Source organism: Legionella steigerwaltii (assembly GCF_001468065.1).
Classification (GTDB): Bacteria; Pseudomonadota; Gammaproteobacteria; order Legionellales; family Legionellaceae; genus Legionella; species Legionella steigerwaltii.
Genome location: NZ_LNYZ01000003.1, coordinates 1 through 112920, shown reverse-complemented (window position 1 = coordinate 112920; position 112920 = coordinate 1). Strand labels below are relative to the sequence as shown.

Genomic DNA, 112920 nt, shown 5'->3' with positions numbered 1-112920 from the left:
TAAAATTATGAATTTTTTTAAGAAAAATGAGACTAAATATGCTGCATGGGAATAATCAACTTTTAGACGCCAGGGTAATAATCAATCCTTTATCTTGCTTCAATATTCTTTTTATCAGTGCCTCTCTATTTTCTTCTTTCGTATAAAAAACATAATGTAACGCTGTATGTCCACGTACATCAGTTAGACTTGTATCAGCACCCTTTCTTAATAAATAGTTAACTAATCGTGTATCCCCTCTTTGAGTAGCTAACATTAGTGGCGTTCCTTTATCTTTGGTTATGGGGGTATTAATGTCTATTCCATTATCCTTAGCCTGCAAAAATTGCTTAACTAAACTTATGCTTCCCAGACAAACAGCAATATAAAAAGCTTCTTTACTTGCAAGAAGTTGTTTATTTTTAGCAATAATTTTTGTAAAAGCCTCTTTATCCTTTCGAATCAATACCTCATCTAAAAGTTCTTTACTGATCTCAGCTCCGGACTCTAATAGTTTCTCGAAGACATCTAATTTATGATTTTTATACGCTAAAAGTATCGGTGAAGAACCTCTGTTATCAGGTTCATTTATCTGGATTTCATTTGTCGATGTTAAGGCCATAACGAGTTCTGAATTTCCATATTCAGCCGCATAGTGGAACGCTGTTTTCCCCTGATTGTCTTTGATGTTCAATACGTTAAGGGCATTATCCTGAAGTAACAGAGCGGTTAATATCTTCCCCATAACTTGTATATTTCCAGATTCTGCAGCATAGTGAAGCGCCGTTTTGCCATCATAATCTTGAATTGATAAATCTGCTTTATTAGCAATTAACTCGTCGATCATCGCTGAGTTGCGCATTATCACTGCCAAATGGATAGGGGTTTTACCCACATAAATTGGAGGCGATCCTTGCTTTATACGTTCATTTATCTCAGATTGATGAGCTGCTACTAGCCCTTTAATATCACTCGGATCACTCAAATAAATTGCTCCTCTATGAAGGGGATACATCTCATTTAATGAAGCAAGACAATCCTGTGTATTCTCTTGTAAAATGGAAATATCTAAAAATGAAAAATCAGTATCTCGAATCTCTTTGTAAGAGGGACTATCGAGCATCTCCATAAACTTTATATTGTCTTGCGGAGTTGCATTATATCCATATAAAAAAATACCTTTTTTATTTTGTTCAATTATTTCCACTGTATTAAATATTGCTTCCTTAATAACAATCACTAACTCATCTGCGCTATATAAATCAAAAACGTTAGGTTCATAAAAGGTTGCAGGAGGCAATCCTTGTTGCATTAAAAGAATATTTAATAAATTGTTTACAAAAGTTCTACCATTGGCATCCTTAAACGGATGCAAAACTTCATAGTAACGAATATGTTTGGCAATAACTTGAAGTTTTTCATCAAGTGTTTTAGCGTCTTTAATTTCCTTGTTATAAGATTGAGTGATTGCCTCCAGAAATACGTCAACATGTTCTCTTACTGCTAGATAAAAATGGTTTGTATTACTGTGGCCATATGCACTCATGTCGTCATATATTTTTTTAGCAAGTTTAGGTACTTTGTCCGGGGTCAAATCTTGAAAGTAGTCCGTAGTGAAGCTAGGACCGAATGGCCCAGGTTTACCAGGACCAAACTGTGCTTTCCCTTCGATGAGAAAAAACAGTTGGAGAAACTCTTCTATCCCTTTAATTGAGGCGCGCGCTGCGGGAATACCGAATGATACAGGCTCATCTGTTCTGAGTTCCCCTGGACCTTTATCTTCTAATTCCTCTACTTTCCTTCCACACTTCTTATGTATGTCTTTAATTAAATCGACACTTAATTCGAATTTCTCCCCCGCTTTATCAACTTGTAATGCAATGGAGCATAAACTCTCTAAAGCAGCATTAATTGAACCTCGTTCTCTTGATTCATAACCATGCCAGCCATTTTCTTTTGACCAAAATCGTCCATCAACAAATAATCTCCATATTTGTTCGGGGGGGTAGGATTTTAGAAAAAAAAGGCCAGGTAAATTTGGCATAAAATTACTCAAAAAGTGTAATCTTATTTATAATAATAGTTCAATATGGATTAAATATATTCAAAAAAACCTTAAGTTATGACATAATAGCTGGTTTTATATGCAGGATAATCCTGGATTAGACGAAACCATAATCCGAGGTTAAACTATATCCCGTATTACGCTGCGCCAAGACGGCTACGTATAAAAGCAAAAGCCCCTGAATGAAATATAAGGTTCCAGCAACACGCGATTAAGCAGATACTTTTAACAAGCCACAAAGATGGTTTTTTATTACGATCCGAGTCACCAATCTTGATTTATATAGAGTAAAACGATGAGAGATAAAATTATCACCAACAAAAAAGTTATTTTTTCATATTCAGTAGTCAAAGATCATTCTAAAAAGCTATCCAGTTTTTTATCCGAAAGATTTTATTCAGTAAATCAGAGTCATAACAGCGCGATTATTATCGGCTCAAGCCTAGCTCATCAAGATCACGATATAGAATGTGATAGGATACTTGATAGTTCAGGAACATGCCTTACTCGAGATAAAATAGGTGTTATTGATGGTGCACGAGTTGCAGTTACCGATGGCTTGGGGGGAGGAGCTGGTGATCAAAAAGAAGATATGGAGATACATAGAGTATCGTATGCGAGTTGTGAAGCATTTTTGGATAGTGATGAAAACATCGATACAGCATTAGTCTCAATTGGTCACTTGACCTCTTCGAAGGCAGTTAGAAGGAATAAAAAATACGACGCGGATGCCTCCATGGCAGCTTTTGCCTATAAATATGATCAAGGAAAAAAATATACTGGTGAGTTTGCAAATATTGGTGATGGATTAATTATTGTTTTAGATAAGCAACATAAAATCAAACATACCCTATGTGCATGTCATGTTTATCGGGGATTCGGTACATGGACCCCATCATCAGTACAAAAGTATGCATCAACTTCGAATAAAGGCAATGTACTTATCCGGAAAACACTTGAGTTAGATGAAGGTGATATTGTCATTTCAATGACAGATGGCATATGGGGAGAATTGGCATCCCATTTGATTTCTGAAACAAAAACTCGCCGGGATATAGATATTGATCCCAAATCATTCGAAGACCTGTTTGACAAATTAGGTGATATTTCATATCCCTCTACATTCGATATAGCCAAAACCATCACGAAACATGCTATGTCCCAAAGCTTACAGCGCAGGCAAACATTAGTAGAATTAATTCTTGAACTAGAACAACACCATTTTCAAGAAAAATCGATAAAAACCATCGATGGAGTATTAAGTTACTTAGAGAAAACAGGTCACCAAAAAACAGCAGACACTTTAAAAACCGTTCTGTTTAAGCAAGGCCTAAATGATGGGATAGTTTATTTTGAACATGTTGAAATTCCACTTTTTGCGGTGATGAACGATTTGAAAAGTCGTACTGTAGGGGATTGTTCAACAATCAACGTCACTCGAATTCCTTACCATCTAGATGAGTTAATACGATGTTTTATAACTTATCCTGAGAAACGAAAAGACTTATTGCCACAATTTGCTATGACGATTAAATCTGAAGCAGACTTAGAAGAGGCATTTAAGCGTCTTTCGCTTGAAGTAATACAATCTGAAGTTGATTCCAAGCTTTCTGATGTTCATTTTGAACCGGCATTTAAAAAAGAAACCCTTGATAAAACCCATGTCGTCTTAACACACTATGTTCGACTCTCTTGTCTCTTAAACGAGAAAATGGATTATTATAAATTACTCACTAATTTAAATGCATATCTAACTAAGGAAACATCCCTTGAAAAAGATGATATTAAATTATTACTCTCCATGTTAGACAACAAGATTAAACCCAAAAAAGGATTGTTTCATACATTGCTAGGAGAAAATCAAAGCAAACTCTATAAATCATTTTATAAACAAATCGAGTTAGAGTTTTTAGGCGATGAAGCAGATAATAAACATCAATTAAATTAGACCTATTAATCCTGTCCTAGAATTTTAAAGGACTTAAGCCAACAAATTATATAAGGCATTTCATAAGCAAATGGCGTTATTTCATTTAAATGAAAACATGCTTCGAAAAATAATTCATATTGATATGGATTGCTTTTATGCCGCCATTGAAATCAGGGACAACCCCTTATTAAACAATAAGCCTGTTGCAGTAGGAGGATCGGCAAACCAGCGTGGTGTACTATGCACCTGTAATTATGTTGCTCGTAAATATGGGGTACATTCCGCCATGCCGACCTCTGTTGCCCAACGCTTATGTCCTGATTTGATCGTATTACCTGTAAACATGCCTAAATATAAAGCAGTCTCAAAATCCATAAACATCATCTTCCAACAATTCACTGATTTAGTAGAACCATTATCTCTTGATGAAGCTTTTCTTGATGTCACGCGTTCCTCACATTGCCAAGGTAGTGCCACACTTATGGCGCAAGCAATTCGAGAAAAAATTTTTAACGAACATCAACTTACGGCTTCAGCTGGCGTCGCCCCTAACAAATTTTTAGCAAAAATAGCAAGTGCCTGGAATAAACCCAATGGGATATTTGTCATTACACCAGAACAAGTGGCGCATTTTATTAAAACGCTTCCAGTAAACAAATTATTTGGGGTGGGCAAAGTCACCTCGTCAAAATTAAATCAACTGAATATATTTACGTGTAATGACTTACATCAGTATCCTTTGGATTTTTTAATAAAACATTTTGGAAAATTTGGTCAACAATTATATTATCAAGCGCAAGGAATTGATAATCGTCCCGTCCAACCTCATCGCCTACGCAAATCATTAAGTGTGGAAAAAACCCTACAATATGATATTCATGATCCTCTTGAAGCCATTAAAATAATTGATGCGCTTTATAAATCATTACTTGTACGAATACAGGAAAGTGCAGCCGATTTGTTAATAAAAAATCAGTTTATTAAAATAAAAATGAGTGACTTCAAATTAGTTTCAGCTGAAATCAAAAGCACGCAAGTTAATTTAGAGTGTTACAAAGAATTATTTCACAAAATTATACATAATGAATCCAAAGCGATTCGACTTCTTGGCCTTGGAGTTCATTTTGCTAGTCCTTCAGCAGCTAAGAGTTATCATCAACCTTCCCTATTCGAAATTGAAGAATAAAGAAGAATTGTATTGTCCGAGTTGCTCTTCCCAAGTAGCTATATTTCTTCCACTGTTCATGACCATTCACACAATAGTACTACATTGTAGCCTGAGTGAAACGAAGCGTAACCCGGGAAATCGATGATAAGAAAACCCGGGTTACGGCTTACACCTTCACCCAGACTACAAAAAAATTATGTTTATTTCATGTGCGTAGCCTTCATACATCTTATGCAACATAAGTAAGGTTAAACATAACCCCATTAGTATAGAAGTGATTTTGACTCAAACCATCGCCCATCGTTTGACCCGGCGCGCGACCCAGTCTACTTTTACCCCAATCGGCAAATTCATACCCCACACCGACTTGCCAATTCTGAGTCAATGCTTTTTGTACTCCCGCACCCACAGTGTAAGTAAATGCTGTTTGAGTATGGGAGGCAAAGTCAGGATTTTCTATGGCTTCAAAAATTTTGGGCTCGTTGTTAAAACCATGAGCGTCGTTAAAACCAACACCAATACTGCCACTCACCCAAGGCATTACTAAAAATCCCATATCCGCCAATAACTTCGCTTTTAATGCGACATGAGTGTGCTGGATTTTATAACTGTAGGTAAAGTTATCGAATTCTGGATCAGCATCATCCCAAATGTCTCCTGAAAGACGAGCATTAGTGGTTGCAGCAACCGCCACGCCTAATTGTCCTAGGATTGTAGGAGTTAATGAGTGTTGCAAACCCAAAAATACCTCAAAATCGGCAATAGCGTTGTTGGTGTCATCCGCATCATAAGTTTTTTCAATACCGGGAGCCAAAAAAAAGGTCTGAGTATCGCTACCAGTTGGCCATACTGGACCAATACTTAATGCAGCAACGTAATTAAAGCGAGAAACAGGTTCACCCATAGTTCCCGCTACTACACCGCTACTTAAAATGCTCGCCACTAATCCAAATAAATAAGTCTTTTTTCTCATCTACGCTCCTTGCATGCTTAAAATAATTGATTGAATGTGAAGTATTCCATTTTTTATCTTTTTATGGGAAATAAACACGCATCAACTGTTACACCCCCTGGTATATTTGCCGGGTTGTACACTGCAAGGTTATTCCCTATATCTGCATTGTTATCAAAAAATGAATTCGAAGCAACACAAGAATGAGCGAGGTTCATAGGGAGTGGAGTGCCAACTGAACCGCCCACTAATATTGCGCCTCCTCGATTATCTTCTTCCATTGGTTGTTTCAAGGCAGTATTTCCAGTAAAAAGATTATCAAAAATTTGAGTATTTCCAGAAAACTCAACAGCAATCGCACCTCCTCCAGGCGCCATAGCGGTTACTGTAGAACTTCCACCACTAAAAAAATTAGCGATTAAGTTAAAGAAGAATAAAGGCGAAACCGCACCTGGAGGAACGCCCTCAATTGTATTATTTAGAAATTTGTTGTTTGAAATTTGTGCTTGTGTCTGTATCGAAGAACCAAATACTGCATTCCCATAATTAGATGCGAAAATTCCCCCACCTTCCAATTGTGCTTTATTCTCCAAAAATGTAGATCCTGTTATGGTCGTAGCAATCGAATCCAAGTAAATTGCGCCACCAACTCCTCCAGTATTGTTAGTAAATTCAGAGTGAGTAATCTTAGCTTGCGAACCTGGATTAGGAAGTATTCCAAATACATTAACACCACCTCCCCCAAATGCTGCCCCCAAATTATCCATAAACTTTGAGCTCCCAACATTTAAAAAATAGGGCGTACCATCATCAAAAGGTATATGAAAGAAGATGGCTCCACCCCCAAAACCTGTAGAAGGAGTTTGATTTTGCATAAAAGTTGAGTCTAATACCGTTAAATTAGTATTGATCACACCTACAGCGCCACCACTTGCATCTGGAACAGGGCCATTGATAGCGTTCTTCTTGAAATGGCTTAATGAAATAGCGACATCGCCCGCATCTTTGCTACGAATCGCTCCACCATTACGAAAGGCAATATTTTGTTCGAATTCGCTTGAGGTAATAACATACGCAGCGTCAAGCAGATTTTCCAAAGCTCCCCCACTTCCGCCAGGAAATAAGGCACTGTTATTAACAAATTTGGATTTTTTTATATTAATTGAAGTATCTGTATCTATTGCAGCTACAGCACCTCCACCTGAAGCCAATACAAGAAATTCTCCAGCAAGAATTTCCGTTACTGTCGCATTGGAACCATCACTGGTATTTTGATCAAAGATCACATGACTCAGCTCAACCGTTGAGCCATAGCGCGCCAAAAGGCCTCCACCCGCAGCATGTTCATAAGCTAAACTCATGAGTACATTATGAGCTCCCAAAACCCCATTATCTGGACCGTCTGCATAACCACCCCTGATAATTAGGCTGTCAAGCTTAACATTCATAACCCCAGCGCCAGGAGGAACATCACTTCCTGCCATAAGCACATGCCAAACTCTATCATTGCTCGGTACATATGGCGTTAAGCAGGTTGACGTCATGTCACCACATAAAATAGTAGGATGAAGTTGTGCGTTTCTTTGTTCACGCCTCGTTTCAACCCCGGAAAATCCTCCATATATTGCTGTATCGCTCGGTAGATTAAAGGTTCTTAGCTTAGGTGTATTAATACCATAAGCCCCACCAATAACTCCTTGTGGCGCATATACTTGAGAAGGTTTGTAGACCCCTTTTGCTATCCAAATTTCCACAGCACCAGGGTCAACGTCGGCAGCTGCTAGTGCTGATTCTAAATTATTAAACGCATTAGCCCAGTTGCTTCCATTACCGTTTGTCACTTTACTGCCATTAACATACACTATTGTCGCCATTCCTTTGGTGATGTTCAAACTCTCTGCGGCACTGGGTTGATAACACTGCAAACGATTGCCTTGATTGCAAACCACCGGGCCTCCCGATACATTGCTCGTTAAGTCACTGCCATTCACTTGTAACGTTAAAGTACATGATTGTTTAGACCTTAATGTAAAAGGATTGCTGCAATTTCCTGTTCCTGATGTTATCTGGTCGATGCCGACAATAGAACTCATGATTAAGGTATGTTTTTTTTTTGATTGGTTTGTTATGGTATATTTTATTAAAGCACTGCCCGTTGGGCTCACAGTTACGGTAGGTGGAAAATTTACATCTGAAGTAAACGTCCATAAAGGACGGGTAAAATCAATACTTGCGGTGGCACTATTGTTTAAAAAAATTAAGGATAAAAGGAAAAAGAGAGGATATCTTTTCAATTGATGCTCCTTGCACAAAAAAGTTATCAACTTATCAAAAAGAGTGGTTAAATTAGGGAACGTTAGTAGTTGTTATAAACACCCATGATCGCAAGCATTGCAATGATTGCAATGATTGCAATGATTGCAATGATTGCAATGCATCTAAGCATAAAATTTTATAAATATCAATAAAACTAATTTTGGCATGTTTTATAACTCATTTGAAAAAAGTTCCCAATAATCAACCCATCAAAGTAATTCAAAAGCTAAAGAAATCCAGATTATGATTTCTGGTTTAATCGGGGACAGACAAGCTTACTTTCAATTCTCAAATTATTTTAAAGTAAGATGGAAATCTTCAGCCATATCACGAGGAGAAAATCCTTCTCTATATTTAAAATGTTCGCAAATATGGGTAACAATAATATAAGTTGCGTGTTTGGTTTTTTTTAGGATCCATGTATGAGCTAAGTCCGCTATTAACTGTTGACTGTAGGCAGCAGGAGATTGCCAGACTCTAGCATACCAAGCCCCTTTAGTGCTCAAAGTAATTTGCTCGTCCTGGGTTTCGCTTTTAACGAGATCACATTCAAATTTTTGATCGAAATATATTAATTTGCCTATTTGATGATCAGCAAAACCAGCAATTCCTTTGAAAACGATATCACTACCCCTCAGAGTAATAATTAAATGTTCAGGATCAACAATCGGTAAAAAATCTGTTATTGGCGCTCGCGAAGCATTTAAATGATTAAATTGTTCAACAACTTTAAATGCCTCTTTTTCATCATGTGTCGTTTTATTCATAAGTTCATCAACTCTTTTGGTTTAATTACAAAACAGTCACATACTAAAATTTCATTCATCTTACTTTTTGAGGACAGGTTGAGCCGTCCTCAATTGTCTTACCATTAATAACACATTACATCTTATGTGCGATATCTAAAATCATATAAGCACCTGCTGTCGACAATGACTTGTGTACCAGCCGACAATTAAATCCTTTAAAAAAAGCACTGATGCCATGATTCTTATAGATTTGTGTTATGACCTCCCCAACGGACTGTTTTGCTTCAGTAGTGCATGCCTGTTGCTGGCTCTTAATCACATCAAGGGGTGTCGTTGCAAAAGCAACCGGAGCTGAAGCAGCAGTTGCCCAAAAAATAGTTGATAGGAACGTTTGTTTTTCACGCCTGGTTTTAATTGCATTGTAAGTCATGAATAAATAAAACCAACTGGGAAACGCTTTTCCCTGCGTAGCACCACTCCCGACAAAGAAACCTGGTAATCCTCTTTGCTGATAAATCTTTTTCATTGCCTGAATAGGTGTTATAGGTTGATCCTGATTCGCGATAGTTCTCATTTGTACTGTTTTAATATTCTCAATCGGACTAACCACTAATGTATCAAAAGTACTTGCAATGCTTGCTTTGAGAAAACCGCCAATCAGCAGAGGAAATTGTAATTTATCAACCTCCTTTGGCATATGAGTGATCAGGAGCGGTCTGTAGATTACTTTTCCTTGTTGACGAATCACACAAGACAAAAATCCTGTAGAAAAATGTTTTAGATCCGCTCCTAAAAATTGTTTTGTAACTGAATAAGCACTTTGAGACAGATTTGTTTGAATTGCAACTTTCAATCGCTCTGCTGGGTGCCCTATTAAAGTAGTAAATGCTGTGTATCCCATACTAAAAGCATAAGCATCCCAAATCGTCTTTTTTTCTTTTTTTTCTTGCCCCATAAATACACCTTCTACCAACAAAAAGGCGGCAATAATAACATACTGACTATTTTAAAGGCATCAAATTTATTGAGCTATTCGCACTTATACGATGTACCTATCATTTGAGCCGCTCAATTAATTGGCAATCTAAGTTCTAATAAACTTACTACATCAACCAGCATACAATCCATTTCATTCAATCAACTAATCGGCGTTGATTATAATCCCAACCACTATACCAATAGTTATCCTTTTAATTTTCACGATGTTTTTTATACAGGGACATTTAATAATCCTGCAGCAACTAATGTTTATGCAGAGTTACAACAATTGCAAAATGCAGGATTTACTACCGTTCGCTCCTATCAAACCGAACCCTATAGTTGGATAGATATTATTAACCAAGCAAACGCTTTGGGAATGAAAGTAGTTTATGAAGCGGTGATCCCACAGATTCCCAGTGATACTAATTATCCTGGATGTCCTTTAGGCGCTCAAAATTATATTCCTTGTGCACAAGCCACATTAAATGCTGTAATTCAAGCCGTCACTCCTACCGTGTTCAATAATACAGTCATTCTTGTTTTTGCTGGACATGAAAATTATTGTAATGCGGGTAATACCGTTCCCCCTTGTACAGGAACCTCAAATGTCACTTATTTAACGAGTGCTGTGTCGGCTTTGCAAGCAACACTTGCCGCTCAAGGACTGACAACTCCGGTAGGTTCCGCTGTCCTCAGTGGAAGTTTAGTTACACCGAGCCCTGCAATTTCTACGGACATGCAAACATTAATTAGCGCTTATTCGCCTACCGCTCCATTAGCATTCGACCCTTACCCCTTTCAATGGGGTGTATCCCCGGCAACGGCCGCAGTATGGACTCCTCCATTAAGTTCGACAACGCAACTAATTAATTCACTCGCATGGGACTACATCCAGGTTGTAGGTTCAACCACGCCTCCTGCTTTACCAACGGCTAATCCTCAACCATTCTACACAGCGGGTCGTGTTTTATTGAGCGCAGAAACAGGATGGGCTACCTCAGGAACTACTACAGGATATGCGTGTAACTCTCCTGGACCATGTGCTCCATCCGTTGCAAATGCTTCTGCTTACTTCCAAACGCTTTATCAACTGGGTACCAGTAATTTTGTACAAACATCTGGATACAATGTAGGTGTTCTTGCCTTTGAAGCCTATGATGAACCCGCAAAAGGTGGGCCTGCAGCAGAACAAAATTATGGTCTTTTTGACTCGGGTTGTACTCAAAAAGGAGCAGGACTGGTTCCCAACAATACAATGGTATCGGCTACTGGATGCCAGGGATTTACCAACGGCACCCTATTAACCATATTTGGCACTACACCTCCGAGCCAGCCTTCATTTATGGTGCAAATTACTTATCCATCCGGACAACATCCAACAATTAAAGCAACGATACCAGCTAATTCTGGCTTATCTCCCGCTATCAATTCCGTAACACCATGGCCGCAATTCTTGGTTTACCAAGGAGCTCAAATTACTGTCTCTTCAGCGGCAAGTGGACAATCGTGTACCACAACAGCCACTGCAGTTACTGCATCCCCATCTTCAATTACTTTTGGGCCAGTGACCTGTCAAAATCCTCCCCCCAGCAGCATGGGCTGTTTTGGGTTAGGTTGCCAATTATCGAATCCTTTTTAAGTTAGGGATTTTGAACAAAAATTTAAGATATTGGAGGTCGGGCCAAGGCCCGACCGTTAGTTACAACATTAATTTGATGTTTCTTAAAAAGCTGATGATTTAATTTTCTTCATGTGTCAATTCACCATATATTAATTCAAATAAAAGGACAAATATAAAACTATATGCTCATAAATTTGACAAAAAACGCATTATGCCGTAAAATATATGCACTTTAATTAATTACTAAGCTTAATGAGCGAGATAACATCATGAAATCGAAACATTTTAAACCACAACCTATTCCCAAAACGAGCGAAGAAGCCTTTGATATATTAAGCACCACTCAGGATCTGGATGATATATCTGGAATATTATTCCGTTTTAAACAATTAGTTAACGTTGAAAGAAGTGTCCTAACCTCCCATGCTCTTCAAAATTCAAGAGTCCCCAATAATCAAGAATTTATTGACGATTTGGATGCACGCTTTAATAGACTGCAAAAAGCTGTAGACGATGGAAAACCTTACCCAACTTTATATGGCGACGTTTGCAAAGTAAAAGATGGTATTAGCGTAATTTTAGCATATTATCAATCGCAGATTAAAAAAGAACAGCCCATTGCATCAGCCTACCTGCGAGAATCTCTACGTCGTGGCACTGGTGAACTTTCGACTTTAATATCTGAAATATCAAGGAATAAACACTCTACTGCCCTCGATGAAAAGGATTCAAATATCTTAGCCAAATACACCATTAACTCCTGTGCTAAAAGTATTATGAAAGACGATGTAGCAACGATTGCTTCAATTGTTCAAAAGCCATTTTTAGCAGATCATAGGGATGATCCAAAGTTTTCCTACCTTAAGTAATACTTAAATAAGAGGAGAAGTATCAAAATATCTTTTTGGTACTTCTACCTCAATTTCAATTGACTCTTCTTAAATCAAAGAACTATTTTGGGTTAATAGTGTTCTCAAAAATGAGTAAGGTACACATCAGGCATGCGTAAAAAAAGTTTCATACTTTTTCTTTATTTGACACTCTTTTTCCCCTCCAAGTTTGCCAGAGTTAATGCCTTTTCGGGCGCGCACACGTTCACCTAAACAAGTAGTCCGGCCTCCCATAACCTTTGTTGTTGTTTGCCATATATATTTACTTGTTGAATAAAAAAATCTCTTAGTTACAATAATCTTTTTTTTTCAGGTAACCATTATGGGATTCTATTTTAATACCTTCAGGCAACAACAGGGCGACAAAGCGTCTAACGAACAAAAATATGAAGAAGCACATAATCATTATTCAGAAGCATTAAAAACGCTGTATTTACATGCTGCTTCTAATAGTTTTCAACATACTGATTTTTATGATGCTTTAGTTTATGTACTTTCCGAAGTTTTACGTACCAAACTGATACTCATCCGCCTTGAAGCCCAAAATTCGAACTTCGATGCTGTTGCTAAGTATTGGCTTGATATTCCCGGTATGTTGCATGAAATGGAGTTAGTATATAAAGAACATGTTGAAGGCCCACCTCACCTCTTTAGCAATCAGGAAGAGGTAGTTATGCGCACTAATGCATTGCTTGCTACTGTTTGTGAGGAAGTAAGTGATGAGCTAGTGGATCAGCTCGAAGAAAATGAAGACGAAGAAACAATTCTTACTCAGTCACAAGAGACACTTTCAAAAGCGATTGAGTGGATGAATAGAGCCATTAATTTTCAGATCAAAACAAAAGCAAGCCCCGATCTCTCAAGCAGTTTAGGCTATTTAAATTTACTTGAACGTCAATATAAAAAAACAGGGGCTAGAGATAATCTTCAAATAATGTCCACATATATTAAACATCATAAACTCTTGGAAGAACCAATGGAATTCCCCTTGCAAAGGCTTGAGTTACTCAGTTACGTTGTAAGATTAGCTGTTGTTAATGGTCAGAATATCGATGGACTGACTCTAGAATGTCAGACCTTATATGCTACGCTCGATGATGAAGAAAAAGAAAATCCCATCCTGGATGATCTGCGTGATTTAATTAAACTAATGCCTCAAGAAGAGAAAAAAAATGGAACCGAGGAAGAGGAAGAAGAATTAAATGAATCAGGAAATAAGGATATGAGTATAGATGAAGGGAAATTAGAGATCGATTTAACCGTGGATGAATTTGAAGATCCGGCTCCAAATCCAGACGGTGTAGATATGCTAATAGATTCTACACCTGCCCATTATGTTCCTCTTTCTATGCCAACTGCCAAGCAGTTAATGAGTTCAGGGAACCAATCCGTTGCAGCTCAATCTTCTACCATAAGCTCTCCGCATCGATTTTTTGTTCTCCCCTCTCAACAACCAGTAGATGAATTACCGCACAGTCGAGCCTTACAAACAGCACTAAAAAAAATAACAACTGACTCCACCAATCCAAAATTTTTAGCAAATTTGCTCTGTTTGATATCCGACTTCTTCTCTAGATATCAAGCACGAAGAGTTCAAAAACAAAATGCAATTGTATTAGCTTTTGATCTATATCAACAGGTGATTAAAATGGATCCTAAGCACCATAGAGCCAATATGAAATTAAAAGACTTACCCTTGCAACACAGGCAACTGCTTGGATCATATGAGCACTATAGCCAAAAACCTCGAAGCCCTATACCCACAACCATTCAGATATCAGAAGTAAGAAATTGTTTTAACCAGGCAATAGAAGAATTAACTATCCAGTTAGAAAGTCTTTTAATGAGTGATAATAAAAAGATTCAGGAGACGCTTAACAACTTAATTCACTTTATCGGAGAACAGTTAGCCAATGGGGCGATTACCAATGTTCCAAGTCCTGAAATAAGAGCGCTTCTAATGCAAACTTACCAGGAAGAACTCAAAAATTCAGCAAGCATCGAGAATAGATCCGTTTTTAACTAGGGGCTATTTACAATTCGCTAGCTTGAGTCAAAATAGCCCTGGTTTTCGAGTACCGAAGCGCAGCATGCATGGAGGATGTGAGCATCGGAGCGCAGAAAAGCAGGATAGTTTGGCCAAGATAGTAGAAATGTAAACAGACCCTAGCCTCATGTTCAAAATTTTGGAGTTTGGATTATGAGTTATGGCTGTAGGCTATAACTCTATCTTTACCAGCCTGTTTTGCAGCATAAAGTGCATGGTCAGCGGCCTTTATTATTTCTTCAATGGAAGCACCATGTATTAGTGCTTCTGCGACGCCAATTGAAATGGTAATGTGATTCAATGAGTTGCCTTTAAAATATATTGATATATTTTTTATCTTTTCACGAAGGTCATCCATTTTACTCACAGCATTGTTTAAGGTCGTATTCAACAATACAACAACAAACTCCTCTCCACCGAAACGTACAGAAATGTCGCTTTCACGGAAGCTATCCTTTAATAATTTTCCTATCGCTTTGAGTAACTCATCTCCCGCTAAATGGCTGTAAGTATCATTAAATTTCTTGAAATTATCGATATCCAACATCGCGACGCATAATGTCTTTTTTTCTCGAGCAATTCGAATTAATTCCCGTGATAAAATATCATTTAAATAACGTCGATTATATAAATTAGTTAATGGGTCATGTAAAGACAACTCACTCAATGACACACGCAGGTTAATATTAGCAATGGCAAGCTTCACAATATTCCCAAAAGAATTAGCCATGTCTTGCTGGTGTTGTGTTAATTTCTTCCCTTTTGGTGCTAACAGGTGGATAACACCGATTAATTCATTTTGCACCATAAGTGGTAATGCCATATACCCTCCCTGAGGAGGTGTTTTATAATGGGAACAAGGCACTGATTTATTGGGATCGTCAACCACATTAGTGGTTGCCTCACGAATTGAAAAGCAGTCCATAGGAAGAAATACGTTGGGTAATAATTCTTCCCTACCCCATTGAACTACCGTTTCCATTTGTTTGATTGTTTTATTGTAGATTGATAAACCACCGCCTAGGTCAGGAAATAAATCTTGCGCAATTAAATTGATGCGTGGATAAGCTTCTTCAGCTGTAATGCAAATTTGTAATGAACGATTTAGTTTATTTAATAAACTTTCGTCATGCTCTAATAATTTTAATTCATTTAAAGTTTCCATTGTTTTTTCATTCAACTGTCGCATTTTTTCCTCATTTTGTATGCGATCACTTACATCCTTCATTTGCATAATAAAATTGATTGGTTCTCCTTGTTCATCACGTATTAGGCTCGAACTAACCATTCCCCAAATAATACTGCCGTCTTTTCGAACATAACGTTTTTCCATATGAGAAATACGCAATTTACCTTGAAGAAGTTTATTCATGGCATCTCGAGTCATAGCTACATCATCAGGGTACGTGATTTCCAGCATATCTTTACTATGCAACTCTTCGTCACTGTATCCTAAGATCTCTTGCAGGGTGCGATTCGCATGAATACATTTTCCTGCAGGTGAAACAATAGCCATGCCGATTGGCGCATTTTCAATAGTATTGCGAAAGCTCTCTTCGCTGCGTCTTAAATCAGATAAGAGATTTGAGCTGTATATTTCCAGGTAAATTGATTTCATTAGAAATTGACTTACTTGTGTCGTGCTATAGAGCAATGTAACCACAAAAAGCAATGTCGCGAGAAATAAGACAAGCGATAATGAGGGTGCAATGGATACAGATAAAAAAAGCAAGAGCAACCAAATTGGTATCATAAAAGCGATATAAGCGCTATGCATTGTTAATAATTTAGCCGCAGGTGCTCCAAGTAGACCAATGAGATAAACAAAAATTGCCATGCGATGCAGCGGATCATTTACATAGAAAAACAGAAAGCCCCCTAAAGCCCATAGAATACCTGATTGGAGGTTATTCACTATAAAATATTTTTTCCAAAACGCTGGGTGAAGTAAACCATCTAATTTTTCTCGACGATAATACTGAAATAAAAATAAACTTCTTAATACATGGTTGAAAAGGAACATCACCAAGACCCATATGACGATTGGGAGTTTGTTATTCACTTGTTGCCAAATAATAGCGGCAAAGAAGATGGTTGCAAAAAAATCGGCAATAATTAAAACATAAAATTTTTTATATGACTCGGCTATAAGCTTATGTTCTATTTGATCGCTCTTAATGCCCGGGAAGTCCATATTACCCTTAAAAGTATATTAATTATTAAAATAATAGTATCTATTCATAGAATATCCAAAATCTCCCTAGAGAGTTATTGGCAGGCATAACTTTAAAAAGATAAATATCTATTTATTTTACAAAATAAAATTTTTAAGCTACATAATATGAAAAGGAATTTTAAATAAGAATAATCATGAAAAAATGGACCGGTTTCCTCGTATTTTTGGTAGTACTTATTCTTGTGGCTTATTATGCCCTTGGTTTTACAATTAAAAGTACCTTAAATAAAAATATAAATTCAATACCTAAAAGTTCCGCATTTAATATTCGTCTTCAAAAATACCACAACGGCTGGTTTTCATCTCAAGCGATCTTATCAGTCAAAATGCATATTCCTGCTCAAACGACGACGGATAAAAGTGGCGTCACCAAAACAGAACCACCGGTTGATTTTGATATAGATATTCCTATTCTCATCAAACATGGGCCATTTATCTTTACAAACTATGGCATACGTTTTGGAATGGGAGTAATTACAACGCAACCTGAAACGCATTATGAAGCATTTATTAATTACCTAAATAAAACCATATTCAGGTATACACTCCCTTCTTTTGCCATAGAAGGCAAAATTGGACAAAATCAAGGAGATTTTCAACTAACGTGGGAAGGACTAGCTTCATTACTTAGTGTTTCTTCTAATCTTGATCTTATGGAGGGTAATTTACAACTCTTGGGGCTAAATGGAGCCGCTAATAATCCTGCAAATCCTCAAAGTAATGTAACCTTTAAAATTGGTAAAATTACCTATGATTTTAAAATGAAACGTTATCAAGAGTGGTTGTGGTTAGGACATTCTCGATTTGATATTCCTTCTATAGCAATCAATCTGGCTGGCAATCAGTTATTTGAACTCACAGAATTTGACTTTCTAGCACGTTCCGGTGTGGATCATGAAGCCTTGAACATTGATTTTAAACTGTCGCTACAAAAGCTGTTTGCTAATAACCAAAACTACGGACCAGGAGTTATACATTTGAGTTTTCGAAATCTTGATCCAGCCGCTGCCGCAAAAATCAATGAGCAAGAATCCAACATAATGCAAAATAATAGTGATCCCAATATGATCGGGCTTGCCTTCGCGAACGGATTGCCCCAACTCCTGTCTAAAGGAGCTGTAGTAGAGCTTTCTGAATTGACATTAAATATACCGGATGGAAAAATTGAAGGAAACTTTAAAATAGCACTACCCAAAAATGAGAATAGTGATTTATCTCAGGTCATGCAAAAACTACAAGGTGAAGGATCCTTTAAAGCACCGATTGTCACTGTAAAAACACTTTTGGTGGCATCATTTAAGAACGATTCTTCCAATGATAATACTCAATCAAATCCAGTAACGTCACCCACGCCAACTACGAGTGCAACACAAATCTTAACAAATCCTGATAATGATCCGGATAAAAAAGCAGATAAAATACTACAGGATTTAGTCAGTAAAGGTTTTTTAAAGATTGAAGGCAATGATTATGTCTTCACGTTTAAATTAGAAAACCAAAAAATTATGGTAAATGGACAGGTTTTTAACCCCGATATGCTGAAATAATTTGGTGATTCGTTTGTTTTATCGAATAATGAGTTTATTTTGATATTACAGAAAAGCCCATATGTCGTTTTGATATGGGCTTAGGCTCTTTTGGCCGTTAACTTTGGATAAGCTGTCGCCTCCTCCTCGCTAACTTGTCGATCCATAAAACCGCCAACAAGTTCTGTCAAAAATCCAATTTTCTCCGACACAGGAAGGTCCGCTGCCAAAACTCCTTTAGTAATACCCTCCCATATTTGAGTCAGAGGAGTTGCGTTTGATTCTACGGCTTGATCCTTTTTAGATAGAAGTTCTTTCTGAATAGCGCGGCTAATCCCTGTAGTTATTGAAGAAGCAAGTTCTTTTCCACTAATCTCTGAAGGAGTTAGTTTTCTTGGATGTATGCGCTTAAGAACCATTTCATTTTCACCCTCCGAAGGTATAAGCTCAAGAGTCATTTCTATTTTTTCATTCTTCGAAGGCATGCACTCAAGAGTCATTCCTACTTTTTCACTCTGAGAAGGCGCGGCTCCTTCACCTTTAGAACTCGTTAATGCGGGACATATCGCTGCGCGAGAACCAATCGTTTTATCTCTTTTGGGAGAGAAAAAAGAAACCGCACTACTATAACTCTCTGTTTTTGTAGGATTAGGAGTTTGCTGAACTTTTGTAACTTCGTCGATTTCTTCCGCTTTCCTTTTCTCTTCTTTTACATTTTTTTCCCGTGCAATAGCTAAATTTTCATGACTTCTTTTAAAATTCACTTCCAGCCAATTGGCGAGTAAAAAAGGATTATCAACGTGAATACTATGTTTATCATGAAAACACTTATCTTCTACATTCATACCTTTTTCAATGTGTGGAGCATGCTTTTCAACAACAAAGTATTCTTTGGTTGCAACAAATGGTGGGAGAATACTACCTGGGTAAATAATAAAATTATAACCTAGGGTGGACGCTAACAACATAATGGAAGGACTTTCTTCAGTCAGATAGCCTCGAGAGCGAGTACTCCACAACTGAGGATCGCCTCCTTCTCCAGTATGGCGGGTAGCAAACTCTTCTACTGACTTCTCAAGAGGCAACTTAAGGCCAGTTACTGAGCTGTAAAGAGGCAGTATTTCGGTTACTGTTTTTTTAAAATTCTTTTGATCCACCCATGTATGCCAACGAACAATCTCAAAATTCTTTCCTTGATCTGCAGCTAATTGATTGATAACTGCAATTTTTTCATCCATCGATTTAGTGCAGTAGTTGTCATTAAATTTCTCAGGAGTAAGACCCAAAGGAGCCAAGAAAGCACCTAAATTCTCTTCGAAATATTTCTCACCCAACTCTCGAGCTTTCTGTTTAAGCTCATCGCTTTCAGAATCAGATGTTCCGGAGAGATTATGCCAATAAATTTCATCAGCAATTAAAAATGTTGTTTTACCTTTAACACCAGAATACCCCGGCTCAGTTTGATGCGTAGCTACTGCTTGTTGCACAATAGCACATAAAAAGTCACCTCTGCAGTATTCATTTCCTGCAATACTTAAAAGAGCTAAATCTTTTGTAGTCTTTAATGAGGGAAAGCGGCTTTTACTATTATTTTTTTTATCTTTTGAGTCAAAACTTGCAGTAATAAACTTACCGTTTTGGGGACCTGTAACTTTTGTCATCTAATATTCCTTAACGCTTACTCTACCCTATCAGTACACTAGCAATTTTCTTTCATCAATCTAAGCTTATTTTAATCAGCATGATATGTACTTAAATTAATATTGGGTTTCTAATCAAACAACTTGAATTATTCGACTAAAAATATAGCCATACTATAATTCATTTTGAAAAAAAAATAACCACTTTTTTTGGTAAATAGTTTATAATAGTCACATTAACATTTTATTAAGAACAGATTAATTTGGATTGTTTTACTCAACTTGCTGCTAAAAAATCCATTAAAATCTGTCTATGAAACTTAGGTAAACAAAAAATTTTACTTAATAATGCCCCTATTTCCATTATTAAGTTCATTTAAAAATGGTGAAAAATGGATTCTGAAAAAATAAAAGAATTGCAAAGAATTATTAATCAAAAGAATGAGGAAATTGATAGATTAAATCGTTCTCTAGAAGATGAAAACTTAAAATTTAAAAATGAATTACAGGCAGTTCATGATTATTATGAAAACATTATTGCTTTAATGCCAGGACATGTTTATTGGTTGGATAAGAATAATGTATTTTTAGGTTGCAATGATGCACAAGCTTCAAGCGCACGTTTACGGTCAAGAAAAGATATCGTTGGAAAGACCAATTTCGATATGCCATGGAAAGATCAGGCAGAAGAATTAAATAAACTCAATACATTAGTCATGGAAACTGGTGTACCTCATACTGCGGAAGAATACGCAGTCATGGCAAATGGAATGGGCATTTACTATTCCCAAAAAGTTCCCTTACGTAACCAAAAAAATGAAACCATTGGCGTTTTAGGTATTTCACTGGATATCACTGAACGTAAAAAAATGGAAGTCGCCTTGCGTCGTGCTAAAGAAAACGCAGAAGTAGCAAACCAGGCTAAAACCGAGTTTATCGAAAATATGAGTCATGATATTCATACCCCATTAAGTGGCATAGTTGGAATGTCAAGGCTTCTAGAAGAGAAAGCAGAAGATCCTGAAAGAAAACAGTATGCACGTTGGATCCATGAAAGTGGTGAGAAATTACTGGACTTACTTAATGGCGTCATGGAAATCGTTACCGCAGATAATCTTCGAGAAAATGATGTCCATGAAGAATTATTCGAATTACGTAAGAACATCAAAGATATTACGCATCTCGTCCAACCAACACTGGAAATGAAAAAAATTCAACTGAATATCGAAATTGATGATACAGTGCCCAATACAGTAATCACTGATGGCACAAAATTGCATCGAGTTTTATTAAATCTTGTTGGAAATGCAATTAGATTCACTGACACTGGTACAGTCACAATCAAAGTAGAAACACTTTCCCATGAAAATAGCTATGCTCAGCTTCGATTTAGTGTGATCGATACAGGAATCGGCATACCTAATGAACTGCAAGGCAAGATTTTTGATCGCTTTTTTCGTGCAATCCCATCTTATAAAAGCCAGCATGGTGGTTATGGCGTGGGGCTTCATGTTGCACAAAAATACTTAAGTTTATTAGGTGGGGAAATACATTTAGAAAGTGAGGTTGGAGAAGGTTCTACTTTTCATTTCACTCTTACGATGAAAGTTGGGTACAATGCGCTCAATCCTTCATATGATGTTGCTAAAACCAAGTCACTGCAAACATCTCCTGCTAATTCACCGCTTATTCTGCTCGTAGAAGATAATATTATTTCTCTTCATATGATCGAAAATGTTGTAGAACAGGCTGGGTATCAATTTTACTCAGCAATTGATGGTGAACATGCTTTGGAATTATTAGAAACAAATGATTTTGACTTAATCATTACTGATGTAGGGATATCAAGTAGTTCAGATAAGAACCTTGTTCAATGCATCCGCGATCTGGAAAAACAAGCACAGAAAAAACCCATACCGATTATTGGCTTAACGACCAACACATCAGGTGAGTCTCAATCAGAACATTTACGTATAGGAATTACTAAAGTATTGACCAAGCCCATTCATTTAAAAGCATTACAAGAAGTAGTAAAGGGACTTGATTTATCCTCAAAAGAAAAATGATTTAAGCCAATGCAATGAAATGGGCCAGAAATTCCGCCCATTTCATTGCGCTACAAAATAATTTTATGGAGTTTCAAAATAATTCGTGTCAAAAGGATAACAAACCCAAGTCAATGTTGAACCATTGTAATTCACTTCAAGTGTTGACGTATCTAATGCAGTTAAAGTAGGTTGCTTCTCCATATAACAAACTCGACGTCCCCCTTCCACAGTCACATAGTAATAAGATGTAGTTGTTTTATAATCACTAGGTACGTAATAGACATCGCCTTGTTTTTCCAAAATAACGGGTTGTCCCGTAATCAAAATTTTTTCGGCATAGGAACTTACATTGAATATCATAAGCGAAAAAAAGACTAATAATAGTTTTTTCATAATCATTTCACTCCCTGAAAAATTCGCAAATTATGATTAAGTATAGAACAATAATATTATTCCAGTTAATTTATTCTTATCACATCATAATCACTGCACGAAATCGTGCTTTATTTGCCATCATATCATCAAAAGCTTTTTCCGCTTGTGCAAGCGGATACTGTTGAATCATTGGCCGAATTCCTGTTAGCGCACAAAACCGCAACGTTTCTTCAGTGTCGATTGCGCTTCCTGATGACCAACCTTTAATCGAGCGATTAGCAAGAATAAGCTGAGTTGATATCACTTCAATTGGATCATTAGAAGCCCCAACAACAACTAACTCTCCTTTATTGCCAAGCCCGTCAATTAAGGGGGAAATCGATTTCCCACTCGGTGCTGTTGCTAAAATCACCTGAGCACCCCCTAATTTTTTTAATTCAAGAGCAACATCTTTCTCATCAGAATTTATATAAATATGGGCTCCTAACTTCTTAGCGAGTGGCTCTTTATCTGCCCCCTTAGAAAGAACAACGGTTTTAAATCCCATTTTATTAGCAAATTGAATTGCTAAATGGCCTAATCCCCCTACTCCCTGTATTGCAACTAAGTCACCTGCACGAGCAACACTATTCCTTAAGGCATTAAAAGTGGTTATGCCTGCACACATTAAAGGCGCAGCTTCAGCAAAGGAGAGCTCATCAGGAATTGCAGCCAGTGCTTCAACGGGTGCGATCATATATTGTGCGTACCCACCATCATAATGTAATCCTGTTATTTGATGATTTTCACATAAAATAAAATCCCCATGACGGCATGGAAGACATTGGCCGCAGCGTGCTCCAGCCCATCCAACACCAACACGCTGACCCGATTTCCATTTGGTAACATTGGGCCCAACCTCATCAATGACACCTGCAATTTCATGACCTGGAATTCTTGGGAGTTGCAGATTAGGCCATAATTTTTCCTTCACAAATACATCAGAATGACAGACACCGCATGCTTCAACTTTAATACGTACTTGATTCGCTGAAGGCATCACTATATCTCGTTCAACAACCTCCCATTCGCATGATTTATTGACCTGTACGGCGTTCATCTTTTTCATGATTCATTTCCTTATGTAATCAATACCAAACAAAATCCATTGACTGATTAAAAAATCCCTATTCTGAATTGTAGACAATCTCTATGAAATTTCATGAATCATTATGATTATGAAAACAGATTATCGCTGATGTTGTTTTGGTGTTTTGTGTTGCAAGAAACGATTATAATTACTTGAAAAGCGCTTAAATTCATGCACAGCAACTTAGTTTTAAAAGGAATCTTATGAACACTCTGGATTGGTTAAAAAAATTGATTGAATTTGATACCACCTCGCGCAACTCCAATTTATCACTCATAGACACTCTAGCTAATGCATTGAATGATTACCAGATTAAGCCCATTTTAGTTCATGATGACAAAGCACTTAAAGCAAATTTACTCGCATCCCTCCCCGATCGCCATGGTCGATTTGGTGGAGGACTGATTTTATCTGGTCATACTGATGTAGTACCTGTTGATGGGCAAACATGGGATAGCGATCCATTTCGGGCAACGGTTAAAGATGAAAAGGTATATGGGCGCGGGGCTTGTGATATGAAAGGTTTTATTGCAGTAGTCATGAATCTCATCCCCCAATTTAAAGCACTTAAGCTTGAATTCCCAATACATTTTGCTTTTTCATATGATGAAGAAATTGGTTGTCTTGGGGCACCAGGCCTTATTGAGAAAATGACCCAGCTTAATTATAAACCCAAAGCATGTATTGTAGGCGAACCAACTTCGATGCAACCTGTAATCGGACATAAAGGAATACAATGCTATCGCTGTCAAATTCATGGTGTAGCAGCCCATTCATCACTGACTCCTCAGGGCTGTAATGCCATAGAGCATGCTGCATCATTGATTACGTATCTTCGCAATATCGCCCATCAATTTAAATCTCAAGGGCATCATGATGGGGCTTATGATGTACCTTATACAACGATATCCACCAACCTCATCCAGGGAGGAAATGCTTATAATACGATTCCTAGTTTGTGTGAGTTTGTTTTTGAAATTAGAAACTTGGTGGCGGATAATCCCGATGAACTGCACCAACAAATTGTTGACTATATAGAAACGCAGCTGCTTCCCACACTGCAGAAGGAGCAATTGAACACAAACATCATTTTGGAAACGCTTGCTAAAGCCCCTGGACTAGATACACCACCATCAGAACCAATTGTTCGTGCCGCCCAGTCAATTTGCCAAAACGAAAAGCAATTAAAAGTTGCTTATGCTACTGAAGCAGGATTGTTCCAACACGCGAACATACCTACTATCGTTTGTGGTCCAGGCAGCATTGAACATGCGCATCGTGCTAATGAGTTCGTTTCTCTGGAACAATTGCATCGTTGTGAACAATTCATTATCGAAATTCTACAATCACCATTTCTTAGTCTTCCTGAATGAAAAAAGTAATTGTTAGGAGGTTATCCGATTTAAAGTGAGTCCGTTGAACTGTTTCTTTCTATTTTTAAAAGGCTTGCTATTTATTATTAAATCGGACAAAAATAAATGAAAATGGAGCATAAAAAACCGAATAAGTAAAAATCTGTCCTGCATTTGATTAAAGTGTTTTCTCTTTAAATTAAGTCGTTAATTGCATCATTAATTTAAATTAATTAGGGTCAAATCGCGATTAGAGAAGAGCATGATCATTCTATATATTCCATACTCTGAAGAAAATGATCTAATGACTAAAGCACTTCATTGGAAAGAAGTACTCAGCAATCAAAACATACGCATCATTCAACATGGTAAAAAAATTGATTATAAATCAATGGAGCATGTCCCCCTCACAATCTATGTTCTTGCACATGGGATTGATAATTTATTGGAGAATTTTCATCTGGCAAGCGATTGTCCTATTACCGATCGAACTACCCTCCTTGGCATTGATAAAATCGCAGAGCGTTTCAACTCGGACTTCCTTTATCTGCATCATAGGATTAGCAACATCAAGCTTTATTTTTGTAATAATAAAGGGAATCAAAAATCCATAGCAGAAAAATTTCAGCAGAATTTAATCTTATTTGATGCATTCATTGATTATTATGCAGGGACTCTTTTTTGCCCTTCAACGGATAAAAAAAAGTATTCCATTTATAACGGTCAATGGTATGTCTCCTCCAATGTACGCCACACATTATATAAAAGAATGGGTGAGGACTCGAACGTAAAAATGAGTATCAAACAACTGAGCATGCTCAATTTCTTTGAAGATGCAAAACAAAAGCGCATTGATCTTATGTTTGAAAGACAAAAAAAAGCACGTCAAGAACAACTCATGAAAAAAAGAAAAGAACTTCTGGAATATCAGCAAATGCATGGTGGCAAGATGGAACTTGACGAATTATGCCAACCACCGAATCTTTAGATGATGAAGTATGGACTTGGTTATGGTAGGTAGTCATAGAGTTTTTTATGATTTATTTTTCCGCTATGAGTCAATGGTATCATGTCGATAAAATATACTTTAACCGGAATTTTATATTGTGCAATATATTGAGTTAGGAATTGACTCAGCTCAGGTTCGGTCACCCTCTTTCCACTGTTTAGCACCACAAAAGCTACAGGTACTTCTCCTTCATGTGGATCAGGAATACCAATTACCGCTGCTGCTTTAACTGCGGGATGCTGATAAATCGCAGCTTCAACTTCACCAGGCATTATATTTGAAGTATTTCGAATAATTATGTCCTTAATGCGCCCAGTAAAATAATAATTTCCCTGGCTGTCTTGTTTTCCACTATCACCCGTTTTAAACCATCCATCTATAAATGCCTTTTGAGTTTCATCTGGATTATGCCAATAATTCAGCATGAGTATATTTCCCTTTACCAAGATTTCTCCATCTTCTCCTTGTGGCACTTCTTTGCCGGATTGATCCACTAAACGTAATTTTACTCCTTTAATCGGTTTGCCAATACAACCACTTTTGGGGTTCTCATCTCGACAGACCGCCATCCAAATACCCTCGGTCATACCATAACCAACGTGGATAGGCTTCCCAGCACAAGCAATAAATCGTTTTTGAACTGCTTCAGGCAATACATCACCTCCCGTATAAACGCCACGTAGCGAGGCAAAAGTATCTGAACTGCAACGCCCAGAATCCAAAAGTTTCATCAAAGTATCAATGTGTGGCACCGCTAAGGTTGGCCTATGCTTCATTAAGCCGTCTACATAATCATTCAAGTTAAACCCATCATAGACCAAAACAGTACCGCCTCGTGACAGAGTAGAAAAAGTTTCCATAAAACCACTTATGTGGCATTGAGGTTCGCACACGATCATCTTATCTTGAGAAGTAATTGTATCTAGTGCATCGGAAGTTGAATCTAATATTGCTTCAATTGAGCTCAGAGTATGAACGACTCCCTTGGGTTTTCCGGTAGAGCCCGAAGTATAAAAAATAACTGCAGGATTGCGATAAGAGAATTCAGATACCTCAAACTCAGTAAACGTCTTTATGACCTCGTGAAATAAAGGATATCCATTTGATTTACTCTGTTCACCCATAACAAAAACTTGTTTAATACTGGTTCGCGTTAAATCGATTTTCTCCAGTAAAAATAATTTTTCTTCTTCAATAATTAAATAATAGGGCTCTGCATCATGAATTACTCGTTCCAACTCAGGAGGCGCATAACGACGATTTATTGGCATCGCAACACACCCTGTTTTAAAACAACCTAGATAAATAGCGATTATTTCAATACTATTTGGCAGCATAAATGCAATACGTTCGCCCTTAAGTCCAGCCTCAGTTAAAAAATGAGCAAAACCATTTGCAACATTTCCCAGCTCTTCGTAGGAAACACTTTTTTCTCTTAATATAAGAGCCGTTTTTTGCAAATTATTTTCTCTAATTGAGCAAATTATGTTTTTAGTCAACATAGACATACCAACTATTTTTTAAACAATTATTGTTATACTATAGGACAAATTTATTTGCTCTATGTGGAAATTTACGACAGAGTGAATCAAGAAAAACTTAATTAGGACTATTAAATAGTGGGACTTTATGAGCGTATTCATTGCGGAGCAAACAAAAGTGCAAATAGTTAATAAAATCCTACCTTAGTAAAAATACGTAAGTGTGTTAATAAAAGCTTAATAAAATTTTATTACAGTGTATCAACGTAAATTCAATTATAGGGTTCATTATGCCAACCATACGATTTAGAGAAACCCCATTAATCCGTGAAATTTTAACAATTTATAAAGAATTACGAACAAAGGTCATGGAAGACGTACATTCCAGCATCATTGAAGTTGCTGTAGCACAACAAGGTTGGGGATATACGTTTGGTCTAACGTATAAAGAAGGCATTATAGAGGGATTGGAATATCCTCAGCCTGGTGGGTTATCAAGTCTAGCCAGGCAAATACAAGAACAAAATCATTCAAAAGAAATTAAAAGAAACTGTGACTATTTTAACTTTGTATACAATACGTGTTATCAGTATATTGCGGATAATCAAAACCGTTATTTTGGTCGCGCCAATTTAAATGATATAGCACATGGTAAAGTGATTGCCATGATCTTATTAGCTCACCTATGCCGCCGAGCCTTGGAAAAACCCATAGAAGAGCAAAAAAAATACAAAGAAAGAATTCAGCGTTTCACTGTCGAATTGCTAAAACATAAAGACATACAAAGTACAAGCAGCCAAGATGATAAACTTCTTTCCTGTAAGTCCGCTCTGAATCGCATATTTTCTGCATCACAACAAGACAATTCCTCCGAGCAAGAAAATAAAATTGATGCTTATTATCAACAAATTGAAGAAACAACCCGAAAATTAAATGAATTGCTTGTTGGTATTGATAACCACATGCTGCCGTTATTTAGCGCGCAAAACCAAATTGATGTAACGCATTTGCAGGATTTGTTCAAAAGAGAAGGGCAAGCTACCCTTACTGCTACAGAACAAAGAGTGATGCATGATCCCTTTATCGTTGAACTATTTGGCCGACCTACAGCAGCTTTACAAAAAGATGACTATCTAACACTTTATAAAGGACTTGATTATCAATTACCTAAAGAAGGTAATTTTTTATGGGGACAGTTTGGAAAAGAACAACAAGAAAACTTGATCAAGTTATTAAAGTTGCGAGATAAATTGCAAGTTCTGCAAAATGAACTTAAGAAACTTCATCAATTTACCAGTAGCAACAAAATCAGTTACTTCAATGATTTTATTAAATTGTCTGAGCCTTACTTAAAGGACATTCATCATGTCAAAACCGAGTTAAATGTTTGTTTGGAAAAATTTGAAGCAGATTGTGGTAAAGTTTATCGAGAACGGAGTAAGTCTCCAAGTTCAACCCGAAGCTTATGGGAAACTTTTTACTTAAATAAGCAACCATTAGTTGAAGTACGAAATTATTTTATTAATGCATCCCGACAAATAAGTTCGGCATTTGCGAGCATTCCATTTGATTGTTTTGATGCACTAAAAGAATTCAGTCAGGAAGCCAATGAAGTCCTAAAACGAGGATATGCACTATTTGGCGACGAATTCGAGGCGATAGATAGTCATTTTCAATCGGATATATCACAAGCACAAGCAAAAGAGTTGAGTCGCCAAGCTGAGCTTATTTTAGTAAAACAAAAAAGCATCCTGGCGGAGTATGATGAACTACTTCTAAAAGCACGACAATCTTCTGATGAAACCACAAGAAAACTGATTGAAATTCTGGAACGTCGTCGAGCTATTATTGCGCAAATTATCCAAACCATTGAATTACAATCTACGGATATTGCTGAAGAAGAAGGTTTTGTTCTTATTGAGAGCAGCAGTTTTGAAACTAAAATGCTGGAAGAAGAACATCAAACGGCTGGTTTCTTACAAATTATCAGAAACTACTTATCTCGCCCACCAGTAAGTACACTTGAATATAATGCTTTAAGAGAGCAGTTAGAAAAGCAAGGTATTGAATTAAGTGAAGCCCGAAAAGCAAATGCAACCGTGCAGCAAGACAATCAAATGAAAGATGAATTACTTTCGCAACAGAATGAATTGATTTTGCGACAAGACAACGAAATTAAAGCACTTACTGCCGAAATACAAAAAAGAGACGTACAATTGGAGCTGGTCGCAGGAATTGCGAACATCTCTATACTCAATACACATAATTCGCAACTATTAATTAAACGCGTTACCAACAACCAAATCGCTCAAGTAAAAGAATTATTAACTGCGGTAAAAAATATGCAGGCCATTATGCAACAAGGAAGCAATTATGAAATAGCTTATGAGTCAAGAGCAAGCCTATACGATAGCTCATTATTTTTTAGTCATAATAATAATGGTAAAAAGCATGCACGTAAGATTATGAATGAATGGGGAGCTCAACTGTACTTAATTACGAATGACGCAATAACACAATTATTACAAAATGAAACTATAGATGCGGAGAAAATGAGTCAACTTACAAAATCCCTCTCCAATTCCTTAGTTGACTCAATGAATGATTTAATCATTAACGAAAATTACAGCAGTTATAAACAACATTCGTTTCGAAATTATCTACGTTATTTCCATCAACAGTTAATCGTTGATGGGCAATTAAAAGAGACGTTAACTGATAAACAAGTTCCAATAAAAGACGTTAATGCAATTTTTGCAACAGTTAATCAAGCGTTCAATAAAACAGAATTAGAAGAATTCGAGATAGCATTACAGAATCAAGGTGAATCATTTTGTATCTAGAGCAAGTTTCATTGATATGGGGCGCGAACCTATGACCAAGGGATTAAGAGTATAGTTTTTTATCAATTTCATTAAGGTAAACTACGCTCCAATCACTCTAGAAAAACAATACACCGTATCCCTCAATCCCTAAAGCAAAGAGAACAAAAAATTTGATCAGCTCTCCAACCCCATACAAACCATGAGCACAGGAGTGAGGCAGTTTTTTTCCTCTTGCCAATTCATCGACTCGTTGACTGAGTATTGGAAAAATCCAGTAAGTTTGTAGCATGAGAATGCCGAAGAGTATTGCGAGAAATAAGATCTCAATTCTGGTTGGATCACTTAAAAGAGTTAAAATGATTAAAAGAACAAACCATCCCATCTGTAGCCGATGAAAATAAAAGAACACTGTGCGTCCAACATTCAAACCCACTACTTTGTCCAAAGCAGGCGTTTTAAACTTCACCCAACTTTCAAAAAAAGAGATACCAAGTATCATACCTGCCCATAAAAATGCGCAGATAGACGTCAAATAGAGAGGCATTTTGAGCTCATTTAAAAACTAATAAATGTGATGCATCTTATGAGGCCTGAATATGTGCTGTCAAGAAACGGCTTTTCTAAAATAGATGAAAAAATGGACTAAAATAGTAGCTATTCCAAATAAAAGAGCGGGTAGATTGACATATTTTTATAAAGTTGTATTTTAAATACATCTTTATTATAATACTCTTGTATAACATACCGCAAAGGAGCAAATTATGTCAGCAACTCATAAACCTGCTAAAACCATCAGTGATAAAATTGCCTTTGGTCTTGTGAAATTTTTTCGGTTTTTTGCTGATACTTTTTTTCAAAAACGATATGGAAATCGCGCCATAGTACTCGAAACAGTAGCTGCAGTACCTGGCATGGTTGGCGCTGCGTTGCTGCATTTACGCTGCTTAAGAAAAATCAAAAATGATGAGGGCTGGATTAAAACATTGTTAGATGAAGCAGAAAATGAACGGATGCATTTGATTACTTTTATGTATATTGCTAAACCTAATTGGTTTGAACGATTTATTATTTTCATAGCCCAAGCTCTTTTCGTAGTTTTATATTTGTTGATGTATGTTCTTTCTTCTAAAACAGCCCATCGCTTTGTTGGTTATCTTGAAGAAGAGGCTGTTGTTAGCTATACCCATTATCTGCAAGAATTAGATGAAGGTCGCATTGAAAATTGTCCCGCTCCTGATATTGCTAAAAACTATTGGGGATTAGCTTCTGATGCACGCTTACGTGACGTGCTATTGGTTGTACGCATTGATGAAGAAGAGCATCGAGATGTAAACCACCAGTTAGCTGACAAATTGGCGAACGAGCGTACTCTTTTAACCAAACTGGAATCAGAGCTTACAGATAATAAGAGCAGCAACTGATAAGATAATTATCGATAACCAGAAATAAAAGGTGCATCATGATAACAGAATACTGTGAGTTAATGTGTTACAAAAAAATAGAGCTTGAAAGCCATGGAAAACTAAAATTTTTTCTTGAAAAACACAGCACTAAAGAAGGAACCTGGGGTCAACTTACCCTACGCGAAGGGGCAATTGATTTTGTATTCCTAAATGGTCAGGGACATGAGTTATCACGCACTCGAATTAACGAAGAACATCCCCAATTACTGATCTCCCCTGCTGCATGGCATAAAATTATCCCTGTCAGCGAACCTTTTAAGGCAAATCTTGAGTTTTATTGTATGCCCCAACGTTATTTCAGTAAAAAATACAGTTTAGGGGCAGCACACAGTGATTTAGTGTATGTCTATCAGACTTATTTACGTCATTTGCAAACCTCATCAATACTTGATGTAGGTTGTGGTTCAGGAAGAAATTTATTGTATTTAGCAAAAATGGGGCATAGGGTCACTGGAATTGATCACAACCCATCCGCTTTGGAGAGCATTGAAGATATCGTACAGAAAGAAGCCTTGTCTGGAGTCAATACGCTACTGCATGATTTAAACCAACCTCTAAATCTTGAACCAGAATGTTATGATTTAGTGCTCTCAACAGTCAGCTTACAATTTTTAAATACGCAACGCATTCCAGAATTGCTTACCGAGCTCCAAAAAGCAACCAAAAAGAAAGGGTATCATTTTTTAGTGTTCCCTATTCACTCAGAACTTTATTCACTGCCAGAGTTTTTCACTTTTCTGCCGCAAAAAGAGGAACTCTATCATATATATCAAGACAGTGGATGGTCGATACTCGAATATAAAGAATCAGTAGGCCATTTGCATAAACAAGATGAACTGGGAAGACCCCTATCAGGTCTATTTGGTCTTTTGCTCGCACAAAAAATTGCATAATACTTTATTTAATGTTCAAGAAAACAGACAACTCATTTGGGTTATGCAACACGTCAGCCAAAGTATATCGTTCCAAGATCCCCATAAATGCTGTTTGGGCTTCATGCAAGATGCCCTTTAATTTGCATACAGGAGCAATACAGCAATTGGCTTTTTCTTTATTAAAACAAGGTACCAAATCAAAATGAGGCTCCAGCCGGGCAATTAATTGACCTAAATTAATTGCTCCAGGTTGGGCTGCCATTAAAATACCACCATTCTTGCCGCGGATGGTTTTAATTAGTCCAAGCTTGGCTAAATTATGAATGATTTTAATCATGTGATTGTTCGAAATTCCGTAGGCCTCTGTAATGTCCTTAACCGTGCAGGAATCTTTTCTAAGAGCAATGTAAATCAAGGCGCGTAATGAGTAATCCGTAAATTGTGTCAGTTGCATCATTAAATCCAAATTGTTAGTTGACTCTGATTATTTCTTTTTATAAGATGCATTGCAAATACATCTTTAAGAAGTATACCATGTCTGAATCGTTATTTGAGCGTTTGAACAATTATCTAGGTTTTTAACATTTCTCTAAGTACATATTGCAAGATACCACCATTTTTGTAGTACGCTAATTCAGTTAAAGTATCAATTCGCGAAATAAGGTTTATTTCCGTTTGTGTTTCATCTTCTCTATGAATGACTGCTTTTATTAGCGCGTGTGGTTTTAATTGATGAGCAAGATTTAAAATATCAATTTGTTCAGAGCCCGTGATTTTTAGTGTTTTACGAGTGACTCCTTCGGGAAATTCCAGAGGAAGAATGCCCATACCTATTAAGTTTGAACGGTGAATTCGCTCAAAGCTTTCTGCAATAACGGCTACCACCCCCTGAAGTTTAGGTCCTTTAGCGGCCCAATCACGCGAAGATCCTGTTCCATATTCTCTTCCAGCAATAATAATTAAAGGGATGTGTTCTTCTTTATACTGCATTGCTGCGTCATATATGGGTACTATATCGCCACTGGGAATATGACGCGTAAAACCACCCTCTACACCAGGAATCATTTCATTGCGAATGCGGATATTCGCAAACGTCCCGCGAACCATAACCTCATGATTACCTCGACGTGAACCATAAGAATTAAAATCCTTAGCTGCAATTCCTTTAGATTGAAGGTATTTTCCTGCAGGGCTATCAGGCTTAATGGAGCCCGCTGGTGAGATATGATCGGTAGTCACGCTATCGCCAAACAGAGCAAGAACTCGAGCACCTTTAATATCTTGTATTTCCTCAGGCATCACATCCATTCCCTCAAAAAAAGATGGATGTTGAATATAGGTTGAATTGGATTTCCAAGTATAGGTATCGGATGCAATAGTTTTCATGGCACGCCATTCCTTCGTGCCGGTAAAGATATAGGCATACGCTTCATGAAACATTTGTTGCGTTATTTTTGCCACTTCATAAGCAATTTCACTATTTGATGGCCACAGATCCTTTAGATAAATAGGATTTTTCTCTGCATCTAACCCGAGAGGATCGTTCGTCATATCAAATAAAGTCGTTCCAGCAAGAGCAAAAGCGACAACAAGTGGTGGCGATGCGAGCCAATTGGCTTTCACCAACGGATGGATACGTCCTTCAAAATTACGATTACCAGACAATACCGCAGACACAACCAAATCATGGTCAATCACCGTTTTCTCAACAGGTCCAGGAAGTGGTCCTGAGTTGCCAATACAGGTTGTACAGCCATATCCTACTAAGGTAAACCCCAATTCATCCAGATATTTTTGTAAACCAGTTTGCTCTAAATATCGAGTCACAACTTGAGATCCCGGGGCAAATGAGGTTTTGACCCATGGTTTTCTCTTTAAACCTTTTTCAACAGCTTTTTTGGCTAACAAGCCAGCCGCAATAAGTACATTAGGGTTTGAAGTATTTGTGCAACTGGTAATTGCAGCGATGACCACATCTCCATGATGTAATTCATAATCAGCCTCTGTACCAAATGCTTTATGTTTTTCGTCTCTTCGATTGTTTTCATTAAGAAATTGATCCATTGCTTGAGGAAGACTTGCTAATTCAACGTAATCTTGCGGCCGTTTTGGCCCTGCCATGCAAGGGCGAATTGTTGCTAAATCCAAGGTGATAACATCTGTATAAACAGGTTCAACTTGATCTACCTCATGCCATAACCCTTGAGTTTTGGCATAGGCTTCAACCAAATCAATGGTTTGCTTGTCTCTTCCGCTTAAATGTAAATAATCAAGGGTTGTTTGATCAATTGGAAAAAAACCACAGGTTGCACCATATTCAGGTGACATATTACTGATGGTTGCTCGATCGGCAATGGATAGCTCAGCTAATCCCTCTCCAAAAAACTCAACAAACTTACCCACTACACCTGTTTTGCGTAAAAGTTGAGTTATCGAAAGCACGAGATCTGTTGCTGTCACCCCTTCTTGCAAGCGGCCCGTTAATTTGACCCCCATAACTTCTGGAATGAGCATTGAAATGGGTTGTCCTAGCATGGCTGCTTCCGCTTCAATACCTCCAACGCCCCATCCTAACACACCAAGGCCATTGATCATGGTCGTATGACTGTCTGTGCCTACCAATGTATCTGGAAAGGCATGCATTTTCCCGCTGATTTCTTGACTCCAGACCGTCTTCGCCAGATATTCCAAATTAACTTGGTGACATATCCCCGTATCAGGTGGCACAACGCGAAAATTTTGAAAAGCCTTTTGTCCCCAACGTAAAAACTCATAGCGTTCATAATTTCGTTCCATTTCTTTCTTGGCATTAATAGTAAATGCATCTGGAACAAGAAATTGATCGACCTGTATGGAATGATCAATGACCAAATCAACAGCAGTCAATGGATTGATTTGCCCCGTATCTCCTCCCATTTCTTTAATGGCATCACGCATTGCTGCAAGATCAACGATGGCAGGAACACCGGTAAAGTCTTGCATCAACACCCGTGCAGGTCGATAGGCAATTTCATGATCTGAAGCTTTCTCTTTTAACCAATCAACAAGTGCTTTGACATCATCTACGGTAACCGTATGTCCATCTAAATGACGAAGTAAATTTTCTAGAAGAATTTTTAAAGTATAGGGTAGCTTCGATAAGCCTTTAAGTCCTGCGTGTTCTGCTTCGGCTAAGCTGTAGTAATGATATTCCATGCCATTTATTACAAGAGATTGTTGTATTTTTTGGTGAAATTCTTTTTCTAGAATAATGGACGATGCAGTCGCAGTTTTTTTGAGTTCATGATCTTGCGAAATCCAAGAAGGCGGATCACTTGCGGGAAATGACGCTTCCGATGACTCATTGATGATTGCTTGTGTGCTTTTTGATTTTGAACCTTTGAACCAATCCATCCATTTTTTTATTGGCATTTTTACTCTCTCCTAATGCTACTGTGTACGATGTAGAAGCATATTGAGTAACGCAACCGCATTATTGTGCTCAGTTTCTTTAGAAGCAAACAGTAGGGTTACTTTTTGTTGTTTTGCTTTTTCTTTAATTGAATCGAGTAAATCGTGCTTATCTTCTAATTCTTTTGCATATCGTTTTTGAAATTCTGCCCATTTTTGAGCATCGTGGTTAAACCATTTTCTTAACGAATCACTCGGTGCAATCTCTTTGAGCCATAAATCAACATCAGCATCGTCTTTTTTAACACCACGTGGCCATAATTTGTCTACGAGTATTCTGAATCCATCTGTTTTTTTAGGTTCCTCATAAATTCTTTTGATTTCAATGTCTGACATTTTAGAGCACTCCTTTCTCATAGATGTTCTTAATACACTCTTTCTGTAGGTACAAAAGGATCAACTGTTAAAGGCTTCATATTTACTGGACGATAATTTATCTTTCCGTCGGAATAACATAATACAGAAAGCGATTAGCCGATAATAATCCTGCAGGGCCGATATATTTTTCTGGATTCCACCAGGAGGTGGACAGTTACTGGTACAGCAAGCGCATAAAATGCACTCATAAAGTCCGTCTAATTTGGCGCGCTCCTCCTGTGTTTGAAGTCGCTCTTTCAAAAGAGGTTCAGAGTCATTTTGTAATAGGGTTTAATCCGCTCGTATTGTTTGAAAAATAACGTAAAATCTTCATAGAAATATTAATTGATAATTATAGCCCATTATATTAGAAATATAATAAATAAACTTGAACGTTCATCCTCTGTTTTTAGCTGACAAAGTATTCTATATTTCAAAGAGTTGTTTTACATGGGAACTAAAAGTTGCATTTATATTATTGGGATATTGCATTTAGAAGATTCATAAGGAGATAAATCATGCATCTTGACCCGCTCATCTTGTCGCGCTTGCAATTTGCATGGGTTATTGGCCTTCATATTCTATTGCCCGCGTTCACCGTAGGACTTGCTTCTTATATCGCCTTGCTTGAAGGAGTTCATTTTGTGACCAAGCGCGAAATTTATTTTCGCATTTCAACTTTTTGGACGAAAATTTTTGCAATCTCTTTTGGAATGGGGATTGTTTCGGGCATTGTCATGCCCTTTCAGTTTGGCACGAATTGGAGTCGTTATGCGGATTCCACAGCGAATGTCCTCTCACCGCTTTTCGCTTATGAAGGCCTCACTGCATTTTTTCTTGAAGCAGCATTCCTGGGAGTGCTTTTATTCGGACGTAAATTAGTTCCGCGATGGGCTCATTTTGGGGCGGCATTGATGGTGGCATCCGGCACGCTCATTTCTTCATTTTGGATTCTATCAGCCAATAGTTGGATGCAAACGCCAGCGGGATATAAGTTTGTGGAGGGACGTTTCTTTCCAGTAGATTGGTGGAGTATTATTTTCAACCCCTCATTCCCTTATCGTATCTTGCATAATGTCACTGGTTTTTATATCACTACTGCCTTGGTCGTCATTTCTGTGGCTGCTTATTTTATTCGTAAAAATAAATTTATATCAGAAAGCAGGGTAATGTTTTCAATGACTTTCTGGCTTTTAACTCTGCTGGTGCCCTTGCAAATCATATTGGGCGATTTACACGGGCTAAACACTCTTAAATATCAACCTGCAAAGCTTGCTGCAATTGAAGCACATTGGGAGCCAGAAAAACGAGCTCCGCTTATTTTGTTTGCTCTTCCGGATGAAAAAAACGAAATGAACCGCGCGGTGATTGAAATCCCCTTGTTGGGGAGTCTCATTCTGACCCATGAGCTTAATGGAGAGGTTCCCGGGTTAAAGCAGTGGCCTGCGAACGAACGCCCTCCAGTCGCAATCCCATTCTTTTCATTTCGTATTATGGTTGGTTTGGGTCTTATAATGCTTGCCTTAATTGCAATCAGTTTATGGTTACGGATACGTCATTGCCTGTATGACTCCACGTGGTTTTTGCGTATCTGTCAGTTTGCAGCACCTCTTGGTTTTTTCGCGGTCCTTGCAGGGTGGGCAACCACAGAGGTGGGCCGCCAACCTTGGACAGTTTATGGGCTATTGCGCACGGCTGATTCGGTTTCTCCTTCCCTTACCGGTATCGATGTTCTTCTTTCCCTGCTTGGGTACATGGTCGTTTACCTGATTATATTTCCTGTCGGTGCCTTTTTAATGGCACGAATTGTTCGCAAGGGATTTGATGAACCAGAAGGCATTGAATTACCTATAGAAGGTGGTCAACATGCAAATCCTTTTACTTTCACGGAGCACCAATGATGATAATTGATTTTGTTCCTTTATGGACTATCCTTCTTGCTGCCGCAGTTTTTTTCTATGTATTGCTTGATGGTTTTGATTTGGGTGTGGGTATGCTTTATGGTTTGGCGCCAAACACTGCAACACGTAATTTAATCATGAACTCCATAGCGCCCATTTGGGATGGCAATGAGACGTGGCTTGTGTTTGGTGGCCTTGGATTGCTTGCAGCGTTCCCACTTGCTTTCGCCATCATCATTCCTGCGGTTTATTTTCCAATTTTAATCATGCTGTTAGCTCTGGCTTTTCGTGGTGTTGCCTTTGAGTTCCGTTTCAGAGATGCAGCTCATGTGACCTTTTGGGATCATGCTTTTTGTTTTGGTTCTATTATTGCAACGTTTGCTCAAGGCATCGTACTTGGTGCGTTTATTCAAGGATTTAAAGTCGATGGACGCCATTTTGCAGGTGGCTCATTTGATTGCTTCACTTGGTTCTCCTTGTTTACAGGTTTTGCTTTAGTCTTTGGTTATGGCTTGTTAGGTGCAGGATGGTTGATTTTTAAAACGGAAGGTACTTTGCAACAGACCGCACGTCGCCAAGGACGTTGGTGTTTCATAGGAGTGCTTGCGGCAATTGTTATCGTGACCCTTTGGACGCCACTTATGGACACTGATATCGCACATCGTTGGTTTTCCTGGCCTAATATGGCCTATCTTTCCCCTATTCCTGTAATCACCATTCTACTTGCTGTTTTTGAATGGCGTATGTTACATCATTCTGAGATTGGTGCTTTTGTTGGCGCCGTAGGATTGTTCTTTATGTCTTATATTGGCATCGGTATAAGTTTGTTTCCCATGATCGTTCCACATCAATATACCTTGTGGCAAGCTGCCTCATCTCCGGAAACACAAACATTCTTAATCGTTGGAACCATGTTTTTGTTACCTGTGATTCTTATGTATACCGCTTGGTCATATTGGGTATTTCGTGGAAAAGTTCGAGCAGATGTAGGTTATCACTAAAAAAACCTTTTATACTAAGAAAATCTATGATACTTGGTAAATCGGATAATTTTCTTGGGAGTGTAAAATGTACTCCCCATGATGCGATGCAATTTGTCACCATCCCTAAAGGATTGGAGAGAGTAATTACACATGCTGTTCCATAAATCGATTTCATTTATTACCAAGTGTCCCATATGGGAATTTAAATTTTTATAAATCAACGTAACTATCTGATTATATTGATAGGCCGTATAGGGTTCGAACCTATGACCAAGAGATTAAGAGTCTCCTGCTCTACCAGCTGAGCTAACGGCCCATTTTAAATGGCTTGTAATAAAATCCATGACATGTTGATTACAGATAAAATAGTAGCTGAAAAAGATGAATTTTGCTACCTTCAAAGACGCTCGCGAAAATAGACGTCAATCCCACCATCCTTAAATGCTCCCCCTTTCGTTAAAAGGGGGATAAAGAAGTCGACTTTTAATCTTTCGATATGCTGGGATTTTTTATTTCAATTTTATCTTCTAACTCGGATTACCGGCAGGATAGAACTTTGATACACCATATTTTTCTCGATACACCAGAAACAGAAAACCGATCACTCCCATTGCCAGTGTAACTGGAATAACCCCTACTCCATAAACAAAGGCCTCTGTTTCACGAATACCGCCATTTACATTGATTATAAAACCAATAACAGAATGAAAAGCATAGCCAAAAATCATAATGATCATGTTGGCAATTGCAGTAGTCAGACCAGCGAGGTTCTCTGGTACAAAAGTAGATGCTTTATAAATCGCCAAAATCTGATAAGCACAACACATTCCAACCAATATAAAGGATATCGTGATACTGGATACCGTTAACATACCCATAATAAGTGCAGTAAAGACTACACACATGGCGATTCCCGCTGCAATAATTGTTCCCAGGTAATATCCTGTTTTTTCCGCGATTAAACTTAAAATCGGGGATCCAAAACACATTCCTATAAAAATCATTGAAGGTAAGTAGTTTGCTGTAGATGAATTAAAACCATATACCTGCCTTAAAAATCCAGATCCCCATACATCAGAAAAACCCTCCAGAGGACCTAGCATCAATCCAGCAAAACAACAAAGCAAAATTACTTTTCTGTTGCTAAAAACCGTTTTGATATTGGTAAGGACCGATGCGTGATAAGTAGGTTTCTCATCGGGCACGATAAAGTAAGTCAGGCAAGCGAGTATGAGTCCAATCGCAATAAATACTTCGATTACTACTTTATAACCCAATGTTTGACACATATAACTAACAGGCTCCCCGCCATAGACAGCACCAATCAGTCCTATCATTACTGAAAAACTAAGCATCCTAGAAAAATGCTGTTCTTTGAACGTCATACGTATTATTTTAAATGTACCCAAAATTGCCGCTGAAGACCCAATACCAATGAGCGCTCTTCCGATGAGAGGATAGACCCAGTGATCTGCAAAAATAAGGGGTAATAACCCAATAACAGGAAGCAAAATGCATAAAGTCATCACTTTCCTTGGACCAAAACGATCCAACATTATCCCGATTGGCAAATGCATCAAAGAGTAACCAAGATAATAAACGCCAGAAAATTGCCCAAATACTGTCGCATCAATGTGAAATTGCGATGTAATATCATTCATCATAATATTGGGCATTACTCTTAGAACATATTGGTATGCATAAAATATTGACGCAACAATCCATACAAACCAGGCAACAACTCGTGATGTAGACATAAAAATCCTCGAAAAAACAAGCGGCTAATACACGCACAATGATTAGATCCTGCGCATCAACCTATTTTAATTCATTTTTCTTGAAATTTTATTGCAAATATAGGAATTTATCGATTTAATTTAAATTAAAATTTCATTTTATTATGATTTATTAGAATAAAATGCTAAAATGTAAAATATTTATGTAATTTTTAAAATTATGGATCGTACAGATAAAAAAATTCTTGATATTCTGCAATCAAATTGCCAAATTAACAATCAAGAACTCGCAGATATGGTCGCCTTATCCCCTTCCCCTTGTCTTCGTCGTGTTAAGTTGTTAGAGGATAATGGCTATATAAAGAAAAAGGTAGCTCTCCTTGAACCTGAAAAAATAGGCTTAAAATTATCTGTGATTGTTTTAGTTGGATTAAACAGTCACCAACCCGCTGTCATGAATCAGTTTGAAGAAGCAGTTCGTTTTCTTCCTGAAGTAGTTCAGTGTTATTTAATTACAGGTCAATCTGCAGATTATGTATTAAAAGTAATTGTACCAGACCTCAATGCATATCAATCTTTTTTATTGGATAAACTAACGCGTATTAATGGAGTCACCAGCGTACAATCCAGTTTTATATTGAGGACTATTTGCGAGACAACCACCTTGCCATTAGATCATCTGGATTAAGCTCGATTAGTTATTCTCACTACTCCTAAAACCAATACTCATATTATTGATTTTCAATTAAATCCTATTGAATTTAACAAGCAAAAAAAGTAAGGTATCGTGTCAATTTAATAAGGAGTAAATTATGACAGTGAAGTTTCTACAGCTGGCTTTAGCAGGTTTCTGCATTGCAGGTGCAGCATCCGCAGCCCCCTCAGCCCCTCTTCCCAAATACATCGATAAAGATGGGCCTGTTTGTTCCAGTATGCTGTGTGCTTTTAAAAGCCCCGGGGGGCTCTATGTAAGTGGCACGGGTTATTATGTACAACCCAGTGAAACAGGCATTGGATTAGTCACTGACAGCTGGTTATTCATTGTTCCAGGTGGTACCCAAGCTGAAAGCAAACCCTTTGATCCCGATTATCAATGGGCTGGAAGTGTTGCCCTTGGTTATGATATACCCATGTCTGCAAATAATATTGAGGTCAACTACCTATATTTAAAAAACAGAACTCATGCTGTAAATAGTTTTGCTAATGGTGCCATTGTATTTGGAAGTATTTTATTCCCTGATGCCACGATTCCCGAAGCGTTTCTGCCAGGGTTAGTCAGTGATGCTTATTTAACTTACAGAGTAGATCAAGCAGATGTTCGAGTAGGAAGAAAATACAGTGATACTTCAGGTGTGTTTAAAATCCGCCCATCTCTTGGGGTGCGTTATGCGCAAATAACACATAACCTTTCTTTTGCAGCTCCCGGACTTGTTACAAGTAAATTCAGTGGTGCTGGCCCTTTAATCAGCCTCGATGGCCATTATGACTTAGTCTATGGTTTTGGTTTACTCGGTTATTTTGATTATGCACTTATGGCAGGTGCCATGCAGTCATACTCACAGGTTTTCCTAGGCTCCAACCTCAGTTTCAGCTGGCCTAAACGCAACCGTGTTGTCAATAGCGTCACTGGTAAGATCGGCCTCGACTATACTCATGCACTGACTAATACAGCAACATGGACTGCTGCGGTTGGATATGAAATTAATGAGTATCTGAGCGCAATGGATACTCTGAGAGGATTCACTGGGTTAGGTGGTTTAGGACCTCAGCGCATTGCTGGCAATGAAACCAATAACTTTTCATTCCAAGGATTGTTTGTAAGTCTTACTTTACATGCATAAAGAACATGATGAATAGTGTCTTTAAAAAGTAACCTTCTAAAACGTAGCCTGGGTACAACAGAGTGTAATCCAGGCTCAAAGTAGTTATCCTCTCTCGAGTTCCGCTACGCTGTGCTAATTCTCCTCTTAATCACTTGAAAATAAAATTTTTCTTAGAATTGCTTTCTTCATATACCCAAGGTATACAATTTAAGGTAATACTTACATACATGTCATTGAATAAAAGGACATAATAGATGACAAAGACAGTTGATTTTTTACTTATTGGTGGAGGGCTTTCCTGTGCATTTGCTGCCGACACTTTGAGAAAAGAAGGTGCTTATGGCAACATCACCATTCTATCGGAAGAAAGTTTTCTCCCCTACTTCCGTCCCCAGCTCCCTAGAGGGTTTTTACTTGGAACACGAACCAAGGACGAGCTGATTTTATTCAATGAAGACTACTATAAAAAAAATGATATTGAAGTACTACTCAATACAAAAGCACTATCTGTTGATCCAGAAAACAAGATTGTGAAAACAGATCACGCTGGGGATTTTAATTTTAAGCAACTACTTATCGCCACTGGTTGCAGCGCCCAAAGGATTAACTTACCCGGAAGTAAGTTAGACAAAATCTACTATCTTAAAACAATTCTCGATGCACAACCAATCCTTCATGAAATAGAAAACGCCAAAAAAGTCGTCATTTTGGGAGGAAGTTTTATTGGCATTGAGATCGCATCGTTACTCATGAAAAAAAATATAGAAGTTACCATCATTACAGAGGAATTTCATTTGTTCAATGTCAGCTCTTCTGCTGAAGTTGCCGCTTTTATAACCCATAACGGCGTTGAAGTTCTTCTTAATGAAACAGTAAAAAAAATTAATGGTAAAACTCATGTCCACTCGGTCGAAACCAACACAGGAAAAATTTTATCATGCGACTTTGTTATCATTACCGATAAATATGATCCTGATATTGATTTTCTGCAAGGCAGTGGAATAGAAGTCGATGATGGGATTATTGTGGATCAATACCTCCAAACAAATAAAAAAGATATCTACGCATCCGGTGATGTCGCTAATTTTTTTGATCCTGTATTTAGAAGATGCCATCGAAATGGAGGAGTGGATAATGCAATCAAACAAGGAAAAATTGCCGCATTAAATATGATGGGAATGAGAAAAAGCTACCACAGTGCATCCTATTTCAACCTCCATGCATTTGATACTTATATTGTCATTATTGGTGATACAACCGAGGCTACAGAACGAATTGTAAGAGGATCCGTTAGGGAAAAAAACTGTACCTTATTTTATTTAAAGGATGGATTGTTGCAAGGAGCCTTTTTTTCTGGACGCCCCATAGAAGAAATTAAAGCAGCAGAATCACTCATTATCAATCGCGTTAATATAGAGGAACATAAAAAAAATCTTTTTGATATTAACTTCTCCCTGGAAGAAATTGCCGTCGAGACGGTTCTAACCCTACAAGGTGGTGGTGCTCTTGGTGCTTTTGAATGCGGAGTTGTCAAGGCAATGGAAGAACATGGAATTTATCCAGATATTGTTTCTGGAATTTCTATAGGTGCATTTAACTCTGCAATTATTGCAGGGAATCCAAAACACGCCACAGAGGCTTTAGAAAGTTTTTGGAATGATCTAGCCCTGGATACATTGAATGTTTCTGACGAACAAACACGACGTCTTTTCTCTTCTTGGCAAGCTATGATTTGGGGCTCCCCTAACTTTTTTCATCCAAGATGGACCATGCCAATTTTCAGTCCAGAGCAAATGCCAACACATTGGACTAGCTTTTATGACACTTCATATGTTAAGGATCTTTTGCGCAAATACATCGATTTTGATACGTTGAAAGACAGTCCCGTGCGTCTGCTTGTCATGGCAGTTAATGTTGAAACATCTGAATTTGAAACTTTTGATAGTTACACCGATAACATCACCCCTGAGCATATTCTTGCAAGTGGCAGTTTGCCTCCAGGCTTCCCATGGACAACAATTAATAATAAACATTACTGGGACGGAGGAATCATAACCAACACCCCAATTGATTCAACACTGGATATTTGTGGTCGAGCAAACAAAAAAATCTATATCGTTGAGCTCTATTCAAGAAATCGGTCTCTGCCTCAAAATATGATAGAAGTTCTTTCAAGAAAAGATGAGATCTTATTCTCGGAAAAGATAAGAAAAGACATACACAATGCAGATCTCATCAATAATTACAAAAAACTGATCGAACAAATTTTGCGTTTTTGTGATCCTAAAGTGGCTGAAGAAATCAGACAATTACCTGCTTACATTCAAGCAATGGGCGATGCCAGCGTACAATCCATCACTCGGATTATCCGTGAAGTAGGAGAAAATGAACCCTATGCATGGGATTCTGATTTCTCAAGAGAAACTTTAGAACAGCTTAAGAAAAATGGTTATAAAATGGCCAAGAAAATCTTAGAGAAAGAATCCTTAAAAAAGCCCGTAAAATAAATCGGGCTTTTCAGTTTTCAATTTATTAGATGTACTCATTCTTAATGACATCAACTTTAGAAATCATAGCCCTGTAGCCTGGGTGCAGCGAAGCGGAACCCGGGTTTTATTGGAGCAGGTTTCCCCGGGTTTCGGCTTCGCCTTCACCCGGGCTACAAGAGGTTAGAATGCTTAAGTTAACACCATTATATGCACTCTTAGCCTATAATTTAATTGAAATTCATGTTATATCAATTACTAAGTCTTCTGTTTCTCAGTATGAAAAGGACCATCATGCTCTGGGCGCTGATTTCTCTATTTTTCTTCTGGTTAGTTTATCGAGAGCTCACAGGGAACTTACCTATATCCAAAGGATATCTCATTGTGGTGCTAAGCTTGGCTTTGTTATTTGCTTGGCCTCCATATCACCACTGGTACTTTGAACGTTTTTTAACATCAATCGCAGGTCAACTTGCTGAAAATCACCCTGCAAAAGTACATTGCAATACTTTATTTGACACACTGTTTGATGAAGAAGTTCGAGTTTATGGTCATGCAGACCCTAAAACGGGATATATTGTTATTCAATATCCGAGATGTTCCCTATTAATGGATTACTTACGCCATCCAGCACTCGCAAACATGCAAGAGCTGATTAGTTTGGATATCCTGACCCATGAAAGCATGCATGCCCGCGGTGAATACAACGAAGCGAAAACTGAATGTGAGGCAGTACAAAGAAACTACCGTACAGCAAAATTGCTTGGAGTCCCAGATAATATCGCGAAACAAAATGCTCTTGACTACTACAATGACTATTACAAGAAACGTAATGACGGCTATTTCTCAAAAGAATGTGCTCCAGGTAAAGCCATGGACGAACATTTAAGTGATTCAACTTGGGATGAATAGACCTCTTTCAAAACCCTACTGTGGAAGAGGTCTAATAAAAGAGATGATGGTTGACTAACCCCAATCATTTCAAGGAATATATCTAATGATATAAAATTAATGCAATGACAATGGCAAAAACATTTCTACTCCATGCGATGATCGATTCATGTTTAAGAAAATAATGGTGTTAATATTATTGGTAGTAGGATTGTTAAGCTGCAATCGGCATGTTGAACAGCAAATCTCTTTACCATCTCAATTTCCTTCCAGTACAAAGGATTATAAACGTGTCGATGATTTGCCTTATGTTGCTTGGTGGCAGCAATTCCATGATGTTGAATTAAATCAATTGATTGAAGCTGGCTTGAATAATAATATGGACATTCATATTGCCATAGGAAACTTACAACAAGCACAAGGTGAGTTGCAGCAAGTAAAACTCAGTTGGATCCCGCTAGTACAAATATTTGCAGGTTATTCTACAAATCCCGCACTGGGAGCACCCGGTGGATTTATTGGAGTATGGCCCTATTATTTTTTGAATATTATGAAACTTTATACGCAACAGAAACAGGCTACGTATAATGTTCAATATCGTCTTGCCGCAATTGAGGGAATGCGCCTTACATTAATTGGTCAAGTAGCATCAGCTTACTTCACATTAATCGCTCAATTAGAACAATTAAGATTATTACAGCAATTAGATAATGACTTAAAATCATTAATTAAATTGAGCAAAGGAGAAATCAAAATCGGCTTAGAAAACGACATTACTCTGGCCCAATTGCAATCCGATGAACAACTCATTGCAGCTCAAATTAAACCTATTTTGTATAATATTGTCTTCAGTGAAAATGCACTTCGTTATTTGATCAATGCAAATCCAGGAAAAGTTAAGAATAAAAATAATTTCGCCAAAATAGATTTTTCTCGCTTTAAACCCGGCAGTTTACCTGCTACGGTATTAAATAATCGTCCTGACTTAAAAATGGCGCGCTATGCATTAAAAGCTTCCCATGAAGGAATCAAAGTGGCCTATAGTGATTTCTTCCCTGGGTTGCAACTCGATGATTTTCTTGGTGAAGTTCATTTACCGCACAGTAGTTTTGCTCAAGCAGTTGATGCGTACGCTCTTTGGACCATTACGCCAAGTTCTCTAGGTAAAATTGCAGCAAGTAAAGGTGCCTATAATGCAAGAATCTCTGACTTCATTAAAACAGCGAAGCGAATTTTAAAAGAAGTGGATAGTGATTATGCCGCCAATAAACGTATGAATGAAAAATTTATGGCGTACTTACATGCCGAAAAAGAGTACCGTCATAAATATAAATTACAACAAGGGCTACTAAAAACTGGATTAATTTCTTACAAAGAATTATTACAAAGCAAAATCTATTTAGATAACTTGGCACTTTCAACGAATCAAGCTAAATTGGAACTTGCTTTGTCATTGGTTATTTTGTATCAAGACTTGGCTGGGGGGTATGCTTACAGTAAATAGAATGTAGCCTGGGTGCAGCGCAGCGAACCCGGGTTCCGCTGCGCTGCACCCAGGCTACATTTAATATAATTTTTAATGAGAAACTTGCATTTTATGATAAAATTTACTCGAATTCGTGTACGCATTAAAAAAGGTTTTACTCGATTTAAACATCGGGTCACAATAGCCAATGTCATCATTTTTATTGGTCTCTTAACGACAATTATCTATCTTTTTTCTTTTTTATTCCCTTTCACTGATAATGCATTTGTCGTCAATAATGTACGCCCTGTTGCCGCTCTTGCTAACGGCTATATTACAGGTCTTTATGTAAACAATGGGGATGTTGTCAAAAAAGGCCAAAAGCTTTTCACTGTCTTTAAAAAACCCTACATCTATGCTCTGGAACAACTCAGTGCAGATTTAGCTGGTGCTGAGGCAAAACTGGCTGCTTTAGAGGCGACCTATGAACGCAATCGCAAACTCAGTGAAAACGAACAAAAAAATTACATTAAACTCAAATTGGATAATCAAAAATTTCATAAAGGTTATTTATTAAAATCGGTCTCGCTGATTACCTTACAAAATTCTCAGCAAGAAACAAAAGCAGCTCAATACAGATGGGAGGCCGCTTTAAAACAATTGGAAATTGATCAACATCAAATCAAAGCACAAGAAAATGAAATTAAATCCCTTCATGCACGTTTGAATAATGCTAAAGTCAATTTGGAACAAACAGACGTTTATGCACAAAGTAATGGGATTATTCAAAATTTGTTTTTTAGTATTGGTACACCAGTAAATATTAATCAACCTCTTTTTTCTTTAGTTGATACGGATAATATTTACATTCAAGCAAACTTTAATGAAACCGATTTAGGCCAAGTGCGTAAAGGTTCAAAAGTATTAATATTCCCTAGAATGTATCTAGGAAGAAAAATGTTCCATGGTGTTATTGATTCAGATTATTGGTCGGCCAATCGGCAATTAGTGGATAACCGCACCCAGTTACAAAATGTCATCAATGAAAATCAATGGATCTTATTACCCCAAAGACTCCCGGTGATTATCCGAATCACTGATCCTGATCCCAATTACCCACTACGTCTTGGAACAAGTGCTTATGTCTATATCAAAGTTTAAGCAATGGCTTGATGAGGTCGATCCGTATGCATTACAAAGAATTACTCTTTATAAGTGCCTTGTTGTTGCGACTGTAGAAGTATATGTTTATTGGTTATTTCAACCCGTAAGTTTTCTGACTTTTTTCGCACCTTTTCTTTTGTTATCCCTTTATGAAGCACCTGTGCTTTCCACTTTTAAAGAAAAAGAATGGTTAGTGTTTTTTATCGGCATTGCAGTGACGCTCATTAGCGTGTCTTATTATCTTGTTTATCCATTTTATGGTGTCTTTTTCTTTTTTTCAGTATTTGTTTTCGCTATAACCTATTTTTGCGTATTAAAATATTTCTACGCATTAAAAAGCTTAACTATGTTGCTTATCGCTACTGGAGCAGTTGTTCTAGGCACTGATCCACCTGCCAATCTTGAAGTTGCGTATGGTTTTATTTCATCCACTGCATTATCGATAACTTTTGCCATCATTTGCTTGAGATTTTTTCCCAATATGTACTTGATCGTCTGGAACAGAGCGCTGCAAAAGTTCATTGAATGCCTTGAGCAAGATATTGATTCCTCCATCAATCAAGATCAGAAGCGTCCTATAGAAGGAGAAATTCTCCATTTTGGAATGGTCCGAAATTATCGGCGACTGATTCCTAAGAAGTACATCATGCAAACTTATCGTGTTTCGGTCAACATACGAAATATTCTACATGCTTTGGACAATTTATATTATGAGAAAAAGAATGAAGTATTTTGGTATGGCGTCAAAGATAATCTCCATTGGCTGAGGCTCAACATGAAAACTTATACTCCCTGTGGAACGCCGGCCATGCCTGTAGAACCCGAAACTCAATTGCAGTTTTATATCGCCCATTGTTTACAACAAGCCTTTATCCGTTGGAATAAATTATGCTCACTGCGGAAAAACTAAAAAAGAAGCTGGATTATGCACGCTTTACCCAATTGACAATTATGTTTATGGTTGCCATGTGGATTTATTTATTTACGACTATTCCCCATAAGTGGTGGGTTTTGCTCACGGTAATTATGGTCAGCGCAGGAATTGAGCCTGGACTAATTATTAGAAGAGCAATTCATCGTATTGGTGGCACTTTTGCCGCTTTATTAGTTTTAATTCCCCTCATTTATCTCATGCAATTAAATTATCGATTTGTCTCCGTTGTATTTATCATCGCGATTATTGGATTCGCGGTATCCACACTCAATACCAAACGATATGATATCAGTGTTTTTTTTATTACCATTATCGTTTTTTTGCTCTTAGCACAAACAACAGATGCAAACTCCCCTGAAGGACCATTTGAAATGGTACTGAATCGTGGTATCTGTACTTTGATTGGTGTCTTTATTGTTTTGGTGGGGGATTATTTTTTATTTCAAGCCTATCGTTATTCACAAAAGCTTTATTTATTTCACCAGATGACAGTGTACAATTTTTTTAACGATACTATGCGGCAAATAGTCAAATGTCGTGCTGAAAAAGTTAATAGCTTTATCTTTGTTGAAAAATTGCGAGGTCAAGTCATTAAACATTGTGCGCCTATCGCCATTAGTTCTGAAAATTTGAAGCTTGAAGTTAAAATTAGTCCTGAAGCCAAAAAACGAGTTGATATTTTTCAAGAAACAGTCTGGGAAATCCGCAGACTTCTATTTGCGTTATGTGTTTCTGAGTTTGTTTTACATTCCACAACAGCAACTGAAAAGCATTTACAACAATTTAAAATGTTGATGAAGAAAGCAAGGGACAATTTTATTTATACTGAGGATATCTTGAAATAGGCTTGAGCTTAACAGTTTGAGGTAGCCTCCGTTTTTTATTTCCCCTCGCGCCTAAGGGGAGAGGGAATCAAAAGTGAGGCTCCCTCATATCCTGTTATAAAGCTTACAACCCCCTTGGTTGCGTTGTATTAGTTTCCTCGAGTACCTCTTTTTTCTTTTCGTCCATAATACTATTTAAAATTCTTAATTCAGAAATAGCGCCTGTTTTCGCTTTTCCTAAATTATCAATAACATCGTTTAAACGTTCAATTTGGTTATTTGCTTTTGAAATTTCAGTATTTATGGTAAGTAACTCCGAATCAAACAGTTCCATCGGAGAAGAGCCTACCGCTTGCATTCCAAGATATCGACTGGTTCTACTTGAATCAGCAAGTACGCTCCTTCGAGTACTTTGATATACTGCTTCGCGGATTTCTACTGCATCATAAGTTTGTTGATGATCATGTTTTCTTTGGTTAAGCTGGGCTAAACGAGCATTTGCATCTGCTAAATCGTTAGTGCAGCGATCGATTCTATCGTCCAACTGTTCAAAATGCGGCCCATAAGAACGGTTAATTTCGATTAATTGAGGTAAGCTCAATTGGTTAAAATATCGACGAAGTTCGGAAACAGGTACATATGGAAATTTCATGATTTTTCCCTAAATTGCAAAAAAATCAAATAATATACTTTTTTTACCCAAATAAAAAGCAATTCTGCCATTTTGATTATTTATGGATCTTTATCTTCATCACGAATTGATATGGCTTAAGACGAAACAAGATGTTGTTTTTTAAAAGAGAAGCAATGAGTTTATGGTATTTCGCCTAAAGAATTAGAGTTATTGGCGCTAAGAGTATGAATTAGATTAATTTTTATGAGCTCAGCTAAAGTTTTAGCCTCCATTTTCCGCATCACGTTTGCACGATGCACTTCTACGGTGGATATAGATATATCAAGCTCATGAGCAATTTGCTTGTTTAATTTTCCTTCAATAACTAAATCCATTACTTGACGCTCTCGTTTGGTTAAACGCTCGAGACGCTCAAAAAAATCAGATTGAGGATGTGGAACGGTATAATTGAACGTTTGTTTAAGACATTTTTGCGTAATTTCGAGTAAATGTTGGTGATTTACAGGTTTAAGAATAAAATCGCTTGCTCCAGCCTTCATAGCGCGTACAGCCATTGAAATATCGCCATAGCCGGTGATCATAATCACTGAAAGCTGAGTTCTTGACTTATTAAGATGTTGCTCCAGCAACTCCAGGCCACTCATAATCGGCATGCGCACATCAATAATCAAACAGCCTTTTTGCTTAAAATTATAGCTTTCAAGAAAATCTTTGGCATTTGCATAGGTGTATACTGGGATGTTTACTGATTCAAATAACCAACGAAGTGCTTGGCAAATTTCAGGATCGTCATCTACGATAAAAACAGCTGCGTCGGTGAAATCCATATCCATTTCCTTAGTGAGGGAGTACTAGGTTGAAAGCAAGTAATTCATACAGCTGGATATTGCTATCCCCAAACTGGACCCAACAACAATTGGTTCGTTTTCTTGATAACTCCGGTTCCTTCATCACAAAAATCACTCTTATTATAATTTTAGCAGCTTTTCCATCTATTGTGACGCACTGAGTATTTCGAGTTTATTAGGGTTTACCGCAGTTATGTAAACCTCATAAGTCATATTACGATAGTGTTTTGCATAATATCAAAACAATTTAATCTAGCATACAGAAAAAACAACATCCTATATTTAGCGGAGATTTATTCATGGAGAGAAAAATAGCTGTTGTTACAGGAGGCACTGGAGGAATAGGTACTGCAATCTGCAGACGTCTCGCGGCGAATTATAATGTGGTTGCATGTTACTTTAAAAATGGTAAGCATGATGAAGTTTTGCAATGGCAAACTCTACAAAAAAAAGCGGGTTTTAATATTGAAATTCTCTTTGCAAATCTGGTCAATTTTTCTGATTGTGAAGCAATCACTAATTCAATTATGGAGCGCTTTGGCCGTATTGATGTATTGGTAAATAACGCCGGAGCCACGTGCGATGTCAGTTTAAAGAAAATGGAACCGCATCATTGGCAACACGTAATTGATGCGAATTTAACAAGTACTTTTAATATCACGCGTAATGTACTTCCATTCATGATTGAAAAAAATTTCGGGCGTATTGTTAGTATTTCATCCATTAATGGTCGGAAAGGACAATTGGGTCAATGCAATTATGCTGCGACAAAATCTGCTTTATTTGGTTTTACCAAGAGTTTGGCTCTGGAAGTTGCAAATAAAGGGATCACTGTGAATACTATTTCTCCTGGTTATATCGAAACTTCCATGCTGGCTGCTATGAAAAAAGAAGTTGTCGATAAGATTGTCAAAAGCATTCCTGTAGGCCGACTTGGAAAACCAGAGGAGATTGCCAATGCAGTATCTTTTTTAGTGAGTGAAGATGCAGGATTTATCACGGGTTCTAACCTAGATATCAATGGTGGCCAGTACATGTAGCGTGGCGCTTATTCATCTTTTCTTCCCACTACAATCCTCAAAAAATTCGCCCATCTGGCGCTTGGGCTGCTTCGCACACTCTTTAGAAGTATTATTTCTGGCGATCGATTTTATTCCCTATCAGTTGACATTGCTAAGCTAAAATAGTGCCTTTTTCATTCTTTGTGTAATAAGATGAAAATAAGGAAACATTTTTTATTCAATATGAAATAAATAATCAACAACAATAGGGTCTTCGCAGGAGATAAATCATGCCAAAGCTTCATGATGATATTGAACTCGTGGAAATAAAAAAAGATAAGCTGCCTAATAAAATTGCTTCCTCATTATCAAAAGGAATCACTGAAAAAAGAATATTAAGTGATCAATTTGGTGCCTATTATCTAATTAAAAAGCCTGATGTTTTAACAAAGGAAGATGTATTTAAAGGATATCTTTCTCATGAGGAACTGCAAAAACCCTCCTTTGACACCATGGAGCATATTTTTTCAATAAAACTTGAAAGTGCCTATCTCGAAATTTTAATTCCTCGTCTGGCTAAAAAAATGTTTGAGGGAATTTTAGTTGTCCCAGAAAATTACCTACATGTCGATAAAGATAAATCAATTGCTGTCATCTCAAAATTCATCAATAGTTTCTCCGAATTTTTATCGCAAAAAGAAGTGGTCAAAACAGAACCGTTATTCGAGCGTAAGCAATTACCCAAACGTGATGATTTATCGCTTACTTCCGAAGAAGCACGATTTCTTGGTCAGTTGTATGCAGTTGCCCTAGTTTTTAATTTATGGGATTTGTTAAATTCCAAATTAATGAATTCAGGTTATTGTATGGATAAAAATAATGTAAAACGAGCTGCAATTGTTGATTTTGGTTGTGGTGGTACTCTAAGTTATAAAGGACGACATGCCGATACACTGGCCTTCGATGACCCCAATTTTTCTCCGACTAAAAAAGTAAGTTATTCATTTTTTGGACAAAATTATAGAGATCATTATCGTCATGGTTACGCACTCCCCTTTGATAAATTGGTTGCACCTCTTCTACCTCATACAATAATTGCTGATTTATTTGATATGTCTAAAGAAGATACCATTAGTCACTCCATGCTCGAAGGTTTTTGTGAAGCAATTACTACAGCTGAGAAAAATATGGCTCAAGATCCTCATTTACTCGAAGACACCTTATTACAATCATTCAACGCAATTACTTTAGACTCCGTCATACAAGCGGATCAATTGAAGTCCCATTTAAATGCTGAGTTTTATGGAAAACCAGAAAAAAATTCACATTCCTTAGTAACTATTCTTCAGCAACGTCTGAACAGCGTCAAAATGCTTCTTTTACAATTTAAAGTGGGAATAGCAGCAACTGAGATTCAACAGGAGGTCAGAGACTACTATTATCATTCTCAAAATTGGGTGAAATCTTAAAGGAATGCACATTGATTAGGAATCAACTCAAACTCAATTGGAATTTGCTATTTTAGAGTTTTGTGTATATTACTTTAATATTGTGATGCACCATCCCAGTGCATCGTTTCAAAAATAGGTGAGGCACGTATATGCTTTTTAACCCTCTTGATAATCGTTATCTTTACAATATCTATGATTTTAATATGCGTTTGCTCCAACCTTACTCAGATTATTTCGACAATCTGGCAAAACGTCTACGTAGAATTTCTGACAATATTGATTTGCCCGTTAAAGTTCCTTACATGTCAGATGAAGGGCAAGATGTGCTGAGGAACATGTTAGAGGCATCTTCAGGTCATTTTCGCAGGATGTCAGGTTATTCTTATATATTTCATATAATTACCAGCGTTTATGACAAACCCAAATTTGATATTAATGAAGTGAAAATCCAAGATGAATATTACGATGTTCAAGAAGAACTTATAAACAAAAAAAGTTTTTGCAACCTAATTCGTTTTAAAAAAGTAAACGCCGAACATTTAAATTTGCCCAAATTACTCGTCGTTGCACCAATGTCCGGACACTATGCAACCTTATTACGAGATACAGTTAAAAATTTACTCCCTTTGTATGATGTTTATATTACCGACTGGAAAAATGCCCGTGATGTACCCTTAATTGAAGGCTCATTTGATTTAGATGATTTCATTGATTACATCATTTCTTATTTAAATTTGCTTGCTCCTAACTTAAATGTGATGGCGGTTTGTCAGCCGACTGTGCCTGTTTTAGCTGCCGTTGCCCTCATGTCCACCAATAATTCACCCAATGTTCCTCGTACGGCGATATTACTTGGAGGGCCAATTGATACGAGTCAATCACCTACCTCGGTAAACGTATTAGCCTCTTCCAGGGGAGATGATTGGTTTCAACAAAATGTCATCTCGATTGTCCCCTCTCGTTTTCCAGGTGCCATGCGGCTTGTGTACCCTGGATTTATGCAACTTGCAGGTTTTATGAGTATGAATTTTCAACGTCATGCCGAGTCACTGCAAAAAGCGGTAGATCGATACGCAGACAACCAAAAAGAAGCTGCTTTTAAAATAATCAAGTTCTACCTTGAATATTTTTCGACCATGGATCTGACTGCAGAATTTTACATGCAAACAATAAATACAGTATTTCAGGAAAAACTGTTAACAACGGGTCGCTACAAATCACGCGGTCATAATGTGCGCTTACAAGATATAAAGCACACCTCTATTTTGGCAATTGAAGGGGAAAAGGATGACATTACTGGAGTAGGACAAACAAAATCCGTGCTCGGTTTATGCAAAAATTTGCCTGACACCATGAAAAAATATTTCCTTGCAGAAGGAGTAGGCCATTACGGATTGTTCAATGGCAAGAAATTCCGCAACATTATTATTCCAGAAATTTATTCCTTTACAGAAACAGACACTAATTCTTAAAATAAGCCGCTGAATTTCTTTTAAAATTAAACCTATTTGGCTACATCAACATTAAAAATAAGCTATATTAAAGTGAGACACATCAAAAGGAACTGATATGGCTACTACACATAATGTTGTTCATCATCCTGAAGCAGAACCCATAAAACCTCGTCGTGGATTGCTCTTTGGTTTTGGGGTGCTCCTGTTACTCTTAGGATTTATTGGTTTAGGTATGGAAATCGCATTAACCATAGTGAGCATGTATTTTTTTGCAGCGCTACTTATGCTTTCTGGACTATCACACATTGCTGATGCATTTAGATATAAAAAAAAGAGGGGTACCATTTGGGAACTATGCGTTGCCATATTGTACCTCATTGGAGCCGGGATTATCTTATATGATCCTTTGTTAGCCTCTACAATTATTACTGCCTTACTGGCTTGGACACTTATTGTTATTGGTGTTACTCGTATAACCATGTCTATTTCATTACGCGATACCGAAGGCTGGGGTTGGATCTTCTTTGCAGGAGTGATTTCCTTAATTCTTGGTATCCTAATTTTATTGCATTGGCCAATGAGTGGATTATGGATAATTGGAACGTTTATTGCAATTGATATGATAGTCAGTGGTTGGACCTATATTCTCATTGCAATTTCTCTTCGTGCCTCCAAAAGATAAGTTATTGTCAGCATAGCAGGTCGGGCCTCGGCCCGACAATTCCCTAATTAAATAAAGAATGAACAATTAGACCAAATTTTCCTAAAACTTTTAATAAGTGCAACTCTCGTTTTGAACTATCTCATTTAGTTCAGAGCTATTTTTGTAAAAAAAATCTAGAATTATAGAAAATAGGAGAGTGATATGGACAAAATGCTCGACAAAGAAGGTTTTATTCTTTCGATCCGTTCCCGGTTGATTATTGGTTTTATGACACTTTGTTTGCCTTTATTGATATTAGCCATTCTACTGCTACCAAAAATAGATAGTGTCATCCAATTAAGCCAAGTAATTGCTCGTGAAAGTTTACCGCAAGTTCTTGATGCGGAAATTTATGAAACTCAAGATATTATTGAGCATTGGGCCATGACCGGTGACCCCAAGGATAAAGAATATTTTGCACGCATATGGAATGAAATTAATGAAAACCGCAATCAATGGGATCAAAGAATGCACTCCATCGGGCTGAATAATACAGAAATACAACAGGAATGGGACAAGCTTCAAGAATTGTATGGGCCTCTTTATGAAGCTCAAGCAGCAATAATCAATGCACATAGAGATCCTAATAACCAAAATAATGTAGAGGATAGTAGAAATAAGACACGAGATCTTATAAACAAAATGATTAATCTTGTTGATGGCCAATACTCTTCTGAAGCAGGAAAAAGAATAGGAGGGCTTTTTAATGATGTTTCAGCCGAAATTTCCAAAAATTCAGTAAAAATAAATACCAGCTTAAACTCTTTAAGAGAATTAGGTTATTGGTTACTTGGTTTAACCATCGCTTTAACTATTATTGTGCCTTATGTGACCCAGAGATCGATATTACACGCTGTAGATTATGCCATTAATATTGCGAAAAGAATTGCAGATGGTGAGCGTAATGTACCCATTCGTCTTCGCTCAACAGGTAGACTTGGAACACTGTTTATAGCGCTTAAGGCCATGCAAGAAGCGATCGGAGCAAATGACGAGGCTCTTCGTAAAAAAGAAGAGGAGTCTCGAGCATTATATGAACAATTAGTCAACTCATCAAAAAAATTTAGCGAATACAGCAGCAAAGTTGCTGCTGGAGATCTTCGCGAACGTCTTGAACTCGATGAAGAGGACATATTACAAGATTTGGGCCAGGATTTAAACTCAATGACGGATGGCTTGGCATCAATCACTAACAATATTACCAAGGTCAGTAATAACATAGTCACTATGGTTAGCACGGTAATCACTTCTGCAGATGAACAAGCAGAAAGTATTACCTCGCAAGCATCGGCTATTAATGAAATCAGCGCTTCACTGGAAGAAATAGATAAGAGTTCAAAACAAACCATGGAAAAAGCACAAACTCTGCGGGAAGTTGCTAAAAATACTTATGAGCAAGGGAAATTAGGTACACAATCCGTAGAACAAAGTATCCATGGTATTAAAGCTTCAGAAGAAAAAATGAAGCTTATTGCACAAACCATACTTGATTTAAATAATCGCACCCAACAAATCGGTGACATCACCTCAGTGGTAAATACTTTGGCGCAACAATCAAAGATGTTGGCATTGAATGCAGCAATTGAAGCATCAAAAGCTGGAGAATCTGGAAAAGGTTTTGCGGCAGTCGCTAAAGAGGTAAGAAACCTTGCCGAACAATCAGAGCAATCCACAGTACAAGTGCAAAAAATTCTTGAGGACATTCGACGCGCTACTGAAAAAGCAGTTGTTGTTACCGAGGAAGGTACTAAGACTCTGGATTCAGGTGCAAAATTGATTGAGAAAGCCGGTGAAGTCATTCAAACTCTGAGTAAAATGATAAATGATGCTTCGATTGCAAGCCAACATATAGAGGTGGCCATTCGTCAAGAAGCCGTTGGAATTGAGCAAATTGTCGACAGTATGAATGAAATTAATCGCACGACCTCCACTTTTTCAAGTAGTATCAAGGAAATGATGACCTTTATTCATCATTTGGATGAGATTGCCAAGCAGCTCAAGGACGATGTGAATGTATATAAAGTTTAGGTTGGGTCAAAAATAACCCAACCAAGTTCACTGATTTTTACGTTGCTTCAATTCAATAAGAGCATGTCGTTGCTCTCTTACCTAACTATGATTATCTATGCCAGGTAGAAAAAGATCGCGAGGTACCACAATGACCGTTAATACAACCTTTATTAACACTCTTATGGTGACAATTGCCCCCACGGCAGACAGTATAACCGCGATGATATCCCCAAGCGGCAAAAGAATTAGAGATAAAGCCACTTAAAACGCAGATCATTATAATCTTTTTCATGTTTTTTGATAACATATACTGCTCCTTGTAATTATTTAATCAGTTATGTTCATTAAAAATACAGTTATGCATGGTTAGTATAGTTTAGTTTGATGGATTTTGTTGATCTGAGAGAGAATTTTACGACCCGTTCCTTTTGCAAACGATTTTAAAAAAATTTAGGCATGAATCACATGAATCAGAAAGAGCAACAACATAACGATTAGACTGTGACCTATTTGCCAAGCAATTCCACAAAATTTTTTCGTCTACGTACCGTGCATATAGTGCTACAAATCGTTATAAAAAAATATACCATTTACTTCATATTGAGCTAAAGTACATTTTAGGGATCTAATCGGTGTAAAGGATTGCATATGAATCATATTCTTATTGTTTACGCACAACAAATTGAAGAGTACAAAAAGCACTTTATCAGCATGCTTGAAGAGTTTTTAACGCAGCGAAACTACGAACTCACTGTCTGTACTTCATTAAAAGATGCCTATGATGTAAGCAGCTTAAATCCACGAATTGTCACTATTCTTTATGATTGGGATGATTTTGGTTTCGATGACTTACATCATTTTTCAAGTCATAATAAATTGTTACCTATTTTTGCAATGACAAATAAGCATGCCTCTATTGACATTAATCTGAGTGACTTTGATCTCACCCTGGATTTTTTGCAATATGATGCTAACTTAGCGCACGATGATTTTAAACGAATAGTACTTGCTATAGAAAAATACCAACAAGAAATTTTACCTCCGTTTACCAAAGCGCTAATGAAGTATGTGCATGAATTGAATTATGCATTTTGCACCCCAGGCCATTTAGGCGGAACAGCATTTCAAAAAAATCCCACCAGTGCTGCATTTTATGACTTTTTTGGTAAGAATATTTTTCGCGCAGATCTTTCAATTTCAATTGAAGAGCTTGGAAGCCTACTAGACCATTCAGGACCTCAACGAGAGGCAGAGCAGTTTATAGCCAATATCTTTAAAAGTGATCGTTCGTTGATTGTAACCAACGGTACCTCCACATCAAATAAAATAGTGGGAATGTATTCGGCAACTTCCGGTGATACAGTCGTGATTGATCGAAACTGCCATAAATCACTCGCCCATTTTTTGATGATGGTTGATGTGATTCCTATTTATCTGAAACCAACACGGAATACTTATGGAATTCTCGGTGGGATCCCTAAATCGGAATACTCAGAAGAAGCAATCCACGATAAAATTCTTGAGCATCCAGAGGCTACTGCTTGGCCTACTTATGCAGTCATTACGAACTCCACATACGATGGCATACTGTATAAAGTTGAAACTCTTCAAAATGAGCTTAAGGTAAAGCATTTGCATTTTGATAGTGCTTGGGTCCCCTATACCAATTTTCATCCCATTTACGCTGAAAAGTTTGGACTCAGCTTAACACCACAAAAGGATCAAGTGATCTTTGAAACGCAATCAACTCACAAATTATTGGCCGCTTTCAGTCAATCCTCCATGATCCACGTTAAAGGCTCTTTTAATGAAGACATTCTTAATGCCAATTACATGATGCATATGAGTACCTCCCCTTTTTACCCTCTTGTCGCCAGTTGCGAAGTCTCTGCAGCAATGATGGCCGGTAATCATGGATATGATTTAATCAATGAAGCGATTGAATTAGCGTTAGATTTCCGCATGGAAGTAAAACGCTTAAAAAAACAAAGTTCTGATTGGTATTTTGATGTGTGGCAACCCACACTAGAAAGAAAATCGTCTTGTTTCCCCTTAAAACCCAATGAAAAATGGCATGGTTTTCATCATGTTGACGAGGACCATTTGTTTTTGGATCCAGTGAAAGTAACCGTGCTTTTACCAGGAATCAAAAATGATACATTAGATGATTGGGGTATTCCCGCGGTAATTGTGGAAAAATTTCTTGCTTCACATGGAATCATTGTTGAAAAAACAGGGCCCTATTCCATGTTGTTTTTATTTAGTTTAGGAATTACTCGTGCAAAATCAATGGCCTTATTGGCTGCTTTAAATAAATTTAAACAGTTTTATGATGAAAATGTACCGGTTAAAACCATACTCCCGCAACTGTATCAAGAACATCCTGAGTTTTACGAAAAAATGTCCATTCAAACCCTGGCCAAAAGCATCCATGGTTTAATGCAAAAACATAATTTACCTCAAGTGATGTATCATGCGTTTGATACACTACCTAAAGTCGTTATGACACCTCATCAGGCATACCAAAAACTCATCAGACAAGAAACACAATTTATCCCTCTATCACAATTAAAAGATAAAATTTCTGCTGCAATGATCCTGCCCTACCCTCCAGGTATTCCCTTAATTATGCCAGGGGAACAAATTACGGATGAATGCAAATCAATTCTTGATTTCTTACTCATGCTGGATGATATAGGAGAAGAATTACCTGGTTTTGCAACTGAAATTCATGGTGTTGTCGTTGGAGAAGATGGTAAAAGTTATGTGCAGATAATCAAAAAAGCTTAAGAGGTCATTAACAACGTGAACGTGTGCGCCCGAAAAACTCGTAGCATTTTAGTGATGCATAGACAAGAAGACTACCTACGACAGCGCTTTTTGCTTTTTTGGGCACGTTCATGGGCACGCATACGTTCACGAAAATGGATTACCTGCATGGATAGTAAGGCGCTCATTTTGAGCGTTTATGATATAATTTATATTGTTCATTGCAAAATGAACAATAATTGATTACTGATGATCTATTCATTATGCAATATAAAATTACAGAACAATTTGCACGAGGCGAAGAAAAAGTAATTGCTGAGTTCAACGAATTTAGTGATACAAAATTATTTATTACAAAAAAAATAGCGAACTCAGACCAAGAAAAACAAAAAATTATTTACAGACTTTATGATGATTCTGATTTATTGCATGAATTAAATAAAGAAAATATCTCTGTAGCCTATGCAAAATATGCGGAGGGTAATGGAGATCTTAATCTCATTCAGCTTCCATTCCTCTTAATGAGCAAACAAGAGAACCTACAGGCAAAACGTGAAATTGCTCGCTTTGCTGAGCAAAATGATGCCAATTTATTTATGATGACTAAGTGCGAAACGGATACAACCACCCAAGATAACGATCTTTTTTTTCTATTTAAAAATCAAAGCCTTATTGATACTTTGAACCGAGTTATCAATTCACATCGGCAAAAAGAAGCAGTTCGCTTTACAGGAAATGAAAAAGGCGCAACATTTCATCCAACACCATTACCAAACCGTCCAACACCCCCTGGTGGACCCAGTGACTGTTGGATTGAAAATGATGAAGATAAATGAGAAAATCAATGAATTGAATTTAAATCAATCATTTTCAAACCCTTTGCGCAGGCATTGCGCAAATGGAATCATCATTAACGTCACAAACTTCACGAATAAAATTCTTTAGAATTTCTTTAATTTCAGAATAAATGTTTTCTTTAACTTGAGGGTCGATATTCTTAATATACAGCTCTGGGTGATGCAAAAGAGAATTTAAAGCAATAATTTCCGCTGAGGAGGAAGAGAAATCGAAGGGTCCCCCATCAAGAATAAGATTAATCGCAGGAACTACATCAGTAAGATTATTTTGTTTTTTTAGACGATTAAGTATCGCTTGGACGTGGACCTTAAACGTATTGATTTCTATAAAAGATTTATATTTTTTAGGTTCATGCATAATACATATTTCGCTGATTATAATTCTTGCAACAAATAACAAAAAGTTGCAATATTGTATAACAATATATAATTTTATTCTATTTTCATGCAAAGCAAACTTGCTTTTTTCGCTTCATCTGACCATTTTTCACTAGATGACTTTGATTCTGCCTTTCGAAAACTGGTATTGTCTGCCTATGCAAAACGCTTGAACAGTGTAGCTGATGCTCGACTCTATTTAGCACTATGCGGAATAGACTTGGAATCCACAGTCAAAATTCTTTTATCCATGGAAAAAACTGGAATGCTTAATACCTCTATAGCCGAAGCTATTTTCGCGCCAGTGGGATGTGGTGATATAGCAAATACATTTTGTAAAATGATGACTGGCGATATAATGATAACTGGAAAAAAAGAAGTTCAATCGCTGACCCCGCTCATTGAGGCGCTCGAAAAAGATTTACCCAAAATTATTCGCATTGATATTCCTGGACATTCCTATGTCATGTTGGCTTGTGAAAAAAAAACAGAAGGGATTTGGGGATACATTTATCAATCAAATGTAGCTTATGAGATGGAAGATAATTCTTTTTCTCTTGCGGCTTGGCTCATGGATGAAAAGTCATGTAAAACAAATCTTTCTGAACATTTGCAAAAAGTAGCTCGTCTGATTGATCCTGTCGTTTCTAATTCAGAGAAAGAAAGTATCTATCTTGAGCTATATTCTGCTAAACCCATAGTCGATGTAAAAGTCCCCGCGAACATAAAAGGAATTGTCTCTTACATTAATGAGAATATGAGTTTTCAGTATACAATCAAATCAATACGCGCTATAGACATGCTCCATGTTGCAAAACGAATACAGAACATAATAAGTCAGCATCCTGAAGAACAACAACAATCCTTAGAGAGCTATATTTCCAGAATGAGAGTAGAAATAGAGTCTGATGAAGAGTTTCATCCTGTAACAGAACCCTCTTAAGACTCATAAACGCTACGCTTGGCACTAACCTACATTATATTTATGGATAGGAGATAAAACGCTTAAGTTAATAACATTGTGTGAACGATTAACTTTCATTAATGACTAATTATGTTACAATATGGGCAACAATAGATTGGAATTAGCACGTGTCTTCCTCAGTATCTCCAAAGAATTATCAATGGATAGCCAGTCTCTATTTTTTTCAAAGCATACCCTATGTGGTCGTCGCTTTGATCGCAACCATCATGTTCCAGCAGTATGGGATGGCTAATACACATGCTGCGTTTTTAACCAGTTTATTTATGATCCCTTGGACAATTAAGCCTCTATTCACACCTTTTTTAGAAGATCGTGCTACGAAAAAAAAATTAACCCTTTATGCTCAAATCACTTTAAGCCTACTTTTTATGATCATAGCATTTTGTGTCGATACCCCCTATTTTCTCATAATGAGTTCATTGGGTTTTGCAAGTCTTGCCTTTATTTCCTCGCTTCATGATATTGTTTCCGATGGTATTTATTTACTTAATTTAAATAATGAAGAACAAAAAAGATACGTCGCGTTACGCAGTTTCTTTTATCAAATGGGAAGACTGATCATTAAAGGAGGTTTATTGGCCTTTATTGGTAGTCTCGCTTTGTATTATGAATTTAATTTATGGCGCATATTTTTTCTCAGTTTGTTTGTTATTAGCTTTTTACTTACCTGTTATCATAAAGCTAAAATCCCAGAAAACAACTCTCTAAATATTGAATCAATTAATCCGAACTATCAGCAAGTTTTAAAAGCACTATTTTCCAGTAACAAAATTTTCCCCATATTACTCTTCATTTTTTTATATAATTTTTCCGAAGCACAGATGCAAAAAATTATCCCTTTATTTATGTTGGATAAAGAAGGATTAGCGCTCAATTTATATCAAGTTGGACAGCTGTATGGGATTTTCGGTAGTGTGTTTTTGATGTTAGGTATTTTTTCCTCAGGTTGGCTTCTTACACGTTATCAACAAAAGCACTGCGTCAAAAATGTCACTGTATTCTTGCTTCTTGGCCATTCACTTTATCTTTTATTCCCTCTTTTTAATACAAACTATCCCCTACTTTATCTTGTTATTTTACTGAATCAGTTCACTGTAGGTTTAGCCAATGGAACTTATATGGGGTATCTCTTGGGAATAGCCAACAAAAGTGATTATCCCATGTCAATGTACACTGTTTGTACTTCCATCATGGCCTTAAGTTACGTATTTTTTGGTGCATTTAGTGGCTGGATCGAGCAGCAACTCGGTTATTCGGCTTTTTTTCTTTATATTTTTGCAGCAAATATAATACTTGTTATTACAACTTTTAGAGTGATGAATCAGTATGATTGACTTACTCGTAACCTTAGAGGATGAATTAGTGCAAGCATGCTCGCTTACTGATTGTGATCGAGCCTTAAGTTATTATTTAAATAAAAAAGGGATTACAACATTTTCATTTACTTATTATGCCTATCATCCAAATTCAGCCAATCAATTAAAATATGATATGTGTTCTGACAATTTCAAATCATGGCATCAACACTACCTTGCAGAACAATATCACAATATCGATAGTACGCTGAATTTTGTTTATAACAATCATTTGCCCATTTATTGGAATTTAAAACAGCAACTGGCACAAGCGGCCAGTGAATCAGAGCGCAAAATGCGCGAAGATTCTATTGCCTTTGGTGCAGAAGCGGGCTTGTCCATTCCTATTCATGGGCCACATAATAATTTTGCAATTTTGTTATTGGTACAAATGCAAAATCAGCAATGTAATTTACAGGATAACCGTGCACAATATGAATTCTTTGTTGGAGCACATCTCTACTATCACTACATTCAAACTCATCTTTTAGATCAGGTCAGTGAAAAAGAAGCATTTCATTTAACCCAGCGTGAAATTCAGTGTTTACTGCTGATTGCGGAACAACATTCTGTCAAAGAGATATCCCAACGGCTTGAAATCAGTGAGCGAACTGTTAATTTTCATATCCAGAAAATCAATAAAAAATTAGGTACAAAAAATAAATATCAGTCTTTGGCTAAAGCATTAGAATATCAATTATTAATCTTATGATTCCCCCCTGTCACAATTGACAGTGGTTCCTGACCAATGAACAGAATTAAAATTTAACTTCTTGTTCATTGGAGATCCATAATGACTTTTTTGAAGAAAATTATTCGATTAACCATGTTTACTACTTCTCTGATTCCTGTAGTAGCAAATGCAACGTTAACTTTATACACAACTAATTGGTCCATGTATGGTCAAGCCCCTTACGAATATGATGGCGCGTATAAAATTGGTCGACCTTATGGGCAATTGGCTTATGTTTATAATCCGGAAATGGTTGCTCAATTTAATAAAGCGGATGTCGTAGCCTGGAGTTTTTTACAAGTCTGGAATAGCAAAGATCCTAATCTAGCTCAATATCAAATCCCCTCCAGCTGGGATGGTTTAATGCATTTTGCAGATCTTTGGGGCGAGCTGCCTTTAGAAGGTTCCTGGATCTCACCTTTACCGCCGGAAACGAAAGATTTCCTTGATTTTTGTACAGCAAATCAAGGTGCATGTTCTTCCGTGCAAATGAATGGCAACACGGGTCAAAAAGAATTATTTAATTACACAGACCAAAAAGGCGTGGGACAACTCAACAGTTTTGGTGCTTTCATTAATTCCAATAAATATACCGCAAAGCGCATCATTGCAGTTGGTGGTGCAAATACGACAGATAATAAAGGAATCAGCACCGCTACGTTTGCCGCCATCTTCGCCAATCAAGATAAATTTTTAAATCAATTTAAATCCTGGATGAATCATTTTAAAAATTTAAAGGGAATTGATTATGATTTTGAACCACCTATTGATCTGCAAACAGGCGGCCAACTACCTCCTGATGCGAGCACTCTTGCTGACTACAAACATCTTTTTGATTTAGTCAAAGCCAGTCGACAAACTTTAGGCAAAGAGGCATATATCTCTGTAACCATCACAGTCAATAAGGACTATTTGGAACTAATCAATCAATCTGTTGATGGAGGTTGGTTTAAACAAATTGCAAACTATGTCGACAGTGTTAATTTAATGACCTATGACTTACATGGACCTTGGTCACAAAGTGGTGATCCCTATACAGCAGTTCATGCCTATTTAAAACAACCGGATACCAATCATAAAGATGAGTTTGCTATTAACTACGCAACCGATTCCATTACAGAACAAGTTCTTGCATACGGGATGCCCAAAGAAAAATTACAAGTGGGTTTAGCGGCCTATGGTCGGGGATTTTCTGGGGTAGAATCTGGTGAAAACCTTGATCTTCCAGGCTTTGAACAACGTTGGACCGGTGCAAGCCATTTTGCCTCTGAATATTCGATACAAGATGGTTTAGTGCCTTATAAATCCGTTGATAAATTGATAAATCAACTCAATTATAAGAACTATCGAGTCAATGCCTTTGATGAGAATAATACCCCTTTTATTACTGGTTCTTATCTCTACAGTCCAACAGCCAAACAATTTGTTGGCTATCAATCTCCAGAGGTAGTTAAAGAGGTATGCAAATTTATCAAGAACAAACAACTCAAAGGCGCCATTATGTGGAGTGCTGATACCGACTTACCTGTTTCTAATCCCAATAGTTTGGTTGCAGCGTATAAGAGCTTATGCAACTAATCTTTATAACCTGAGTGCCTTGTAGCCTGGGTGCAGCGCAGCGGAACCTGGGTTTTAAATCACCAATTCCCGGGCTCCGCTGCGCTGCACCCAGGCTACAACTAACACCGTACAAATCTTGAATCTCCATAACTCCTTGACTATTATTTAAAAAAAACTCAACTCAAAACAATGAACCTATTCTCTTTACCCATAGTATCGAAATGGAAAATGATTGTGCTTTTCCTGTCATTGATTGCTATTTTCTTATATCTCCTTATGAAAATAATGGATTTTCAATTCGCGGAAATTCCTTTATTAATCATCATAATCATTGGAGGTATTCCCTTATTTTTGCAAATTGTAAGCAAATTGTTTCAAGGGAATTTAGGTGCAGACTCTTTGGCCGCTATCGCATTAGTCACCGGTACCTTCCTCCATGAATACTTGGCTGTTGCCCTCATTATTCTCATGTTAGCAGGTGGACAAACATTGGAACAATATGCCATGCGTAAAGCGTCCTCTGTTTTAATGGCGCTTGCCGCCCGTATGCCAACTAAAGCACATCGAAAAACAAAAGATCAAATTGAAGACATCACATTAGATGATATTCATATTGATGATGACATTGTGATCTATCCCTATGAAATTTGTCCCGTCGATGGCAACGTTGTGGAGGGGCATGGCATGATGGATGAATCCTATCTGACTGGTGAACCTTATATGATATCCAAAGCGCCTGGAACTCCTGTAATTTCTGGTGCAATCAATGGTGAATCTCCGTTAACTATCCAGGCAGTCAGACTCCCTTCCGATTCACGTTATGCAGCGATTGTTGAGGTACTTAAAGAAGCAGAACAAAAAAAACCTTCTTTACGACGATTAGGAGACCAGATTGGGGCCATTTTTGCTCCATTAGCCTTAATCTTTGCTTGCGCTGCCTGGTATCTCAGTGGGGATTCGATGCGCTTTCTCGCAGTAATCGTCATCGCAACACCTTGTCCTTTACTTATTGCTATTCCCATTACCTTGATTAGTGCGATTTCTATGGCAGCAAAACAAAGTATTATTATTCGTGACCCAACAGTTCTTGAACGATTACCAACCTGTAGAACTGCAATTTTCGATAAAACAGGAACGTTAACCTATGGTAAACCCGCATTATCAGAAATCCATGTTGCCAAAAACACTCCCCTAAATTCAGATAACATTTTGCAATACACAGCTAGTTTAGAACGTTATTCAAAGCATCCTCTCGCTCCTGCAATTCTGAAGGCTGCTGAAGAGCGTCATTTAAAATTGCTTGATGCTTCTCAAGTTTCTGAAAAACCAGGGCGAGGACTAATAGGTATTATTGAACGTCATCAGATTCATGTTACCAGCCGCAATAAATTTCTGCTTCATAAGCCAGAATCTGCCAGCGAACTTCCACCTGAATCACAAGGCTTAGAATGTATTATTCTCTATGACGAACAATTTGTAGGTTCCTTAGTTTTTCATGATGCACCACGTAAAGAGGGGAAATCCTTTATTGGCCATTTATCCCCTTCCCACCAATTTAAAAAAATAATGCTTGTGTCTGGTGATCGCGAATCAGAAGTAAGATATTTAGCCTCCCAGTTAAATTTGAAAGAAATTCATGCGTCACAAAGCCCAGAACAAAAACTTGCCATTGTGCGGGAAGAAAGAAAAAAAGCGCCTACAGTATTTATGGGAGATGGGATTAACGATGCTCCAGCACTCACTGCAGCAACAGTTGGAATTGCCTTTGGTCAATTCAGCAATATCACTTCGGAAGCTGCCGGAGTCGTAATCATGGAAAACACTTTGAAAAAAGTAGATGAATTAATTCATCTGAGTTTGGATACTCGCAAGATTGCATTACAAAGTGCTGTAGGAGGAATGCTACTCAGTGTCATTGGGATGAGCTTTGCAGCAGTTGGTTATATCACTCCAGTAACTGGCGCCATTCTTCAGGAAGTAATTGATGCAATTGCCATTGTTAATGCGCTAAGGCTCGCATGGGGCGGCAAAATTAAAATTGATTTACCCCCTGTTGCTGTCAGCTGAATTGTATTAATAGTCGAGAAACAAATTTTAACCCCAACTGTGCATTTATTTGAAGGCGTTTAACTATAATGTATATAGGAGTATAAAAAATTGGAGGTATAGATAATGAACTCACGCAGCCAGAAAGACCCTTATGAAGCCAGAATTAAAATTGAGAACCAAATTATCTCTATAACAACTGGACAAAATATCGATGCTTTAAAGGTACATTTAAGTGAACAATGTGATCTAGAACATTCTGGGGCAGAAGGAGAAATCATTGAACTTGCCACAGGTATAATCATATATAGATGCCATAAACAAACTATAATCGATCAGTAAACCCTCCTAAAAACCTCTCGTAGGCACATATCATCGAAGTATCACTATTTCTCTTTCAACTTAATATGCAAATCATTTATAATTAGAAAATCAACATAAAAATTAAGGTTTGGGCATGCAAAATTCATACGGATTTGGCAAAAAAGTTAACTATTCATTTGAGCAAGCACTTAAGCACGTGACTAATGAACTACAAAAAGAAGGCTTCGGGATTCTTACCGAGATCGATGTATCCGCAACCATGAAGCGCAAACTGAATAAAGACATCCCGCCTTATCGTATACTTGGAGCATGTAATCCTCAGCTAGCTCATAGTGCCCTGGAAGCCGATTCGTCTATTGGTTTGTTACTTCCCTGCAATGTTGTTGTCCGACAGAATGATGACCAGCAAGTACATGTTGAATTTATGGATCCTGAAGCAATACTTCAATTGGTTAATAAACCAGAAATTAAACATTTAGCCCAGGAGGTAAAAGCGCGCCTCCAACGAGTTCTCCAGGAAATTTAGGGAAAGATTTGAAACTCTGTCAACCCAATTGCATGTCTTTATATTAGGGTATAGTGTGATAACTCGAGGAACTGTTCAAAAAAAATTACTGCTCTTGGGACTAAGCCAGTTCCTGGCGTCTTCTTTAGTAAGTGCTGAAATGGTGAAACCCATCAGTTATATTGAAGCAGTACGTCTTTCACTCAGCAGCAATCCTCGCATTGGTGCAAGCCAAGCTCAAATTGAATCAGCCAGAGCAGCAATTATTGAAACACGGGGAACCGGATTACCCAAGCTGGGCATAGAAATGAATGCTGCTCGCAGTGATAATCCCTTAAACGTTTTTAGTTATAAATTAAGTCAGGGTAATGTTTCATTTGCTGATTTTGGTCTGGGACAATTCACAGGCCCCGATTCAATTAATTTAAGACCGCAAGCACTGAATTCGCCAGGGTATTACAGCAATTACAACGCAGGATTTAAATTAACCGTACCCCTTTACGCGGGGGGTGAAACCATAGCACGATTGAGGAATACCAATGCCCTGCTTCGTGCTGCGCAACACGGGAATCAAGCAGCACGTATGCAACTGGCTTATGATATTCTCCAGGCTTATGAGGGCGTTCTTGCGACCAATAAACTTGTAGTTCTTGCGAAAGAAGAAGTCAATGCGGCTACCGTGTATCTCAAAACAACTAAAGCCCTTTTTAAGCAGTCTCTTGTTATAGAAAGTGACTTGTTACTTGCGGATACTTATTTGAGGACAGTAAAAACATCTTTAAGAGCAGCGCAAGCAGAATGGCAAAACCATCTTGATGAGTTCCGCAGTTTAGTTGGCCATCAAAAACATTTGTATGTTCCAAGTAATTCCGTTCAGTTTCCCACAACAAAAAGAACAATTGCCACTCTGACTCAAAAGGCACTCATCCATAATGCGCAATTGCGTGCGATCAAATCAACCATAGAGGCAGGCCGTGCCCATGTTGATGCGGTAAATTCAGCAAATAAACCGCAGGTAAACCTGCAATTACGGCAGGATTGGAATGGGAATGCTGTAGGTGCTGGACTTCCATCAAATCTCATTGCCCTGGGCGTCAATTGGGAATTATTCAGCTCTGGGGAACACTCAGGAGCCGTCCAAAAAGCAGTTGCGGAGGTGAAACAAGCTACTTTTCAATTAGAAGATACAGCAAATGCACTGCGTCTTGCACTCATCCAGGCACGACGTGCTGAAGAACTTGCAGAAATTCAATATCAAGCAAATCATGCGAATGCAATACAAGCAAAAGAAGTTGTGGGGCATCTTAGCAAAAGATATGGACGTGGATTGGTGCCACTCGGGCAATTATTGGAAAGCCAAATGAAACTGGCCGAAGCAAAAAATCGCTGCATCCAATCGCAATATAATCAAATTCTTGCGCGAGGACGGTTGTTAATGCTAACGAATGAGTTAATTCCATCTGAGAAATAAGATAGTGTAATTATTGAAAAATAAGTGTTGTTTTTACAACTCTTTCAACACAAAAAATGCATCGGAGCAAATGGATTTTGAATAAAAATACCCCACATAAACCTCTATTGAACAGTGCAGGCCAAATGGCTAGGGCCTTTATTCATTCAAAACTCACGCTGCTCATTATTCTGAGTTCCCTGCTGTTTGGTGCGCTTGCATTAGAATTCACACCGAGAACTTATAATCCTGAAATTGTAGTTCCTGTTGTCGCAATTTCCGTGAATCGTCCAGGAAGTGATGCTCAGGAAATGTTGCATCAAATCATAAGACCATTGGAAGGACTCATGGCATCTATTCCTGGAGTGGATCATACCTATGGCATGGCAATTAATGACAATTCATTAGTCACAGTACGATTTAAAGTAAACGAAAACGAAGAAAACAGCCTGGTTAAAGTATACAATCAAATCAACAGCAATATGGATAAAATGCCTTCGGGCACATTAATGCCTTTGATACAATCAATCAGTCTGTATGATGTCCCTCTGTTGACGATTACACTTAGCTCCTCTCAATACAGTTCAATCCAACTGCAGAACATGGCAACCAAAGTACTCGAACAATTACGCGGTGTGCCTCAAGTAGGAAAAAGCTGGGTTATGGGCGCCTCACCTTCCGCGCTGCGTGTATGGTTAGACCCTGATAAAATGGCTTCGCATTTCATTCCATTGCAAAAAATCAAACAAGCGCTCGAGGTGAACAATATCAGCCTGAATGCTGGGAAGTTGGAGCCCGACCTGCGTGAAATTCCTTTACGTGTCGAGGGAAATCTCATCTCACCTGAGGACCTGAATAAAATCATCATTGGCGTAGATAATGGTAAGCCTGTTTTATTAAAAGATGTTGCTCACGTTGAGTTAGCACCAACGGATGAAAACATCCGCTCCTATTTTGCCTTCGGCCCAAGCGCCTCAAATCAGTCCGCCGGAGTGCTCAAACCTGCAGTAACGCTTGCACTGGCACGCCAAAAAGGCAGCAATGGGGTGGTTGTCGCCAATGCAATACTTGAGCGGTTAAAACTCGTTCAAGAAAGCAACATGATACCCAGCGATGTAACAACCACTGTAACACGCAATTATGGTGACGATGCGAATGATGCCGTCAATACCTTGATTGAACATTTAGGGATTGCGATTGCCTCCGTAGTACTTCTTTTAATGCTGTTTTTAGGTTGGCGTGAGGCATCTATAGTGATTTTTTCCATACCACTGATTCTCTGTATTGTACTTGGGATAGGATGGATATCAGGACAAACGATTAACCGGATCACCTTATTCGCATTAATTCTGTCGTTGGGTTTATTGGTAGATGACAGTATCGTTGTGATTGAAAATATCCATCGTCATATGATGCAAAAAGCGCAACATAACCTCACTCGGTTGATCGTATATGCAGCAAATGAAATAGGAAAACCAACCATCATCGCTACTTTTACTGTCATTCTTGCGTTGATTCCCATGGCTTTTGTATCAGGCATGATGGGTCCTTTTATGGCTCCTATCCCTTTTAATGCTCCTCTAGCCATGCTTACTTCACTTATTATTGCCTATACCGTTGTTCCTTATTTGGCTTATCAATGGCTAAAAACGAAACACCGGTCTTATTTGCACTCAGAGAATCAGCTCGTCATTTCTCAAGAAAAAAACCACTTAAGCTTTATACATAAAATTTATATTTATCTTTTTACTGCGCTTTTAAGATCTCGATGGTTACGATATTCATTTTACGTTTTTATTGTTGTTCTTTTATTTCTGGTGATGTTGCAACCTTTATGGCAATTCATCCGACCATCAGGTACTAATGGCCCGTTGAGTCCCTTAGGTGTTGAGCTTAAAATGCTTCCTGATGATAATGTGAATACCTTTTTACTTGAGGTGAACTCTGGAGCCGGTTCCTCGTTAGAGCAAACCCTAAAGATTACAGATGATATTTCCAACGTTCTTGCCAAAAATCATTTTATAACCAATTATCAGCTCTTTTTGGGTCAAGCTGCCCCCGAAGATTTTGCAGCTATGGTTCGAGGGGATGCAATGAACAGTGGCACCCATTACGCGCAAATTCGCGTCAATTTAGTCAATAAACGCGAACGATCTATTGGATCTCATGAAATCGCGCAACACGTTTACGATTCATTATCGGATGTTCGTCATACTTATCCTTTAGCCCATATCAAACTTTTTGAAAGTCCTCCAGGACCTCCGGTTCGCTCACAAATGGAAGCAGGATTGTATGGACCAAATTACGATCATTTAAGAGAGCTAGGACAATACATCAGCAGTACAATTTATCCCAAGATCTATGGGATGATAAATATTGATAATTCAGTCACTGAAGATTTAACTGAATACAGCATTTTGATTAATCGAAACGCAACTGTTTTCTCAGGCCTGCTTCCTAATACACTGGCTAATGAGATACGTAGTTATTTTAAAGGGGTTAATGTAGGTAATGGCCACAGACCAGGCCTTCTTGAACCCGAAAATATCATACTTCGCTTACCCAGAATCACGCGAAATAATATTACATCTCTAAAAAAATTGTATTTATTAAATCAGCAAAATCAACTTGTCCCCTTATCAAGGGTAGTTGATTTTAAAAATGTAATCCAAGAAAAACCCATTTTCACCCGCGATCAACATCAAGTTGTTTATGTCACAGGTGAGATGCTGCACTCCAGCCCAGCCTATGCGGTAGCAACCGTAACTCATATGCTGCACAATGAAAAACTGCCTCACGACATCCATTTAACCGTTGGAAATCTTGGCTTTGCAGAAGAGCAACCGCAGAATATTACTAAAAATCAGTTACTTTGGCTTGGTGAAATGCGTTTAACTTTAGACGTATTTCGTGACTTGGGCTCGGCTTTTATAGTAGCAATTGTACTTATTTATATATTACTGACAGGGTTTTATCGATCCTTTTTCATACCGCTGATTATTATGGGCGCTATTCCACTCACAATTATTGGCGTATTTCCCGGCCACTGGATTATGCATCAACCGTTTACAGCGACTTCCATGATTGGTGTGATTGCTCTGGCAGGAATTGTTGTACGAAACTCTTTATTACTCATCGATTTTATTTTGGAGAACCAGCGAGCCGGATCTTCAATCGAATCTGCTGTCACAGAATCCGGTGTGGTTCGGCTCTTGCCTATTCTTTTAACAGCTTTTGCAATTATTTTAGGCTCCGCAGTGATGTTATCTGATCCTGTTTTTGGCGGGCTTGCCATTTCATTAATATTTGGAGCCTTTGCTTCAACTATACTTACATTATTCCTCATTCCTTTAATTTATTTGGGTTGGTGGAAATGGCGTAATTCTTAGCATGCTGACAAGGAGTTTCTCATGAACACTGAACGTATTGTTCGTATTGTTGCGGGAACATTTATTTTACTTTCTCTAGCATTTGGTGTGCCGCAAAGTCCCCTTTATCTCAGTAACTATTTTCTTTGGGTTACTGTTTTTGTAGGTGCCAATTTATTTCAAAGTGGGTTTACTCAGTTTTGTCCTTTAGAAAAAATTCTGAACAAATTGGGTGTCGGCAGCAAGTAAACAGGACTGAATCAGGGAGGGCATGATTATGGCTCACATCATAGTTATAGGTGCTGGAATTGCGGGTGTCTCAACTGCCTATGGCCTTAGGAAAAACTTGTGACGACCTGCAAAATCACGGTGATCCATGAGGTTGATTGTTTCCAATTTGTTCCATCTAACGTTTGGATAGATATCGGTTGGCGTTCACGTGAAGCAATTAATTTACCCCTGAAGGAATATTTCGAAAAATGAAATATTGATTTTATTGCGCAACCAGTAGCCTGTATTGATGCAGAACAGAATAATATTTACCTGGCTAACGGAGAAGCTCTGCATTACGATTCCGGTGGAACCAACTCTTGTACCAACAGGTGTCCCTAAAACAGGATATATGATTGAAACCATGACGGCAGCCATAGTGGAAAATATTGCTGCAAGCCCACTGTAGCCATAGCATCAAGAAGAGCCATTTGCCTTGCTGATATGGGTTAATACACGAATTGCATTCGTCGCGATTCCAGAAACCCAACCCAGAAATACAGATTGGGCCAAAGAAGGGAAATGGGTGCATTTAGCTAAAATAGTTTTTGAAAAGTATTTTAGCTATAAAGTGAAACATGGTTTATCTGAACCAGTATATGAGAAATATATTTTAAAAATGCTTGGAATTACTCGGCTAGATTAGACTAATGTAAGTTCGATATAAACGGAATTTTAATGGCTTTTATAACACTAAATGAACGTTATTCCAGTTCGAACTATCAACATAAAAAAATAAAGTTATTTTTTATGTTGAACTACAAATTAAGCTTGTTTTCATTAACTATACTTAGGTTACAATTTTAGTTAGGAAGGAACCATAATGAAAATATATCTTGTTCAACATGGGGAAAGCCTGGGAAAAGAAATTGATCCCCAACAATCACTGAGTAAAAAAGGAATAACTGACATTGAGCATTTAAGTCATTTTCTTAGTCATAAAAAAATAGAAATTGCTCATCTATTCCACAGCGGCAAACGTAGAGCCGAACAAACTGCGTCAATCCTGGCATCTAATTTAGCCTTTCCCAGAGAAATAGAGTTTCATCAAGGTCTGGAGCCTTTAGATGATGTGGATCCGCTTGTAGCTGAAGTAAATGAGCAACAACACAATATCATGTATGTGGGACACATGCCTTTTATGGGTAAATTAGTTGGTAAACTTGTTGTCCTTGATGAGGACAAAGCTCTTGTTGCTTTTATCCCGGGAACGGTTGCCTGCCTTGAGCGAGCAAATGAAGGAAAATGGCTTATCAATTGGATTAAACGTCCGGATATGTAGAATGTATTATTGCAAGCAAGCAAAGCTAGGGTATTATTAAATAAATAAAATAAATCATTTTACTGGCAAGGAAGTCTCATCTATGTACAAACAAATTATAGTAGCAGTGGATGACACCAAAGCCTCCACTTTAGCTTTAAAAGAAGCCATTAAACTTGCAAAAAGCCAAAACTCCAAACTTTATGTGATTCATATAATTGATACACTGTATGAAGGTGATGTCGATCGCGACGCATTTGTTGAATTAACTAGGAATAAAGGGCAGGAACTTTTAAATTCAATGAAGAGAATACTTAGTCGTGCGAAAGTAGAGTTTGAAATGAAACTTTCTGAGCTAATCCCATCAAAGTCTCAAATTGCGGAAAAACTGATTGATGAAGCAACAAGCTTGTCTGCTGATTTAATTGTTATAGGGACTCATGGTCGTCGAGGAATTCATCATCTCCTTACAGGAAGTGTGGCTGAGGAAGTCATTCGAATCTCCAAAACCCCTGTATTGCTGGTCAGAGGTTAGAGAAGGGTCTGTTTACAATTCTACTATCTTGGCCAATTATTAAGATTAAGGTTCCTAGTAATAAAATCTTATTAATATTTTGCTATAAATTATTGGCCAGTTAATTATTCAAATCTTCATTGGTAAGTACTTGTTTAGAATAGTAAATATACCTTTGATTTCAGAAGTCAAATAAGTAGCGTCATGAGCAAAAATGAGATAAGATGGGCGCTTTGTTGTTTCTCAGGAGAGTTATTCTGAGTACTTTTTTTAGTGCAACACGCATAGCAGCTTCAGCAATTTATGCTGAGTTCAAACTTTATCCTTATTATAATTTCGGTTTTCATCTCGATGCAATTACCAGCTTTTTTTGCCATATATTGCGTGCTCTATATGATTTATCTGCATTTTTATTACGAGTATTGATCACCCCATTTTATCTTTTAAATCCTTTTTCTTGGCCCAGTTTACCAGGTCACGCCTTAGAGCTTGTCGACGATTTAGTAGGTTGTGCACTCAGTACTGTCAGTATTGTTATTCATCCAGTTATTTTTATTCTCCGTACATTGAGCTCTATGATTCGAGGTTATGATGAGGGAACAGATTATGATTGGGGTACCGAAACTGAAGAACAAGACCTAGAAATGGCGATGACCATTTGGTAGCCACCAAGCTCAAATACAACAAATCAAATTAAATGTAGATACTGTCTTTAAATGCAGTCTTTTAACGAAAATTTACGTTGCCTGTGATCGTTGTAGCCTGGGTGCAGCGCAGCGAAACCCGGGATAGAGGCGCGTGATTTTTTTTATCCGAAACCCGGGTTACGGCTTTGCCTTCACCCAGGCTACAATTTTTTAGCATTAACGCTCTGCTACTTGTGCAAATGTTCCTGTTTTTAAAAAACTCATGATTAATTCTCTGCTTTTTGCATTATTCATAATAAAGGTATGATTGGAGTTAACAATAATCGGATCATTTTGTCCTTGCAAACGTGCCGACTCAGGAGGGACTTTCGCATCATAGCGCCCTGCTATAATTCCTATTTTAATATTTGGCACAGGTACGCGGTGTACGTACGATGCGTGATCGGAACTCAATTCAGCCAATGGTTTTATTGGGGAAGTAAACATAGGGAATATTTTAGTAGACAGTTTTGCCAGTTTTGAGCCTTGATTTGGTGGTGCAAGCATAATGAGGCAACCTATATTTTTTAATTGTCTTGGCGACCAGTCGGATAAGGCCTGACGAGTAATAATACCTCCAAGGCTATGGGTGATAAAATTAATTTTAACACCCGGATTTTTTTCTAATAAATTTTTAATAAACTGATTTAAAAAGACCCCATGCTCTTCAATACTGTATTTTGGAGACGGATAACTGTAGGAGTAAACCTCATATCCTTGCCTTTTCAAATAATTTTTTAATGGCCACATACTAAGCGATGTACGCATCAAACCATGGATTAACACGACGATTTCCCGATGATGTTCTGGTTTAACTTGCGATGTGGAAGATACTTCATGGATTTGTTTGCTGGCATTGGGTACAAACGCATAAGCTTGAGCCATGCCAATCAATCCTATGACCCACGTCAGAATGAATCGAGTAAATTGGTTGCTTTTAAGGATGGTTATAGTAGCCATTATTCCCCTTTCTTCAAATTTTATTAGGGCCTATTATGATTCAATTGAATTAATATAACAGTTTCAAAAATCTTTCCAATGTAAGCGCAGAATTTATTCATTTTAAACGTATATCGTGACTGACCAATAATTATCCATATGTTAAATTATTGGGTCTATTGCTTATTTTATGGTTACGTGAGTGTCAATTCATTGTAAAGTTATAAATCATTCTAAGATCTTCGCGTGTTAAGTAGTATCATTGTCAGATTCAATTAAATCCAAATCCATGAGGAGTTTATTATGTTGAAAAAAGTGATCGTAGCCACATTGTCTCTTATTAGTTTCTCTGCTTTTCTTCCTGCATATGCCAATGAGGATTTGAGTTGCAAAGTAGAAGTTGCAGTGGCTACCCCACCCGTGCAATTTGATCAAAATGTTGCATTTAATGTGACTAATGAATTTGGATTAGGCAGATCGCTTACTCTGGGTGGTGGAAAAGCACCTCAATTTATAGATAGAATACCTTGTTCTTCAGCTCCTCTAACCATCAGCGCAACCTTATATTCAACGCCATTAAACTCTTTGTTTCAAGGACCTATTATTGGTCAATGTGTTTTAAAAGCAGGACCGGTCATTTTAAATGGTCCAGATAATAGTGTTTCCGTGGTATTTCCTTATGATTTTAATTGCAACAATTAATAAAAATTCTTTGCCTACATTCCAAAGAATGTAGGCAGAAATGTTGATTATTTTACATTGTGTCATCATCTCTCTTACAACGCATTCCCCAACTCGCCCCTACACAAGTGAAGATAGCACCCAAGAAAAAGAGCGTGAACATTATAAATGCTCCTGAAGTAAGATTAGTGGGTGTCACATTAACCTCTACAACAGCTTCATTCTGCCCATTTTTCATTGCAGAAGAAATTTTGGTAGTACCTACTGGAGTTGAAATTTGATTCACTGTCACTGGAACTGCCACTACAGTACGGGAAATGGAATTGGTATAGGTTGCTACAGATTGACTTAAAAGTCCTATCAATATAGCTCCTAAGATTAGTGCAATAACCCAAGTAATAAAACCATAAACGACCCCTAAATTACGCTCTGGACAATACAAACGTCCCAAATAACCAGCAGTATATCCTGCAACAAGCGAAGAAATCACAACACCTATAATGATTCCCAACATTCCACTTACAGCCGCGATGACTGAACCATTACTCATGGTTTTAAAGGCACTTAGTCCTATCGCAATTCCCAAAAGATTCAATAAAAAACTGAGTCCTAATGCGGTTAATGCACCAGCAAAAACAGCTGTCCAAGAAATGCGTTTATTTGGATGTATGTGACAATGCTCTTGAACAGATGTATTTTCACGTGTCATTTGAATCTCCTTATCTCATGATGAATATGCCGCTTCAGGGATTATATATGAAGCCTGCCTTTAATATAGGTAATAAATTGTTTTTATTAAAAAATTAACCTATGCATTTATTTTTTTCAAGAGCACGCCTCCTTCTAAAGAAAGTATGCTGGACGTTTAATCTCATCTAGGATTCAGCGATTTGCTCTATATTTTTAACAATATTTTTTGCGATAGCACTTAATGGTAAATCGTTGTCTTCCTTACCAAAAGGCTCCTCCAAATCCTCAGATAATATTTCCAGACCCAATAAAATATATACAATCATAACCATCATCGGGATAATAAAAAATCCAAATGTATCTATCCAACCAAAAGGGAACATAATGGTATAAAAAAGTAATGCTTGTTTTACAAAAAAAGCAAAAGCTGGTGGCACATGGGTATTTGCGATTCGTTCACAACCTCCCGTCATATCAATCAAATTGGCCATATGAGTGTCCAAAGCCAGGTATTGTTCCAGTTGTAACTTATTTTCTTGGCGTAGTTGATTAAGTATTTGATACATTTTTTTAGTCACTAGTAGAACTGGATGTTTCCCCTCAAATTCATGAATGCACAAAGAAAGCAACTCTGTTTGCACCTCCCTACTTTCTTTTCGTAAATGGGCTTTGATGATAATCGGTAATTTTTTCAACAATTCGTAAAACTCAGGGCATTCATGTAAGCCAATAAAAGTATCAAATTTTAGACCTAAGTTTCGACAATTATTAACAATTGAACCCCATAAAATTCTTCCTTCCCACCAACGCGAATAACTTGCGTTTACTCTAAAACTAATAACTATAGTCAGGATAAAGCTAAAAATCAGATGAAATTGACCTAGATTATGACGGGTAGCATTTTCAAAAAAACTAGCAATGATTACGGCATAGATGATGATAAAAATTGTGATGGGCAATAATTTTCGAAATACTTTTTCTTTATAAAACAAGAAAAGATGAGGAATCCAAGTTAAAAGATTATGTGTTCTCAGTTTCATCAATGTTTACCCTACATAAAAAATACAGTGTAACGTGACTGTTATTCCGAAGCAAAGTTTCTAGAATCTCCCACATCCGCCCTATCGGGGAGAAGAGAGCTTTGTTTAATTAATAGCTTTCTTTAAAAATAACTTCCCCTCTCCCAGTAATGGGAGAGGGGCTAGGGGTGATGGGTGACTACATTATGCCCATTGTCTGATTTGATTTTCTACTTCCAACGATAATGCGCGGTGGGCCATATCAGTAGGATGAACACCATCAGCAAAAAGAAAATTATTTGAGGTCTGCTGACATAGAATAGCTATTGGCGCAGTGCAGACAGGACTTGTAACATTCTCAAATAAAAAAGGTATTCCACTCACGACTGTGGGCTCCCCTGCTTCTGCATTACTAATTAAGTTATCCAAAGCGGTATAAGTGTCAAAATATAAAATTTTTACTTCATGGTGCTTTTTATAACGCTTCGAAACAGTACCTAGCTTTTGTTTTAACAGAGAATCAAACATATAACTGAGATTTTTTATATTTCCAGGAAGCGTTGGATCCCCTATTGTTACAGCCAATCCGTTTATGAATGGAGTAACGCCGATGTTAGGTAGAGACAAGACTACAATTCTTTGAGCACCTCGTTCAGCCAGTGCCTCAACCTGCTCTTTAATTTGAGTTGTAGTAACGTCGATCAACTGCATGAACGCAATTGGATTAAGTTGTTCCTGAATTCCAAAAAGTATGTCGTTGGCACCTGACCAAATGAAGTACATTGCTTTGGGATCCAGTTTTTGTGGTGCGGTACTCAAGTAGTTTGTAACTTGTCGTGCAACAGATGGAGCCCAATAAAAAATGCTTACGCCAGGTTCTTCTGCAGTTCTAGCCCCTCCAGCGGCATAATTAAACCCATTAGGTAGCAGCACGGGGGGTGGAAAAGGCGGCTTGGTTGGGTCCATAAAGAGAGGGGTTGTGTTGTTGGTCATCTTATCATTAAGTGCTGGGAATAAGGTGCCTGGAGGTAGAAGAGGAACCCCTAAGATATCATTCGCAACATACTGAGCCCAAGTATAGCCATTAAAGGTAGTAAAAGTAGGAGCTTTATCAGGAATTCCAGCTGCAGTTGTAAAAGTGTTATTAAAACCGCTATCCGTTAAACTATCACCAAAAAATACTACCTGGCTAATTTCACTAAATGGAACTGCTTGCGCGATATTGGGCAGAGTACAGCATAATGAAAACATACCCACCAACACCGTCATCCGTGTTTTGGCATGTAATATCATTTTTCTAATTTTGGCTAACATTCAATTATCTCCTTATAATGACTTAACAGCTGTAGCGTAAGCCCAGTGAAAAGATATTCTCCGAACCTTTGTAGTCGGCACTAACCTGATTAATTTCTAATGGTGCCGTCATATCAGGAATAAATTCATTGACCTGAGTGACATTCACAGATTGCTTATGAATAAAAATATGTGAATAAGCTCCATCGATCGAGAAATGGTTGTTTACTAAATAAGTCAATCCAAAATTCAACCAATATTGATCTGAGTCAGGAATAAGCGGAGTACGATTTTCAGAATTTATTGGTGACTGATCCCAGGCAAATCCTCCACGTACAGTTAGAGAAGAGTTGTAACGATAATCAGCACCTAAAGAACCAAAAAATGTATTGTGCCATTTCATAGGAACAGTATAAACGGTCTCAAAAGCATCTGGGGTTGAAACAACAATATCACCTAAATAATCCCAGAAGGTCACTTGAGCTGTTGCTTTAAGAGTCCATTCATTGATATCACGAGCAAGGCCAATAGTTAATACACCGGGAGTTCTAAGCGTATTACTTACAGAGGTTTCACTATTGAACAAAAAAGTAAACGGAGGTGGAGGGACCATACCACCAATAATTGTAAATTGTTCGCCGTTACCACTCAGGTTTGTGTTGATTTCCGAACGATAACTGACCCCTAAACGTGTCATCTGATCGAACTGATACAATCCACCGACAGTATAGCCATAACCCCAACCATTACTTTTCAAATGAGTTGGTTCTGTTGCGGCAATCAATTCATCAATAGGAGGAACCCCTGTGTTGATTCCATCAAAATGAGAGAAAATTGTTTTTAAATATTGGGCTTGAAAACCAACCCCCACAAACAGTTTTTCATTAACTTGGTAAGCAAGTGAAGGATTAATATCAACAGAATTTATTTCGGTTTTTACGGATGCATAGCGTAGAACAGAGTCTTCTGAATATTTGTTATATAAGTAGAAGGGCTCAACAACAGCTAACCCCAGAGTTAACCTATCGATAGGAGTACGCCAGCCAATATAACCTTGAGGGATAAACACTGCATTGGTGATATTATGTTCTGATGCGTCTCCCTGTACGCCGCCAACAATGCTTGATGGTGGCATGCCTGGTACACTAAATGTATGGGTAGCAGCGCCATCTTGCATGCTAATTTGTGGAACAAACTCGCTTGCTCCAACATATATCTGGTCTTGCAGTAGTGTAGATAATGTTGCTGGGTTGTTAAATAATGCAGAAACATCATTATTCGCTGCCGCAGAACCGGCCATCGCGGAACCTTGCAAACTTGGACTGGTTTCATTCAACTGAAAACCACCTGCAAATGCTGGTAAGCTAACAAAAAATTGAGCCATTACAACAGCAACTGCAAACTCCTTATTTAATAAACGTGAATTACTCAACTTAGACTCCTTTCTTCATTTCAGTGCGCTTCATTTTAAAACTCAGCAATTACCTTGTCAGATTTACGAGAAAAGTTCAAATTTATTTTTATTTTCTTGTTAAAAATTAAATGCTTTCTAGGGTTTATTTACTCACAAGTAAAAAATCTTGGGGAAAAGTCAGATTTGAGTGCAGGTTGTGTATCAGACTCAGCAGATTGCCCCTTATCTTTAGACCGGTTAAGATAGATAAAATTTAAAAATCTAAGGGAATAGATTTATGAGTGATTTTTTTCAAACTCCCCCAAGTTTGGGTAACCAATACGATGAAGATCGAGTTCTAAAGACTTATTTAGAATGGAAGCTTCCTTCTTCCATGCTGACCGAAATTCAACCTGAATTGCATCACCTAGGTCAACGAGTCATTGAAGACATCTATAAATTAGGACAAGAAGCTGAAGCATGTCCACCTCGACATATACCTTATGATCCTTGGGGAAAGCGCATTGACCGCATCGCGGTTTCCCACGCATGGAAAGAACTCGACAAAATCTCTGCAGAAGAAAAATTAATTGCCATTGGTTATGAACGCAAACATGCTGCTCTATCACGCATACATCAATTTGCCAAATTGTATTTATTTCATCCTTCATCAGCAATTTATACATGCCCTCTCGCAATGACTGATGGAGCTGCGCGTGCATTAGAACTTTATGCAGATGAATCCTTAAAAAAACATGCGCTTCCCCATTTAACTTCTTCAGACCCCACCTATTTCTGGACCTCCGGCCAATGGATGACTGAACGTACAGGTGGCTCTGATGTCAGTGGTACATCAACCATTGCCAGGCCAGATGGCACCCATTTTCGCCTCAGTGGCGTTAAATGGTTTACTTCAGCCACAACGTCCCAAATCGCCATGACTCTTGCTCGTATTGAGGGTGCACCTGAAGGCAGTAAAGGATTAAGTTTGTTTTACCTGGAGCTTCGAGATCAAATGGGCAAACTGAATGGGATTCGCATCAATCGCCTAAAAGACAAGCTAGGTACTCGTGCCCTACCCACTGCAGAGTTAACTCTGGAAAATGCCCCTGCTCTACTTGTTGGGAAAGCAGGTGATGGGGTTAAAAAAATTTCATCCCTATTTAATATTACGCGCATTTATAATGCCTGTTGCGCCGTTGGTTATATGCGTCGTGCCATTGCACTTGCTCGTGATTATGCAACAAAACGTGTCGCATTTGGCCACACCTTGTCAAAGCATGTACTCCATCTGGAAACATTGGCAAACATGCAAATAGACTTTACTGCCTCATTTCATCTAGTGTTCCATGCGATTGAACTGTTGGGCAAAGATGAATTAAACGAAGCAACGGAAGCAGAACAAGCTGTATTGAGGCTTTTGACTCCTCTCGTCAAACTTTATACAGCAAAACGGGCAATCGTCTTGATAAGCGAAGCTTTGGAAGCCTTTGGTGGGGCAGGTTATATTGAAGATACGGGTCTTCCACAATTATTAAGAAATGCCCAAGTGCTCTCAATATGGGAAGGAACAACGAATATTCTAAGTCTTGATGCCTTGCGAGCGATTCATAAAGAGAATGCCGCAGTATTTTTTCTTGATGACATTCACAATCGACTGAGCCATATCAATCATAAGGGGCTCATTCAGTCTAAAGTAAAAACCCAGCACGCGATGCAAAAACTAAAAAACCACATTCAGTCCATGCCTCAGATGAGTATTGAAGAGCAACAAACTGGTGCACGACACCTTGCATATGCATTGGCACAAACTTATGCGGCCAGCCTATTGTTAGAACATGCCCAATGGTCTGCTCTAAACAATAAAGACACACTACCGACAATTACTGCAATTCGATGGTGTGAAAAAAATCGATTTGAACTAATTTCATTTTCAGAAAACTACAACAAAGAATCTCAATTACTGGCAATGGATCACAATGACTTTCTTTAGGGCTTGTTTACAGCTCTACTATCTTGACCAAAATGGCGTGACTTTATGCGCTCCAATTGTAAACAGACTCCTAGTTTTGTAATGTTTGAAAAGAAGAAAATTCAATACAGGAGTTATAAATATGAACTTGTTACATTCACGCTTTTTATCTTTTTTCTTTTTATTTTTTTTATTACCTCTGTCTGCAAAAGCTGAGACAGATAACACCATCAGTCTGGTTGGGAATCAAGGCTATGATCTTGTATCCTATCAACAAAAAAGTGGACCTTTACGAGGAAGTGGGAACTATGTCGTAATGCATCATGGTGTTGCTTACATTTTTGCAAGCACGGAAAATAAAAAAACTTTTGCAGCAAATCCTGAAAAATATTTACCTGCCTATGGTGGTTATTGCGCTTATGGAGTAGCTTCCGGTCATAAAGTCGTCAGCGATCCCCTAGCTTGGAAAATTGTGGACGGAACACTTTATCTTAATCTGAATAAACAAGTGCAAGCGATTTGGTTAAAAGACATTCCAGGCAACATTAAAAAAGCAAATGAGCAATGGGCTCAAATAAAAGATAAAGACGCTTCAATTTAAATCAGCAACGGCATTTTTTAGATATAGATCCTATGAGAGACGCACAACAATCGCTGTGCTTTTTTTATTATAAAAATTCCTTGCATTAACCTTTAAAGCTCTTTATTGTTAATTCCCCAATTACTAATTTTATGAAAATTAAGGGAATTTATGAAAAAAATAGGACTATTAGTCAGTTTTTTGTTTTTCTTAAATGATGGTTTTGCCAAAACACCAATTATTGCCCCACAACCAACTTCTTGTATTACAGGCAGCTTCAGCTCAACAGGTACAAGTAACTGGCAAACCGTTTCGTTGAAAGTAACCAACAATTGCAATCAAACGGTAGATTTTCAAAACTCAACCATAACTTTTTCTAATAGCAGTAATCTGGAAACATCTTTTTGGGGAAATTTTTCACCCTTGTCCTATCCAGTCAATACCTTACAAATTACGTCACAACCTCAAAGTGGCACCTATTTATCCTCACTCTCGTTACAATTTCCTACATATCCAGGAGCCAACAGTAAACTTCCCAAAGGAAGTTCTTTTACTATTATTTACGGGGAACCAACCGCAGATTATATAGCCAATAGCGTCTCAGTTTATTTGAATTCTCCAGTATCCACTGGCACTATCAATTTAATTAACGCTACAGCAAAACCTGCCAATGTAACCCAAACCTACGCTCTAGTTAATTTAACTCTAAATGGGCAAACTGTGAGCGCGCAGGTTCCCTGGTCTGGACAACAACAAATATCTGGGCTGGCTGCCGGAACTTATACCGTTTCGCCAACTAATATAACGGACAGTAATGGAGTCGTGTATCAAGGAGTAGCAAATCCTGTAAGCCTAACCGTTTCAGCAGGTACTACTGTTTCTTCTACAATTACCTATTCTGCAATGCAAACAATAGGGAACATCAACATCACTTTAGGTGCATTGCCATCTCAATTATCTGGTTACACGGGTAATCCAACCGTAACCTTAACCCGCATGGATAATCAGAGTGCAACCAATGCTCAAGTGAGTTGGAACACCATTAACGTAGTCAGTCAGTTAGCCAATGGAGTCAGCTATGCTTTTTCTACTCCAGTAATAACATATAATGGATACAACTGTACCCCAACATTTACCCCCACATCAGCTATTGCAGCCACTACTGCACCCACAGTGCAACTTGCTTATAGTTGCGTTCAAGTAGCTCAAGACAGTATTCCCGTTACCGTAACAGGAGCACCCGCTTCTATTTCTTCCATTAATGTCACCTTTACTCCAAGCGGTAATGGCACACCTGTAAATGAAACTATTTCATTAAACAATGGAACAGGGACAGCTCATGTGAGTTTAACGGACGGAATGGTTTACACAGTAAGCGCAACATCAGTAAATGGTTATACGGTAAGCTACTCTCCCCAACCTTTAACTGCATCGTCCTCTGCTACTGAAACCATTAACTATACTCAAAATACAGCCACTGGAGGCAGAATTATAGGTTACTTGCCTGGATGGGATACCCCGCCATCAGCTACCGCTTTAGCCAACGCAGGTTATACCCATGTTCTTGTAGCATTTGGAGTCTTTAGTACTACAAATCCTGGCCAAATTACTTCTGCATTCGATACCGTCTCAGCAAGTTACATTCAGTCCTTGCATAATGCAGGCATTAAAGTATTACTCTCCTTAGGTGGGGCATCATCAAGTATTGCGAATACAACGGTAGATTTTCACCAGGTATTAGCAGCAGCTTCTTCACCTACAGCATTTGAGCAAACTTTTATTAGTTCATTAGAAAACCTACTCACTCAATATAATTTTGATGGGTTTGATTTTGATATTGAAAGTGGGTTAAATGCGGGCGGAACTTTCAGCAATCCTACGGGTGATATCGCTATTTTAGCCAATATTATCAATACAATGCATACGAATCATCCTAATTTGCTTCTTACTTTAGCGCCGCAAACTGCGAATATTGCCGCCACCTCAGGGTTTGATGCGACATGGGGGAACTATGCTTCTTTGGTGATGCAAACCCATCAATCTTTAGCTTGGGTCGGAATTCAAATGTATAACGCAGGTTGTACCTTTGGCATCGACCTAATTTGTTATGATCCAAACAATACAAGTAGTCCCAATGCGTCAGTCGCTATGGCGACTGATTTACTCGAAAATTGGCCTGCAGTCACCAGCACAGGACAGCAAACTGGGTTCCAACCTTATATTAGTTATCTAACCCCATCTCAAGTGGTATTAGGTTATCCTGCACCTAATGCATCAGGGCAAAGCGATGGCTCACCTGCAGCAGTTATTGGTACAATCAAACGAGCCATACAATGTTTACGCACTGGGGTCGCTAGTGCGTCAAGTTGTGATACCTACATTCCACCACGAACTTATCCTGGATTTGGAGGAGTGTTTGACTGGGAAATTATTCATGACGAAAGCAACAATTATCACTTTGCGACCAGTTTGGTAAACTGCGTTATTAATGGGAATTGTAATTAATACTAAAAACTATAAAATGTCATTAACTTCCCTTCTCCTCTCAAAGGGAGAAGGTGCCCGCAAGGGCGGATGAGGGGAACAATTAAACGCCCTCACCCCTACCCCTCTCCCACTCTGGGAGAGGGGATTTTTTTTACTTCAAAGTAGCAAAATAGAGAATACGCCCATGGAAAATTCGGGATTATTTTTAATCGCAATGGCATTTCTATTAGGTATCCGTCATGGTTTTGATTTGGATCATCTGGCAACCATAGACTCAGTCGCACGGATTGTCAGTGCACGTCGAACGCTAGCAAAACTTGTGGGATTTTTATTTTCTCTCGGACATGGTTTAGTAGTCATTTTAATCAGCTTAATTATTGGCAATAGGGTTAAACCCATAATAGTTCCTCAATGGCTAGATGGACTTGGGAATAGTATATCGATTATATTTTTATTGGTTTTTGGATTGTTAAACCTTTGGAATATTTTCGGGACCCCATCTCAATCGCCTCTGCCAACCAGTTTAAAAAACTATTTTTCAAGAAAATTAATCCGCAAACAGGTTAATCCATTTTTTATTGTATTGATTGGCGCGCTCTTTGCCCTTTCTTTTGATACAGTAAGTCAAGTCGTCCTCTTTTCTCTTTCCGCCCGAGCCATGGCCGGAGGATTATTTTCAGGGATGCTTGGCGTCATATTTATGTGCGGGATGATGGTTTCTGACGGATTAAATGGATTATTTGTTTCAACTTTAATCCAACGTGCTGATTCAGTATCTCTTTTATTCTCTCGACTGGCCGGCTTTATGATTGCATCATTTAGTCTGATTATTGGTATGATTAATTTTATCAAAATGTATAATTAGAAATTTTAGGGCTGTCTCATGCATGAATTGTGGATATGTAAAAGTATTCTCGAAATTATCAAGCAGAAAGCAGCTGCAACACAGTGTACTCGTGTAAAAAAAATTATATTAGAAATTGGTCAACTTGCTGCAATTGAAAAAAACGCCCTAATTTTTGGTTTCAACGTGATTACGGAAGGAACAATAGCGGAGAATGCTGAGCTTCACATCATCGATATTCCGGGTGAAGCACTTTGCGAATCGTGCCAAAAACGAAGTCCTTTGCAACAATATTACGATGCATGCCAAGTTTGTGGAAGTCATGCATTAAAGGTCATTCACGGTGAAGAATTACAAATTAAATCAATGGTGGTTGAATAATGTGCGGAATATGCGGTTGTACTGAAGAACATAATGAAATGGAACATCATCATGAACATACTCATGAGCATCCCCATGAATCGATGCATCACACCCATGATGAACATCTAATCCATGTGGAACAAAATATTTTAGCTAAGAACCAACAATTTGCCCGCGCCAATAAAAATTTTTTAATAGATAGAAATATCTTGGCATTGAATATTATGTCAAGCCCAGGATCCGGTAAAACAACCCTTTTAGGAAAAACCATTCAGGATTTAAAAAATGAATTGGATATCGCCGTTGTAGTTGGCGATCAACAAACAAATCATGATGCAGAATTAATTAAGGCCAGTGGCGGTAATGCCTTACAAATTAATACAGGAAAAGTCTGTCATTTGGATGCCCATATGGTTGGCCATGCGCTGGAAGATCTTCCTCTAAAAGAAAATTCACTCTTGTTTATTGAAAATATAGGCAATCTTGTTTGCCCTGCTTTATTCGATTTAGGAGAGCAATTTAAAGTGGTCATTCTTTCAGTGACCGAGGGAGAAAATAAACCATTGAAATATCCTGATATGTTCCGTTGTGCTGATTTAATGCTCATCACGAAAACGGATCTACTGCCCTATGTGAATTTTGATCTCGACCAATGCATTGAATATGCACGCCAAATTAAACCCTCAATTGAAACACAAACCCTTTCAACGATGAATGGTGATGGTTTGGTTGATTGGTATGAATGGCTAAGGCAAAAACAAAGAGACACTCGTGTGATTTAATGGAACGATTAAGGATAATCATTCAAGGACAAGTACAAGGTGTTGGTTTTAGGCCCTGTGTTTACCGGCTCGCCAAACAACTGACACTCACTGGCTGGATCCAAAATAATGCTTCAGGTGTATTGATCGAAGTACAAGGGGTTTTGGTCTGTCAGTTTATTCCTCACTTACAAGAAAATTTACCGCCACTGGCCAAAATAGATCAGATCCAATCAGAAACAATCCCCTTAAAAAACAATGAAGCAGTCTTTGAAATTATTGAAAGCCAAAAAGGTAAAGTCAAAACCATCATTACCCCGGATACGAGTATTTGCTCTCAATGCCTACAGGAACTCTTCGATCCGCAAAGCCGTTATTTCCGCTACCCCTTTTTGAATTGTACGCATTGCGGCCCTCGATTCACAATCACCCGAAATCTTCCTTATGATCGCAGTCAAACCGCAATGGATTTGTTCCCTTTATGCCTGGCTTGCCAAGCTGATTACAGCGACCCTGAAAACCGACGCTACCATGCCCAACCTACAGCATGTATTCATTGCGGTCCCCAACTATCATTACCCGTGGAAGAAATAGCACAATGTATCATGCAAGGCGAAATTATTGCGTTAAAAGGTTTAGGAGGATATCAACTCATTTGTGATGCACGCAATGAAGTGGCAGTAACCAGGTTACGCGCAAAAAAAAATCGAGACGAAAAACCTTTTGCTCTTATGGTCGCAAACAGCTTAAGTGCAGAACGAGTTGTCACAATGAATCAGCAAGAACGCGATTTATTAGAGAGCGTTGCTCGTCCAATTGTGTTACTCGAAAAAAATGATGAATTGAGTAAATATAGTTCTGCAATCGCTCCAGGTTTAAGCACTTTGGGAATTATGCTTCCATACACCCCGTTACATTATTTACTTTTTAATGCTTTTGCTGGAAATAAAAATGGTTGTGCGTGGTTGAATGAGATTCAAGACACCCTATTAGTAGTCACCAGCGCCAACATAGGCGGCGAGCCCCTCATTATTGAAGATCAAAGTGCCGAACAACAACTCAGTCACATCGCAGATAAAATTATTTCCTATAACCGTCAAATTGTTACTCGTGCCGATGATTCGGTGCTACGCGTCGTGCATCATGCTCCTAGGTTTGTTCGTCGCTCTCGAGGTTTTGTCCCTACGCCTATACAACTCCCTCATGAGATTCCACCAACCTTAGCAGTAGGTGGACATTTAAAAAATACATTCTGTATTACTCGTGGTAATGAAGCCTTTGTTTCTCAACATATCGGCAGTTTAAATAATAAAGCCTCTATTGAGTTCTTCCATGAATCATTAAATCACTTGCTACGTTTTCTCGATGTAACACCAGAACGAATTGCTCATGATTTACACCCTGATTTTTACACAACACGTTTTGCGCAACACTATGGGATTCCTACTTTTGCCATCCAACATCATCATGCGCATTTAGCTTCTGTTATAGCCGAATACGGGATTACAAAAACCGTCTTAGGACTAGCACTTGACGGGTATGGATACGGTATCCATGGTGAATCCTGGGGTGGTGAGCTTTTTTTATTAGAAAATTCAACAGGCACTCGAGTGGGATCTTTTTCACCTCTGCTACAACCCGGTGGAGACATTGCGGCACGGGAACCCTGGAGAATGGCTGCAAGTGTTTTGCATCATTTAGGACGCAGCGATGAAATTGCCCAACGATTTTCAGACTATCCACAAGCACATATCATCCATCAACTACTGGATAAAAAAATAAATAGTCCGGGCACGAGCAGCTGTGGTCGCTTGTTTGATGCAGTAAGTGCATTAATAGGAATTCAATTGATCTCACACTACGAAGGTCAAGCTGCAATGCGTTTAGAAAGTTTGGTCACCCAAGTACAAATCATCCCTAATGGATGGCAAATAAAAGAAAATTGTTTTGATATGATGCCTGCCCTAGAATTACTGGCTAACCGATTTGATCCAATAACTGGCGCAAACTTTTTTCATGGAACACTCATTGCTGGGCTTGCAGCATGGATTAAGGGAATCTGTCGAGAAAGGAATATTGATGTGGTAGTATTAAGCGGAGGTTGTTTTTTGAATCAAATATTGGCTGAAGGATTAATCACCACGTTAAGTGAATCGGGTATCACCTCTTTTTTACCAAGTGCTCTTCCAGCCAATGATGGAGGAATTTCCCTCGGTCAAGCCTGGATTGCTGGGAATTTATAACTTGAATTTTAAAAATCCATTCTCCTCAAAGGGGAGAATGTGCCCGCAGGGCGGATGAGGGAAAAAAGAAACCCTCTCCCCCGCCCCTCTCCCACACGTGAGAGAGGGGAATTTATTTTTACCCAGGCTACGGAATAAAAGGATAATTTATGTGTTTGGCGTTACCTGCGCAAATTACTCAAATTCTTGATGATGACAAAGCCATAGTGAATATAGGCGGCATCACTAAAGAAATCTCCACAGCATTATTAGATAAAGTCGTTCTAGATGATTATGTCATTATTCATGTTGGCTACGCTTTAACACGACTCGATGAACATGAAGCTCAAAAAACCTTAAATTTATTTGCGCAGATGACGCAGGATGAATCCTTATGAAATACATCGAAGACTTCCGGAATGCTGATTTTGCAAAAGCAGTTGCCAGGGAAATTGCAGCACAAGTTGCCCCAGATCGACAGTATCAGTTTATGGAATTTTGTGGTGGTCATACCCACGCCATTCATCGCTATGGAATTCCGAGCCTATTACCAAAGAATGTGGAAATGATCCATGGACCAGGATGCCCAGTCTGCGTATTACCCATGGCAATTACGGATAAAGCCATCGCTTTAGCATCATTACCTGATGTTATTCTTTGCAGCTATGCGGACATGCTGCGAGTCCCTGGTTCAGGACAAAAAAATCTATTGCACGCCAAAGCAACAGGGGCTGATGTACGGATGATTTATTCGGCAAGCGATGCGCTAAAAATTGCTCAAGAAAACCCGCAAAAAGAAATTGTTTTTTTTGCCATTGGCTTTGAAACCACAACGCCCCCCACAGCGGCAATTATCCAACAGGCTCGTAAATTGCACCTCAACAATTTTAGTGTTTTTTGCAATCATGTTTTAACACCGGTCCCGATGGACCACTTGCTGCAATCAAATGAGGTCAAACTCGATGGATTTGTTGGTCCGGCTCATGTCAGCATTGTCATTGGCAGTCAATCCTATGAAGCAGTATGTAAAAAATACAACAAACCCATTGTGATTTCTGGTTTTGAACCCTTGGATGTGCTGCATTCTATTTTAATGTTAATTCAGCAAATCAATGAACAACGATGTGAAGTAGAAATTCAATATACACGGGCCGTAAATCGCACCGGAAATTTAATCTCCCAACAAATAATGGCTGAAGTATTTGAAGTACGGGATCAATTTGAATGGCGTGGTTTAGGATTTATTCCTCAAAGTGCTTTAAAAATCAGGGCAGAATATGCTGAGTTCGATGCTGAAAAACGTTTCACTATTCCTGATTTCATCTCTCAAGAACACAAACAATGTATTTGTGGTGAAGTACTTCGTGGGGTAAAAAAACCAATGGAATGTAAATTATTTGCCAAAGTATGTGCTCCAGAGAATCCATTAGGGTCCTGCATGGTGTCTTCTGAAGGCGCATGTGCAGCAGTATATGCTTATGGAAGGGTGAATGGATGACTGAAGCAATCATAATGAATAAATCAAAAACCCCAAAACTTAATGTTCGAGAAGGAATCATTAATTTAGCCCATGGTAGCGGTGGGCGAGCGATGACTCAATTAATCGAACAAATGTTCTTAGCTGCCTTTGATAATCACTGGCTGGCCGCGAGAAATGATCAGGCCTGCTTTTCAGTATCTGCAGGTCGAATGGTCATGACTACTGACGCTCATGTGATTTCTCCCTTGTTTTTCCCGGGCGGTAACATTGGCTCCTTATCCGTTCATGGTACAGTCAACGACATTGTGATGTCCGGTGCCAAACCCTTGTACCTATCTGCCAGTTTTATCCTCGAAGAAGGATTTCCATTAGCTGACTTGCAAAAAATCGTCGAAGCCATGGCTGCTGCTGCACGGCAAGCTAATATTGCTATCATTGCAGGTGATACTAAAGTAGTCGAACGTGGAAAAGGAGACGGAGTATTTATTACCACCACAGGAATAGGTGTAGTCCCTGAAGGAATCCATATTTCCGGAAACAGAGCCAAACCAGGCGATCGTGTGTTGGTTAGCGGGCATATTGGCGATCATGGGGTTGCAATTATGGCGCATCGAAATAATCTGCAATTTCAAACCAAAATTCAATCAGATACTGCCTCGCTCCACGATTTAGTCTCTTGCATGGTTGATGTGGTACCTGACATTCATTGTTTACGAGATCCTACTCGTGGTGGCCTGGCAACCACATTAAATGAATTTGCACTACAATCCAATGTTGGTTTTATTATTGAAGAAAATAAAATCCCGATTCGCACCGAAGTTGCCAGTGCATGCGAGTTATTAGGACTTGATGCGTTATACGTCGCAAATGAAGGAAAATTAGTCGCTGTTTGTGCTCCTCATGATGCAGAGAGATTATTAGTTGCAATGCGAGCACATCCCTTGGGAGCGCATGCAGAAATCATTGGTGAAGTGGTCGAAGATCCACGCCATTTTGTGCAGCTTAAAACAAAACTTGGAGGCAGGAGAATTGTCGATTGGTTGGCAGGAGAACAATTGCCACGGATTTGTTAATGTTATTTAATGTGGTCTGGGTGCAGCGCAGCGGAACCCGGGATAGGTAATGCATTCCCTACAAGGAATTTTATGACAGCGAATAAAAGCCATTTCATGCCTTATTTAAAATTGCAGAATTTATTGCACTCCCTGCACGATGCAGGATACTCCTGTGTCGGCCCTCAAGTACGCGATGGGGCGATTGTTTATGATGTGTTACAACAGGTCGATCAATTACCTTGGGGCATCCGAGATCAACAAACCCCGGGGGGTTACCAATTAGAAAAAATTACGGAACACAAAGCATTTGCTTTTGCAAATGGCCCACAAGCAATCAAACCGCTCCTATTCAAGCCCCAAGAAACAATATGGAAAGTAGAACGCAACCAGGAAGGAAAATTAATTTTTCAACCACATCCGGCCGAAGAACAACCCATTGCGATTATTGGTGCCCGTTCCTGTGACTTAGCGGCAATGAGTATCCAAGATAAAGTGTTTCTTGAGAGTGCACATCCTGATCCACGCTATAAAAAACGTCGTGAGCAGTTATTTGTTGTTGCGGTCAACTGTTCTTATTCTTCAAACAATTGCTTTTGTGTTTCAGCAGGAACTGGACCAGAAGTAAGAAATCCTTTTGATATTCTGATGACTGAAATTGATGATGGATTCGTAGTCAAAACAGGCAGCGAACGTGGTCAAGCCATTATTGCCAATTTACATTTACCTAAAGCGAAAGCAACTCAATGTAAAAAGGCCAGTAACCATGTAGAACACGCAGCGGCAATGCAAACAAAAAGAATTCCCTTAGAGAATAAACAGGGTTTACGCGATTTATTATTTGCCAATTTAAATCATCCAAGATGGGACGATGTAGCACAAAGATGTTTATCATGTGGCAATTGCACCTCAGTATGCCCTACCTGTTTTTGCCATAGTGAAGTAGAAAAACCCAGTTTAGATGGCACAAGCAGCGAGCATCAGCGCGAGTGGGACTCTTGTTTTACCGCAGGCCATAGCTATTTAAGCGGAAAAGTCATTCGGGATGATACGCATAAACGCTACAAACAATGGTTGACTCATAAAGTCGGCAGTTGGTTTGATCAGTTTGATAGCAGTGGTTGTGTAGGCTGCGGACGTTGTGTTACCTGGTGTCCTGTGGGTATTGATATCACCGAAGAACTCGCGGCAATTTCTGGAGAATCCAATGTAAGGATGAAAGAAAGTGATTAAATCGATTGCCGATCCCTATTTGCCACTTGAAGCAATCATTGTAGAGAAAACTGAGGAGTCCTCTTCAATTTTTACCTTGCATTTGCGCTTTCTTGACCCAGAACATCATGAGCGATTTCTCTTTTATCCAGGTCAATTTAATATGCTCTATCTATACGGCGTAGGTGAAGTCGCGATTTCTATTGTCTCAGATCCCGAGAAAAAGGATATTTTAACGCATACCATTCGCGCCATTGGGCGAGTGACCAAAGCATTACAAAAACTCCAATCCGGAGATCGAATCGGTGTTCGCGGACCTTATGGGCGTGGATGGCCGCTTGACCAAGCACAAGGCAAAGATGTTGTAGTGCTTACTGGGGGATTAGGTTGTGCTCCCTCGGTTTCCATTATTGAATACATATTGGCACGCCGAGAACAATACGGTCATTTGAGCATCCTACAAGGTGTGAAGCACAGTGATGATTTTATTTTTAGGAAACAGTATGCAATTTGGCAAAAATCGCCTAATACTGTAATTCATGTCGCAGCCGATCAAGCCGGGCCTAAATGGCCATGGGCTATAGGTTATGTTACGGATATGATTGATAAGCTCAATCTGAATCCTGCACATACAATCGTGATGATGTGTGGGCCGGAAATGATGATGAATACTGCAGTCAAAGTACTTACGCAACGCGGAATTGCAGAGCATGATATTTATTTAAGCATGGAACGAAATATGGAGTGTGGTATAGGACAATGCGGTCATTGCCAATATGGAGGAGTTTTTATTTGTAAAGATGGCCCTGTTTTCGCCTATTCAGAAATCAAAGAATTATTTAATGAACCAGGATTTTAGCGACGATGAAGCCACGTGTGTCGGTACATAAATTTACATCCTGTGATGGATGCCAATTGGCCTTTTTAAATTCCGGAGAGGCCTTACTGACTTTATCTGAATTAGTTGATATGGTTCATTTTTCGGAAGCAGGAGCAGTCGATCTTGATGCCAAAGTAGATATTGCCTTTGTTGAAGGCAGCATCTCCACTCCAGATGAAGAAGAACGTATTAAAAAAATTCGTGAACACAGTCAATTCATCATTACCATTGGTGCTTGTGCTACCGCGGGAGGTGTGCAGGCTTTACGTCATTTTGCGGACACTAAAGAATGGGTCAGTAGTATTTATGCTTCTCCAGAATACATTCAAAGCTTAAGTACTTCCACCCCCATTTCACATCACGTAAAAGTGGATTGGGAGTTATGGGGCTGTCCGGTAAATAGCAATCAAGTATTAGAAGCAATCCGTTTCTTATTATCCAATACGACTCCTCGCATCAAACAAGATTCTGAGTGTATGGAATGCAAACGTAAAGGGAATATATGTGTTTTGGTTACCCAAAAACAACCGTGTATGGGCCCTGTAACCAAATTGGGATGCGGTTCTCTTTGTCCCACAGTAGGACGAGGATGTTATGCGTGTTATGGTCCAAAAGAAAATCCTAATCCTCAATCTTTGGGGAACTGGTTTGAGCAACTCGGCTTAACTAAGGAAGCCATCGCACAAAAATTTTTGCATATTAATAATCAAGCTCCTGCGTTTAACAAAGCTGGAGCTTATTTTAAGGGAATTAAAATCAGCAATGAGTAACACGATTTCCATTAATGTTCCTATTTTGGCGCGCGTTGAAGGCGAAGGTGCGCTTGAGTTGCATATTCGCGACAGTAAAATCACCCAACTCCAATTAAAAATTTATGAACCCCCAAGATTATTTGAAAAATTTCTCGAAGGCAGAAGTTATACCGATGTTCTGGATCTTGTAGCGCGGATCTGTGGGATATGTCCTGTTGCTTATCAAATGAGCGCGACTCAGGCAATCGAACAGTGTTTTGGTCTACAGCCTTCTCCTTGGGTACGCGAGATGCGCCGCCTCTTTTACTGCGGTGAATGGCTGGAAAGCCATAGCATGCACATTCATTTTTTAGCATTACCTGATTTTTTAGGATTTAAATCAGCACCTGAAATGGCAAAAAGTTATCCTGAAGAAGTACGACGAGGCATCCGTTTGCAATCGTTTGGTAATGATTTAATCAAATTATTTGGTGGTCGTTCGGTTCATCCCGTTGGTGCCTGCGTGGGAGGATTTTATAAAGCACCCTCTCTGACGCAAATCAATACTTTATTAGAAAAAGCAAAAGCACGCATTGAAGATTGTGAAGCACTAATTCGCTGGCTTGCTGAGCGTTCTTTCCCAGATAACTCTCACGAATTCACCTACGTCTCACTTTATCATCCTACAGAATATCCATTCAATGAGGGAAGACTGGTTTCCAATCATGGTTTAAACATTAGCATCGAGGAATTTGATGCCTACTTCAAAGAAAGCCAAGTCTCCTACTCCACTGCCTTGCATTGTTTATTGCAAAATAAACCGTACTTGGTAGGACCTCTCGCGCGAGTGAACAATTGTTTTGGCCACCTTCCCGTTCCCATCCATCTTCTTTTACAGGATTTAAATATAAACTTTCCCTCCCGTAATATGTATCACAGTATTTTTGCGCGCGCAGTTGAAATCTATTTTTGTGTTCTAGAATCCATACGCATTATGGAACAATATAAAATCCCAAAAGAGTCGCATCCCGAAATTAAACCACGTGCCGGAACAGGATTTGGGTGTACCGAAGCGCCCAGGGGTACTTTGTGGCAACATATTCAATTAGATGCCCATGGAGAAGTAAAATCCGCCCGTATCGTGCCTCCAACCAGCCAAAATCAGGCACGGATTGAAGACGATTTACGTCGTTCTTTGGTGCAATATGGCCTTGACCAAGATGAAGAGTCGTTACGTTCATATAGTGAAATGATCATCCGCAATTATGACCCCTGTATTTCATGTTCTACACATTTTTTGACGATTAAAGTGAATCGAGAATGACGATCATTAAAGTGCTAGGAGTTGGTTCCCCTTTTGGCGATGATCAGGTAGGTTGGAAGGTGGTCGAAGAGTTAAAACATCAGCTTTCAATAGATACCGATGTATCACCATTCGTAGTTATTGAACGCTGTGATCGCCCCGGCGTTCGGCTTATTGAATTAATGAGTGGATTCAATACTGTTTTTATTATTGATGCAGTCAAATCTGGCAATGCCATAGGAACGATCCATCGCTTTCAAAAAGAGGCTCTTCTTGATTCTGCACCTGGATTCTCAACCCATGACCTGGGCATCATCCAAGCGTTGCAATTAGCAAGTGCTCTCAATGAATTACCGGATAATCTTTTATTTTATGGAATCGAAATTGATGTAATTACCTTCGATACGACACTTTCTCTACACGTAGAAAATGCAATTACCGATTTGGCGCTTCAATTAAAAAATGAAATTGTAGCCTGGGTGCAGCGGTAACGGAACCCGGGGGTCGGTGCCCACATAAGTTTTTGATCCCGGGTTTCGGCGGGTAATTATGTTCCATGCCCTGGGTTCCGCTCCGCTGCACCCAGGCTACAAGAATAAATAGTCACCAAGACTTCTACATCCCACGTCACCTTATTTCTAATATGCTTTCTACTTCTTCAGTGTCTTGTTTTTTCTTTGGTAGCGCCAAATAGCCAATCGGTGCTCACTTCAAGCTCATCGGCAATTCTTTGCATCGTATTGTCATCCAATGCAACTCCATAAAGTAACGCTTCAATTTTAAATTTAGGCAATTGAAACATCTTTGAACATGCTTGGACGCGCTCTGTCATTAATTCGGGAACACCTAATTCATCAAGCTCATAGTTCAAACGTTCAGTTAATTTTTTGTTTGACATAGCAGTCTCCTCTTCACTTTTTATCAGTGTAAAACAAGTAAGCTTAAGGATTGATTAACAAAGAGATTTTTTCACATAAAAATTATGTTCATGACTGGCTAGATGATATACACCTCCGCTATTCCTGCCAGGACACGGCAAAAACAAAGCGCATTTTGTAAAAAAATATATGATGTTTTTCTATGAAATCATTCGAGAAAAGAACAGGAAACCATTAAAGTGAAAATTATATTCAGTAATGTTATGATTTGGGCACGCAATTAACCGATGGATTGATATAAAATTATGCCCACCTCTAAAGAAATGTTATTACATATTTTAAACAGAGCAATAACGGCTCATAAAGACAAAATTTCACCCTTTCAAATAGAATGTCTCGACATGTTTCAAAAAAAAATTAACGCCATAAAAGTGGATGAAACTGCAGAAATGGATTTACAAATTTGTAATATCCTTCTTGATAAATGTTTTTGTGACTTAGAAGATATGATCCCAAGAGAGCGCAGGATTATCAGTCTTCTAAATAAACCAAATCTTACTGATGATGAGTTTTATACTAAAGTTTCGACAATTTTTAATCATGAAATTAAAGAATTAAATAGCTTTTTAAAAGATACATTTTATGACCAAACATTTAAAAATGTAAAAATGATCTTAATCGATATGAAAACTGAATTGACGCGCTTAAAAACTGGATTGGAACAACAACCCCATAATGAGAAAACTCTGAGTTGTTACTTTAGTTAAAAGAACTACCCATGCCTAGGTAACGACCCTAGGCATGAAGATAAATCAATAGATTTCTAAATTCAAGCAAGTAATGGAGTACCTATGTCACAAATTGCAGTGATTACAGGAGCGAGCGGTGGTATCGGACATGCATTGGCTTTAGAGCTGGCCTCTCAGGGGATCACGGTAATCGCGATTGCAAGAAATAACAATGAGTTGCTTCAATTAAAGGATAGGTATCCGGAGAAAATCAGGAGTATACCTGCTGATATTACTACCGATGAGGGCTTAGAAAGAATTGTACATGAAATAAAGCAATTAAAGATCAATTACTTGATTCATAATGCTGGTATTATTTACCCTCTTGGCAAATTACATAAGGCAGTACCTGCTGATATAAAAAAAATAATTGAAACCAATCTTATCGCGCCTTTGTTACTCACCCAAAGTTTACTTCCTTTCTTTTCAGAGAATGGTGGCCGCATTTTAAATATCACATCAGTAGCTGGTGAAAAAGTAGTTCCAGGTGCAGGCGCTTACTGCATTTCCAAAGCAGCTCTCAACATGTGGACGCGCATATTGCAGGCAGAATTACCTTATGAAATAGTAGCTACTGATGTTATTCCAGGTGAAGTAGACACAGGGATGCAAAAAGATTTGCGAGAATGCCCTATAGAACAGTTTCCATTGGCTGTCGAGTTTCAAGAAGCATATCAAGAAAAAACCTTGATACCTCCTGCAGTCTGCGCTGAATTTTTAGCCTTTCTCTTGTTAAAAACAACCCCTAAAGCATTTTCTGAGAAAAGGTGGAACATTTATAAACATTATACAAAGCCAGTTCCTCTTCCCTTAAATAAAGAGAAACTCAATGATTAGAGTCTGTTTTCATTTCTACTATCTTGGTCAAACTGCCCTGATTTTCTGTGCTCCGATGCTTACATACTTTATGTATGCTGCGCTTCGGTACTCAAAAATCAAGCCATTTTGACTCAAGCCAGCGAAATGGAAACAGACTCTATTAGTTATTCAAAAAGCAAGGCCATAAAAATATGATTTTCATATACTCCATCGATACGAACAGCATTTTTATGTATCCCTTCTTTGACAAATCCATATTTTTCATACAACGAAATGGCCGCTTTATTATGTTCGCGCACAGTAAGTTCTATACGTGTTAACCCTTTTGACTTAGCCATTTGCAATGCTGTGCTTAATAAGGCCTCACCTATTCCTTGCCCTCTGTAGGGTGCAAGTACACCAATTCCTAAAGCACCAACATGAGCAAAAACAGGCCGATCAAGAGGGCTGATATCACACCAACCAACGACTTGCTCCTTATGCATTGCGACAACTTGAGGCCAGTCTTTGTTAATATGCTCTAAAACAAAATTTCGAGTTAATTCGATCGGAGGACCTTCTAAAAAAGCCAAGAATTTGCGTTCACGCGCCACACGATCTACAGCGGTCCAAAAAGCTTCAATATGTTTTTCTTGGATAGGAACAATAGTAAATTGCATAAGAGTCTATTAAATAATTCACATTAAGGTAGTAAAAAGGAGATTTCTCTTTGAGTCAATAAACAATTACCATTGGTTATATGGCGGGCTAGAATTTAAAGATAATGCATCAAGAACATGTTATAGTGCACAATCTATCTCAGTAAGACAAAACGAAAGAACTATGCAAGAAATTACTATTTATCATAATCCTCGATGCTCTAAATCACGAAAAACTTTAGAACTTCTTCAAAGCAAAGGGTTTAAACCTGTTATTATCGAATACCTTAAAACACCTCTTAGTTTGAAGCAATTAAACGACTTAAAGAATCACTTTGCACTTCAGGATTTTGTTCGTACTGATGAGTATGTTTTTAAAGAACTGAAATTGTCGCTGGATAATGAAATGCACGTATTAGACGCGATGCTCAAAGAGCCCATATTAATGCAACGCCCTATTGTCACCTATAAAGACAAAGCGGTCATTGGACGTCCGCCTGAGAAAGTCCTGGAATTATTTGAGTAACTGCTTGCTCGTAGGTCGGTTTTGTAGCCTGGGTGCAGCGCAGCGGAACCCGGGTTTTATGAACGAATTGCTCAACCCGGGTTCCGCTGCGCTGCACCCAGGCTACATTCTTATCATTCTCAATATATTTTATTCAGAAGCCAGTTGGTTAGGACAACCTGATTGATGGTAGGATACCAACGCATTATAGATACTATCATAATCTTCAAATGCATCTTTTTTCGATTTGATGTCATCAAAAACTAAGTTTGTTCGGCTGCAAGTTCCTGGTTCAGCAATATTTATATGATCGCCAGTTGCTTTTTTGTAAGAGATAAAAGTCTCGCCGCAATGCAGATGAGGGCGTTTTGCTGCATGGTTTCCTAAATATTCCTGATTACCACAATAAGTTTTCTTAAAATTAATCTTAATGTGAGATGCATTTGCAAATGAAGGGATAGAAGCCAAGAGAATGACGTAAGCTATCACCGCAGTTGAGATTTTATTTATCATAGAGCACCGAAAAAAGTGTTAAAAATCAAATTTAACACATTCCATTTTAGCAACCAAGATCTTATCGCTAAGTATTTGACGCTACTTTATTTCTGCAACACATACTTTCCTGGAGCAGAGGGTAACGATGAAGCAAGATGAGGAGGTGAAACAAGCCTTTGTGAACTGTTGTTGACCAACCAATCATGCCATGCAAGCCACCAAGAGCCATCTCTTTTTTTTGCTTTAGTTATCCATTTCTTTGGCCCCATATAAGGCATTTTCTTTTTACTTTCCAGAATAGAATAATAACGCCCAGGATGATTGGGTTCACTGACAATTCCTGCGTTGTGACCACCACTTGCCAACACAAAGGTAATATCCGAATGCATCATCAGATGGATTTTGTATACAGATTCCCAAGGCGCAATATGGTCATGTTCTGTGCTTACTGCAAAAATAGGTAAATGAACATTTTTAGGAGCTACAACCTCTTCTTCGACGCGAAAATGTCCCTCAGAAAAATCATTTTGCAAAAATAGTTTTTCAAGATATTCCGTATGCATTTTATAAGGCATACGCGTTGCATCAGCATTCCAAGCAAGCAGGTCTATCATCCCGCGCTTTTTACCGGTCATATAATCATCAATCATTTTTGACCAAATCAAATCATAAGTACGTAACATTTGAAAAGAACCAGCCATGTGTTTGGGATCAAGATAGCCTTTTTCCCACATCATATTTTTGAGAAATGCTATTTCACTCTCTGTAATGAACAGCATAAGCTCACCTGCTTTTGTAAAATCTCCTTGAGCGGCCAAAAGCGAAAGACTTTTAAGTCGATGATCTTTATCTCGCGCCATTGCAGCAGCGGTAATCATCGCTAAAGTTCCTCCAAGACAATATCCCATTAAATGAATTTTGCTCTTAGGTAAAATAGCACTCACTGCATCGATTGCGGCCATTGCACCTTGACGATAATAATCATCCATTCCTAAATCACTGTCCTTCTCATCCGGATTGCGCCATGAGACGATGAAAACAGTATGCCCCTGTCCAACAAGCCATTTAACTAGCGAATTTCCAGGGGATAAATCCAAAATATAATATTTCATTATCCATGCAGGTAATATAAGTATTGGCTCTTTAAAAACAGTTTCTGTTTGGGGTTCATATTGAATTAATTCAATCAAATGGTTAGTAAATACGACCTTCCCAGGGGTAATTGCAACATTTTTTCCTGGTTTGAACTTTCCAGCACCTGGAGGAGGCAAGCCAGCCAATCGTCTTAAAGTATGTTCAAACGCAACCTCTGTACCTTGAATTAAATTGACACCACCTGAGCGAATTGTTTCATAAAACAGATCAGGATTGGTCATTACAAAATTGGAAGGTGATAAGGCATCAAGTAACTGACGAATACAAAATGAAACAGTACGCTCTGCTCGACTAGAAAGGCCAGGAACTTTCCGTGTTGCATAGCCCCACCATTCTTCACTTTGAAGAAAAACTTCAGCATAAAAACGCCATGGCATCAATTGCCAATTTTCTTTGTGAAAACGAACGTCTGTTCCTTGTGCTGGTTGTTTATCACACAGCAGATGAGTAAGAAACTCATCGGTATGTATGAGATGATAAAAAGCCAATGCCAATAAATGCCCAGGTGATTGAGCTAATTGTAAAAGCCAAGCACAATGGGCAGCTCCTATTACAGCTGGACTCATTCCCATAGTAATCTTACCAAGATTTGCTTGATATAATTTATTGATATAATAGAAAAAATCATCCAATTGATTCTTATACATTGCATACTGAGGTTTAATGATGCCCTCCGTTGGAGCTGTGGATTCATTTTTTGATCGTAATCGAGTTGAAGCCTTAGTCCTCTCAGTTCCTTTCATAGTCAGTATCCTTGGGTCCTTCCAGCAATGATGGGTGATTTAAGTAACGTGTTGCTATAAATTATAGTATTATTTTCAATAGAGTGGGTGAATTACAAAAACAGACAAGGAACATGGATGTTGAGTCAATTGAATATTAGAGTATGCTTAAAGGAATAAACCAAATCAAATAAGGAAAAAAATGAAAAAACTATGGATTGCTTTATTGTTTGTGTTTCATACATCAGTTTTTGCTGATGATTTGGGTAAATCGACCTATCAAATATCGTGTAAGAGTTGTCATGCACCTCAATTTGCTACTGGAATAAAAGCTCCAGCTGCTTTTGATAAAAAAGCATGGGATATACACTTTAAAAATGCTGAAATGGAAGCCAAAAAAAATCCTACAGAATATAAAACCGCCATGGATTATTTATTATACAGCATGAAGCGTGGCAAAGGATTAATGCCTCATGGTGGCTTATGTAAGGAAGCCAATGTACCCAAGAAAAATTGTTCTGATGAAGCATTTATTCAGGCCATTCATTATATGTCGCAAAACTAAATAGAGACTCTTAGGGAACTAGGGGCTGTTTACAGCCCTAGCTTGTAATATACCCATAAAACGAAAACGTTTCGTACAACTATAGTGTCTGAGATTGAAAAGTCAAAAACAGAGTTTATCTACTATACTGCACATAGATTGACCTTTTACATAAGTTTTATAAAGAGCGAAGCGTATTCAATTATGAAACATGACGCGCATAATCAAGGCATCAGTTTACTGTTTCTGATTTTATTTACCATAATAGGAGGAGCCATTCTCTTTTTTTCAGGGGGTGGATTGGGATTTATGATGGCTCCTATGGCTTGTGATATGCCCACTTCGTGTAATGGTATACTGAGCTCCTTAGCCGTAATGATGCTCATGTTATTTCCAATTGAGCTGATACTCAGTTTAATTGCTGGTTGGATATGTTATTTTTCGCAAAGATATAATCTATCCATGTGGTTAACTTGGGGTTGCACCATTGCATGGTCATTATTTATTTACATCAATATTTAATAGTATTCCTTGCGTTAACTCCATTTACAATATCCTTGAGAATAAAAGTAGTCTGGGTGCAAATTCGAGTTTTGCTTGTTCTAAACTACAACTAGAGAAGTGAGTAAGTCCTGGTCAAGGCTTATCATGATATAAAACAATCAGTTCCTTACTGGAAGAACAGCCCAATAATTCCATTGTCTTAGCTAAAGTACCTTCAACAGTTCTATATGAAATATTCATATCCCGTGCAATTTCTTTAGAACTTTTTCCTTGCGCAAGTAATCTGAGACAGACTGCTTGTTGTTCTGATAAACGAATAGGTAAATGAGACGATTTATGAAACAGAACCATATCCTTTTCATTTAATAGGACTGGTTTGGGTTCTTCTGTTTTGTTTTCAGTGACCCGTTTCAGTGTGTAAGATACATGTTCTTCCAATGCATTATCATTGGTATCAAGAGAGATAGTCGCTACATTTTCGAATAATTGATCACGTTCCATGTGAAGCGTATCAAAAAAAGTTTTGAGATCAGTAGTTAATAATGGCAAAGGATTTCGCGAAATTCGTCCTATTTGTATCGCAGTATTTACTTGTAAAAAAACGACAAACTCTGAAGACAACAATTGTCGAATTGCTTCATTACAGATAATGCTTGCATCGGTGGTTGCTACAATATGTTCTTTAGCTTGCAGTTCTTTCAATATATTTTTTTGGCATTGATAAAAATCTTTTTGGCCCTTTGCATCAAAAATTTCATTCAAAGTACGTCCAACATGATATTCTATTCCAAGATCGGCGTCGATAAACTGCCAGCCAAGTTTTTCAGCCAAAAGTTTTGCGAACAAGCCTTTACCAACGCCAGGTAGTCCGACAATAAAAATACGTTTAGGCTGATTCATCATTCTCTCTCCTATACGTGGCTTCTAATAAGTATTGAATCTACTTATAGTATAAAAACGTATTTAAATTGCATCAATACGTAAAAATACGTATCAAATATGGATTTTTTTGTACAAAAAATTTTTAGCTACCTTTTTCTACTAACATTTTTTTTACTGTTAATAGATCAAGATATGCTTTTTTCTTATCGGCAGGATTTCGTAAAAGATAAGCAGGATGATAGCTTACAATAAAAGGGATATTATTATAATGATGGAGTGTATTACGCAATTGTTTCAGAGCCAGTGGTTTATTCAGTAAAAATTGACCCGCAAAACGTCCTAAAGCTAAAATCAAATGCGGTTGAATCAGCTCGATTTGCCGCGCAAGATAAGCGCTGCATTGAGCAATTTCATCCAACTGAGGATCCCTGTTATTTGGTGGCCTGCATTTCAAAACATTAGCAATGTAGACATCTTTTTCAATCATCTCAATGCTCTGCAACATTTGATTTAATAAACTTCCTGCTTTTCCTACAAAAGGCAACCCTTGTTGATCCTCATAAAAACCAGGGGCTTCACCAATAATCATCAATTTTGCGTTTGGACTGCCACGAAAAAAAACGGTTTGGGTTCGGGTTTTATGTAAAGAACATCGAGTGCATGCAGCCACTTCTTTAGCCAAAGTGGATAATCCTTGCTCACACGAAGCGTGCGGGCTACGCATCTCCCAGAGATCGATTCCCATAGCTTGTAGATAATAACGATTTAAAACGTCTGACATAGGAAGCTCATTTCACACAATAATTGCTAGAGAAAAGTTGGACGGTTATTTTCGTTTTTAATTTTTGATAAATCAATGCTTACTGTATTAAAAAATTACCAACCATCTTGTAGCCTGGGTGAAGCGCAGCGTAACCCGGGGTTTCTGGAACTCCGTCATTGAGATGAGGAGAACAATCCCGGGTTACGCTGCGCTTCACCCAGGCTACAAAGCAACAGAAAAATTGACAGCCTCCTCAAGTATCACCTTACGAACCTGTTCAAATCGAGCCTCATCCCAGATATTTTCCACAAGTAATGTTCCATTATCAAGGCATTCTTCATAAGCAGCGAGTCCAATTAATAAGTGAGAAAATTTGATTTTTCTAAACTTACTCAATGCTTCTAATAAGGTCAATCGTTCAATTTCAGATCCTGAAATATCATCGCCAAATTCACCATCAACACCCTTAAATTTCGCTGCAAACCAATCCTCTAAAGGCTGTCCCTTCATGATAAAAGTGTGCGATGTTTGCGAACCACCTAGTACTCGGGTATCCAAATACTGCTGAATATCAACACAAAGAGTATTTTTCTTTAGATAGGCAAATGCGTCAATAAATAACGGAGTCAATTCAAATGGCTTAACTTGCACCATGGCACGTAATTCAATCAGTGACTTAAGCGTATTTTGATTCGTCACTTGCCTTTCTTTAGATTCCCCAAAGCTATCTCGTAGACTCCTCTTCGCTGCTTCTATTTGACGATCCAGTTCAACTACTATCTTGTGTAAATGAGTCGAATTATTTCCTTCTGTTAAAATTTGTTCTTGTAACCAACCGCATAACTCAGGATCTAATGATTGTGCTTGCTTGCTTGAAAACGCTTTTGCTAATGCGGCATTAAAATCATCTGGAGTTACTTGATCATAGAGTTCGGCAGCTTTTATAAAAAGATTCGCATGCTCTTCCTCCAGATGCTCCTCCAACATTTTTCGCTCCCAATCATCGACTTTGGCGACGTTGGTTATTTCGAGCATCCCGCCCCCTGGCAATAGATAAAAACCGTGATGCTTTGCAAAGCGAATTCGTCCTTGTGCATCAACATTAATTCTATCTACCGCTTCATTTTCAAGCTTTCCCCCCATTTGAATCTGAATAGGATATAATTGATTCGCGGGGGGATGAGAAATATCAAGCTGATCCAAATTAAAAAGATGAGATTTGTTCGTTTTCTCCAAGTGTTTCTTTTGTGCTGTACGAAATTTTTCCCAAATCTCTAACGTATACTCATGAAGTGGATGTTTCAATCTCATCTGCCCTGGAGTTTTACCAAACTCAAACCAAGCACTTAATTCTTCATCCATCTCCATACCGTAAAAATCGAACAAAACCTCAAAATACTGTTGATTCTCAATACGGTGTAATACATCCGCGTAGTTAATTAACGTCGCTGCATAAGCCAACACCACATAATGCGTCTTTACTTGACTCTTATGAGTCACTTTACCCGAAAGCTTTTTGATGTCAGCCATTTTATCCAGCATCATGGTATGTCGACCTTGGGTGTTGGCTGCTTTATATTGAAGCAACATTGGACCAATATCCGTAAATAGCTGTACCATGATTATTCCTTATCCGATGTTTAATGAATCTCAGTTTATAACAAAAATGTAAAATCAGAATACATCCCAGGAAAAACAAATTAAAATACAGTTTGGCCATATTTTATTCCTTTCATTATGCCTCTTATTATTGATTCGCAGAATATTGCAAATAATGAATGGATTTGGGATTTTCTAGAGTCTCAGCGTCTCATAGGGAAAGAGATTTGGAAGCCGAATGAAGTATTTACCTATAACGGCACTTCTTACACATTTCAGCAAACCGTTTTTGCAAGACAAAGAAAAAATCTTAAACAAGGATACGCTTATGAAATGATCTCCTCAGCGCGACTTGGCTCAGGGGAGTTTGGATCAGTATTTCGCATTTCCTGTACAATCAGCCAAGGGAAAACAAATACCTTCCAAGCTAAAGACAAACATCGAGTCGTAAAATTTCTCGACCCTCTTAATGCCTTGCGTGAGTATGAAGTTGCACGTTATGCCGAACATTTACATATTAAAGCACCAACTCAGAACTACTTGGTCATGAAAGAAATGCCAGGCCAAACACTATCTAGATTTTTAAGCAAATATTCTCTAACCCGACAACAAAAATTAGACCTATCTATAGCGCTGGCGAATGCAATTAAAGAACAACTCATTGATAGAAAAATTATCCATAGGGATCTTCACGGAGATAATATTTTAATAAAATATGATCCCCAATCCTCACAAAAGCCTTTTACAGTAAATATTATTGACTATGGGCTTGCAAGTTATATTCCTAATTTAACTATCCATCGAGAAAATTATGATGTTTTTTCATTATGTGAGCTTTTAGAATGGATTTGGGCAAATGAATCAAATAGACCTAAGTACATTAATCAATTATTGTATTTAAGATCAAACAACATACTACATTACCTTTGTCTTGATGAAATAGTTATATCCCCCACCTCCCAATCCCAAGAACCATTGGATCGCATGTTTGTCTATTTAAATTGGTTGGGGAACAAAGACTTAGCTCGGGAATTGCGAACTAATCTATTAACCGCATTAAAAGACTCTAGGCCGAATAATTTGGCTTTGATGAGGCAAGCCGTCGATCAATGTATTGAGAAATTGCAGCAACACAAAATTGATCTTAACACCTTTCCTTATCCGATTTTTATGGAAGATTTAGAGAAACAAAAGCTGTTTAATGATATTGATGCCTATTTTAGGCTTTTGGAAAATAAAGGAAAATCCCTGAAGAACACGCCTCAAGAATTAGAAGGAGAACAACTTTGTGCTTGGGCCCGCAACTTAAGACAGAAAACATATCAAGCCGCTATGATGCCTTCCCAAGACCAAAGAAAAGCTTTAATAGACTGCAATGAATACTGCAAAGAAGCCTTGAAAGATAATAAAAAATTACTTGATATTCATCGAGATTATAATTACATTTGGGCTGAAATTGGGGTAGCGCTGTGTTCTCTTATTGTTCTCTACCCCATAGTTGGTTTTATTCATTATCTTGCAACGGATAGGTTTAGATTTTTTAATCAAACAGAGTCTGCTGCAGGAGCCCAAAAAATGGAGAAGAATTTTAGTCAATTATCTACTATTAAATCGCATTAGCAGTTTCTTCTTTTACAATTCACATTAATCACAATGTCTTAAACCACTACCTATAAATTTTTGCCCATAATAGTTAATGATTCAAAATTATTTTGCTAATATAGCTTCCGTTGTCATTATAAGAAGAAAAATAATTCATGACATTAGCAAAAAATTCAAATCCATATTCAGCGGATACTGCATTTCATGATGGCAGGTTACGTCAAGCACAGTTCAAAATGCTTGCTATGCTTGAAGTAATCGATTCCATCTGCAGAAAACATAATTTGGATTATTGGCTTGACGCAGGCACTCTTTTAGGCGCTGTTCGTCATCAAGGATTCATTCCTTGGGATGATGATGTGGATATTGCTATGCCACGCGCCAGCTATGAACAATTCCTACGTGTTGCTCCTGCCGAAGTTCCCAGTTGGATGTGGCTACAAACCATCCATAGTGACCCGGGCTACTTTAATATGGCGACCCCTTTAAAAATCAGGGATCGATCCAGTCGTTTTATTGAAAAGCATGAAAAAGGTAATGAGCCATATGTTCAAGGTATCTTTATTGATGTTTTTGTCTACGACAGCATGCCAGTGGACCCTAAACAACGTAAGCGATATAAATTCTATGCCAAAAAACTCTCACGTTTATTAAGCACTAAATACAGTAAAGTAAAAATAGGACATTATCCTACCCTCTATAAGGTTATCGCCTCATTTTTGCCTAAACCCCTGCTTGAGTTTTGTTTGCAAAAAATTATCCATCAAGCGAATTCCAGTCTTAGCCCGTATATAGGACGAGGTTATAATTGCGTAGGCAAAAATTTAATTAAAAAAGATGAAATTTATCCTTTACAACGGGTTGCGTTTGAAACAAAAGAATTTAATATTCCTCAGAACGCGGAAGCGTTTTTGATCCAACAATATGGTGATTATTTGCAGCTACCTCCAGTGGAACAAAGAGTCATGAGACATTGCAAAGAATTGATCCCACATCTGGAAGAAATAGTCTAAAGTATTCTCTTATCCCCGAAAGCTTTGTAGCCCAGATTAGCGCAGCGTAATCTGGGTTTATATGCTCCTGATTACAAAACGTCCTAAGGAAAACTATTTAATACCCTCACCCTAGCCCTCTCCCGCAAGCAGGAGAGGCGATTTTTGTTGACAGTGTTTTTTTAATTCGCCCCTTTGGGGAAGAGATGATTTTGTTTTTGTGCAACCGGTTTGATAGGTAACATTTCAAACCGGGCTGATAGGTAACAGATTTAAGATGCTAGGGTCTAAAAATTTTA

97 protein-coding genes, 1 tRNA gene and 1 pseudogene are annotated in these 112920 nt (G+C 38.1%); 67 read left to right on the top strand and 32 right to left on the bottom strand.

Going from position 1 to position 112920, the window contains the following annotated elements:
• Window positions 1-55: 55 nt before the first annotated feature.
• Window positions 56-2023 carry an ankyrin repeat domain-containing protein gene (locus tag Lstg_RS03035; protein ID WP_082650788.1) on the bottom strand — a complete coding sequence of 656 codons (1968 nt, stop codon included), beginning with the start codon at window positions 2021-2023 and terminating at the stop codon, window positions 56-58.
• Window positions 2024-2339: 316 nt separating this feature from the next.
• On the opposite strand from Lstg_RS03035, the gene Lstg_RS03030 reads away from it, so the two are divergent.
• Both Lstg_RS03030 and dinB read left to right on the top strand, forming a co-directional pair.
• On the top strand, window positions 2340-3992 hold the full coding sequence (locus Lstg_RS03030; protein ID WP_058476188.1) for a hypothetical protein: 1653 nt from the start codon (window positions 2340-2342) through the stop codon (window positions 3990-3992).
• Between the two features lie 97 nt (window positions 3993-4089).
• On the top strand, window positions 4090-5160 hold the full coding sequence (gene dinB / locus Lstg_RS03025; protein ID WP_058476197.1) for a DNA polymerase IV: 1071 nt from the start codon (window positions 4090-4092) through the stop codon (window positions 5158-5160).
• 211 nt (window positions 5161-5371) lie between these two features.
• Here the strand turns inward: dinB and Lstg_RS03020 are convergent, their stop codons facing one another.
• The 4 genes from Lstg_RS03020 to Lstg_RS03005 all read right to left on the bottom strand — a co-directional run bounded on the left by Lstg_RS03020 (window position 5372) and on the right by Lstg_RS03005 (window position 10114).
• Entirely contained in the window at window positions 5372-6115 is a 744-nt protein-coding gene (locus Lstg_RS03020; RefSeq protein WP_058476187.1) for an outer membrane protein, read from the bottom strand.
• Between the two features lie 53 nt (window positions 6116-6168).
• A complete protein-coding gene (locus Lstg_RS03015; protein WP_058476186.1) occupies window positions 6169-8388 on the bottom strand; it encodes a hypothetical protein in 2220 nt (739 codons plus the stop codon).
• Window positions 8389-8703: 315 nt separating this feature from the next.
• Complete coding sequence (locus Lstg_RS03010) at window positions 8704-9177, bottom strand: hypothetical protein (RefSeq protein WP_058476185.1); 474 nt, start codon at window positions 9175-9177, stop codon at window positions 8704-8706.
• A 115-nt stretch (window positions 9178-9292) separates the two neighbouring features.
• Window positions 9293-10114 (bottom strand): MC/SLC25 family protein, encoded by an 822-nt coding sequence (locus Lstg_RS03005; protein ID WP_058476184.1) that lies wholly within the window; start codon window positions 10112-10114, stop codon window positions 9293-9295.
• Between the two features lie 312 nt (window positions 10115-10426).
• Here Lstg_RS03005 and Lstg_RS03000 point away from each other — a divergent pair, with 312 nt between their 5' ends.
• The 3 genes from Lstg_RS03000 to Lstg_RS02990 all read left to right on the top strand — a co-directional run bounded on the left by Lstg_RS03000 (window position 10427) and on the right by Lstg_RS02990 (window position 14677).
• Window positions 10427-11779, top strand: coding sequence for a glycoside hydrolase family protein (locus Lstg_RS03000; RefSeq protein ID WP_238585359.1), 1353 nt, complete (start codon window positions 10427-10429; stop codon window positions 11777-11779).
• Window positions 11780-12030: 251 nt separating this feature from the next.
• Window positions 12031-12630, top strand: a complete 600-nt coding sequence (locus tag Lstg_RS02995) for a hypothetical protein (RefSeq protein WP_058476183.1) — start codon at window positions 12031-12033, stop codon at window positions 12628-12630.
• A gap of 343 nt (window positions 12631-12973) precedes the next feature.
• Window positions 12974-14677, top strand: coding sequence for a hypothetical protein (locus tag Lstg_RS02990; RefSeq protein ID WP_058476182.1), 1704 nt, complete (start codon window positions 12974-12976; stop codon window positions 14675-14677).
• 172 nt (window positions 14678-14849) lie between these two features.
• On the opposite strand, the gene Lstg_RS02985 is transcribed toward Lstg_RS02990, so the two are convergent.
• A complete protein-coding gene (locus tag Lstg_RS02985; protein ID WP_058476181.1) occupies window positions 14850-16892 on the bottom strand; it encodes a GGDEF domain-containing protein in 2043 nt (680 codons plus the stop codon).
• A 176-nt stretch (window positions 16893-17068) separates the two neighbouring features.
• Here Lstg_RS02985 and Lstg_RS02980 point away from each other — a divergent pair, with 176 nt between their 5' ends.
• The gene (locus Lstg_RS02980) at window positions 17069-18481 is read left to right on the top strand and encodes a YdgA family protein (protein WP_058476180.1); all 1413 of its coding nucleotides are present in this window, start codon (window positions 17069-17071) and stop codon (window positions 18479-18481) included.
• Between the two features lie 80 nt (window positions 18482-18561).
• On the opposite strand, the gene Lstg_RS02975 is transcribed toward Lstg_RS02980, so the two are convergent.
• Window positions 18562-20121 carry a hypothetical protein gene (locus tag Lstg_RS02975; RefSeq protein WP_058476179.1) on the bottom strand — a complete coding sequence of 520 codons (1560 nt, stop codon included), beginning with the start codon at window positions 20119-20121 and terminating at the stop codon, window positions 18562-18564.
• A 371-nt stretch (window positions 20122-20492) separates the two neighbouring features.
• On the opposite strand from Lstg_RS02975, the gene Lstg_RS02970 reads away from it, so the two are divergent.
• Window positions 20493-22166, top strand: coding sequence for an ATP-binding protein (locus Lstg_RS02970; protein ID WP_058476178.1), 1674 nt, complete (start codon window positions 20493-20495; stop codon window positions 22164-22166).
• 63 nt (window positions 22167-22229) lie between these two features.
• Here Lstg_RS02970 and Lstg_RS02965 read toward each other — a convergent pair whose 3' ends face one another.
• Both Lstg_RS02965 and Lstg_RS02960 read right to left on the bottom strand, forming a co-directional pair.
• Window positions 22230-22541 carry a hypothetical protein gene (locus Lstg_RS02965; RefSeq protein WP_058476196.1) on the bottom strand — a complete coding sequence of 104 codons (312 nt, stop codon included), beginning with the start codon at window positions 22539-22541 and terminating at the stop codon, window positions 22230-22232.
• Window positions 22542-22620: 79 nt separating this feature from the next.
• Window positions 22621-23631 carry an alcohol dehydrogenase gene (locus Lstg_RS02960; RefSeq protein ID WP_058476177.1) on the bottom strand — a complete coding sequence of 337 codons (1011 nt, stop codon included), beginning with the start codon at window positions 23629-23631 and terminating at the stop codon, window positions 22621-22623.
• A 224-nt stretch (window positions 23632-23855) separates the two neighbouring features.
• Between Lstg_RS02960 and argE the strand changes: the two genes are divergently transcribed.
• Window positions 23856-25025, top strand: coding sequence for an acetylornithine deacetylase (gene argE / locus Lstg_RS02955; RefSeq protein WP_058476176.1), 1170 nt, complete (start codon window positions 23856-23858; stop codon window positions 25023-25025).
• A gap of 241 nt (window positions 25026-25266) precedes the next feature.
• Entirely contained in the window at window positions 25267-25992 is a 726-nt protein-coding gene (locus Lstg_RS02950; RefSeq protein WP_058476175.1) for a hypothetical protein, read from the top strand.
• Between the two features lie 20 nt (window positions 25993-26012).
• Here Lstg_RS02950 and Lstg_RS02945 read toward each other — a convergent pair whose 3' ends face one another.
• Window positions 26013-27515 carry a class I adenylate-forming enzyme family protein gene (locus Lstg_RS02945; RefSeq protein WP_058476174.1) on the bottom strand — a complete coding sequence of 501 codons (1503 nt, stop codon included), beginning with the start codon at window positions 27513-27515 and terminating at the stop codon, window positions 26013-26015.
• A 269-nt stretch (window positions 27516-27784) separates the two neighbouring features.
• Between Lstg_RS02945 and Lstg_RS02940 the strand changes: the two genes are divergently transcribed.
• The gene (locus tag Lstg_RS02940) at window positions 27785-30337 is read left to right on the top strand and encodes a hypothetical protein (protein ID WP_058476173.1); all 2553 of its coding nucleotides are present in this window, start codon (window positions 27785-27787) and stop codon (window positions 30335-30337) included.
• A 97-nt stretch (window positions 30338-30434) separates the two neighbouring features.
• On the opposite strand, the gene Lstg_RS02935 is transcribed toward Lstg_RS02940, so the two are convergent.
• Window positions 30435-30863: a hypothetical protein gene (locus Lstg_RS02935; RefSeq protein WP_058476172.1), complete on the bottom strand. Its 429-nt coding sequence runs from the start codon at window positions 30861-30863 to the stop codon at window positions 30435-30437.
• Between the two features lie 217 nt (window positions 30864-31080).
• Between Lstg_RS02935 and Lstg_RS02930 the strand changes: the two genes are divergently transcribed.
• On the top strand, window positions 31081-31740 hold the full coding sequence (locus tag Lstg_RS02930) for an alternative oxidase (RefSeq protein WP_058476171.1): 660 nt from the start codon (window positions 31081-31083) through the stop codon (window positions 31738-31740).
• 38 nt (window positions 31741-31778) lie between these two features.
• Window positions 31779-32675, top strand: a complete 897-nt coding sequence (gene tehB / locus Lstg_RS02925; protein WP_058476170.1) for an SAM-dependent methyltransferase TehB — start codon at window positions 31779-31781, stop codon at window positions 32673-32675.
• Window positions 32676-32679: 4 nt separating this feature from the next.
• Here tehB and Lstg_RS02920 read toward each other — a convergent pair whose 3' ends face one another.
• The 4 genes and pseudogenes from Lstg_RS02920 to sdhB form a co-directional block, all read right to left on the bottom strand.
• Window positions 32680-33111 carry an Rrf2 family transcriptional regulator gene (locus Lstg_RS02920; protein ID WP_058476169.1) on the bottom strand — a complete coding sequence of 144 codons (432 nt, stop codon included), beginning with the start codon at window positions 33109-33111 and terminating at the stop codon, window positions 32680-32682.
• A gap of 116 nt (window positions 33112-33227) precedes the next feature.
• Entirely contained in the window at window positions 33228-36068 is a 2841-nt protein-coding gene (gene acnA / locus Lstg_RS02915; RefSeq protein WP_082650787.1) for an aconitate hydratase AcnA, read from the bottom strand.
• A gap of 18 nt (window positions 36069-36086) precedes the next feature.
• Window positions 36087-36443 carry a DUF488 domain-containing protein gene (locus Lstg_RS02910; RefSeq protein WP_058476168.1) on the bottom strand — a complete coding sequence of 119 codons (357 nt, stop codon included), beginning with the start codon at window positions 36441-36443 and terminating at the stop codon, window positions 36087-36089.
• Between the two features lie 124 nt (window positions 36444-36567).
• A pseudogene (gene sdhB / locus Lstg_RS17480) lies at window positions 36568-36793 on the bottom strand (succinate dehydrogenase iron-sulfur subunit); the annotation flags it as partial.
• A 189-nt stretch (window positions 36794-36982) separates the two neighbouring features.
• On the opposite strand from sdhB, the gene Lstg_RS02905 reads away from it, so the two are divergent.
• Both Lstg_RS02905 and cydB read left to right on the top strand, forming a co-directional pair.
• Window positions 36983-38365 (top strand): cytochrome ubiquinol oxidase subunit I, encoded by a 1383-nt coding sequence (locus tag Lstg_RS02905; RefSeq protein WP_058476167.1) that lies wholly within the window; start codon window positions 36983-36985, stop codon window positions 38363-38365.
• Window positions 38362-39366 (top strand): cytochrome d ubiquinol oxidase subunit II, encoded by a 1005-nt coding sequence (gene cydB, locus Lstg_RS02900; RefSeq protein WP_082650786.1) that lies wholly within the window; start codon window positions 38362-38364, stop codon window positions 39364-39366. The genes Lstg_RS02905 and cydB overlap by 4 nt, the downstream gene beginning before the upstream one ends.
• 225 nt (window positions 39367-39591) lie before the next feature.
• Here cydB and Lstg_RS02895 read toward each other — a convergent pair.
• Both Lstg_RS02895 and Lstg_RS02890 read right to left on the bottom strand, forming a co-directional pair.
• Window positions 39592-39664 (bottom strand) — tRNA-Lys (locus Lstg_RS02895).
• A 211-nt stretch (window positions 39665-39875) separates the two neighbouring features.
• Window positions 39876-41105: an MFS transporter gene (locus Lstg_RS02890; RefSeq protein ID WP_058476166.1), complete on the bottom strand. Its 1230-nt coding sequence runs from the start codon at window positions 41103-41105 to the stop codon at window positions 39876-39878.
• A gap of 199 nt (window positions 41106-41304) precedes the next feature.
• Between Lstg_RS02890 and Lstg_RS02885 the strand changes: the two genes are divergently transcribed.
• The 8 genes from Lstg_RS02885 (at window position 41305) to Lstg_RS02850 (ending at window position 50692) form a co-directional block, all read left to right on the top strand.
• Window positions 41305-41772 (top strand): Lrp/AsnC family transcriptional regulator, encoded by a 468-nt coding sequence (locus Lstg_RS02885; RefSeq protein WP_058476165.1) that lies wholly within the window; start codon window positions 41305-41307, stop codon window positions 41770-41772.
• 124 nt (window positions 41773-41896) lie between these two features.
• Window positions 41897-42925: an Lpg1974 family pore-forming outer membrane protein gene (locus Lstg_RS02880; RefSeq protein ID WP_058476164.1), complete on the top strand. Its 1029-nt coding sequence runs from the start codon at window positions 41897-41899 to the stop codon at window positions 42923-42925.
• 236 nt (window positions 42926-43161) lie between these two features.
• The gene (locus tag Lstg_RS02875) at window positions 43162-45414 is read left to right on the top strand and encodes an FAD-dependent oxidoreductase (protein ID WP_058476163.1); all 2253 of its coding nucleotides are present in this window, start codon (window positions 43162-43164) and stop codon (window positions 45412-45414) included.
• A 273-nt stretch (window positions 45415-45687) separates the two neighbouring features.
• Window positions 45688-46305 (top strand): hypothetical protein, encoded by a 618-nt coding sequence (locus Lstg_RS02870; RefSeq protein WP_058476162.1) that lies wholly within the window; start codon window positions 45688-45690, stop codon window positions 46303-46305.
• Window positions 46306-46453: 148 nt separating this feature from the next.
• Window positions 46454-47788, top strand: coding sequence for a TolC family protein (locus Lstg_RS02865; RefSeq protein WP_058476161.1), 1335 nt, complete (start codon window positions 46454-46456; stop codon window positions 47786-47788).
• 93 nt (window positions 47789-47881) lie between these two features.
• Complete coding sequence (locus Lstg_RS02860; RefSeq protein WP_058476160.1) at window positions 47882-48910, top strand: HlyD family secretion protein; 1029 nt, start codon at window positions 47882-47884, stop codon at window positions 48908-48910.
• A complete protein-coding gene (locus tag Lstg_RS02855) occupies window positions 48891-49823 on the top strand; it encodes a hypothetical protein (RefSeq protein WP_058476159.1) in 933 nt (310 codons plus the stop codon). The genes Lstg_RS02860 and Lstg_RS02855 overlap by 20 nt, the downstream gene beginning before the upstream one ends.
• Window positions 49802-50692 (top strand): FUSC family protein, encoded by an 891-nt coding sequence (locus Lstg_RS02850; RefSeq protein ID WP_058476158.1) that lies wholly within the window; start codon window positions 49802-49804, stop codon window positions 50690-50692. The genes Lstg_RS02855 and Lstg_RS02850 overlap by 22 nt, the downstream gene beginning before the upstream one ends.
• A gap of 103 nt (window positions 50693-50795) precedes the next feature.
• On the opposite strand, the gene Lstg_RS02845 is transcribed toward Lstg_RS02850, so the two are convergent.
• Together Lstg_RS02845 and Lstg_RS02840 are read right to left on the bottom strand one after the other, a co-directional pair.
• Window positions 50796-51323 (bottom strand): hypothetical protein, encoded by a 528-nt coding sequence (locus Lstg_RS02845; RefSeq protein WP_058476157.1) that lies wholly within the window; start codon window positions 51321-51323, stop codon window positions 50796-50798.
• Window positions 51324-51484: 161 nt separating this feature from the next.
• Window positions 51485-52132: a response regulator transcription factor gene (locus tag Lstg_RS02840; protein ID WP_058476156.1), complete on the bottom strand. Its 648-nt coding sequence runs from the start codon at window positions 52130-52132 to the stop codon at window positions 51485-51487.
• Between the two features lie 320 nt (window positions 52133-52452).
• Between Lstg_RS02840 and phbB the strand changes: the two genes are divergently transcribed.
• From phbB to Lstg_RS02805, 7 genes are all read left to right on the top strand, one after another.
• On the top strand, window positions 52453-53193 hold the full coding sequence (gene phbB, locus Lstg_RS02835; protein ID WP_058476155.1) for an acetoacetyl-CoA reductase: 741 nt from the start codon (window positions 52453-52455) through the stop codon (window positions 53191-53193).
• Window positions 53194-53444: 251 nt separating this feature from the next.
• Entirely contained in the window at window positions 53445-54623 is a 1179-nt protein-coding gene (locus Lstg_RS02830; RefSeq protein WP_058476154.1) for a hypothetical protein, read from the top strand.
• Window positions 54624-54754: 131 nt separating this feature from the next.
• Window positions 54755-56077, top strand: a complete 1323-nt coding sequence (gene phaZ / locus Lstg_RS02825) for a polyhydroxyalkanoate depolymerase (protein WP_058476153.1) — start codon at window positions 54755-54757, stop codon at window positions 56075-56077.
• Window positions 56078-56174: 97 nt separating this feature from the next.
• Window positions 56175-56741, top strand: coding sequence for an HdeD family acid-resistance protein (locus Lstg_RS02820; RefSeq protein ID WP_058476152.1), 567 nt, complete (start codon window positions 56175-56177; stop codon window positions 56739-56741).
• Between the two features lie 183 nt (window positions 56742-56924).
• Entirely contained in the window at window positions 56925-58790 is a 1866-nt protein-coding gene (locus tag Lstg_RS02815; RefSeq protein WP_058476151.1) for a methyl-accepting chemotaxis protein, read from the top strand.
• A gap of 630 nt (window positions 58791-59420) precedes the next feature.
• Window positions 59421-61562, top strand: coding sequence for a lysine decarboxylase LdcC (gene ldcC, locus Lstg_RS02810; RefSeq protein WP_058476150.1), 2142 nt, complete (start codon window positions 59421-59423; stop codon window positions 61560-61562).
• A 242-nt stretch (window positions 61563-61804) separates the two neighbouring features.
• Window positions 61805-62377, top strand: coding sequence for a hypothetical protein (locus Lstg_RS02805; protein ID WP_058476193.1), 573 nt, complete (start codon window positions 61805-61807; stop codon window positions 62375-62377).
• A gap of 34 nt (window positions 62378-62411) precedes the next feature.
• Here the strand turns inward: Lstg_RS02805 and Lstg_RS02800 are convergent, their stop codons facing one another.
• On the bottom strand, window positions 62412-62756 hold the full coding sequence (locus Lstg_RS02800; RefSeq protein WP_058476192.1) for a hypothetical protein: 345 nt from the start codon (window positions 62754-62756) through the stop codon (window positions 62412-62414).
• Between the two features lie 87 nt (window positions 62757-62843).
• Between Lstg_RS02800 and Lstg_RS02795 the strand changes: the two genes are divergently transcribed.
• The 15 genes from Lstg_RS02795 to Lstg_RS02730 all read left to right on the top strand — a co-directional run bounded on the left by Lstg_RS02795 (window position 62844) and on the right by Lstg_RS02730 (window position 77812).
• Complete coding sequence (locus Lstg_RS02795; RefSeq protein ID WP_058476149.1) at window positions 62844-63719, top strand: hypothetical protein; 876 nt, start codon at window positions 62844-62846, stop codon at window positions 63717-63719.
• 149 nt (window positions 63720-63868) lie between these two features.
• Window positions 63869-65095, top strand: a complete 1227-nt coding sequence (locus Lstg_RS02790; RefSeq protein ID WP_058476148.1) for an MFS transporter — start codon at window positions 63869-63871, stop codon at window positions 65093-65095.
• A complete protein-coding gene (locus Lstg_RS02785; RefSeq protein WP_058476147.1) occupies window positions 65088-65828 on the top strand; it encodes a helix-turn-helix transcriptional regulator in 741 nt (246 codons plus the stop codon). The genes Lstg_RS02790 and Lstg_RS02785 overlap by 8 nt, the downstream gene beginning before the upstream one ends.
• A gap of 81 nt (window positions 65829-65909) precedes the next feature.
• A complete protein-coding gene (locus tag Lstg_RS02780; RefSeq protein ID WP_058476146.1) occupies window positions 65910-67427 on the top strand; it encodes a glycosyl hydrolase family 18 protein in 1518 nt (505 codons plus the stop codon).
• A gap of 171 nt (window positions 67428-67598) precedes the next feature.
• Window positions 67599-69476, top strand: coding sequence for a heavy metal translocating P-type ATPase (locus Lstg_RS02775; RefSeq protein ID WP_058476145.1), 1878 nt, complete (start codon window positions 67599-67601; stop codon window positions 69474-69476).
• 105 nt (window positions 69477-69581) lie between these two features.
• Window positions 69582-69797 carry a hypothetical protein gene (locus Lstg_RS02770; RefSeq protein ID WP_058476144.1) on the top strand — a complete coding sequence of 72 codons (216 nt, stop codon included), beginning with the start codon at window positions 69582-69584 and terminating at the stop codon, window positions 69795-69797.
• A 115-nt stretch (window positions 69798-69912) separates the two neighbouring features.
• Window positions 69913-70305 carry a DUF302 domain-containing protein gene (locus Lstg_RS02765; protein ID WP_058476143.1) on the top strand — a complete coding sequence of 131 codons (393 nt, stop codon included), beginning with the start codon at window positions 69913-69915 and terminating at the stop codon, window positions 70303-70305.
• Between the two features lie 55 nt (window positions 70306-70360).
• A complete protein-coding gene (locus Lstg_RS02760; protein WP_058476142.1) occupies window positions 70361-71755 on the top strand; it encodes a TolC family protein in 1395 nt (464 codons plus the stop codon).
• A gap of 125 nt (window positions 71756-71880) precedes the next feature.
• Complete coding sequence (locus Lstg_RS02755) at window positions 71881-75123, top strand: efflux RND transporter permease subunit (protein WP_238585358.1); 3243 nt, start codon at window positions 71881-71883, stop codon at window positions 75121-75123.
• A 21-nt stretch (window positions 75124-75144) separates the two neighbouring features.
• Window positions 75145-75351: a YgaP family membrane protein gene (locus Lstg_RS02750; protein WP_058476140.1), complete on the top strand. Its 207-nt coding sequence runs from the start codon at window positions 75145-75147 to the stop codon at window positions 75349-75351.
• 99 nt (window positions 75352-75450) lie between these two features.
• Window positions 75451-75585 (top strand): hypothetical protein, encoded by a 135-nt coding sequence (locus tag Lstg_RS18090; RefSeq protein WP_274519315.1) that lies wholly within the window; start codon window positions 75451-75453, stop codon window positions 75583-75585.
• A 223-nt stretch (window positions 75586-75808) separates the two neighbouring features.
• Window positions 75809-76018: a hypothetical protein gene (locus tag Lstg_RS17945; protein WP_058476139.1), complete on the top strand. Its 210-nt coding sequence runs from the start codon at window positions 75809-75811 to the stop codon at window positions 76016-76018.
• A gap of 177 nt (window positions 76019-76195) precedes the next feature.
• The gene (sixA, locus tag Lstg_RS02740; protein WP_058476138.1) at window positions 76196-76654 is read left to right on the top strand and encodes a phosphohistidine phosphatase SixA; all 459 of its coding nucleotides are present in this window, start codon (window positions 76196-76198) and stop codon (window positions 76652-76654) included.
• Between the two features lie 82 nt (window positions 76655-76736).
• The gene (locus Lstg_RS02735; protein ID WP_058476137.1) at window positions 76737-77168 is read left to right on the top strand and encodes a universal stress protein; all 432 of its coding nucleotides are present in this window, start codon (window positions 76737-76739) and stop codon (window positions 77166-77168) included.
• A 203-nt stretch (window positions 77169-77371) separates the two neighbouring features.
• The gene (locus tag Lstg_RS02730; RefSeq protein ID WP_115324542.1) at window positions 77372-77812 is read left to right on the top strand and encodes a hypothetical protein; all 441 of its coding nucleotides are present in this window, start codon (window positions 77372-77374) and stop codon (window positions 77810-77812) included.
• Window positions 77813-78010: 198 nt separating this feature from the next.
• On the opposite strand, the gene Lstg_RS02725 is transcribed toward Lstg_RS02730, so the two are convergent.
• On the bottom strand, window positions 78011-78793 hold the full coding sequence (locus Lstg_RS02725) for an esterase/lipase family protein (RefSeq protein ID WP_058476136.1): 783 nt from the start codon (window positions 78791-78793) through the stop codon (window positions 78011-78013).
• Between the two features lie 282 nt (window positions 78794-79075).
• Between Lstg_RS02725 and Lstg_RS02720 the strand changes: the two genes are divergently transcribed.
• A complete protein-coding gene (locus tag Lstg_RS02720; protein ID WP_058476135.1) occupies window positions 79076-79474 on the top strand; it encodes a hypothetical protein in 399 nt (132 codons plus the stop codon).
• A gap of 52 nt (window positions 79475-79526) precedes the next feature.
• Here the strand turns inward: Lstg_RS02720 and Lstg_RS02715 are convergent, their stop codons facing one another.
• The 4 genes from Lstg_RS02715 to Lstg_RS02700 all read right to left on the bottom strand — a co-directional run bounded on the left by Lstg_RS02715 (window position 79527) and on the right by Lstg_RS02700 (window position 83887).
• Window positions 79527-80162, bottom strand: a complete 636-nt coding sequence (locus tag Lstg_RS02715; RefSeq protein WP_058476134.1) for a hypothetical protein — start codon at window positions 80160-80162, stop codon at window positions 79527-79529.
• A 166-nt stretch (window positions 80163-80328) separates the two neighbouring features.
• Window positions 80329-81183: a bestrophin family protein gene (locus Lstg_RS02710; RefSeq protein ID WP_058476133.1), complete on the bottom strand. Its 855-nt coding sequence runs from the start codon at window positions 81181-81183 to the stop codon at window positions 80329-80331.
• A 183-nt stretch (window positions 81184-81366) separates the two neighbouring features.
• Window positions 81367-82476, bottom strand: a complete 1110-nt coding sequence (locus Lstg_RS02705) for an SGNH/GDSL hydrolase family protein (RefSeq protein ID WP_058476132.1) — start codon at window positions 82474-82476, stop codon at window positions 81367-81369.
• Window positions 82477-82498: 22 nt separating this feature from the next.
• Window positions 82499-83887, bottom strand: a complete 1389-nt coding sequence (locus Lstg_RS02700) for an OmpP1/FadL family transporter (RefSeq protein ID WP_058476131.1) — start codon at window positions 83885-83887, stop codon at window positions 82499-82501.
• Between the two features lie 259 nt (window positions 83888-84146).
• Between Lstg_RS02700 and Lstg_RS02695 the strand changes: the two genes are divergently transcribed.
• From Lstg_RS02695 to Lstg_RS02625, 15 genes are all read left to right on the top strand, one after another.
• Entirely contained in the window at window positions 84147-85841 is a 1695-nt protein-coding gene (locus Lstg_RS02695) for an acyl-CoA dehydrogenase family protein (RefSeq protein ID WP_058476130.1), read from the top strand.
• Window positions 85842-85962: 121 nt separating this feature from the next.
• Window positions 85963-86421, top strand: a complete 459-nt coding sequence (locus tag Lstg_RS02690) for a YHS domain-containing (seleno)protein (protein WP_058476129.1) — start codon at window positions 85963-85965, stop codon at window positions 86419-86421.
• A gap of 150 nt (window positions 86422-86571) precedes the next feature.
• Window positions 86572-88905, top strand: coding sequence for a glycosyl hydrolase family 18 protein (locus tag Lstg_RS02685; protein WP_058476128.1), 2334 nt, complete (start codon window positions 86572-86574; stop codon window positions 88903-88905).
• A gap of 166 nt (window positions 88906-89071) precedes the next feature.
• Window positions 89072-89752: a HoxN/HupN/NixA family nickel/cobalt transporter gene (locus Lstg_RS02680; protein ID WP_058476127.1), complete on the top strand. Its 681-nt coding sequence runs from the start codon at window positions 89072-89074 to the stop codon at window positions 89750-89752.
• An 18-nt stretch (window positions 89753-89770) separates the two neighbouring features.
• Window positions 89771-90112: a hydrogenase maturation nickel metallochaperone HypA gene (gene hypA, locus Lstg_RS02675; protein WP_058476126.1), complete on the top strand. Its 342-nt coding sequence runs from the start codon at window positions 89771-89773 to the stop codon at window positions 90110-90112.
• Entirely contained in the window at window positions 90112-90876 is a 765-nt protein-coding gene (hypB, locus tag Lstg_RS02670; RefSeq protein WP_058476125.1) for a hydrogenase nickel incorporation protein HypB, read from the top strand. The genes hypA and hypB overlap by 1 nt, the downstream gene beginning before the upstream one ends.
• Window positions 90876-93098: a carbamoyltransferase HypF gene (gene hypF / locus Lstg_RS02665; protein ID WP_058476124.1), complete on the top strand. Its 2223-nt coding sequence runs from the start codon at window positions 90876-90878 to the stop codon at window positions 93096-93098. Before hypB ends, hypF begins: the two co-directional genes overlap by 1 nt.
• A gap of 149 nt (window positions 93099-93247) precedes the next feature.
• Complete coding sequence (locus Lstg_RS02660; protein ID WP_058476123.1) at window positions 93248-93475, top strand: HypC/HybG/HupF family hydrogenase formation chaperone; 228 nt, start codon at window positions 93248-93250, stop codon at window positions 93473-93475.
• A complete protein-coding gene (gene hypD, locus Lstg_RS02655; RefSeq protein ID WP_058476122.1) occupies window positions 93472-94575 on the top strand; it encodes a hydrogenase formation protein HypD in 1104 nt (367 codons plus the stop codon). Before Lstg_RS02660 ends, hypD begins: the two co-directional genes overlap by 4 nt.
• Window positions 94572-95630 carry a hydrogenase expression/formation protein HypE gene (hypE, locus tag Lstg_RS02650; RefSeq protein WP_058476121.1) on the top strand — a complete coding sequence of 353 codons (1059 nt, stop codon included), beginning with the start codon at window positions 94572-94574 and terminating at the stop codon, window positions 95628-95630. The genes hypD and hypE overlap by 4 nt, the downstream gene beginning before the upstream one ends.
• A gap of 72 nt (window positions 95631-95702) precedes the next feature.
• A complete protein-coding gene (locus Lstg_RS02645) occupies window positions 95703-96842 on the top strand; it encodes a 4Fe-4S dicluster domain-containing protein (RefSeq protein WP_058476120.1) in 1140 nt (379 codons plus the stop codon).
• Window positions 96835-97680, top strand: coding sequence for an FAD/NAD(P)-binding protein (locus tag Lstg_RS02640; RefSeq protein WP_082650784.1), 846 nt, complete (start codon window positions 96835-96837; stop codon window positions 97678-97680). The genes Lstg_RS02645 and Lstg_RS02640 overlap by 8 nt, the downstream gene beginning before the upstream one ends.
• A gap of 5 nt (window positions 97681-97685) precedes the next feature.
• Window positions 97686-98471, top strand: coding sequence for an NADH-quinone oxidoreductase subunit B family protein (locus tag Lstg_RS02635; RefSeq protein WP_058476119.1), 786 nt, complete (start codon window positions 97686-97688; stop codon window positions 98469-98471).
• On the top strand, window positions 98464-99756 hold the full coding sequence (locus Lstg_RS02630) for a Ni/Fe hydrogenase subunit alpha (RefSeq protein WP_058476118.1): 1293 nt from the start codon (window positions 98464-98466) through the stop codon (window positions 99754-99756). Before Lstg_RS02635 ends, Lstg_RS02630 begins: the two co-directional genes overlap by 8 nt.
• On the top strand, window positions 99753-100226 hold the full coding sequence (locus Lstg_RS02625) for a hydrogenase maturation protease (protein WP_058476117.1): 474 nt from the start codon (window positions 99753-99755) through the stop codon (window positions 100224-100226). Before Lstg_RS02630 ends, Lstg_RS02625 begins: the two co-directional genes overlap by 4 nt.
• A 167-nt stretch (window positions 100227-100393) precedes the next feature.
• Here Lstg_RS02625 and Lstg_RS02620 read toward each other — a convergent pair whose 3' ends face one another.
• Window positions 100394-100633: a hypothetical protein gene (locus Lstg_RS02620; protein WP_058476116.1), complete on the bottom strand. Its 240-nt coding sequence runs from the start codon at window positions 100631-100633 to the stop codon at window positions 100394-100396.
• A gap of 285 nt (window positions 100634-100918) precedes the next feature.
• Between Lstg_RS02620 and Lstg_RS02615 the strand changes: the two genes are divergently transcribed.
• Both Lstg_RS02615 and Lstg_RS02610 read left to right on the top strand, forming a co-directional pair.
• Window positions 100919-101380, top strand: a complete 462-nt coding sequence (locus Lstg_RS02615; RefSeq protein WP_058476115.1) for a hypothetical protein — start codon at window positions 100919-100921, stop codon at window positions 101378-101380.
• Between the two features lie 84 nt (window positions 101381-101464).
• Window positions 101465-102238 (top strand): SDR family NAD(P)-dependent oxidoreductase, encoded by a 774-nt coding sequence (locus Lstg_RS02610; protein WP_058476114.1) that lies wholly within the window; start codon window positions 101465-101467, stop codon window positions 102236-102238.
• Window positions 102239-102384: 146 nt separating this feature from the next.
• Here Lstg_RS02610 and Lstg_RS02605 read toward each other — a convergent pair whose 3' ends face one another.
• Window positions 102385-102879 (bottom strand): GNAT family N-acetyltransferase, encoded by a 495-nt coding sequence (locus Lstg_RS02605; protein WP_058476113.1) that lies wholly within the window; start codon window positions 102877-102879, stop codon window positions 102385-102387.
• Window positions 102880-103042: 163 nt separating this feature from the next.
• On the opposite strand from Lstg_RS02605, the gene arsC reads away from it, so the two are divergent.
• Window positions 103043-103384 carry an arsenate reductase (glutaredoxin) gene (arsC, locus tag Lstg_RS02600; protein ID WP_058476112.1) on the top strand — a complete coding sequence of 114 codons (342 nt, stop codon included), beginning with the start codon at window positions 103043-103045 and terminating at the stop codon, window positions 103382-103384.
• A gap of 129 nt (window positions 103385-103513) precedes the next feature.
• Here the strand turns inward: arsC and Lstg_RS02595 are convergent, their stop codons facing one another.
• Together Lstg_RS02595 and Lstg_RS02590 are read right to left on the bottom strand one after the other, a co-directional pair.
• Complete coding sequence (locus tag Lstg_RS02595) at window positions 103514-103876, bottom strand: hypothetical protein (protein WP_238585356.1); 363 nt, start codon at window positions 103874-103876, stop codon at window positions 103514-103516.
• Between the two features lie 86 nt (window positions 103877-103962).
• The gene (locus Lstg_RS02590; RefSeq protein ID WP_058476111.1) at window positions 103963-105756 is read right to left on the bottom strand and encodes a PHA/PHB synthase family protein; all 1794 of its coding nucleotides are present in this window, start codon (window positions 105754-105756) and stop codon (window positions 103963-103965) included.
• A 181-nt stretch (window positions 105757-105937) separates the two neighbouring features.
• Between Lstg_RS02590 and Lstg_RS02585 the strand changes: the two genes are divergently transcribed.
• A complete protein-coding gene (locus Lstg_RS02585; RefSeq protein ID WP_058476110.1) occupies window positions 105938-106300 on the top strand; it encodes a c-type cytochrome in 363 nt (120 codons plus the stop codon).
• A gap of 183 nt (window positions 106301-106483) precedes the next feature.
• Window positions 106484-106801, top strand: a complete 318-nt coding sequence (locus Lstg_RS02580; protein WP_058476109.1) for a hypothetical protein — start codon at window positions 106484-106486, stop codon at window positions 106799-106801.
• 114 nt (window positions 106802-106915) lie between these two features.
• Here the strand turns inward: Lstg_RS02580 and Lstg_RS02575 are convergent, their stop codons facing one another.
• From Lstg_RS02575 to Lstg_RS02565, 3 genes are all read right to left on the bottom strand, one after another.
• Window positions 106916-107683, bottom strand: coding sequence for a shikimate kinase (locus Lstg_RS02575; protein ID WP_058476189.1), 768 nt, complete (start codon window positions 107681-107683; stop codon window positions 106916-106918).
• A gap of 124 nt (window positions 107684-107807) precedes the next feature.
• A complete protein-coding gene (locus Lstg_RS02570; protein ID WP_058476108.1) occupies window positions 107808-108446 on the bottom strand; it encodes a uracil-DNA glycosylase in 639 nt (212 codons plus the stop codon).
• 204 nt (window positions 108447-108650) lie between these two features.
• A complete protein-coding gene (locus tag Lstg_RS02565) occupies window positions 108651-110048 on the bottom strand; it encodes a hypothetical protein (RefSeq protein ID WP_058476107.1) in 1398 nt (465 codons plus the stop codon).
• A gap of 117 nt (window positions 110049-110165) precedes the next feature.
• Between Lstg_RS02565 and Lstg_RS02560 the strand changes: the two genes are divergently transcribed.
• Both Lstg_RS02560 and Lstg_RS02555 read left to right on the top strand, forming a co-directional pair.
• Window positions 110166-111647 carry a protein kinase gene (locus Lstg_RS02560; RefSeq protein ID WP_058476106.1) on the top strand — a complete coding sequence of 494 codons (1482 nt, stop codon included), beginning with the start codon at window positions 110166-110168 and terminating at the stop codon, window positions 111645-111647.
• A 137-nt stretch (window positions 111648-111784) separates the two neighbouring features.
• Window positions 111785-112642 carry a LicD family protein gene (locus tag Lstg_RS02555; protein ID WP_058476105.1) on the top strand — a complete coding sequence of 286 codons (858 nt, stop codon included), beginning with the start codon at window positions 111785-111787 and terminating at the stop codon, window positions 112640-112642.
• Window positions 112643-112920: the final 278 nt, after the last annotated feature.

Bases quoted from the DNA above. Each gene is read 5' to 3' on its own strand.
- Lstg_RS02560 (WP_058476106.1), top strand. From the start codon at position 110,166: ATGCCTCTTATTATTGATTCGCAGAATATTGCAAATAATGAATGGATT.
- Lstg_RS02860 (WP_058476160.1), top strand. From the start codon at position 47,882: ATGATAAAATTTACTCGAATTCGTGTACGCATTAAAAAAGGTTTTACT.
- Lstg_RS02815 (WP_058476151.1), top strand. From the start codon at position 56,925: ATGGACAAAATGCTCGACAAAGAAGGTTTTATTCTTTCGATCCGTTCC.
- Lstg_RS02770 (WP_058476144.1), top strand. From the start codon at position 69,582: ATGAACTCACGCAGCCAGAAAGACCCTTATGAAGCCAGAATTAAAATT.
- Lstg_RS02660 (WP_058476123.1), top strand. From the start codon at position 93,248: ATGTGTTTGGCGTTACCTGCGCAAATTACTCAAATTCTTGATGATGAC.
- Lstg_RS02705 (WP_058476132.1), bottom strand. From the start codon at position 82,476: ATGTTAGCCAAAATTAGAAAAATGATATTACATGCCAAAACACGGATG.
- Lstg_RS02615 (WP_058476115.1), top strand. From the start codon at position 100,919: ATGCCCACCTCTAAAGAAATGTTATTACATATTTTAAACAGAGCAATA.
- Lstg_RS02765 (WP_058476143.1), top strand. From the start codon at position 69,913: ATGCAAAATTCATACGGATTTGGCAAAAAAGTTAACTATTCATTTGAG.
- Lstg_RS02975 (WP_058476179.1), bottom strand. From the start codon at position 20,121: ATGACAAAAGTTACAGGTCCCCAAAACGGTAAGTTTATTACTGCAAGT.
- Lstg_RS02995 (WP_058476183.1), top strand. From the start codon at position 12,031: ATGAAATCGAAACATTTTAAACCACAACCTATTCCCAAAACGAGCGAA.
- cydB (WP_082650786.1), top strand. From the start codon at position 38,362: ATGATGATAATTGATTTTGTTCCTTTATGGACTATCCTTCTTGCTGCC.
- sixA (WP_058476138.1), top strand. From the start codon at position 76,196: ATGAAAATATATCTTGTTCAACATGGGGAAAGCCTGGGAAAAGAAATT.
- Lstg_RS02620 (WP_058476116.1), bottom strand. From the start codon at position 100,633: ATGTCAAACAAAAAATTAACTGAACGTTTGAACTATGAGCTTGATGAA.
- hypA (WP_058476126.1), top strand. From the start codon at position 89,771: ATGCATGAATTGTGGATATGTAAAAGTATTCTCGAAATTATCAAGCAG.
- Lstg_RS02820 (WP_058476152.1), top strand. From the start codon at position 56,175: ATGGCTACTACACATAATGTTGTTCATCATCCTGAAGCAGAACCCATA.
- Lstg_RS02605 (WP_058476113.1), bottom strand. From the start codon at position 102,879: ATGCAATTTACTATTGTTCCTATCCAAGAAAAACATATTGAAGCTTTT.
- Lstg_RS02710 (WP_058476133.1), bottom strand. From the start codon at position 81,183: ATGAAACTGAGAACACATAATCTTTTAACTTGGATTCCTCATCTTTTC.
- Lstg_RS02850 (WP_058476158.1), top strand. From the start codon at position 49,802: ATGCTCACTGCGGAAAAACTAAAAAAGAAGCTGGATTATGCACGCTTT.
- hypE (WP_058476121.1), top strand. From the start codon at position 94,572: ATGACTGAAGCAATCATAATGAATAAATCAAAAACCCCAAAACTTAAT.
- Lstg_RS02750 (WP_058476140.1), top strand. From the start codon at position 75,145: ATGAACACTGAACGTATTGTTCGTATTGTTGCGGGAACATTTATTTTA.
- Lstg_RS02875 (WP_058476163.1), top strand. From the start codon at position 43,162: ATGACAAAGACAGTTGATTTTTTACTTATTGGTGGAGGGCTTTCCTGT.
- Lstg_RS02980 (WP_058476180.1), top strand. From the start codon at position 17,069: ATGAAAAAATGGACCGGTTTCCTCGTATTTTTGGTAGTACTTATTCTT.
- Lstg_RS02755 (WP_238585358.1), top strand. From the start codon at position 71,881: ATGGCTAGGGCCTTTATTCATTCAAAACTCACGCTGCTCATTATTCTG.
- Lstg_RS02715 (WP_058476134.1), bottom strand. From the start codon at position 80,162: ATGACACGTGAAAATACATCTGTTCAAGAGCATTGTCACATACATCCA.
- Lstg_RS02960 (WP_058476177.1), bottom strand. From the start codon at position 23,631: ATGAAAAAGATGAACGCCGTACAGGTCAATAAATCATGCGAATGGGAG.
- Lstg_RS02965 (WP_058476196.1), bottom strand. From the start codon at position 22,541: ATGAAAAAACTATTATTAGTCTTTTTTTCGCTTATGATATTCAATGTA.
- argE (WP_058476176.1), top strand. From the start codon at position 23,856: ATGAACACTCTGGATTGGTTAAAAAAATTGATTGAATTTGATACCACC.
- Lstg_RS02865 (WP_058476161.1), top strand. From the start codon at position 46,454: ATGTTTAAGAAAATAATGGTGTTAATATTATTGGTAGTAGGATTGTTA.
- Lstg_RS02585 (WP_058476110.1), top strand. From the start codon at position 105,938: ATGAAAAAACTATGGATTGCTTTATTGTTTGTGTTTCATACATCAGTT.
- Lstg_RS02575 (WP_058476189.1), bottom strand. From the start codon at position 107,683: ATGAATCAGCCTAAACGTATTTTTATTGTCGGACTACCTGGCGTTGGT.
- Lstg_RS02970 (WP_058476178.1), top strand. From the start codon at position 20,493: ATGGATTCTGAAAAAATAAAAGAATTGCAAAGAATTATTAATCAAAAG.
- Lstg_RS02630 (WP_058476118.1), top strand. From the start codon at position 98,464: ATGAGTAACACGATTTCCATTAATGTTCCTATTTTGGCGCGCGTTGAA.
- tehB (WP_058476170.1), top strand. From the start codon at position 31,779: ATGATAACAGAATACTGTGAGTTAATGTGTTACAAAAAAATAGAGCTT.
- Lstg_RS02945 (WP_058476174.1), bottom strand. From the start codon at position 27,515: ATGTTGACTAAAAACATAATTTGCTCAATTAGAGAAAATAATTTGCAA.
- Lstg_RS02890 (WP_058476166.1), bottom strand. From the start codon at position 41,105: ATGTCTACATCACGAGTTGTTGCCTGGTTTGTATGGATTGTTGCGTCA.
- Lstg_RS02590 (WP_058476111.1), bottom strand. From the start codon at position 105,756: ATGAAAGGAACTGAGAGGACTAAGGCTTCAACTCGATTACGATCAAAA.
- Lstg_RS02720 (WP_058476135.1), top strand. From the start codon at position 79,076: ATGTTGAAAAAAGTGATCGTAGCCACATTGTCTCTTATTAGTTTCTCT.
- Lstg_RS02730 (WP_115324542.1), top strand. From the start codon at position 77,372: ATGGGCGCTTTGTTGTTTCTCAGGAGAGTTATTCTGAGTACTTTTTTT.
- Lstg_RS02870 (WP_058476162.1), top strand. From the start codon at position 45,688: ATGCTCTGGGCGCTGATTTCTCTATTTTTCTTCTGGTTAGTTTATCGA.
- Lstg_RS02785 (WP_058476147.1), top strand. From the start codon at position 65,088: ATGATTGACTTACTCGTAACCTTAGAGGATGAATTAGTGCAAGCATGC.
- Lstg_RS02950 (WP_058476175.1), top strand. From the start codon at position 25,267: ATGATCATTCTATATATTCCATACTCTGAAGAAAATGATCTAATGACT.
- Lstg_RS02570 (WP_058476108.1), bottom strand. From the start codon at position 108,446: ATGTCAGACGTTTTAAATCGTTATTATCTACAAGCTATGGGAATCGAT.
- Lstg_RS02680 (WP_058476127.1), top strand. From the start codon at position 89,072: ATGGAAAATTCGGGATTATTTTTAATCGCAATGGCATTTCTATTAGGT.
- Lstg_RS02805 (WP_058476193.1), top strand. From the start codon at position 61,805: ATGCAATATAAAATTACAGAACAATTTGCACGAGGCGAAGAAAAAGTA.
- acnA (WP_082650787.1), bottom strand. From the start codon at position 36,068: ATGCCAATAAAAAAATGGATGGATTGGTTCAAAGGTTCAAAATCAAAA.
- Lstg_RS02910 (WP_058476168.1), bottom strand. From the start codon at position 36,443: ATGTCAGACATTGAAATCAAAAGAATTTATGAGGAACCTAAAAAAACA.
- Lstg_RS03020 (WP_058476187.1), bottom strand. From the start codon at position 6,115: ATGAGAAAAAAGACTTATTTATTTGGATTAGTGGCGAGCATTTTAAGT.
- Lstg_RS02645 (WP_058476120.1), top strand. From the start codon at position 95,703: ATGACAGCGAATAAAAGCCATTTCATGCCTTATTTAAAATTGCAGAAT.
- phbB (WP_058476155.1), top strand. From the start codon at position 52,453: ATGGAGAGAAAAATAGCTGTTGTTACAGGAGGCACTGGAGGAATAGGT.
- Lstg_RS02885 (WP_058476165.1), top strand. From the start codon at position 41,305: ATGGATCGTACAGATAAAAAAATTCTTGATATTCTGCAATCAAATTGC.
- Lstg_RS02695 (WP_058476130.1), top strand. From the start codon at position 84,147: ATGAGTGATTTTTTTCAAACTCCCCCAAGTTTGGGTAACCAATACGAT.
- Lstg_RS02880 (WP_058476164.1), top strand. From the start codon at position 41,897: ATGACAGTGAAGTTTCTACAGCTGGCTTTAGCAGGTTTCTGCATTGCA.
- Lstg_RS02780 (WP_058476146.1), top strand. From the start codon at position 65,910: ATGACTTTTTTGAAGAAAATTATTCGATTAACCATGTTTACTACTTCT.
- Lstg_RS02685 (WP_058476128.1), top strand. From the start codon at position 86,572: ATGAAAAAAATAGGACTATTAGTCAGTTTTTTGTTTTTCTTAAATGAT.
- hypD (WP_058476122.1), top strand. From the start codon at position 93,472: ATGAAATACATCGAAGACTTCCGGAATGCTGATTTTGCAAAAGCAGTT.
- arsC (WP_058476112.1), top strand. From the start codon at position 103,043: ATGCAAGAAATTACTATTTATCATAATCCTCGATGCTCTAAATCACGA.
- Lstg_RS02735 (WP_058476137.1), top strand. From the start codon at position 76,737: ATGTACAAACAAATTATAGTAGCAGTGGATGACACCAAAGCCTCCACT.
- Lstg_RS02930 (WP_058476171.1), top strand. From the start codon at position 31,081: ATGTCAGCAACTCATAAACCTGCTAAAACCATCAGTGATAAAATTGCC.
- Lstg_RS02985 (WP_058476181.1), bottom strand. From the start codon at position 16,892: ATGGACTTCCCGGGCATTAAGAGCGATCAAATAGAACATAAGCTTATA.
- Lstg_RS02800 (WP_058476192.1), bottom strand. From the start codon at position 62,756: ATGCATGAACCTAAAAAATATAAATCTTTTATAGAAATCAATACGTTT.
- Lstg_RS02775 (WP_058476145.1), top strand. From the start codon at position 67,599: ATGAACCTATTCTCTTTACCCATAGTATCGAAATGGAAAATGATTGTG.
- Lstg_RS02840 (WP_058476156.1), bottom strand. From the start codon at position 52,132: ATGGATTTCACCGACGCAGCTGTTTTTATCGTAGATGACGATCCTGAA.
- Lstg_RS03030 (WP_058476188.1), top strand. From the start codon at position 2,340: ATGAGAGATAAAATTATCACCAACAAAAAAGTTATTTTTTCATATTCA.
- Lstg_RS02595 (WP_238585356.1), bottom strand. From the start codon at position 103,876: ATGATAAATAAAATCTCAACTGCGGTGATAGCTTACGTCATTCTCTTG.
- Lstg_RS02990 (WP_058476182.1), top strand. From the start codon at position 12,974: ATGGGATTCTATTTTAATACCTTCAGGCAACAACAGGGCGACAAAGCG.
- Lstg_RS02555 (WP_058476105.1), top strand. From the start codon at position 111,785: ATGACATTAGCAAAAAATTCAAATCCATATTCAGCGGATACTGCATTT.
- Lstg_RS03035 (WP_082650788.1), bottom strand. From the start codon at position 2,023: ATGCCAAATTTACCTGGCCTTTTTTTTCTAAAATCCTACCCCCCCGAA.
- Lstg_RS02795 (WP_058476149.1), top strand. From the start codon at position 62,844: ATGCAAAGCAAACTTGCTTTTTTCGCTTCATCTGACCATTTTTCACTA.
- Lstg_RS02905 (WP_058476167.1), top strand. From the start codon at position 36,983: ATGCATCTTGACCCGCTCATCTTGTCGCGCTTGCAATTTGCATGGGTT.
- Lstg_RS02690 (WP_058476129.1), top strand. From the start codon at position 85,963: ATGAACTTGTTACATTCACGCTTTTTATCTTTTTTCTTTTTATTTTTT.
- Lstg_RS02940 (WP_058476173.1), top strand. From the start codon at position 27,785: ATGCCAACCATACGATTTAGAGAAACCCCATTAATCCGTGAAATTTTA.
- Lstg_RS02610 (WP_058476114.1), top strand. From the start codon at position 101,465: ATGTCACAAATTGCAGTGATTACAGGAGCGAGCGGTGGTATCGGACAT.
- Lstg_RS03010 (WP_058476185.1), bottom strand. From the start codon at position 9,177: ATGAATAAAACGACACATGATGAAAAAGAGGCATTTAAAGTTGTTGAA.
- Lstg_RS02830 (WP_058476154.1), top strand. From the start codon at position 53,445: ATGCCAAAGCTTCATGATGATATTGAACTCGTGGAAATAAAAAAAGAT.
- Lstg_RS02580 (WP_058476109.1), top strand. From the start codon at position 106,484: ATGAAACATGACGCGCATAATCAAGGCATCAGTTTACTGTTTCTGATT.
- Lstg_RS02725 (WP_058476136.1), bottom strand. From the start codon at position 78,793: ATGGCTACTATAACCATCCTTAAAAGCAACCAATTTACTCGATTCATT.
- Lstg_RS02565 (WP_058476107.1), bottom strand. From the start codon at position 110,048: ATGGTACAGCTATTTACGGATATTGGTCCAATGTTGCTTCAATATAAA.
- ldcC (WP_058476150.1), top strand. From the start codon at position 59,421: ATGAATCATATTCTTATTGTTTACGCACAACAAATTGAAGAGTACAAA.
- Lstg_RS02845 (WP_058476157.1), bottom strand. From the start codon at position 51,323: ATGAAATTTCCATATGTACCTGTTTCCGAACTTCGTCGATATTTTAAC.
- hypF (WP_058476124.1), top strand. From the start codon at position 90,876: ATGGAACGATTAAGGATAATCATTCAAGGACAAGTACAAGGTGTTGGT.
- phaZ (WP_058476153.1), top strand. From the start codon at position 54,755: ATGCTTTTTAACCCTCTTGATAATCGTTATCTTTACAATATCTATGAT.
- Lstg_RS02855 (WP_058476159.1), top strand. From the start codon at position 48,891: ATGTCTATATCAAAGTTTAAGCAATGGCTTGATGAGGTCGATCCGTAT.
- hypB (WP_058476125.1), top strand. From the start codon at position 90,112: ATGTGCGGAATATGCGGTTGTACTGAAGAACATAATGAAATGGAACAT.
- Lstg_RS02920 (WP_058476169.1), bottom strand. From the start codon at position 33,111: ATGCAACTGACACAATTTACGGATTACTCATTACGCGCCTTGATTTAC.
- Lstg_RS02935 (WP_058476172.1), bottom strand. From the start codon at position 30,863: ATGCCTCTCTATTTGACGTCTATCTGCGCATTTTTATGGGCAGGTATG.
- Lstg_RS02625 (WP_058476117.1), top strand. From the start codon at position 99,753: ATGACGATCATTAAAGTGCTAGGAGTTGGTTCCCCTTTTGGCGATGAT.
- dinB (WP_058476197.1), top strand. From the start codon at position 4,090: ATGCTTCGAAAAATAATTCATATTGATATGGATTGCTTTTATGCCGCC.
- Lstg_RS03005 (WP_058476184.1), bottom strand. From the start codon at position 10,114: ATGGGGCAAGAAAAAAAAGAAAAAAAGACGATTTGGGATGCTTATGCT.
- Lstg_RS02635 (WP_058476119.1), top strand. From the start codon at position 97,686: ATGAAGCCACGTGTGTCGGTACATAAATTTACATCCTGTGATGGATGC.